Consider the following 115,343-nt stretch of genomic DNA (forward strand, 5'->3'; position numbering starts at 1 on the left):
CTGCCGAATGATAGGATACGGCAATTTCCGGCTGAATCTCATAGGTGAAATTTACGAGACTTTGATTCTCCGCCGTTTGCAGCGGCTTCGCACCTTTGTAATTCATCCAGTTCGGACCTGCCGCATTGTTATGTATTGTATTCCAGTCTGCGGGGTATTGGCGGTTCAAATCCACGCCTTGAGCATTGGCTTTCCAGCGCGTAAAATCTTTGCTGCCTTGATTCATCTGCAGCAGCGCATTCCTCGAATTCTCCGGAAAAACCTTGAGTCCAGACTGCTGAAGGGTAACCCCGTCAGGATTGACCATTGGCACAAACCAAATCGTCGTTTCGTTCAGCACCTTCCTCGCATCGTAGCCCTCGATCGCCGTGCCTGCCCGGTAAGCCTTCGCATATTGCTCGATCATCTGCAAATTTATCGTCGTTGTCAGCCATTCCCTGGCGTGATGCGATCCGTTAATGAAAATCGCCGCTTCCCCCTGACCCAGTTTCACCGCCCAAATCTCCCGGCCGTAAGGCGTTTTGCCGATCGATTTATATTCGATGATTTCCGGATAGCGTTCCGCCAAATCGGCAATATGCGAGGTCATCCTCTCATAGCTCATGACCACATCGCTTCGTACGATATCCCCGCTGTTTGCAGACACGAAAGAACTAAGTATAGCCAACGATAGAATGGCTGTGAGGATCGGCAGCCAAAGTTTTGCTCTACGCTTGCTGCTCACGGTGCTGATGCGCCCGCTGCTCTTTTTGGTATTGCTAGTTTTGGAGAGGTTGATGTCTACGTTACTAATGTTGATGTTAATAGACTTGATGTTACTAGTCTTAACGCTGCTAGCCTTGACGTTACTAGTGTTGACGATCCTAGCGTCAAGGCTGCAACCGATACTGCTAGTGTTTGTGCTGTTACCACTGCTCGTGCTGTTTCTAGTCACTTGATTTCCCCCGCATGATGTTTTGGTTCTTTCGACCTACTACGGAGGATATAGGAAATCTAGCAATCTGGCAATAATTAATTTTGATAATTACTGCCGATTATGCTGCATATCCCTCAGGTACCCGTAATCAAAGTGAAGTCTTTCCCTCCAATAAACTAAACTACTAGATGGTCAAGATCAGGTAACTAGGTACTAGATAGGTACTAGATGTATTTCATGCAGTTAGTTCATCGGTTTTGGCCGTGTTAGAGGGAACTAACTGCAAAACCTACATTTAGTTTTAAGCTATTTCGACGAATGAGCTCCATTCAGGCAAACTAACTGCATGTTTTCCATCTAGCGTATGTATTTTTTATTAAAAGAGCTTAACTAGCTGTATAAAATACATTTAGATTTAAAATAACCTAGTAATACCATGGGCTGATTCGACTTTCCTGCACTATTGCAGCATCCCGCAGCACGACGCACTCACTCGTAATAGCGCAATCTACACTAAAAATGAAAAAACCGCCAAGCCACAGCTTGACGGTTACATATATTGCATTCCACATAATTCCATACAGCGTATTACTGTTGATTTACAAAAGATTGCACGTCGATGAACGGAGTGGCTCCGCCACTAACTGCAGGCAGACGTCCGTCCCATTTCTCGAGCGCCTTCTCCTGCACCTCGATTTGCTTCAATTGTACTAGCTCCGGCGTAACCTCCTGCTTCTTCAGCTTGAGGGACTCGGCCTCGGCTTGAGCCTGGGCGATCTTCTGCTTCGCTTCGATTTCGATCCGCTTCAAATCGTTTTCCGCTTTCAGCGCCTGCTGCTGAGCGACTTGCTTCGCTTCAATCGAGTTGTCGAACGCTTCGGAGAACTTAAAGTTCACGATATTGATTTCATTTACGATCAAATCGTATTTAGCCATTCTTGCCGTCAAATGCTCGCTGATCTCTCCGGCTACGATATCACGCTTGGCGATCAAGTCCTCAGCGGGGTACCGTGCTGTAACCTCCTTGACGACTTCCTGCACCGCCGGATTAATGATTACCGAATCATAGGCTCCCCCGACGTTGTTCATCAAATTGTAAGCCGACTCTTTATTGACGGAATAGTTGACGACGACATGCGTCGATACTGGCTGCAAATCTTTGGACGACGCGGTCGTATCCGTTTCCGTCTTCGTTACCTGGGTGTTTACCTGAATCACCGTCTGAATGAAAGGAATCTTCAAATGAATGCCGGGTGACAAAATATTGTCGTTCAGCTTCCCAAACGTTTTATACAACCCAACGTGACCGTACTGCACCTGCGTCACACTGTTCATCCCTACGAATGCCAAAATCACGATCGTTGCCACTACAGCCATCCCTTTGTACCCCGGGTTTTTCTTTGGTTTGTTAGGTACTGCTTCCATTCAAGATCCCCTCCACATGTGTATATCGCTCGCCGAGTAGATTGGCGCCGTTTCTTTGTAATACGCATCATCATGCAAAAGGTAACAAACTACCGAAAACTTTTCATAAAAATGATCGATTTATTTTCTAGACAGCCAGGCGCGGTCATTTCTCCAGGTAACATCGACCGGCAGTTCGAAGAAATCCGACAAGGTATCCCCGTGGAACATCTCCTTCGTATCTCCCTGCATGAACACTTCGCCGCGCCGGAGAAGCAGCGTCTTGGCAAAGGCCGGAACAATCTCCTCCGTATGGTGGGTGACGTAAATCATGTGTGGAGCGTCGGACTGAATCGCCAGCTCCTGAATGCTGTCCAACAGCCCTTCCTTCGAGATGAAATCAAGACCGTTCGCAGCTTCATCCAAAATAAGCAGTTTGGGCTCAGCCATCAGTGCCCGAGCAATCAGCAGCTTTTGCTGCTCGCCCTGGGAGCAGGTCTGATACATGCGATCCAGCAAATGGCCGCATCTTAACTGGCGCATCAACGCCTCCGCCCGGTCAAAATCCTCGCTGGACGGCTTTTCATACAGCCCGATCGACGCAAACTTTCCGCTCACGACCAGATCCTGCACCTTCTCGGAAGCATGAATTCTTTGCTGCAGAGAGGAACTGACCCAGCCGATCGATTTGCGCATTTCCCTGACGTCCACTTCTCCATATTTATGCCCTAGCACGGAAATCGTGCCCGTTGTCGGCCAAATATATCCATTGATCATATTGAGCAATGTCGTTTTACCCGAGCCGTTCAGCCCGAACAAAGCCCAATTCTCGCCGGGCGCTATTTGCCAGTCTACCCCGTCCAACACGATTTTTCCATCCCGCCGCCATGTTACATTTCGCATCTCGATCACTTGGCTTAAATCATCCGACCGATTCATTACACTCATCTACAACGCCTCCCTGGCTAACTGATTTTCGTCCTGCCTAAACACCTCTATGATGAATCTAGATCGTTGTCGTATAGTATTTACAAAGCTAACTCGCTGGAATAAACTTGTCAAGTTAGGATATTTCCATGAAACCTCCTTATTGCAAGAGATTGGATGGTGTTATAAATCATGACGAATAGCCGTATTTGGGAAGAGGTTGCCGAGCTGCAGCGGATTTGTGAGGTGCTGGGAGGATTCTCTCTCAAACTGAACTGGGAGACGCTGCACAGCCGGAAAGACGACGATCCGCAGGATTTGTTTCTGCATCAGGACGGGAAGCTGATTGCCTTCCTGGGCGTTTACGATTTTGGCGGAAAAATAGAGCTCTGCGGCATGGTGCATCCCGATTACAGAAGACAAGGACACTTTGCCTCGCTTCTCGGCCACGCGATGCAGAGCAATAAGCTGCGCGGCAGCGAGGAAATATTGCTCAACACGCCCGCCGCCTCCGATAGCGGCGTGAAATTCCTGCAAGCCTGGTCCTGTACGTACGCTTTCTCGGAATACCAGATGAAATACGAGGCATCCTCCGACCGCCTTTCAGCAGACGAGCAAAGCTTCAGCAGCCGCATTGCGCTTAGGATGGCATCACGTTCTCAGGCGGATCGTGAGATTTTGATACGTTTGGACGTAGAAGGATTCGGCCTTAGCCCGGAGGATGCCGCACGTATATATGAACAAATCGAACAAGAGGACGCTTCCGCCTATGACATCATTGAACGAGACGGCATTCCGGCAGGCAAGATGAGAGTCTACCGTAACCAAGGAGAGAGCTGGATTTACGGCTTTGCCGTGTTCGCTGCATACCGCGGTCAGGGAATCGGCGGAAGCGCCCTTCGGCAAGTGATCGACCGGGAGCGCAAGCTCGGTCATGACATCTGGCTGGAGGTGGCCCTCGATAATCCGAATGCCCGCAAGCTTTACGAGCATGCCGGGTTCGTTATGCAGGAGGTTCAGGATTATTACAAGGCACAGCCCTTTCAACAATAACGATAACAATCCGGGGGCCCTGCAAACTCGCCGATAGAAATGAAATAAAAATGAACGACTGTCACAGCAAGCCATGGCTTCGCAGTGGGTCGTTCATTTTTTTGACGATTACATAGCCCGGTTCGAAATTTTACAACCCGACGAGACTTCGATGAATTTTTATGACGATCTTGCGAATGCAGCTCTCTCTGTGCACATGGCCGCATGGGCGATGCAAATCCGTTGGAAAGAAGACGGCGAACAGTCCCGGTTCCATGATCAAGTCACTGCCTTCATCATGTCCCGCCCTTATTCTGCTTCCTCCCCGCCGATCGGCTTCTGATTCAGATTTAGATGGATTCTCATAAAATTGTATATCGTCCTCGCATAAGCGGTTCAGGCTGATCTTCAGCTGATCATCGTATCTTTTCCAGCCAATCCGTTCCGTACCGCTCACCAAATACTGAATATCTATATAACTGTAGTGAGATTCGTACTGCTGACCACAAATCGGTTGTGTCGTGTATTCCTGGACAATGGCAAACATCTCTCCACTTTCCAGTTCATATCTGCCGGGCGGAGCATCCTCTAGCTGATGCCGCTTAATGTATTCCAGCCCTCTTCGTACGGCGGAAGGGTATAAATGCTTCTCTTGATCCAGGTTTTTGATATCCCCTAGCATCATGGGTGTTCCTTCCTTCCTTTTCCGGAGTGTGGTTCACTCAGACGCCTGCTGTCGCTCTATCTTCAAGAAATCAGCAAAACGTAACGGCCTTTCTCTGTACCTGCTTTAACCTGGTCATGACTTCATTGCCGCCCCGGCCAAAATAATCATGCAGCAGACGATACTCCCTATACAGCTCATCATACATCTCTTGATGTGCGGCATTCGGCGAGTAGCTCTCCTGCTGAAGATGGGCCATATGGTTGGCCGCTTCCTCGATCGTATCATAACCGCCGTGCAAGGAACCGGCTGCTACCGCTCCGAACATCGCGGCTCCGAGTGCCGGGGTCTGGGCCGAAGCGGCGATTTTAATCTTCCGGCCAGTAATGTCCGCATATAGCTGCATTAGCAGTTTGTTTTTCTGCGTCAAGCCGCCGCAGGCGTATAGCTCCTTCACCTCGACCCCGGCAGCTTCAAACACCTCAATAATATGGCGTGTGCCGAATGCTGTGGATTCCAGCAAAGCCCGGTAGATTTCCTCGGGTCTGGTTTGCAGTGTAAGGCCGGCTATCATGCCGCTAAGCTCAGAATTCACCAGATTCGAGCGATTCCCGTTCCACCAATCGAGTGCGATCAATCCGCTTTCCCCAGGCATCAGCTTAGCCGCTTCAGCTTCCAGCCATTCATGAACAGACACGCCCGCCTGCTCGGCTTCCCGTTCTACATATGCCGGCACGCCATGCTTTACATACCAGCCGAACATGTCCCCAACGGCCGGCTGCCCGGCTTCATATGCATATAGCCCGGGAATAATGCCATCCTCGACAACGCCGCAAATGCCTTCCACTTGAATTTCCTGTTCGCTCAGCAGCAAATGGCATAACGACGTTCCCATGGATAACACCATGTCACCAGATGCGGTTGCGCCGACACCCGGAACTGCCGCATGAGCGTCAATAATGCCCGGAGCCACAGCAATGCCTGGACGCAGTCCCATCATGGATGCCGCCTCATCGGTGAGCAGCCCCGCGGACTCATTCAGTGTCACGATATCTCCGCGCAGCCTCGTCTCTGCAAACGTAGCAAACCGGCTATCCAAAGCACAATAGAATTCCGCCTGCGGATACCCTTCTCGCCGATGCCAAAGCGACTTATATCCCGCGCAGCCGCTATTGCGTTTCAAAACTCCGGTCATCACAAATACGATCCAGTCCGCAGCCTCCACGAAGCGATCTGCCGCATCATAAATATCCGGGCGCTCCCGCAGCACCTGAAGCGCTTTGGCCGTCATCCATTCCGAGGAAACCTTGCCGCCATATCGTCCGAGGAAGCTCTCTGCCCGTGCGGCGGCCAACTCGTTGATCAGATCCGCCTCATGCTGGGCAGCATGATGCTTCCACAGCTTCACATAAGCATGCGGCTCATAACGGAACTCCTCTGCGTAGCATAACGGATTGCCGGCTTGATCTATGGGAAGTACCGTACTGGATGTAAAATCAACCCCGATGCCAATAATCTGCTCTGGCATGGCACCGGAAACCCTTAATACTTCCGGAACGGAGTGCCGCAGCACCTCCACGTAATCCCGAGGATGCTGCAGCGCCCACTCTGCGCCCAGCTTGACTCCAGTTCCCGCAAGCTCCGCATCCATGACACCATGAGGATAAGATGTCACATGCCAAGCAACCTCCCGGCCGTCGCGGACATCCACAAGCACAACACGCCCCGACTCGGTGCCATAATCTATCCCGAGCACATAGCGCACATCCACATCCACATCCACATCCATGCTCCTCGCCCCCTTCTCTCTTGCTCCTCTTTCGTTTCTCCCCAGCTCCTTCGCTGGCGATTATTTATACAGAGGCCCAAAGGCAGCACAAGCCCGATAATCCGCTCCGGTCGCATCATCAGCGCCGAAGGCTGACCATACGCTTGGCCGGAAAATATCCTCCTCAGGCACGTTATGCATATTTACCGGAATACGCAGCATCGAAGCAAGCGTAATCAGTTGGGAGCCGATATGGCCATAACTGACTGCGCAATGGTTCGAGCCCCAATTGTTCATGACAGTATACACATTCTTGAATACCCCCGATCCGGTCAATCTTGGCACAAACCATGTCGTCGGCCATGTCGGATCAGAGCGGCGGTCAAGCACGTCATGCACATCCTCCGGCAATTCTACGGAATATCCCTCGGCAATTTGCAGCACCGGGCCGATGCCATGGATCAGGTTGATCCGAGCCATCGTCAGCGGCATGCCGCCCCGTGTCGTGAAGTCCGTTGAAAATCCGCCCGACGGAAAGAAATCCTTAGCCGAACACCAGGCTACCGCATCTAGGCACTTCTGAACCTCCGCCTCGCTGATTTCCCAGAACGGCTTCATAGCTGGCTGACCGTTCAGCGACTGCTCGCCCGTGCCATCCAGAGAAGCCGGGCCGGAGTTAATCAGATGGATCACCCCGCCAGCCGCCTGTCCTTCCAGTTTCTTACCGGTCACCCGTTCGACGGCTTCCGGGCTCCAATACGTACGTACATCTGCAAAGATTTGCGCGGCATTCGTCAATTGATGTCCGAGGAGCATCGTAATCGCGTTCAAATTATCATTCTCCGTAGCCAGCATAAACGGCTCGCGAATGCCGTTCCAATCAAAGGAGCTGCTCAGAATCGCCTCCATGAAATCGCCGGTCGGCAAATGATCCGTCCAGGCTCTCTGCCCTTGGAATCCAGCAGCGATCGCGTTGCGCCCTTCGGCTTCTTCCCCGTATCCCATTTCCGCCAGCTTCGGATTGCCGACCATCAGATCGCGGGCGATGAGCGCCATTTTGACTACCGTCTCCCAATCCTCCGTCTTCTGCTCCGCCGATCTCTGGCGCTCCGGCGGGTTAATGTCTTCCCCTTCCTTGCAATACTCCTTCGTCCAAGCCAACGCGAGCTCATATTCTTCTATATCGTAAATGCCCCGCTCCATCCGCCGAACGAACTCGGTCATATCGACGTACTCATTGCGCATGCCGAGGTAATTCTGAAAGAAGCCTTCGTCCACGATACAGCCGGCAATGCCCATCGACACGGTCCCCATCGATAAATAAGATTTGCCGCGAATCGTAGCTACAGCAAGCCCCGCCTTGGCGAAATTCAGCAATTTCTTCTGTACATCCTCCGGAATGGTATCATCGCCAATATCCTGCACATCTCGTCCATAGATACTGAACGTAGGCAATCCCTTCTGATTGTGGGCCGCAAGCGCGGCCGCCAAATAGACCGCTCCTGGACGCTCCGTTCCGTTAAAGCCCCATATCGCCTTTGGCATCCACGGATCGGTATCGATCGTCTCTAGCGGATAGCACCAGGATGGGGTTACCGTTATCGTTACACCCACTCCTTCCCGGCGAAATTTCTCAGCCGTACGGGCCGCTTCCCGTACTCCGCCAATCGTCGTATCCGCTACTACGCATTCCACGGGCAAACCATTCGCGTGATGGAGATTTTCCGAGAGAAGGCGGGCACATGCCAGCGCCAGATTCATCGTCGGCTCCTCGAGCGATTCGCGGATTCCGCCGCGCCGTCCGTCAATGACCGGACGAATGCCTATTTTAGGCATAGCGCCCTCTAATCGGTTTACAATCATCGGTGTACTCATGATAATTCCTCCTTATAAAGTGAATTGCCTGGATAACTGCTTGGACAATTGATGCAGCTGACGGATTTCCAAACGGTTCGTTGCCGTAAAGTCATGATGGTTCTTCACCCGGCAATAATAGTTATCAAAGACACCTTCCAGCATTAAATAATACTTGGCGTTCACCGGATATAATTGTCTCTCAATCAGAGAGGTCATGCTGAGGAGATTCGTGAGCGTCTCCGCTCGGTCCGGCTCGTTCTCCCAATTTTTTAGCAGCCATACGTATAAATCAGGATGGAAGTTCGCCATCACCCCGCTGTAACCCGCGATACCTAGACGAAGCGTCTCCAGCAGCGTCGCTGAGTTCGCATTATATATTTTCAAAGAGCTGTCTTGTACGGCTTCGAGCTTTTGGCGAATATTGTCCGTATCACAGCTTGTATCTTTCAGAAAGTGGAATCTCCCTGTGCTTGCGCACCATTGCAACAGTTCTGGGGAAATGATTCTTTTGTAGGGAAACGGGCATTCGTAGAAGCTTAACGGAATATCCTCCGGCAATTTGCTGAGCAGTTTCTCCAAATTGGTCTTCCATACATTATCCGGCTCATCCTCTCGAGCCAATCGGTTCGTGATCAGCACAAGAGCATCGATTCCCGTTGCGGCTATGGCCGTTAGTTCCTCAACCTGGTCATCAAAATCGTCAGAGATATGCCCTGATGCTATAACGGGCACACGCCCGGCTGCTTTTTCCTTAATAAAAGAGGCCAGCCTCACTCTCTCCTGCAAACTTAAGTGAAACATTTCACTCGATTGGCAAACTGCAAACAGACCATCTACGCCATGCCGGATATACCATTCCACAGCTCGCTCCTGGGCGATAAAGTCAATCTCTCCGTTCTCTTTGAACGGCGTGACCATCGTCGGCCACACACCGTCCGGAATATGTGATTGCGACTGATTCAACATCTATGTTCCCTCCTACTAAACTCTCTAAAGGCGATATTGACCCTGTTCCATGTATAAGTAAGGTAGATCCGATCATCCCGTGCCATAATCGCCGGATAGGAGAATTCTCCCTCAGCGTCTTCCAGCTGGACTTCCTGCGTCCATGTCAGCCCATTGTCCGCGGACACCATCAATACGAGCGGCGAGCGCGGGCCCCAATTGATCCCGACGGGATTGCAGCAGAGCACAAGGGTTCCGTCAGCCATGCGGACAACATCGATACCGCTGTTATTATTCGGAACGCTCGTTGGGTAAGCCGCGCTCCAATGAACGCCTCCATCCTGTGAATCACTGCGGTGAATGAAGCCTTCCGAGCTTCTCATCAGCATATGAACCTGCCCGGGCTGGGACTCCCACACTGACGGCTGAATAACCCCACGGCCATAAAAAGACTGCTCCGACACCGGAATATCGCTTTTTATCGCTTGGATGTCATTTAAGTTAATACCGACGATGGCAATATCCTCGCTCCGCTGCCACGTCGAGCCCTGATCCTGAGAGCGGTCGGCAAACGACGTCCAAATTCCGTCCTCGGCAGAAGCCGGAGCGATCCAAGTGCCGTCAGCGAGAACGACCACTTTGTTGCGTACGGGACCTCGGCCTCCCCGATCTCCGGGAACAAGCTCATTCGCCTCCGACCAAGATCTTCCCTCATCCTTGGAAATTTTATAGAGCGTACGCCACTCCTTGATCAGCCTGCCGATTTTATAGAACAGCAGCAGCTCGCCGCCCGGCAAATTCATAAGTACCGGATTCCAGCAAGGTTCCTCTACTCCTGCGGCGATTTGCATCGGCTGCGACCAATACCCGCCAATCCTGCGAGAGCTCCAAATCGCGTTATCATCCGCGCCCTCTCTGCTCCCCGCAAACCAGACAGCGAGAATGTCGCCGCTAGGCAGCACCGCCAAATGTGAAGCATGACAGCTCGCAAACGGTTTGTCCGTTCCCATTATCAACTCATTCGTTATCTCATTGAACATGCCCGAAATCCCCCCCTGAGATATCAACTTGCCGACCAGCGGCCTGGTTCATTAACCTTTGATCCCGGAATTCGTAATCCCCTCCACGAAGTAGCGCTGCAAAGACAAGAACACGATGACAGACGGTATAATCGCCATACAAGCAGCGGCAAGCGATGTTCCGTACTGGAATTGCGCGGTAGAATTCGCTCCGCCCATAAATTGTGCGATCCCTACTGTCAATGGCTTCAAGGCGTTGGCGCGAATCGCGATCATCGGCCACAGGAAGTTGTTCCAGTTCGAGATAAACATCAGGATCGTGACCGTGGAGACGGCTGGCTTCGTTAATGGCAGCATCACCTTCCAGAAGATTCCGAAATCCTTACAGCCGTCAATTCTCGCGGCTTCCTCCAGCTCATTGGGTATCCCCTTGAAGAAGCTGGTCAATATATACACGCTAATCACGTTCGCGCCAGCTACCAGAATGAGCGCCGCAAATGTATTCAGCAGCTTCAATTCAGATACGAGCAGGAATAAAGGTACGATGTAGGCCTGAATCGGGATGAGCAGCATGGAGACGATAAGCGTAAAAATAATCTTCTTCCCCTTGAAGTTAAGCCGTCCGAAAGCATAAGCCGCAGGCGTAGTCAACGCGAGTACGAACAATGTGGACAATACGGTAATAATCAAACTGTTCATCATCCAGCCGGTATACGGGTACTGAGCCAGAACGGATTTATAATTGATGAGCGTGAAGTTAGCGATCCATTTCGGCGGATAGTTCATAATTTCTGCTTCCGGCTTTAGCGAAGAAGCGACAGACCACAGCAAGGGAAACAGAAATATGACACCGATAAACGCCATGACAATGTAGATCAAAGTGTTTTTTAATTTCATGCCGTGAGCCTCCCCTAGTCATCCAGCTTCAGCAATCTGGATTGAATTTGCACAAATACGATCAGAATGACCAATGTCGCGATACCGAGCACAGAGCCGTAGCCCAAATTGTAGTTCTGGAATGCGGTTCCGTATAAATATTGCACCAAGGTAAGTGTAGCCGTTCCCGGCCCACCGTTCGTCATGACGAATATTTGGTCAAAAATTTGAATCGTATTCACGAGGGTCAGCGTGATGACCATCGAGGTAATCGGCTTCAGCATAGGCAAGGTAATTCTCATGAACGCCTGGGCGCCCGTAGCGCCGTCAATTTTGGCCGCCTCGTACAAGTCGGCGGAAATATCCTGCAACCCCGCTAGATATAGAATCATGTTATAGCCGAGGTACGACCATACGGTCACAAGAGCGATCGAGAATAGCGCCCACTTCTCACTCGTCAGCCATTCGATCGGCCCGAGCCCAACCAGCTTCAAGTAGTAATTGAGAATGCCGAAGTTGTTATCGTAAAGCCAGTTCCAAATGATACCAACTACGGCCGGAATCAACACGTAGGGAATGATCGAAATCGTTCTTACAGCGTTGCGGAAGCGCAGCTTCTGGTTCAACAGCACAGCCATCAAGAGACTGAACACAATTAGCGGCGGCAATGTCAATACGAGAAACAGCAGTGTATTTTTCAGAGAGACCCAAAATATCGGATCATTAAACAGTTTCTTGAAGTTAGCTAATCCGGCAAACTCGGCATCGCCCACGATATTCCATTTCATAAAACCGATAAACAGCCCTGCTACACTCGGTCCAAAGCGAAAGACAAGGAATACGAGCAGATAAGGCAGCAAGAACAGCGCCGCGACTTTTCCTTGTGATTTCATGAAGTCGTCAACCTTTCTACCACTATGGTGATTACTAGTCTTAATAGAGTGGTACATGAACCCGATACGGCGAGGATGGCGCAATACCCCAAGCCCAGCCGTACCGGCTCATTTTCGTGTCAATGGCTACTTGCGATGCAGCATACTTTCTACTCTTGCAGCAGACTATCCATATCTTTCTTCAACTGCTTGGCGATAACATGCGGATCTTTGTTGTTCAGAATAGCGTCCTGAGCAGCTGTCAAAATCGGGCTTGGAGCCGTACTGGAGAAAATTTGCGCCGCCTTCGGATGCGATGGAAGCAGCACACTGCCATCTAAACTGTTAATGAATGCCTCTCGGCCTTCCATGCTTTGGGCGGTTTGCATGCCGACATTGCTCGATGGAAGCTGTCCGGATTTCGCCCATTCGCCGGAGTTATTGTCCAGCCATTTGACGAATTCAATCGCTGCTTTGGCTTTTTCCGGATCTTTGTTTTTCTTCAGTGGGAAAGTAAGTATTTCCGCAGCTCCCCAAGCGGCCTGTTTGTCGAACACTTTAGGATAAGGTGCGCTTGCCCATTGGATGTTGGATTCCTCCAGCTTCGGCATTTGCCAAGGGCCGTCCACGAACATCGCGACTTTGCCGCCCATGAAATCATCTACAGGTGATTTCTCGCCTTTAGGCACGACTTTGTATTTGAAAACAAGATCTTGCAGGAAGGCTATCGCATTGGCCATCTTGTCTTCGTCCAATTCAACCGTTTTCATATCTTCGGTAAACGGATTATGGCCTTGCTGATTCAACAGAGCATAGATTTGATAGAATACATGGTGGTTCATGGAGAAGCCAAGACCGTACTGTACGATATTGTTCTCGTCGAAGCCTTCTTCATCGGCCCGTTTGCCTTTGTTGTCGATCGTCAGCTTCTGAGCTGTTGCGATCAACTCGTCGCCGGTCATCGGAGGCTGCGTAATTCCCGCTTCATTGTACAAATCTTTGTTGTAATACAAACCATGCATGTGAACGTCTAACGGAACCGCATACTGCTCACCTTTATAGAACGTTCCGCCCCAGGCAAATGAGGAGTAGTTCCCTGTCTCCATGCCTACGTCGGCGATCGGCGTGTTATCTAGGACACCCATTTCCACGAACTGCCCCAGCTCGAAGGGATGCATGACCAATACATCCGGCGGATTCCCGCCTTTCATTTCTGTCAAAAATTTGGTGAAGAGCGGCGTCCATTGCAGGGAAGTGAATTCAACATGAATGCCGCTTTGTTCCTGATTGAATTTGTTAACTAGTCCTTCCATCGTATTGAGGTCAGGCCCTGTCCAGCCACCCCAAAAATCGATGTTGACCACCTTGCCACTGCCGCCGCCTTCATTCGCTGATGCCGGCGAATTCGCTGTTTGCGGTTTTGGATCGGCAGCACAACCTGCCAATGGTAAAGCTAACAGCATTACGGTAAGGAAACTTGCAAGCCATCTCTTTGTTCTCATGTCTTATCCCCCTCTAAGGATTAATTAAACTTGCCTGCCAAAGTAATGTAAGCGCTTTCTTATATGCGATTCCGAATGAACGCTCACCCCCTTTCAGGTCGTGAATTATAGTCTGAAGCAAATATTTCTGCTAACCAGGGAGAAAACGATCGTCGTCTACTCCCGGTTGGCATATAACCAAGCTGAAGTACTGTCAGTTCTCGTCCGGTTTAATCCCCGCAGGATTTCCGGGTAACGATGTGCGTATCGAACATTTTATGAACCTTGACATTGGTTTTGTACAGCATCATATCCGTCAGCATTCTTAGACTTTCTTTCGCCATCTCTTCTACAGGCAGATGAACAGTAGATAGTGTAGGTATAGTAAAATTGGTGACTTCGTCGTTATCATGTCCGATGATTTCCATATCCTCCGGCACTTTAATATCGATCTCATTCAAAGCCTTAAGTGCGCCTACAGCCATCTGGTCACTAATCGCGAATACTCCGGTAGGCAAGGAGCCGGACTGCTCCTTCATTCTCATCACTGCTTCATATCCGCCCTGCTCCGAGAAATCCTCGTACATCAGATGCTCTTCATCAACTTCCAAGCCAAGCTCAGCCGCTTTGTCCAGAAATCCTTCTCTGCGCAGCATGATCGCTTTAGATGATACGTCCGGGACAATCAGTCCTACCTTCTTGTGGTCCCGTCTATACAATCTCTCCGCCACCATCTCGCCGCTCCTGCGGCTATCGACATTCACTGATGAATATTTGCTGGATTCGCGTTGGTGCAGCACGATCGGAACGTTCAACTCAGCCTGCTCGAGGAACTCATCATCCTCTTCCGTTGAGTTGGCAATAATTGCCCCATTAAACCGCGTTCCCGTTACTAAGCTTCTCACCTCATGCAATTTGGTGCCGACGTATGGCTGGATCAATAGCTCATACTCATCCTCCAGCTCGTTGAGTGCGTGCTGAAAGCCTTTCAAGTAACGACCAACAAGTGCCGTCCGCGTATCAAGCGTCCAGAACAAGGCAATGATCGGCAGCACCGTTTCTCCTCCGCTCCGCAGTCGTCTAGCCGAAATATTCGGCTGGTAATTAAGCTCTCTGGCAGCTTCTAGTATTTTCGCTTGCGTTGCGGCGGATATTCGGTACTTATCCCCTTTGCCATTCAACACCATGGAGGCCGTGCCTTGCGATACTTTTGCAAGTTGGGCTATTTCCTTAATGCTTGCCATGCTAATAACACCTCATAACTTTCATCATATTGGCAAAATATCCTAACTCATTGTATAGGTTCAAACGAGATTAAAGCAAGTAACACGACAAGAAAGGAAATAGAACGTAAATCCATGAAACTTACACCTTGACCCTATCTTGCTAATACGTTTTGCTAAAACGTTTTGCTAATACGTTTTTATTGTATTTTAAAAGCGCTTTCACGTCAACAGTTAAATTCAAATTTTATCAAAATTAATTTTTAGGACAGTTTTGAAGCATGCCTTTTCTTTAATTGGTAGCATGGAGGTGGAATAATGAGGTACAATAACATCCGAAGGTTTACAGCGTAGATAACGCCATATGAGACGGCCTGGCCGTTTTCATTTGATAGGGCACCTCTAGAGGAAATTGGAAGGATGGATTAACTGATGCATGTAGCAAACAAATGGAAAGATTACGAAATCATTGACACCGGAAACGGGGAAAAACTCGAACGCTGGGGTGACATCATCCTGCGCCGACCCGATCCGCAGATCATTTGGCCGATCAGCCATGAATCCCAGCAGTGGCGAAATGTGCACGGCCATTATCACCGCAGCTCCTCGGGCGGCGGGCAATGGGAGATGAAGAAGGAAATCCCGGAGCGCTGGACAATCTCTTACGAGCAATTAAAATTCTATATTCGCCCAACGAGCTTCAAGCATACAGGTTTATTCCCGGAGCAAGCAGCGAACTGGAGCTGGATGATGGACAAAATATCGCGCGCTGGGCGGCCGATTCAGGTGCTGAACCTGTTTGCCTACACAGGCGGCGCGACTGTGGCGGCCGCCTCGGCCGGCGCCTCCGTAGTGCATGTCGACGCTGCGAAAGGCATGGTGCAATGGGCCAAAGAGAACGCGGCCTTGTCCGGACTAGCCGATCGGCCGATACGCTACATTACCGATGACGTATTCAAATTCGTGCAGCGCGAGCAGCGGCGCGGAAATCGCTATGACGCCATCATCATGGACCCTCCTTCCTACGGACGGGGACCAGGCGGAGAAATGTGGAAGCTGGAGACAAGCTTGTATCCGTTCGTGGAGTCGTGTTTGTCCATTCTGTCGGACAACCCTCTCTTCTTCCTAATCAATTCCTACACGACGGGCATCTCTCCTACAGTGCTGCATAACATCCTGTCGATGACGGTACAGAAACGATACGGCGGCAGCATTTCCGCGGGCGAAATCGGCTTGCCGATTACGAATTCCGGGCTGAATCTTCCTTGCGGGATCCTTGGCCGCTGGGAGGAATAACCCATGACCGCAAACAACTACAGCGAAGGTTCGGCTCCTGCGAAGTCGGACTTCGAAATTCTATACGAGGATAACCATCTGCTGGGGATCGTCAAACCAGTTAACATCCCGACCCAAGGGGATGCGAGCGGCGATCCCGACCTGCTGTCCTTGCTGAAGGAGGATATCAAGGAACGTTACCAGAAGCCGGGCAATGTATATTTAGGTCTTGTTCACCGGCTGGATCGCCCTGTGGGCGGTGCAATGATCTTCGCCAAGACGTCGAAGGCCGCCTCCCGGCTGTCGGAGGCCGTACGCAGCCGCAACTTTGATAAGACGTATCTGGCCATCGTTCACGGCACGCCTCCGCAGCAGCAAGGCCGTCTGACGAATACACTGTTGAAAGATGAGCGCACGAACACTGTATCGGTCGTCTCCAAGGGAACAGCGGGCGGCAAAGAAGCCATCCTCGATTATGAAGTGATCGGGACGGCCGCGGGCGAAGGCCATACGCTGGTCAAAGTCACCCTGCTCACCGGGCGCCCTCATCAGATCCGGGTGCAGCTCAGCCATATCGGCTGTCCACTATATGGTGATCAGAAATACGGGGAAGCCTACAACAAGCCGGGCCAACAAATCGCTCTGTGGTCGCTGTATGTCGGCTTCCCCCATCCGGTAACGAAGGAGCAGATTCATATTACCTCCCTGCCGCCGGATCAAGCTCCTTGGAGCCTGTGGAGCAGGCGAACCTACCAGGAGCTGGCTCGACAGTTCTGAATATCTAACATAAATATCAAGCAGACGGGGGCACTAAGCCCCCGTCTGCTTGATTATATATTGTTCCGATACGGCGATACTTAAAAGTCCACTCACTGTCGAAATAACTTTAAGAATTTGCTTTACTGTTAGATTGCTTGCAAAAAGAAAACCACATGGAGTTGTTATACTCACATGTGGTGAAAAAACAAAATTATTTTAGCCTGTTAACCAGTGATTGAAGATCAGTAACATCCTTTAAATCTACACCACTTAAATAGTATGTTTGATTATCAAACATAAAGCGAATTGCCGATAATCTGTATTCCTTCTCCTTGAGAAACGAAACGACTTCAAACATTGTATTCATTGTTTGTTCTTGCTTGTCATCATTTACACTAAACCATAGTCTTAATTCAGGCATATCTTTTTCCTTGATTTCTTTCTTTATTTCATGATAACTAGGGGGATATGCTCCGCTAACTTTTAGTGAATCTTTTAATGGATCGGACCTCAATTGAAACGACACACTTGATATTTGGTGAAAATGCTGTTTAATCTCATTTTCAACTTCATATTTCCAATAGGAAATATTGTAGTTGTCCGCTAATTCCCCACTATACTTATTTACTCGAAATTGAATTTGAGGGTTCTTCTTTAAGTGGGCTACTGCAAAGTACCTATACTTGAAATATGATGAATTGTCGAAGTCATACTCTATTGACTCAATTATCATCTCATCACCGTATTTGTCTTGCAAGTATCTTGATGATTCTTTCCTCATGGTTTCTTTTCCCCATGGTGTCCCATTAAATATGCTATAAGTGAAGAATAGTATAATACAGACTACAAATCCTATGATCCAATATTTCACCAAATCACTCCTTAGTAGCATAATAGGTATTCACTATCTATCCTGCTACACACTACTAATTAAATAGTTGCTTCCCTATTTTGATATTTTCCAAAAATGTATCTTTTCCATACAATAAGTTGTACCAACCCGATCCAGATTTCCTTTCATTGTCCTGTATAAAACTTTGGATTTGTTGGCTGTAGCTCTTATAGGTATAGGCGTTATTCTTAAACTCACCTTTTGCCCAAACAGCAAATTTATTGGGTATTAAGTCGTTCGGATAAGATTGTACAAAATCCCCTATTTTAGTGCCATCCGTTAAAGATCCTTTTTGAAGCGCACGCCATGAAACCTCCACACAGTTATTTAAAAACAAATTATAATCCTTATTTTTATCAGTCCCGTACTTCTCAGAATATCCTTGAGCAAGTCCTCTTAGGTAATCTAACGAGCCCGTAAAATCACCTTTGATATATGTGCTGCTTGTATATTTTTTATCATAATACTGAATTGACGATGTATCTTGTTGCAACCAGGCATTTAAGTTAGTCAACGATCCCATGGCCTTACTATCAACTTTCTCAGATACAACTTTTGTATCCCCATAGAAAGTGTAATACCAATCACCAGCTGCATTTTGTAATAATAATGAAGTATGTCCTCCACCAAGAGCTCCCCATTTTGCCGTAATGATAACTGCATCATTACCTGTCGGGTCAAAATACTTCAGTGGATTGTTGTATACATACGTATACAAATTCAAGCTCAACGGATTTGTAAGCTCGCCCTCATACGTATCCTCTCCGATAAACCGCGCTATTGCTGGATCATACCACCGAGCACGAAGGTATTGCAATTTTGTGTCTGCATCCCAGTACTCCCCTGCATATCCCAGTGAGTTCGGTACGGTTTCCTGTACGGTTATCGGATTTCCCCAGATGTCATAATTGTAGCTGTTTAGTAATTTCCCTGATGCGTCACGAAGCTCTGTAACGTCTCCATGACCGTTGGTTACATAGTATTGTAGCTTGGATTCACCCGCCGCTTGGCGACCTACCAGTTTCCCTATCGAATCAAACACATACCCGTAAGTAATGGTCACCGCTCCAGAACTTACTGTCCCTTCTGCAACAAGCAGGCCCCGATCATCATAATAGTATCTTGTTGAGTGATTTCCTTTCGTACGCCCGACCATCAGCCCGTCGCCATTATAGTTATAGATAATCGTCGTACCGTCCTCCGTCACGGCCTTTAACCGTTTTCGTATAAGAGGTTACACCGCGGGCATCGACTTCCCGAACTGATCTTCCAGCGGATCGTACTCATAAGCTCTCATATTACCGCACGAGAATCCTTTACACTAACCTTGTTTAAAAGATAGATAATATAATATTTTATGAAGATCCGATACGGCGTTTCCTTAGAGTCCTACTCACTTCACTGTTGAAATACAAGCGTGTATTTGCTTAACTTTAGATTGGTTGTAAAAAGAAAACCACATGGAGTTATTACACTCGCATGTGGATAATAAGATTAAACCTATTCAAATGTTATTCCACCATTTGCATAGTGCTCATCTAAAAAGATATCTATCTTCTTAATCTGATAATAATACAGCAAATTATCATCATTCTGTTCATGCAATACAATTTTCACTAACTTTTCCTTTACATTACTAATTGGTTGAAAAGTACTGTATGAAACCTTCTTCAACTTCCAACCTTTAGTTACAATTAGATTATGATTCTTCCAATCAAATCCATCTAGGTTGATTTCATCAAAATGTATAGCATCATCAGGAGACTTAAGAATTCGTACCAGCATGCCTCTCTCCCGATCTCCTTTAACTGATCCCAATTCTTTAACTGTTATTTTTTGTGATTTTAACACAAAAAGCGCACTTATGATTAAAAGACAACAAAAGCCCAACAACATCATCCACTTTAATCTCATAATATCTCCTTAAAAAGTTGATCCCCAGTTTCTCTTTCCTTGCCAATTTTTCTTATAGTGTTCTACCTTTCTATATGAGTAATGGTATTTACCTACTTTAGAATATTTAATTAATCCGCTAGCCTTTCTATTTACCCCTTCGGGCAGGTGAGAATTAAAATAATCTTGATTATTTGCAAGCATTGTATCCCCCTTCTTTCCCGACCACTTCATACTACCATCCCAGCCATATACATCTTGTACATTTTGGGAATGTAAGAAGGTTACTGCTAAATTAGTAGCAGCATAATCAAGATGGGCAGAATTACAGGCATACAATATAATAGTTTCAATATCTTGTACCTGAAGCGAACCAATCCATGTCGCAGAGCGCCCTCCTCCCGTTAATCCATTTTGATTTGTAGTTAGGTACTCATCCTTAGTATAGTCAAGTATCAAATTATTAGAATTACTATGAAAATACAGTGAGACTAATTCAATTTTTTCTCCATTAGAGCCCATTTCTTTCCATAGCCTTATAAACTCTTTTTCTGAAGAAATACCACTAACATGAGCTTTTGTTTTCTTTTGTTTCTCCCATCTCTGTGCATCTATCTCTGCCCTTTCTTGGAATCCCCCGTTACTTCCATGCGGTAAACCATAGAAAAAATAAGCATCATGCCCACTTGGATCCACATAAATCAACGGATTATTAAACACATACGCATAAAGATTCAAACTCAGCGGATTCGTAAGCTCACCTTCATACGTATCCTCTCCGATAAACCGCGCTATTGCTGGATCATACCACCGAGCACGAAGGTATTGCAATTTTGTGTCTGCATCCCAGTACTCCCCTGCATATCCCAGTGAGTTCGGTACGGTTTCCTGTACGGTTATCGGATTTCCCCAGATGTCATAATTGTAGCTGTTTAGTAATTTCCCTGATGCGTCACGAAGCTCTGTAACGTCTCCATGACCGTTGGTTACATAGTATTGTAGCTTGGATTCACCCGCCGCTTGGCGACCTACCAGTTTCCCTATCGAATCAAACACATACCCGTAAGTAATGGTCACCGCTCCAGAACTTACTGTCCCTTCTGCAACAAGCAGGCCCCGATCATCATAATAGTATCTTGTTGAGTGATTTCCTTTCGTACGCCCGACCATCAGCCCGTCGCCATTATAGCTATAGATAATCGTCGTACCGTCCTCCGTCACGGCCTTTAACCGATTTCTGGTGTCGTATTGGTACGACGCAATAGTTGGGATTTCCGGTACACGATTACTTGTCAGGCTGCTCCGGTTATTCCTCTGGTCATAGGTGTAGGTTTCATTAAATTGAGTCGAGGTCTTGATTCGATTTAATACATCATACGTGTAAGTAAAGCTTGTGCCACTATCATTTTGACTTGTAATGTTCCGGTTGTTGTCATAGCCATAGGTATATTGCTTTAGCTTTGTCCCATTATTAGTCGTTGTAAGTCCCGTTAAATTAAGCCCTGTGTAGGAGTAAGTTGCTGATAGTCCCGTTCCGGTTGTCGCTTGAGCCAAGCTGTTGTTCTTCCGATATGAATAAACCAAATTAGCAATTTCCGCTCCTCCACTACTTGTCATCTGCAGTTTTTGTGGAAGCCCCCTTGCTCCTCGAAAGGTCGTTTTTGATGCCAGAGTATAGCTGCCCAAGGTAAAGGTTTGGCTGGTTCGTAATCCGCGGCTGTCATAATTCATCGTCAGTTTGGCGCCATCCGGATAGGTGAGGCTGATTAGCTCTCCGGTAGAGGCATAAGCATAGCTGGTTGTCCCCGTAGCGTCCTTCATCGTCAGACGATTTCCCAAACTATCGTACGTATAGTTGATCGTTTCATCACTCGTCTGATCCTGAATTAGAAAATCACGATTGTTATATTGATATGAATGAATTTGACTCTTTCGATCAATATACTTAATAACATTACTATTACGATCGTAGGTGTATGTTTCTGTCTGCCCCATCGGATCAGTTTGTTTCAGCAGGCGGCCAATTTGATCATAGCTCTTGATTATCGATTTCCCATCGGCATATGTCAACTTGATCATATCCCCAGTCATGTTGTAGCTATAACTGGTCATCTTCCCTTCGGCATCCTTAACTGCGGTTAACCGAGATATCGGATCGTACGTAAAAGCGGTCACATTGCCGTTGGCATCCATAGTACTTATTGCATTTCCCATATAGTCATAGGTACGACTAGACAGGGTCACATTCCCAGAAGCTTTCAATTCCTCTTGACGAAGCATACGTCCCATGACATCGTAGGTTTCCCGAATTTGATTGTTCTCCCCGTCCACGGTAGTCAATGTTCGGTTCCCGTCATTGTAGATATACTGAATTTGACTGGTACCGTCATTCTCCGTGAGCACCCGACTGTTGGCATCATACGAATAAAATATTGTCTCCCCGGCTGAATCCCTCTTTGCCACTGGTCGGCCGTATGCATCTAGTGTATAAGTCGTTACACCGCGGGAATCGATTTCACGAAGCAGCCTTCCCAGCGGATCGTACTCATATGTTCTCACATTACCGCGAGAATCCGTTACACTAACCTTGTTTAAAAGATCATCATAGCTGATCACAGTGACACTTCCATCCGGATTCTTCTCCGTAGTAGGCCGTCCTATGGCATCATAGGTAGCCACTGTGGCATTACCATTGCCATCGACATACCTTGTAATATCTCCCCGAAAATTATATGCTGCTTGAACAGAAATCGTAGATACAGTTCCATCTAATCCTGTTACATTGACATCTTGTCGAGTCGGGAGTAATGATCGATATCCATATTGCATTTTCATTACTGTATCCGCGGTATCTCCCTTTATGCGAACGGTAGTCGGATTAGAGTAAGTATCGTACTCATAGTTCATCTTTGATAATAATTTCCCCGTGTTATCCTCATTGGTGGCTTCAGTTAAAGTCGCCGTATTTTGGTTATAAATATATTTAGTGATCAAGCTGTTTGTTGTACTCACAGGGACAGTGACTATGACCGGAAGCCACTGCGTTACCATGTGCGCGTTATAGAGTTTATATTGAAACCGAGTCGTTATCCCCTGAGGATCAGACTGGGACATAATCAATCCGTAATCATTATCATATTCAATGCTCGTTACTCTCGATGAACTGGAGGATCCCGAGGCCTTCCTTTCTTCAATACGAGTCGGTACTGCCGAGCGCCTAGCTTCGTTATAGGTATAATAAATAGTCTCACGCAAGTTGCCGACTAGAGGGATTCTATCGGCGCTTCTTTTATAAAGGACATTCGGCACCATATTGCCATAATGCGCTTTGGTATAGTTAAATGTAGTATTTGCTAGTCCATCATTTACCGTGACCGAGAAATTACGGTTCGTTCCGTAGCTTTCTCCAATATCCCCGTTGTAGGATAACTTTAGTTCCGTACCTACCGTTTGGCTCTCCGTACTGTAGAACACTTTCCGGCTACTGTACCTTGGCTCTTGCTGTGCGGCGTATTCCCCCAGTTTCCGCATAACTAAGCCGTCAAAGCCATACTGAGTAATTGCTTTCGTTGGATGCTCGATAGAGGTAAGCTGCACCCAGTCATTCCATCCCCAGTAGATCATTCGATCGGTTCCGGTCAAATTTTCATAACCTCGAACCATATTAAACAAAGTATTGTTCCAAATACTATAATCGAATTTGGTCGACCGACCTCGAGCATCAATGACTTCTGCCAACACTTCTTGGATCCGGTTATTTGATGTTACAGATCTTTTTTTGTAGGTAACCGACTCCTCGCTTCCTGACTCTCCATAAGCCGTAACTTTTACCTGCTGGTTATCATATTTAAAATTCAAATAATGTCCAAGCTCCCCATTTCCGGGGGAGACAAACACAAAGTCAAGTTTTTTCCCCTGGCTTCCGCTACTCACCCAGGAAAAACTGACGTAATTGCCAAATCGGTTAGTAATCAACAATGGTTCACCATGATAAGAGAAAAACGTTGTGGTGCCTCCCGTATAATCCTTGAGTTCATATTCTGCTTCCGATACCCCAAATTCCTTCCTCAATTGCTCCATCCGGCTCTCCCGGATAGGGCCGAAATCGTAATTATTCCACGGATAACCTTGCAGTTCATTGTTTTTAAGCGCATAAGTTCCTACATCCGGAATGGTTAAATAATCAACCCCGGCCTCGGTTTTAAAATAAGGCAAATCCCATCTCCAACCTTTTCCTAAGTGAAAGCGTTCCTCTTCCTTCGTGATTTCGGTTCGATTTTTATACTCCGATGCCACATATGTCCGATCCTTGCCCATCGTACTGTCATAGACACGGGTCAGCGCAAAATCCATCCCGTTCGCACCTTTAACAAATAAGTCGGTCACCTTGATTTGTAATGATCCGTCAACGGTGGAAATTTGATCTTGCACTGAACCGACGCCATAAGGTGCTTGATCAAAACGAAGAGGCTGACGTTTTAGAGCCACATCGTCGTATCCCGTCCCTGAAGCCGCAGTTTGCATCAGACGGCTATAAACATTTTTTGTAACGGAAATCGGATAAACCTCTTGAGTTTCTATATTTGGAACCAAACCATCATCTAATGCGTTTGTTACTGCTAGGGACTGCTTGCTAAAGGCTGTGAGAGGATCGAGTGGGAGATCGGGATACAATCGATCCATATAGACTTGGTATCCCCCGCCTTTTTCTTGAAACAGAAGGCCTTGATAAATATCATTAAGTTTGTATCCTTTCACTAATTCTACAGTGACCCAAGAGCGATCAACTACGAAGCGTTCTGCAACAGAGGAGATCGTGATAATCTCTTCCGGATCTAACGAAGCAGATAAATTAGTGAACAACTCATCATAGACACTTGAAGTGACCGATGAAACGGTGGAGGTTGGCGAACCAATTTCGGAGGCCGTTTGCTCTTCAGCATTTACATAGCCACCGCTTGGAACAAGAAATTCTATAAGGAACAAATTCATGGCTAAGTACAACGAGATCCACTTCTTCATTTGAAATAGGCTCCTTTGAAAATAGTTAAAATACTTTTGATTTAGTAACAACTAATGTAATAATAATCAATAGCATTGTTGGAATTTAAGATTCTGGAAGAGGATCGGTAATAATTATTCTACCTGAACGTTGTACGTTGAAAATCCGATTATACTCTGTTTTTTGTCCATTCTTATTTTCAATTACTATTTTTAATCTAAATTTGCTAAAATTTATACCCGGATTAGGTGTTTGAATCCTTACACTATACCCTGAGTTCTTGTTAGAATATTCAGGATATAAAGTAAAGATATCATTCCGTAACTGATTAAGTGACGTTGTCACTGGTATTTGTAATAGATCATTAATATAAATCTCCACTTTCTTCATTTCAACCAATTCTAAATGCCAGCCGGTGATCACCATATCATTAGTTTTTGCATTGTTATAATAGGCCACTGTTCCATTTTCTAATGGATAGTTAATCTCTCCTTTCGGCTGCAATACAATTTGAACAAAGGATTTAATAAAAATTGTTTCTTCCCCTTTTTTATTTCTTATAACGACTTTTAAGGTGTAATTTTTATTTTCTTTTGGCAGCTCTAAATTGTAATAGAATCCAGCATTATGATTATTGAAGTTAGGATACGCGGTATGCACATCTTCTCTGTTTTCACCATAAATTGCTGAACCTATTAATGTATTGTTTACATATACCTTAATACTCTCTACTCCAGCTTTATCTAAATACCATCCTCTAACTGTAACTGTATTAGTATAAATTTTGTCAGTTGCCGGTGAATCTAGTACTCCAAAACCTAAAGGGTCCTTTACTTCTTTATTTATCAAATTCCCATTGAGATCGTACTCATAATAGTAGCGTCCGGTTGTTGATTCTATTTGTGTTAATCTACCATTTGAATCATAATGATAGTTATATGTAGCACCATTACTTGTGATGTAATTACTGTTAATAAAGTAAAAAGTACAGTAAAAGACAATATCTTTTTCATTTTTTTCCTCGACTCCTTAAATTCTTTACAATATTGCTGAATCATACAGAATGTTGATGTTTAGAATAAATGATAAATTTACCATATAATAATAATACAACCTCCATTCCCCTTCTATTTCCTTACCTTCTGCACAGCGCTCGACCCAACTTTTAGCAAACTAAACCAACCTCTCTTTTCGGCGGATAACCGACTCCCTACGTTATAATTTATTAACAAAAATTGTTCTCTATGGAGTTATCGTTGTTAATGCGATTCAACCATCGTATGTATACGTGAAGGTGTATTAAGGATTAGTGCAATGAAAAAATAATTTGCAACATAAACCATGGCATTAAATGTATAAAATTATCATCAAAGTGAGAAAGAAAGAGAAGAAGAAATTGATGAGGGGATCGTGTGGGGAGATTATCTAATATTCATTATAATACGTTTACTTATTATTCCTTAATAGTTATAAATTGTATATTATTAGCGCAACACGTCGAATTACTTGGCAATTTCGTAGACTGAGAAATCGAGTTAAAAAGGGTCACTAACCTCTCGCGCTAAAAGCTCCCGAATTCGATGTGAAAACGTTCCCCTTTTTTCGATGAATAATTTCGGCATAGGATTTATACCTCTTATCGTGCAATATTATTACTAGTCCCATTTAAACAACAAAGACGCATGACCCTACGGATAAGGATCATACGTCTATTATAGATATACCTACTTTGTTCCTGATATTTTGCCCATCAAATACACAAGCAGTTGCTGATTATGTGTAGAAATGCGGCTGAGCACGCCGTCCAAATATTCGTGACGGATCGAAATTCCCCGGTCAGCTTCCGTCTTGCCCTTCTCCGTAATCGAAATCCAAACGATCCGCCGGTCATCCCCATCTCTATCACGGCGAATAAGCTCCGCCTTTTCCATCCGGTCCAAAAGCATCGTGACCGCCGCCGGGGTCGTTGCTAGAAACGGGATCAGATCGGACGGCTTCAACTGGCCATTCTGCTCCAACACTTCAAGTACCGATAGCTGCGATGTAGTTAAGGTTGGCGCAAGCTCCTCTTCCAAATGGCTCTGATAGTCTTTTACGATTTTGCTAAGTAATTTTCCGAATTCCTCCGTATGCATCATATCCCCCCTATCTGTGCCTGAGTCCATAATTTATGATTAATGATTATTCGTCCTATGTAAGTGTAAGAGCCTCTCCGATTGACGCCATCTAGAAACGCTTTTCTTAACGCCTTTAATTAAATTCGCCGTACCCCGCTCAAAATCCTTCCTCATTCCAATAAAATCCATTAATTTGGAATAGTACAAAAAACCAGCCGATTTCTCGGCTGGCCTCATAATTTCTGAAAATGAATGCAGTTGTGGATTATTTGATTGTATATCTCCAGCCAAGCGGATCTTCGAGTTGTCCGCGCTGGATTCCCGTAATCGTGTCATACAGCTTCTTGGACAACTCGCCGGTCTTGCCGTCAGCAATGCTCAGCTCCAGCTCTCCCCACTTCATGCTGCCGATCGGTGAAATGACGGCAGCCGTCCCCGTTCCAAAGGCTTCTTCAAGCCGTCCCTGCTTATGCGCTTCAACCAATTCCTCCATCGCGATTTTGCGTTCGCTTACAGGAACTCCCCACGATTTCAGCAACGCCATGACTGAATCCCTCGTTACCCCGGCCAGAATGCTTCCCGATAGCGCAGGTGTAATGACTTCACCGTTTATTTTGAAGAAAACGTTCATGCTCCCGACTTCCTCAACATATTTGCTTTCTACCCCATCCAGCCAGAGTACTTGCGAAAATCCCGACTTCTTCGCGTCTTCCTGAGCTTTTATGCTGGCCGCGTAGTTGCTTGCCGTTTTAGCTGCGCCGGTACCGCCGCGAAAAGCCCGAACATAGCGCTGCTCCACGTGAATGCTGACCGGATGAATGCCCTCCGGATAATAGGAGCCGACCGGCGAGAGAATGACCAGCAGCTTATACGTATGTGAAGCCCGTACACCGAGGCACGGCTCGGTAGCAATGATAAACGGACGAATATAAAGTGCATTCTCTTCTCCAGATGGAATCCACGATGCATCGATTTTTACAAGCTCCGTGATCCCCTGCAGCAGTGTGGACGGCTGCACCTGTGGAATGCTTAACCGTTCACAAGACTCGTTGAGCCGCTTCATATTCATGTCCGGCCGGAACAGCACCAATTCATCAGCAGCTGTACGGTATGCTTTCATGCCTTCGAATACTTCTTGCCCGTAATGGAATACCATCGCCGAAGGATCAAGGGCAATCGGCCCGTAAGGCACGATTTTGAGATCATGCCATCCGGCCTCAAGCGAATATTCCATCGTCAGCATATGGTCGCTGAAATATTGCCCAAAACCCAGGGCACCCGGATCCGGCTTCTGCTTCAAATTCTGACTTAATTCAATGTGCAAGCTCTCCATTACTACACGTCCTCTCGATTGATAACTCTATCTTTACTATAACGTTCATTCAATCATTGATCAATAATATGATATCAATCATTATCATAGTCCGTGTCTATAATTCGGGAGCATCCCCCCGACAACGATTCTGTACGCTTAATATACTCAGTCGTTTGATTCTATACTTAAACTAATAATTCTCCTATATATTTCTATAAGGTTGTAGGAACAATCTCCTAATTATGGTAGAATACTTGTAAGATTATAGGTATATTGACCAAGTACTTACGGGTGAAAAGTCAATTCACAAAAAAAGAAATGGAGAGATTATCTTGTCACAAATATTAAAATGGATTGGTTATGTTTCAATAATTGGTGGAATTATTCTAGGCATTGTATATGGAATAAAAAGCAATCCATTAACTGAAGCCCTGCGAGTTTATGATGATTCATTCCGCTGGGCGGTCGCCTTTACTTGGTGGATTAGCGGGTCACTATCGGGCGTACTATTTATTGCATTCAGCATGATGCTTGATTTACTTGAAGAAAACAATGCTCATTTAAAAGAATTGCTGCATCGTACACATGGAGAGACTACATCTTCGAGTAAGCCGCAGGGAAGATCTAAGTCCTCTTTAAGTTCATTAAGTGGTTACAAGATGGGGAATAGTGACTAAGGCTATCCGTATAAAATGATAACCATATAAAATGAAAGTCCACAGAACTAAATGTTTGTGGGCTTTTTGCATTTTTGGTTATAATTTTTACAAGAACTTTGAAACTTTTAAGGAGGCCTGCCATATGTGTGGACGCTTTACCATTACTGTTCCTTATGATGAACTATTGATACGCTATTATATCAATGAAGAAACAAACATTATCTATGAACCGTCATATAACGCAGCCCCTATGCAATATATCCCGGCAGTAGTCAAAGGAATTAACGGTAATCGATTGGGGAGCCTTCGTTGGGGTTTAGTCCCATCCTGGGCTAAAAACGATAAAATCGCAAGTAAAATGATAAACGCAAGAGCTGAAACAATTACCGAAAAACCTTCCTTTAATCGATTGGTCGCCTCCCGCCGCTGCATCATTCCTGCTGATGGTTTTTACGAGTGGCAGCAGCGAGGGAAATCAAAGCAGCCGTTTCGAATCACTTTGAAGGACGAGGGGATTTTCTCTTTCGCGGGTCTTTACGATATGTGGACCGATCAAAGCGGAAACAGACTTGCGACCTGTACCATCATCACTACAGCACCAAACAGTCTTATGGCCGATATTCATGACAGAATGCCAGTTATACTTCAAAAGGAAGATGAAGCAGAATGGCTTGACAGGGATAATGCAGATGTCCAGGCACTTATCAGGTTGTTGAGGCCTTATGACTCAAATGAAATGAGGGCTTATCCAGTATCGTCTGAAGTAGGAAATGTGAGAAATAATTATGCTAAGCTGCTGGAAAAAGCCCGCCAATCATAGTCGATATCATCTTCCAGTCATAATAAAGACTGCCGACAGGTGCCGACAGCCAATATAAATTGTTAACCGATTTGAAGTAGACGTACTATTTCACCGTCTATTACATCTTCACTAACTTTTATAAACCCTAAAGATTCATACAAATTTCCCGCAACTTGATTGTCTGGTCGATGTCCAATCATTATTCCTGTACAATTTGAAATACTCATCAATTGAATCAATGTTTCCATTGCTGCCTTGCCATAACCTTTGCCTTGATGCTTTTCGTCAATCATTACGGCAGGAATCCAATAGTTACTATCCTTGTCTGGATTCGTACAAAATACGAGAAATCCGACTAAAAGCTCTTCTGAGTAAATAGCACGCAATTCAAAATCATCAACATATTTAGATTCTGCAATCCAATAAACGACAGGTGCAGGAAAGACATTTAGCTGCTCTGGCTTAACTTTAAGCTGGGTACATTCATACCAATTGTCAATAGACACTGGCTTTAGTACAATTACCATACGAAATTCCTCCCAAATTTTACTTCGCAGAGGAATTCATCCTCTACGATTATTTCGTAACCTTCCTTAAAATCATTGCAACATGGATATTCTTCATACCACATCACTCCTCTCGAAATAAAAAAACTTTAATGTAGGTTATTCGTTTCCTTATTTATTATATCCTGCTTCTATCGTGGGAATTAGGTATTAAACATATCAATCATTTCAAAACAACAGTATTTCAGATAAGAGCCTTTTAAATAAAACCCTTGATTTAGTATAATTTCTGCTAAATAATATGATCTACTATATAAGCATAGATCATATCTATGAAAGAAGGGATACTTTGGAACATCGTCTGCTAGAATACTTTATCGCCGTTAGCGAAGAACTGCATTTCACGAAGGCCGCGGACAATCTGGGGATTTCCCAGCCGACGCTCAGCCATCAAATCCGCTTGCTGGAAGAGCAGCTGGGAACGCCGCTATTTCACCGCTCGGGTAAAAAGATTCATTTAACGCAGGCCGGAACCGTTCTGCTGGAACATGCCCGCCGGGTATTCCATGAACTGGAGCAGGCCAAACTGGTCATCGGTGAGCTGGCCGGGCTGAGACGGGGCCGATTAAGAATCGGCTGCTCGGGCAATCATTTGCTGATCCAGTCCATCATTTCCTTTCACCGCAAGTTTCCCGGCATCGAGCTGTCTGTCGTCGAGCTTGCGACTGAGGAGACACGAGATCGGCTGCTCAGCAACAAGCTGGATCTCGGAGTTGTATTTCTACCGTTGAAGGACGAGCAGCTCGTCAGTCTTCCGCTGTATAAAGAAGAACTCGTCATCATCGCGCCCCACGATCATCCGTTTGCCGGATCGAGCGGCATTGAACTGTGGGAACTGGCCCAATCGCCTCTCGTCTTATTTCCCCCGAAGTTTCTGGCCCGGCAAATGCTGGATGCGGCCTGTGCCAGAATCGGCATACAGCTCAGTCCCGTCATCGAACTGTCCACGATGGAATCCCAGTGCGAAATGGTGGCCCATCACGTAGGCTTGACCGTCGTTCCCAAATCCTACACCGCGACGCTTCGGGACCGACGCCTTGTCAGTGTCCCCATTGCCGAACCTGCTCCCTACCGCAGCGTTGGCATCGTATACCGCAAAGATACATACATGGATACAGCCATCCAGGCCTTTATCGAGCACTTATCCTCCAATTTGCAAACCACCTGAGGAAATTTCCCCACACAGTAAAAAAGGCTCTCCTCCATTACAAGACCATGGAGGAGAGCCTAATTCGGCTTACTGCTATGTTATTTGGTCTGAGTCTCATCGCTGCGCTGCGTTACGATCAGCAAATCGCTAATTTCGTCCCCTTTGTTTACGGAGACCAATGCCTTTCCAATCGATTTGCGGTCGGCCAGCGGCGCCGATTCAGAATTAAACGCATAAGATTCGCCTTGCTTCGTCATGGCTACGATGTCCATAGCTTCCTTGCAATGGAAACCGCCCGCGATACGGCTGCCGTTCGGCTTCACGCGCTTGCCTTCCTTGAACTCGAACGTCTGCACGCCACGTCCGCCGCGGCTCTGCATCGGATAGTCAAGAAGTAAGCTGCGCTTGCCATAACCCAGGTCAGAGACGACCAGGATTTCTCCTTCCTCGCCTTCCACCCACAGCGCGGCAACCACTTCGTCGCCGTCCTTAAGGCCAATGCCTTTAACACCGGTAGCGACGCGTCCCATTGGATTCACTTCATTTTCGGCAAAGCGGATTGCCATGCCATCCTTCGTGAGCAGCAAGATTTCGGCCGTATTCCGGCTGAGCACCACCTGGATGATTTCATCCCCGTCCGCGACTTTTGCGGCAGCGACCGCGCCGGAGCGCTTCGTCTCGTAATCCTTCAGCAGCGTGCGCTTCACCTGTCCGCGCTTCGTCACGAATACGAGGCTTGTATCCGCCTCTTCGAAGGTCTTGATTGGGATAACGCCGACGATGCGGTCTTCCTTGGCCAAGGCAATGACATTGACGATCGCCGTCCCGTTATCCTTCCACTTGAACTCGGGAATTTGATGCACGGGCAGCACAAAGTATTGCCCTCGCTGCGTGAAGATCAGTACATTTTGCAGCGTATCGACCTCAAGAATATGCTTGATATAATCGCCGTCCTTGACGCCAGAGCCGTCCAGCTCGCCGCCGGAACGGGTAAAGGACAGCATGCTCGTACGTTTGATATAGCCTTCATTCGACAGCGTGACGAGCACATCCTCTTGAGCGACCATCACCTCAAGGTTAACCTTGATTTCCTCGACCTCGCCCTGAATCTCCGAACGGCGATCCACGCCGTATTTATCCCGGATTTCAAGCAGTTCTTTCTTAATGACCGCAATCAGCTTCTTGTCGCTTTCTAGAATTCCCCGCAGCGTAGCAATTTTCTTGTTCAGCTCGTTCAATTCTTTCTCCAGCGACGTAATTTCCAAATTCGTCAGACGATACAATTGTAAAGTAAGGATCGCATCGGCCTGCCGCTCGGTAAATCCGAACATCCATTGCAGATTGTTCTGGGCGTCCTGGCGGTTCTTGGACGCCTTGATCGCGGCAATGACCTCGTCCAGAATGTTCAGCGCTTTGACTAGCCCTTCGACAACATGGGCCCGGTCTTCCGCTTTCTCGAGCTCATACTGTGTTCTGTATGTCACGACCTCGCGCTGGTGGGCGATATAAGCCTCAAGGATCGGCTTCAAACCTAGCTGACGCGGTGCCTTGTTGACGATCGCCACCATATTGAAGTTATATGTCACCTGCAAATCGGTTTTCTTCAGCAAATACGCCAAAATCCCCTGGGCATCCGCATCCTTCCGCAGCTCCACGACGATCCGCAGGCCTTCACGGCCGCTCTCGTCGCGAACTTCGGCGATCCCGTCCACCTTCTTCTCCAAGCGAATGTTCTCCATCGCGGTAACGAGGCGGGACTTAACGACTTGGTATGGAATTTCCGTAATCACGATCTGCTGCTTCCCGCCGCGCAGCGACTCAATTTCCGTCTTTGCGCGGATGTAAATGCGGCCTCGCCCGGTCTCGTAGGCATCCTTGATGCCTTCCTCGCCCATGATGATGCCATAGGTCGGAAAGTCCGGCCCCTTCACGTAAGCGCGGATCTCCTCCAAGCTCATGCTTGGCTTCTCCATGACCGCGATGCATGCATCGATGACTTCGCGCAGGTTATGCGGCGGAATTTCGGTAGCGAAGCCCGCGGAAATCCCGCTGACCCCGTTGACAAGCAGATTCGGATACCGCGAAGGAAGCACGACAGGCTCCATCGCGGTATTATCGAAATTGTCCTTAAACGGAACCGTCCGCTTGTCGATGTCGCGCAGCAGTTCCATGGCAATCGGCGACAATCTCGCCTCGGTATAACGCATCGCCGCCGCCGGGTCATCGTCCTGGGAGCCCCAGTTCCCATGGCCGTCGACCAGCACATGCCCCATCTTCCAAGGCTGGGCCATGCGCACCATTCCCTCGTAAATCGAGGAGTCGCCATGCGGGTGGTAATTCCCCATCACGTCTCCGACCGTCTTGGCGGATTTGCGGTAGGGCTTGTCCGGAGTGTTCCCCGAATCGTACATGGCGTACAGAATCCGTCTCTGGACGGGCTTCAGGCCGTCGCGCACATCGGGAATGGCGCGATCCTGAATGATATACTTGGAATACCGGCCAAACCGGTCGCCAACGACTTCTTCCAAATAGGCCGGTAAAAAGTTCTCCAATAAACTCAAATCAAGTCACCCTCTATTCCTCATACTCCGTGAAATCTACATTCTCAACAATCCAGCGCTTCCGCGGATCGACCTTATCGCCCATTAACGTGGACACGCGACGCTCAGCCTTTGTAGCGTCCTCGATCTGCACCTGGAGCAGCGTACGCGTCTCCGGATTCATCGTCGTTTCCCACAACTGATCTGGGTTCATCTCCCCTAGTCCTTTATAGCGCTGAAGTTCGAAATTTTTGCCGAATTCCTTCAAATAATTTTGCAGTTGCTCGTCAGTCCACGCATATCTAACCGTCTCCAGCTTGCCGGATTTGCGCGTAATTTTGTATAGCGGAGGCTGGGCGATATACACCCGTCCCGCATCGATCAGCGGCTTCATATAGCGATAGAAGAAGGTCAGCAGCAGCACCTGGATGTGCGCACCGTCCGTGTCTGCGTCCGTCATAATGATGATCTTGGAATAATTGCTGTCCTCCAGCGCAAATTCCGTGCCGATGCCGGCGCCGATCGCCGAAATGATATAGCGGTATTCGTCGTTCTTCAGAATATCGGCGAGCTTCGCCTTCTCCGGATTCATCGGCTTTCCTTTGAGCGGAAGAATCGCCTGGATCTTCGAATCCCGGCCCTGCTTGGCGGAACCGCCAGCAGAATCGCCCTCCACGATGAACAGCTCGTTGCGCGTGAAATCCTTCGACTGCGCGGGAGTCAGCTTCCCGCCAAGATTGGAGCTCTCGCTGCGCTTCTTGCCCGTCCGCATTTCGTCCCTTGCTTTGCGCGCCGCCTCGCGCGCCCTGGATGCCTGCACAGCTTTCTTAATGAGCAGCTGGGCCACCTGCGGATTCTCTTCCAGGAACAGCGCCATATTCTCCGCTACGACGGCATCTACCGTGCTTCTCGCCGAGGCGCTGCCGAGCTGGTCCTTCGTCTGCCCTACGAACTCGACTTCGGCCATTTTAACGCTGATGACTGCCATCATGCCCTCGCGCAAATCCGTTCCTTCCAGGTTCTTATCCTTCTCCTTCAGCATGCCGTTCTTGCGGGCATAATCGTTCATGACCCGCGTATAAGCGGTCTTGAAGCCCGTCTCATGCGTTCCTCCCCCGCGGGTGGGAATCGAGTTGACGAACGAAGCTAGCGTCTCGGTATAACCTGCGTTATACTGCAGAGCAACCTCGACCTCGACATCCTCTTTCTCCGCGTAGAAGTGAATCACGTCATGCAGAACTTCCTTGCCTTCGTTCAGGAACTGAACGAACTGGCTTGCTCCGCCCTCATAGTAAAATTCATCCGCGCTATCAGAGCGCTCGTCCTTCAGCGTGACCTTGAGCCCAGAATTCAGGAAGGCAATTTCCTGCAGGCGCTCGGCCAGCGTATCGTAGTTCAGCCCGATCCCGTTCGGAAACACGCGGATATCCGGCTTAAATGTCACCTTCGTTCCGGTCCGGTTCGTATTGCCGATAACTTCCAGTCCAGTAACCGGCTCCCCGACATGCTCCAATCCCTTCTTATCGATCCAATACTCGAAGCGCTGGCGATGGATTTTGCCATCCCGATAAATATCAACCTCCAGCCATTCGGACAGCGCATTCGTCACTGAAGCGCCCACACCATGCAGTCCGCCCGACTTCTTGTAGCCTGAACCGCCGAATTTTCCCCCGGCGTGCAGAATCGTGAACACGACCTGCGGTGTTGGAATTCCGGTCTTGTGAATGCTCGTAGGTATGCCCCGCCCGTTATCGAATACGGTTACCGATCCGTCCTTGTTCAATGAAATATCGATTTTAGAGCAGTACTTTGCCAAGTGCTCGTCTACAGCGTTATCCACAATCTCCCATACTAAATGATGAAGTCCCGACGAGCTCGTACTGCCGATATACATACCTGGCCGTTTACGTACCGCGACAAGCCCCTCGAGCACTTGAATGTCATCAGCGTCATATCCTGAATCCGCCGTACCGGCCGCCGGCTGGACCGCGTCTTCGAACAAATCGATTTGATCGCCCATTCATGCTCCCCCTTTTATGCTTCTTTATGTAGACATTTGACTAACAAATGCAAACAGATGTTTTGGTTTCCTTGTACATTTTAATTCAATATGTCCTGTTTCGTAAAGACAAGGAATGAAACGACGAGTGATCCAAGCCCCCAAACGGCAAGCACGCCTAGTGAAAACCCCAGTGTCATGCCTTCGATTGGCGCAGGCGTTCCCGCCAAATATTGCGTCAGGCCCAGATTGACCATAAACAAATATTTCGCGCTCGTCCAGGCCGATGCCAAATTCGTCAGGATATTGCCTGCTATCAAGGCCGCCATCATAATGACGATGCTAGCCGCCGTGCTTCGCACAAGAACGGATACCATGAATGCAAGCATAGCTACGACAGAGCTGACGAACCAGATCAGCCCCATTTGCATCAATATATACTTCCACTGCGGCACAGCGTGTACTCCTGTTATATCGACATCTGCGCCCTGAAGCTTAAATCCGGTAAAGACAGGCAAATTAAACCCCTTATATCCGAAAAATAATCCCGATATCAGATAACATATGATGAACGTGCACACGACAATCAGCGACACGAACATTAGCAGAGTGATCAGCTTGCTCAGCAGCACCTTCCAGCGCCTGACCGGCCGGGTCAGCAGCATTTTAATCGTCCCGCTCGTACGCTCCGAGGAGACGATATCCGACCCGATGCCCATAATGAGCAGCGGGATGAACAATGTGGCCGCATTGTCCAGAAACTCCTTCGTAAAGGCGACGGCTCCAGGCTGCCGGGGGTTCACGTCGTTCTCCAAATAATATTTCATCTGCTGAATATAAATTTGGCGGTATTTCTTCCATTCCTCTGGCACACGGTCGCTGCCTAACAAATTCTGATTATCGGTAATCGCCTGCTGCACTTCCCTGCGCCAATCCGTGCCGAATTTGCTCCGCTTATCCTCGGCCGCCCGCAATTGCGCATAAGCAAACATCGGGACAAGCACGAGCAGCACAAGCAGGATGACATAGAAGCGCTTCTTCTTGATCATCTTGATCGTTTCATTCTTTACTAATGCCATCATACTATTCAATGCTCTCACCTTCCGTCAATTCGAGGAATAGCTGCTCCAGCGTAGGATTGATCTTTTGTATGGCATGCACCTGAATTCCTTCCGCAACCAGCCGGGGCATTAGCGTCTGCACATCGTCAGGCAGCATTTGCGTCACGATGGCCTGCTCGCTCATCCCGGCAAGAATCGTATCGTCCAGCACATGATCGGGCTCCGAAATGATCGTGATTCCAGCGGTTGACAGCAGCTCTATGCCGCGCTCGTGCGGGGACAGCTCCCAAATGATATAATTCGAATTTTCGGAGATCAGCTCCTCTACGGCACCTACCGCCAATACACGTCCCCGGCTGATGATCGCTACGCGGTCGCACAACAATTGAATCTCGCTAAGCAAATGACTGGACACGAATACGGCTAGGCCTTCCTCGGCCAGCCGGCGAATGAATATCCGCAGCTCCTTAATTCCTTTCGGATCGAGTCCGTTCGTAGGCTCGTCCAAAATTAACAGCCTGGGGCGACCGAGTAAAGCCTGAGCGATGCCAAGCCGCTGACGCATGCCCAGGGAATAGGTTTTGACCTTATCGTGAATGCGCTGATCCAGGCCGACAACCTCCACCACTTCAGCGATTCGCCGCTCATCTATGCCGGGCACCATCCTGCCGAAATGCTGCAGGTTTTCCCAGCCCGTTAAATAAGGGTACATCTCAGGATTCTCCACGATCGAGCCGACATAGGCAAGCGCCTGCTCCGGCTGCTTTCTTACGTCGTATCCGCAGATCATCACCTTGCCCTCGGTCGGACGGATCAAATCGACGAGCATCCGAATCGTCGTCGTCTTTCCCGCGCCATTCGGACCCAGGAAGCCAAATACCTCGCCCTCCTGCACCTCAAATGTCACATCCTGCACGATCCACTTGCGCCCGATCCGCTTCCTCAGATGCTCCACGCTTAGCACCGTCTGCCGCTGCTTTCCGCCATGCTCATCCGTCCCTGCGCCGCTGTCCGGTGCAGGACGCCGCTTCGTTCCTGCGTTCATAAATTCCACTCCTTATTCCTGTATCTGCACCTGTAGGATGAATCCATTTCGAACATCATTTAATTCCCTGCAGCATCCGTTCTGCGATAATCTGGTATCCGGCACCATTCGGATGAAAATGATCGCTTGCCAAATATTTTTGCGAATTATATGTAAACAAATCATACGTCGGCACGACAAGGGTTCTTTCGCGCTTACGCAGAATATCCGTTGCAATATGATTCCACCGCGAGACGGCCTCATCGCCGATTTCCCTCATTCCCGGTAAGTCAGAGAACGGATTGTATAGGCTGATATAGACGAGCTGCGCCTGGGAATTGATATCCAGGATGCTGTCGGCAATGAGCCCAAGGCGCTCCGAAGCCTGCGTCACCGATTGCTCAAGCTCCGCTTCTGTAGGCAGCCTTCCACCTGACTGCAAGCTCTCCGCCCCTTTAAACAGGTCGTTCCCCCCGATCGACATGACGATGATATCAGCCTGGCTTAGGGAATACTGAACTCCTTTCTCGTTTAACAATTCAACGAGGCCTGCCGACGTCAAACCGTTAATGCCGAGGTTGTTCACCAGTTTAGAATCCGTTCCCTCTTTCTTGGCCAGCTCGACAAAACGTCTTGCGAACCCTTTGCCGCTGTCGTCTCCCGTTCCTTTGGAGAGCGAATCGCCAATGGCCGTGACGTTCAGGACATTTGCATGTTCCGGCGGAACGCCCGTCTCTTCGCCCGGTTGTTTCGCTATGCCCTGATTGAGCCCGATGCCGCTTCCTGCCGTCCCGGGCATAATCACGTCTCCAACTGCATATATAAATCCGGCAATAAGCAGTGCGGTGGACAACAGCGATATAACCCCGGTCGTCCGCCAAATCCGTGATGTGGATTTCATCTTGTTCCTTGTCCTCCTGTGCCATTATTTCCTTTTCCTTCGATCAATAATAACTTATCCAGCTAATAACTAACATAAAACTTCTTCCTCCAATAAGCAAATTGAGTTTCCAGAATAACCACAAAAAAACTAATTTAAAAAACTGGATTTTCAAAAAAGACAGGAGTATAATAATTTGTACAGGCAACAACGAGGGTTATTAGCTTAGCTGGTAGAGCAGCCGACTCTTAATCGGCAGGTCGCAGGTTCGACCCCTGCATAACCCATAATCAAGCTGAATGAGAGCTGTTTTCGCACCATTGCGGTATGCGGGAACAGCTCTTTTGTCGTTCATTCACAAGTGATCACATGGCTAAAAAAAATTACCCGGCAAGCCCAGCTGCCAGGTAAATCCTTGTTCTTCATTTTATTTACCGATGAATTCCTGAACCCAATGACCGTTATAATAGCCAACGCCTATTAAAGTATATTTCGAGTTCAAAATATTCGCTTTGTGCCCCGGGCTGTCCATCCAGGCCGCTACGACATCTGCCGGCGTCTTTTGTCCCTTGGCAATGTTCTCGCCCGCATACAGATAAGTGATATTGTAGGCGTCCATCATATCGAACGGCGAACCGTATTTCGGCGAGGTGTGGCTGAAATACTTGTTTTTGTACATATCAACCGCTTTGTCCTTAGCCATTTTGGTTAAGTTCGTATGCACTACAAGCGGCTTCAGTCCCGCGTTCTTCCGTTCCACATTCACTAAAGCAACTACCTTGGCCGCATTTTCTGCCTGAATTTTCGCATATACGGCCGCCATCTGTTTGGCGGATGACTTGGATGTCGAGGACGTGGCCGCATAGACCGCGCCGCCGCCGGATCCCGGCAGTCCCGGAACCGAAGCCAGCGATGCCGTCAAGCCGAGCAGCATTGCACCTGACAGGAATGCTTTTGCCTTCGATTTGTTCATGCTGTATTTCCTCCTTCAGACTCCTTACATTCTTTGGAGTATCTTGTCATATTCTAACATGACTTCCGAAATACTGCATGAGCAATTTATGGGAAAGCTCTTCCAAGTTTCCCAGGACAGAATTACGGACACAGAAGCCTTTATTACCGAAAAAATGCGCCAATATTCGTCCTAACGGACACACGATCCTCTATTAGTCCGTTACAACACCCGCTCGCATGCCACTCATTCCGCAATTGCAGGCCGAACCAATCTTATTACTTCTTAGCAGCATATTTCCGCATATCGAAGGCCACCGCCGCGACGATGATCGCCCCTTTAATGATTTGCTGCCAATATGGACCGACGCCGATGAACGTCAAACCATAGTTGATGACCGTAAATATAAGTACCCCGGCCATTACGCCCTGAACCTTGCCGATTCCGCCAGTCGTCGATACGCCGCCGACAACGCAAGCAGCGATGGCGTCGAGTTCGTACATGTTGCCGTAGTTGTTCGTGGCGCCGCCCGTGCGCGCCGCTTCAAGCACCCCGGCTAGGCCGTATAAAGCGCCGGCAATCGAATAAATAATGATCAGGTTTTTGGAGACGTTGATCCCCGATACCTTCGCGGCCTGTTCATTGCCGCCGATCGCATACATATTTTTGCCGAGTCTCGTTTTGTTGAACATGACCCATACGATAAAGCACACGAAAATGGCGATGATAACAATATTAGGTATGGTAAATTGCCCGATGCCGATGCTTCCCGAACCCATTTTCGTAAAATCGTCGCGCAGTCCGCCAATAGGTTGTGAATTATTCGGAGCCGTATCGAAATACAGCGAGTTGATGCCATAAATCGCTACCATGGAACCGAGCGTGGCGATAAACGGCGGAACCTTGAACTTCGACACGATGATTCCGTTGATCATCCCGAACACGAGGCCAACAGCGATCGCCAGTAGAATCGGAACGAACATCGGCATCTCCGGCAAATTCGGAAAGAACCGCCGCGGATAGTCCTGCATCTGCAGCATCGATGCCGAGATGACCGCCGTCAGGCCGACCATCCGCCCGGCGGACAAGTCCGTGCCTCCTGTGATCAGAATAAACGCTACCCCCAGGGCGATAATGACCCGTGTAGAGGATTGCGTCAAAATATCCCGGAGCGAGCTGATTCCTATAAAATTGGGATCATATATCGTAATCCCGATAATTAATACGGCCAGTACGATATAAATCGCATACTCAGATACGAACCCTTGCATTTTTTTAACATTCATGATCGTCTCTCCTTCTTCTCAAAGCCTTAATGCTGGGCGGCCAAAGTCATAATCTCTTTCTCAGTAGCTTTGTCCCCGTCCACGATGCCAGTAATCCGTCCCTCTGACATGACCACAATCCGGTCAGACATGCCAAGCAGCTCGGGCATTTCAGAGGAGATCATGATAATGCTCTTCCCTTGCTCCGCCAGCTCGGCGATGATGGAATAAATCTCGAACTTGGCGCCAACGTCGATTCCCCGCGTAGGTTCATCCAGCAGCAGGATTTCCGGCTCCGTAAGCAGCCATCTGGCCAGCAGCACCTTCTGCTGATTGCCGCCTGACAAATTCATGATCAGCGTCTTATGAGTGGGCGTCTTCGTCCGCAGCTTCTCGACCATCGCGTTGACCTCGCGCTTTTTCGTCTTCTCGTCAAGCAGCCCATACGGCTTCACGTATCGCCTCATATTGGCGATGGCCCCGTTCTCATGCACCGATAACACCGAGAAAATTCCCGTTGTGCGCCGTTCCTCCGTCAGCAGCGCGAGTCCAAGCTTCTTGGCATCGCTGGTGCTGCGGATGTTCACGGCTTTGCCGTTGATCTCGATCGTGCCGGACGCGATTTTGCGCAGCCCAAACAAAGCCTCGACGAGTTCGGTGCGCTGCGCGCCCACGAGGCCGCCGATGCCAAGGATCTCTCCTCTCCGCAGCTCAAAGGAAATATTTTTGAATGACTTCGGATCCGAGGAAGTCAAGTTATCCACCTTCAGAATGACTCCATCCGGCTGGTTATGGCGGTCAGGGAAGCGCTGCGTCAGATCCCGTCCAACCATCTTGGATATGATGAGATCCGTCGTCATTTCCACTGCCGGCCACGTACCGATTTTTTGCCCATCGCGCATAATCGTTACGTCGTCCGATATTCGCAAAATTTCTTCCATCTTGTGCGAAATATATATGATTGCGACTCCGCGTTTCTTCAAATCATTTATGATACGGAACAAATGCTCAACTTCCACGCTGGTCAGCGAGGAGGTCGGTTCGTCCATAACGATGATCTTCGAGTTGAATGAAACCGCCTTCGCAATTTCGATCGATTGTATTTTCGAGACCGATAATTTCCCGACCAGAATGTCGGGCTCTATGGGAATATCGAGCTCTTTAAATAGCTCCTGTGTATCCATGTACATCTTGCGGTGGTCGACGATCTTGAATGGCCCAAGCCCGCGCATCGGGAATCGTCCAAGCCATATATTTTCCATCACATTGCGATAAGGCACAGGATGCAGCTCCTGATGAATCATAGAGACGCCTAGCGATAGCGCATCCCGGGAATTGTTGATTTCCGCTTTCTTACCCTGAATGTATATCTCTCCGCCGTCCGGACTATAAATGCCGAATAGGCATTTCATCAGTGTCGATTTGCCTGCTCCATTCTCACCCATAAGAGCATGAACGGTGCCCGGCCTCACCTGGAGTGTCACTCCGTCAAGCGCTTTGACGCCCGGAAATTCTTTCGTAATATTTTTCATTTCGAGCATATATGGTTGTTCAGACATCGTATACGCCTCCTGATTGAATTGTCGCATGAGAGGCACAGCAAGCGTTTCCCCCAGTAAATCATCCTATCTGATATGAAGCTAGAAAAAAGGGAGGCTCGCTACCGAAAAAGGCATCGAACCTCCTTTCCTCTCTCTTGCTGAGAAGTCCCGCTGTTCCGTGACTTACTTAAACTCGGCTGCGTTTTCCTTCGTTACTTTCTGGTAAGGAATCCAGATGAACTGATTATCAGAAATTTCAAAGCCTACGCTCTCACTTGTAATTTCCTCGCCCTTAGCCAGCTTGGTAGCTAGCGTAACCGCGGCTTTGCCTTGGTTCTGCGCATCGTTCAGCACCGTTCCAAGCATCGTCCCTTGCTCAAGAGCTTGCAGTGCCGGTGCCGTAGCATCCACGCCTACAACCGGAATGTATTTGTCTCCCGTAAAGTAGCCGGCCGCTTTAAGCGCTTCGATGGCACCCAGGGCCATATCGTCGTTATTGGCCAGCACGGCTTCGATTTTATCGCCGTTGGCCGCGAGGAACGCCGCCATTTTCTCCTGGCCTTTAACCCGATCCCACATCGCCGTATCCTCATTCACTTTCTCAACTTTGATTCCGGCATCCTCGATGGCCTGAATGGAATACTGGGTACGCAGTTCAGCATCCTGGTGCCCTGGCTCGCCCTTCAGCATGACGTATTGCAGCACGCCGTCCCCGTTCTTGTCGGCTTCCGGATGAGCTTTCCAATAATCCGCGATAATCTGGCCGGATAATGTGCCAGACTCTTCCGCTCTAGCACCGACGTAATAGACCTTGTCCCATTTCTTCATATCTTCAGGCAGCGGCTCCCGGTTCAGGAACACAACAGGCGTGTCTTTGGCCTTTGCTTTATCAATAATAACGCCGGCGGCAGTACGGTCCACCGGATTGATGACCAGTGCATTGGTTTTCTTCGTGAGGAATAAGTCGACTTTATCATTTTGAGTAGGCTGAGAGTTCTGACTGTCGACGATCTCCAGCTTGGCAATCCCTTCCCCATTCTGCCGGATTGAGTTGCGCACTCCAGTCATGAAAGTATCATCGAATTTGTAGATAGCCACGCCGACGCTCGGCGTCGAGCCTGCGCCCGAACCCTCCTTATTTCCGCCGTTCGAGCAACCAGCCAGCGCTGTGCCAAGTAGAGCGGCAGCCAGCATAGCAGAAGCAATTTTCTTCATCGTTTTGACCTCCTGAAATCAATTTCGTTTCTTTATCTTTGTAGTTACGATTACATTATGCCGGGTTTTTCCAAGAAAGCGAATCTAAAATACTGAGATGTTCTATGAAAATTCTGATCAAATGCATCACAATATTCATATCGTTAAAACAAAAAGACCTAAAAAAATACTCCCTGATAGAGAGCGTTTCTCTATAGGGAGTATTACTGGGGCTGAAACAGCAGCCCCCCCAGCATCACTGTACAAACGGGAACAGCAGCTTCTGATGCTCCGGCCAAAGCATATTGTCCAAATCGATCAGCTTCGTGGCCGTCGGGATCCGATCATCCAGCTTCTCGCCGCGGGCGGCTTGGACGGCGGCGGCCACAGCCAAGTAACCGTTGTTGAACGGATTCTGGACGACCATCGCCTGCACCTTGTCCTCCTGCATCAGCTCCAGCATCTCCGGCGGATTGTCGAAGGTGATCATCTTGACGATCCCGCCGTAGCCGAGATCGCTGACCGCCCTTCCAGCCCCGATCGAGGATTCGGCGCTTAAGGAGACCAGTCCGTCTATCCCGGGGTATTTCGCCAGCATCTCCCTCGTCAACTGGTACGCAAGCTCTTCGTCGGAGCCGCAATATTGAATATCGACGACCTCGATGCCGGGAAAGCGGGCCACGTAATCAAGGAACCCTTCCTCCCGCTGGTCAGCGTTCCGCGCCCCTTTCACGAAATTGACGATACCGACCTGGCTGTTCTTTCCGATCAGCTGCACCAACCGCTCGGCAGCCTTCTGTCCAGCTTCATAATTATTGGTGCCCACGTATGTCTTCACCTTCGTGGAGGCGACCTCCGAGTCCATGGAAATCACGGGAATATCATAATAAGAGGAACGGTCCGTCACCTGGCCGAGCGCTTCATAGTCACTGGCCGACAAAATGATGGCGTCCGGACGGCGGGCGATGGATTCCTCCATCAACGCGATTTGATCCCTGTAGTCGTTCTCGTTATTCGGCGCCATGTAATTGAGCTGGACATTATACTCCTTCGCGGCAACCTCTGCTCCCATGCGAATCGTTCGCCAATAATCCCCGCGATCCAGCTTGACGATCATGTCGATGACCAGCACGTTCCGTTCATGCTGCGGGTTTACAGATGAGGTACAGGAAGCCAGCAAGATCATCGCAAGCAGCAGAGGCACAGCCCGAAGTGTCCGCTTGGCGCGAGGCTCGCTTAACCGCAATCCCGAGCGTCCTGAATGACCGGCCTGTTCCATGTCACGCACCTTACAGCCATTACCTCTGAACACTTTTCGTTTCTGGATTGCTTTCATGCTCTCTCCCTCCTCTGTACGCTTTCCGCCTTGACGACAGGGATATTAACCGATACGATCGTGCCTTCTTCCAGCTCACTTTCGAATTGCAGCCCGTAAGCAGCCCCATAATACAAGGCTATCCGCTCCTGGACATTCCGTACCCCTACGCCGGACCCGGAGCCACTTTCGCTTCGTGCATCCCCTGCCCGCACTTTTGCTAACTTATCCGAGCTCATTCCAACGCCGTTATCCTTAATTTGCAGCCGCAATTGCCCGTTCTCAAGAGCTACGTATATCCCAATGAAACCTTCCTCTGCCAGTTGCTCGATACCATGATGAATCGCATTTTCTACTAGAGGCTGCAAGATCAGCTTCAGCGTCAGGCAATCAAGCGCTGCTTCCTCGCATTTGATTTCATACCGGAATTTATTCTTGAAGCGAATCGTCTGAATGATTAAATAATGCCGGACATGCTCCAGTTCCTCTTGAACCGAAATAATATGACTACCCTTGCTCAAACTGATGCGGAAAAAGCGCGACAGCGACGTAATCGTCGTCACAACCTCCTCGTTGCGTCCCATTTCAGCCATACGTGTCACCGAGTTCAGCGTGTTGTAGAGAAAATGCGGGTTAATCTGCGATTGCAGCACGTCGAGCTCGCTTCGTCGCTTAGCTTCCTGCTCGTCAATAATTTGATCCATCAGTTCGCGAATGCGCCGCAGCATTAAGTTAAACCGCTTGGACAACTGCTCCACTTCATACACCCCGCTCACATCGACGACCGTGCGGAAATTTCCTTTTTCGACCATTTTGACGGAACGCTCCAGTCTGCGGATCGGTTGCGATATTTTGGCGGAGACGTAAATCGATACGATCAATACAATTACGATCACACTAAGCAGAAACCATACGATGAAATCGCGCAGCTCCTGCTTCGTAGTCAGAAACTCCTCGACATAGGCAACCCCGACGATTTTCCACCCGATCGGATCGACCGTTTGAATCAAAATAATGCGCTGCTCGCCCTCCGACTCGTCCAAATAGCTTCCGAAACTGTAACCTAGGACCGGCTCCAAATTCTCATATTTCAGACCGGCGTAAATCAACTGCTGCTGGGGGTGATACACGATATTCCCGGCCGCATCAATAATGTAGACGTAGCCCTGCTTGCCCAAAATCACGCTCTTGCTAAGCTCATCAATCGTTCGAAAGTTAACGTCGATCACAAGTACGCCTTCTTTAATTTGCTCTCCGTCGTAATATTGGATTATTTTGCTCATCGAAACGACCCACCGGTACTGCCACTTGAATAAATTTTGAATATGCGGCGGCGTAAACTGCAGCTTACCCGGATTTTTCTTAGCCATTTCAAACCAGGACTGCTCGGTTAGCTTCGTATTTTGCCGCATCGGTATAGAAGGTACATTGCGGACGAGCTCCCCCTCCGTCGAAAAAAGCGCGATCGAAACGAGATCCTCGCGTGTGCCCAAAATCGTTCCGAGCTGCTCCTCCAGCTTTGCGTCGCTCCATTTGCTGCCCTCGTTGATCTTCTCCTCCGCGACCTCGAAAATATCCTCCATCCCGTTGACGTACAGCTCCAAATTCGCGTTGACCTGCTCGATAATTTGATTGAGGTTCAAATACGTATTCTGTTCCGAAGCTTTCGAGAAACGGTCAAACAGCATGTAGCTGACCAGGATGACGACAAACACCGTAATCGAAATCGTTGATAAGGAAATGATCGTCTGGATTTTCCGCATATGGAAGTGCTTGATGAACGGGCTGGCATGCCTCAGCCACTTCATGGCTGCTCCGCTCCGTTACGATATTCCTTCGGCGAGATCCCGAACTTCTTGCGGAAGCAGAAGCTGAAATAGTTAGCATCGGAAAAGCCAACCCGTTCAGCGATTTCAAACGCTTTCAATTCCGTGCTGCGAAGTAAATACTGCGCTGCCTCCATCCGGACGCCCAGCAAATAATTCACGAAGGTCGTTTTCATTTCCCGTTTGAAAATATTGCTGAAATAGCCTGTGCTGATATGCAAGTGTCTGCATACTATATTGATGGAAATATCACTATCATGAAAATTGGCCTGAATGTATTCCTTTGCCTCGGCCACCAATTGGCTATAGCTGGACTGGCGCTCCGAAGCAATTGAACCCCTCAGCTTGGCGCATATGCCGATAAACCACGTCTTCGCTTCGCTTGCATGATTGATTTTCGCGAAATGCCCGAGCAATGACCCTTCATTTCCGAACAACTGATCCAAATTGGCCCCAGACTCTTTAGTGACCCGAATGACCGTTGTCAGCATTTCCAGCAAATGGACTTGAAAATCCTCGTAGGACACTTTACTGCCCACCATCACTGAGAACAACTCATCCAGCAAATTCTGCAATTCCAAATCGCTTCCGACCTTCAGGCAGCGGGTCAGTTCCTTCTCACGGGTGTCGTCGTAAATGAACGGAATGCTCTGCCGCGACTCAACATCTTGAATCCAAATTACTTTATTATGGCCGAGGATAAGCCGATAATCCAGCGCCTGTTGGGCCTCCTCGTAAGATATCGTCAGATCACTGAGCTTCTGTACGACAGAGCCGCCCCCCGCCGTGATGCTAAGCTTGAGGTAACGCTCAACGCTGAAGCGGATTTCTTCCAGTATTGCTAGTGTTCGTACGGAATTATGCTCTTTGTCATCTTCCGGGCATATGCTCAGCAGCACGACGACATCGTGATGAATAAAGGCCCGTCCGAATTGTTCCCTCTTCATGATTTCATCCGCGATATTTAGCACGGCGAACAACTGCAGTTGATTGTCTTTCATATCCCGCAAAGAAGGCGGCCTGACAACCGACGGATCGCTGCCGTCTTCATCCTCTAGCTCCGTCAATGCGGGAGAGTCTACGCTAATGACCGAAACCATGTAGCCTTCCCCGACCAGATCAAGCTCATAATTTCGGCTCTTCTCCCGGATTTCCGCATCCGGCAGACGGCGGGATACGAGCGAGGAAAGGAACAAGCTTTGCAGTACCGGCAAGCTTTGGCGGTAATGCTCGGTCAGGGTTCGCACATTTTCACGTGCTGCCAGTTCCTCATCGATATTGCGCTTTACCTTACGGAGCACTTCGGCCAATTCTGCCGAAGAGAACGGCTTTAAGATATATTCATCGATTTGCAAGCGGATCGCCTGCTGAGCATACTCGAATTCCTCAAAGCCCGTCAGGATGATGATTTTAATCGAAGGATACTGGTTTCTAATCCAGTCGGACAACTGCAAGCCGTTCATGAACGGCATTTGAATATCGGTGACAACGACATCGGGTACGTGTTTTTCGATCAGCTCAGCCGCTTCTTTCCCGTTCTCTGCTGTATCCATAACGGTGAAGCCCAGGCCGGCCCAATCGATCTGCTCGACGAGCCCTTCCCGCACGTCCGCTTCATCATCAGCCAATATTAATTTGTACATTTGTAAATCACCCCTCTATTTGGAGCAATATGAAACTATGTATGTATTCCTAGATTTCCACCCGATTTTATAATATTGACCGCCAAATGTAAACTATAGGGCCAAGACTATAGTCTAGGATTATTTGCGGCTTTAGGCGGTTTTGCTATTCCCCCAATTGGCATACCATGGTAATATCAATAATTGGTAGTACATAACCTATAAATTTAATGGCGGTTGAAAAAGATATGAACAATGATACGCAAATTTATATTCTGCTGAGTAATCCGCGGACCATCGTCACGAAATTAATCGGTTTGTACACTAGAGCGAAATACAACCATGCCTCGATCGCATTTGACTCTGAACTTCGTGAAGTGTACAGCTTCGGCCGTAAGCATCCGCTCATTCCCGTTTTCGGCGGATTCGTTAAAGAGAACATTCACTCCGGCGTCTTCGAGAAAGCTACATGCGCCATCTACAGCTGCCGCGTAAGTAGAACTACATATGAACAGATGCGCAACTACGTCCGGCAATTCGAGGAGAACGACGAGCTTTATAGTTATAATTTTCTCGGCATCCTCGGCATCATCCTCAACATGGAGCTTGGCGGAGAGAATTCCTACTTCTGCTCTCAATTCGTCAGTACCGTCTTTCAGCAAGGCGGCGTACATCTCGTAAATAAATCTGCTGCCCTCACGACCCCCGCTGACTTGGAAGCCTGCTCCCATCTTGAGCTAATATTCCAGGGAAAGCTGGATACCTACCGTCAGCTTTGCCGCTATCGCCGAAGCAGTAATCTCCAGCAGCCATCCTACGTCGTATAGCAGCTTCGCATCGTTCTGCCTCAGACCTTAATGAAATAGCAAAGAACCTCGCCTAAGGCGAGGTTCTTCTCTTCTTGTTCTGTTATATTCTTAGGTTCGATATCTAGTGCTTCTATGGCACTATGAATCTAAAGATTTGCTAAGACGGTAGCCTCGGCAGATAAAGCCCACATGCTCATAAAAGGTCTTCGCCAGCATATGGCGTTCCCCTCCCGCAGACAATACAAGCTGCAGACTCCCCTGCTCCATAGCCCAAGCTTCAGCCGCCTCAACTAGCCGACGGCCGACCCCGGTACCCCGGTGCTGCTCATCCACAACCATTGCTGTAATCTGCGTCACTGGATGACTCATGTCATGCGTCTGATGCTGCTTCAAAAAGGTTGTACCCACAAGCTTGCCATTCAACTCCGCGACGAAACTGCATAGGAGCGGATGCTCCTCCAACATGCTAAGACGCTCCTTAAGCACGCTTGGCGTCGTCGGGTATTTCAACTGGCGCATTAAGGGCAGCATCTGATCGACGTCCTGAGAAAGACTTCTACGAATGACTAAAGTCGGTGCCAACACCATACTACTCATTGACTTTTACCACCTTTAATGAGCTAGCCGCTTGTTTAGCGCGGCTGCGAGCTGTTTCTACATTCTCTGCTCCACTGAGAGCAACGGCCATCCGTCTTCCCTGCTTGCTAAGCGGTTTGCCAAATACGCGAATTTGCGTTCTCGGCACACATAGCGCTTCCTCCATGCCTGCGATAACGAAGGCCTCTCCTTCCAGATCGCTTTTAAGCGTCGCAGACGCCCCAGGCGTCAGCAATTCAACGGAAGGAATCGGAAACCCCAGAATCGCCCGTACATGCAAGGCAAACTCCGATAAATCCTGAGTAATCATCGTTACCATGCCGGTATCATGCGGCCTCGGGGATACTTCGCTGAAAACGACCCCATCCTCTGTCAAGAACAATTCAACGCCGAACACGCCGTAGCCGCCGAGGGCATCGGTAACTTTACGGGCGATCTCCTGCGCCTCCGCTAGCTGAGCTGCGCTCATGGCATGAGGCTGCCATGATTCGATATAATCCCCGTCCTGCTGAACGTGCCCGATTGGCGGACAGAACACCGTTCCCGAGGAAGCTCGAACGGTCAACAACGTAATTTCGCTAGTAAAAGGGATAAAAGCTTCAACAATAACCCGCGTTTGCTTCGCGCGGGCGCCTTCCAGTGCAGCCTGCCAGCAACTCGACACGTCTCCAGGCTCCCGGCATACACTTTGGCCCTTGCCGGATGAGCTCATAAGCGGTTTGATGACACAAGGATAACCGACCTCGGCAGCGGCCGATTCCAGCTCCTCCAGGCTGCTGGCAAACCGGTAATCTGCCACCCTCAGTCCCAGCTCTTCTGCAGCAAGCCGCCTGATGCCTTCCCGGTCCATCGTCAGCCTTGCTGCTGTAGCGGTCGGAATGACCCTATAGCCCTCCCGCTCAAGCTCAACAAGTACATCGGTAGCAATCGCTTCGATTTCCGGAACAATAAGATCCGGCGAGACGCTGACGATCAAGGAACGCAGCGCCTCGCCGTCCAGCATATCCATGACATGGGACTCATGTGCGACTCCCATTGCGGGCGCGTGCTCGTAGCGGTCGACAGCGATGCATTTGACGCCGAGCCGCTGAGCTTCAATTACCACTTCCTTGCCCAATTCCCCACTGCCAAGCAGCATAATGCTCTTGGCATGATCTGATAGAGGAGCACCCCACATGACTACAGATATCCCCCTTGATTGATGAGAGTTAATTCGTCTTCATCTATTTTCGGGTTTTATGAGAAATAAAGCAATAGTTCGACATTAAAATGTGATTAAAATCTTCAGAAAATTACAAAAAACGAAACTGTGCTTCGACAAGACCGCTGTAAATTCCCTTTTGTTCCATTAATTGTCCATGAGAGCCCTGCTCCTTGATCTCCCCATGGTCCAATACGACAATATTATCGGCATTGCGGATTGTCGACAAGCGGTGGGCAACGATGAAGGATGTTCTGCCCTTCAGCAGCACCTTCAGCGCTTCCTGGATTTTCAGCTCGGTTTCTGTATCAATGCTTGCCGTCGCTTCATCGAGAATCAGAATGCGAGGATTGGCCAGCAGCGCCCGCGCAAACGACAGCAGCTGACGCTGCCCCATCGACAAGGCATTGCCGCGTTCCTCCACCTCGGTATCATAGCCGCCCGGAAGCTTCATGATGAAATCATGGGCATCCACCGCTTTCGCCGCCGCTTCAACTTCTTCATCGGTCGCATCAAGGCGTCCGAAGCGAATATTGTCGCGAATGCTGCCCGAGAAGATGAATGTATCCTGGAGCACGATACCAATTTGGCTTCTGAGGCTTTGAACGGTAACGTCGCGGATATCTTGGCCGTCGATGCGCACCGCTCCTTCTGTCGTATCATAGAACCGGCTGAGCAGGTTAATGATCGTACTTTTCCCCGAGCCGGTATGTCCGACAAGAGCTATCGATTGGCCCGAATGCACGTTCAAGGAAATTCCTTTCAGTGCTTGCCGGCCCTTCTCATATTCAAATATGACGTTCTTGAACTCAATATTCCCTTCGATTGGCGGAATCGGCTTGGCTCCCGGCTTATCCGCGATGCTCGGCTCCTCATCAATGAATTCGAAGATGCGTTCAGAGGAGGCCATGGCGACAAGCAATTGGTTATACATCATACCAAGACGGTTGATCGGATCCCAGAAGTTCCCTACATAGTTGCTGAACGCCACCAGCAGGCCGATGGTCAGCTGCCCCGAATGGATCATGTACGCGCCGAGCATAAATAAGATAAAGGTTCCCATACCGCCGGTGATTTCGATAATCGGGCCAAACATTTGGTTCATGGCCGACGCTTTATCCCACGACTTTCTGCTGTCCATGTTCATCGTATCGAAGTATTTCATGTTCTCTTGCTCCTGCGTGTACGCCTGAGTCACACGAATGCCCTGAATCGATTCGTTCAGATGGGAATTGATCCGGGAATTTCGCATCCGCACCTCCTGCCAGGCAATCCGGATCTTCTGCCTTAGCTTCGTGGATACGAAGAACATAATCGGTACGGTGATCATGACCGCCAGTCCGAGCTGCCAGTTGATCAGCAGCAGGATGATGACGATCCCCGCCAATTGCACGCAGTCGATCATCAAATTGACCACGCCGTTCGTGAACAGATCCTGCAGCGAGTTCACGTCGTTTGTGACCCGCACGAGCACGGAGCCGGCTGGCCGCTTGTCAAAAAAGTTGAACGACAGCTTCTGAATATGTTTGAACAAGTCCGAGCGCAGATCGTAAATGACCCTCTGCCCGATGATATTCGTATATTTGATGCGGAGCCTGCTGGAAACCCACTGTACGATGTATAACGCAGCGATGATTCCAGTCAGAATGTAGAGCAGTTTAAGGCTTGGGCTCCCGCTTTCCGGAGCGATCGCTTTATCGATCGCGATACTTGTCAAATACGGAACGGTCAGCTTAGTAATCGTACCCAGCACCGTCATCAGCAGCACGAGCGGCAGCATCTGCCTTGCATAAGGTTTCATATAAGCGAACAAGCGCCTGAACTGCTTCCAGTCAAAGGCCTTGTCGATCAGTTCGTCGTCCTGATAGACGAAGCGATCCTCGATCCGCGTCTTCTGCTTCTTTCCCTTGAACGCCTGATTGCTGCGGGTTTCAGTATGCACGCTACATCACCTTCCCTTCATTGCCCCGTTTAGCCCGGGACAAATGGTCCGCATATTGGATATGGTACACGTCCTGATACGGCCCAGGGACCTCAATCAGTTCCTCATGGCTGCCGCGCTGGACGATCCGCCCTTCATCGAGGACAAGGATTTCATCCGCATGGCGAAGCGATGATATGCGGTGGGCGATAATGAATGTGGTCCGGCCCTGCATCACTTCCTGGAAACCCGACTGGATTTCGTGCTCGGTCTCCATGTCCACGGCGCTCGTCGCGTCGTCGAGAATTAGAATCCGCGGATTTTTGAGCAGCGCCCGCGCGATGGCGATCCGCTGCTTCTGTCCGCCTGACAGCCCCATGCCTCGCTCGCCGACCACAGTATCGTAGCCGTCCGGCAATTCCATGATGAAATCGTGAGCCTTGGCAAGTTTGGCGGCATGAATGATCTCTTCCATTGAGACTTGCGTCATGCCGTAAGCGATATTGTTTCGAATCGTGGAAGAGAACAGGAACGTCTCCTGAAACACGGTCGCAATCCCGCTACGCAGGCTCTTGATGCGGATGTCCCTGATGTCTCTTCCATCCAGGCGAATGCTACCCTCGTTCACGTTGTAGGCGCGCATCAGCAGCTGAATAATCGTCGATTTGCCGGAGCCCGTGCCGCCAAGAAACCCGATGACCGAACCCGGCTCTGCCGTAAAATGGATATCCGTAACCGCTGGCATCTTATTGCCATAAGCAAACGTCACATGGTCGAACTCCACTTTGCCTTTCACGTTCTCCAAATCCAAGTCGACCGCGTCAGTCTCATCCTTCACGTCTACGTTCTGGTTCAATACTTCCAGCACCCGCTCACCCGAAGCCTTGGATTGGGTGTAGTTGTTGATATGGAAGCCAAGCCCCCACATTGGTCCGATTATGAACCAAATCAAGCTGAAGAAGGCGACCAAGTCTCCGAGCGTCAGCTGTTCCTTAACGACGAGCGTTCCCCCTACAGCCAGCAGGACAGCTACGCTGATAGAGGCCAGCAGCTCCATAACGGGGAAGAACCTGCTCCACAGCATCGAGGCAAAAATCTGGTTATCCTTGTACCGCTCATTCCGGTGCGAGAATTTCTCCATCTCGTAAGGCTCTCGCGCAAAGGATTTGACCGTCCGCACCCCAGTTACGTTCTCCTGAACCGCTGTCGTCAGCGAGCTCAGGGCAAGGCGCATTTCCTGAAAAGCAGGGTGAATCTTTGACTCGAATTTTAGTGCAACCGCAGCCAGAAACGGAATCGTAATCATCGTGATCAGCGTCAACTGCCAATGAATCGACATCATCATAGCCGCACCGAAGATAACCATAAGCACCAAATTGAGCAGCTGTGCGAACCCGAAGCCGACGAAGTTACGAATGGCCTCCAGGTCCCCGGTCAGCCGGGACATCAGATCGCCTGTTTTTGCTTTATCATAATAGCGGAACGATAGGAATTGCAGCTTCTCGTAACAGGCATTCCGCAGCCGGTAAGCGAGATAGTTTCCGAGTCTTCCACCGAAAAATCCATGTAAAAACTGCAAAAAGGCTTTGATGATTACGACGCCGAGCGCTGTCAAAGCAATCCACAGCACCCCGTCATACTTTCCTGGACGAATTACGTCGTCAATCAGTTTTCTGAGCAGCAGCGGATACACGAGCCCAAAGCCCGTCGCTGCCGCGAGGCATAGAATCGACAAAATCAAATAGGTTCGTCGTTCCCGGTAATATCCTCTTAATTGCCTAAGTACTTCCATGTCGTTCCCTCCCAGTAACGCTTGTCATCGATGGTTTGCAACTTCTAGGATTTGCCCCTCTTCGCGACTGCCGCGTTACTCTTCAGTTATGTTGTTTTTGGTTTTCCTTTAAAGCAATGCCTGATACAGTTCATGAAGACGCTGCGGAACGGTCTTCCACGACTCATCGGAGTTCGCGGCGGAAGGCATGCCGGACACGCTGCTCTCCCATTCTTCCCACTGCGCTTCTAGCGATGCAGCAACCGCTGCAAACCTCACCGAGGTCTCCTGCGCGTAAAATTCGATCAGATCGCTGCCAAAGCGTTGCACCGCCTCTTTAATACTGTCGCTGAGCGGCTCCTCCAGGGCGTCTCGCAATCTTTGCTTACCCCCTCCTTCAAAGAATGTTTTTGGATTTTTGAAATAGCTCCAATATGAGGCTGCCTTAATGCCTTGCTCCAGACTTCCCGAGGGAACACTTGGAGTCAGCCAGGCAGAGGTTGCATAGATCGACAATGCCGGCAGCGCCGGAATTTCTTGCTGCAGCTTTACGAGCCAAGCCTCGGCTTCCTTCGCCAGCAGCGCTTCGCTTTTCTTCTCAAGCCGCAGGGAGGTCGCCTGAACCTCGCGTTCAAGCTCCATGCTTAACTGGGCCAGCCAGCCCTTGACCGAAGCCGCAAACTTCCGCTTCATATCCCCTCCGTCATCCTGGAGGAGCGAAGGGTGGAAATATTCGTGGAACAAATCGCCGGCAAGAAATTGCAGTCTTCTGCGCACATGGAACAGCAGCTCCCCGGTTTCTTGCGCGATTTCGGCCTCTTTATCGCTTTTCGCCAGCACCAGAAGCTCTTCCGCGAAGCGCTTGCGATCCAGCATTAACTGAACCTTAAGCTGCTCGCGTTCCTCTTCGCTTTTGGCCAGCGTCTCGCTCCACTGCTCCGCCCGCGCTATGAACTGCTGCAGCTCATGGCGGGCCGCACCTACGGCGAGACCCGCCAAGTCCTCCCTAATAAAGCGAAGGAACGGGGCCTCGAACCGGGAGAAGCCCGAACCCTCGAGCATCGCGGCATCCATGCTACGCTTCGCATCCAGTGCAGCGATGCTGGATACAGGATATATTTGCGGGGCCTCGATGCCCGCTGTGCGCAGCCCATCCTCCACGTGTTCGACAACGCTTGCCAGCTCGCCCGGCGTGGATGCCAAATCCGCCGCGTTAACGATGAAGAACATTTTATCGAGCGCAAAGCTGCCCTTCACCCGGCCCAGATGGCCCAAGAATTGGCGGTCCGCACGGGAGAAGGCATGGTTGTAATAGGTTACGTACAGTAATGCATCGCTGTTTTTCATATATTCAAAGGTAACTCCGGTATGCCGGGCATGAATGGAATCTGCCCCCGGAGTATCCACGATCACAATCCCCTGCTCGGTTAGCGGACAGGAGTAATATAGGTCGATGCCCGCTACGAAGCAGGCACGGCTCTCTTCCGCCACGTATTCGGCGAATTGCTCCAATCCCGTAATCTCGCGGCTCCCTAGTCTTGAAGCGTTTTGCTCCCAGCCGATTGCCGCCGCTTTCAGGAAGCTGAAATGAGCTCGCCCGGAAGGAGGCACATCCGGAGCCTTCAATTTATTTACTTCGGCTCTCCAGCTTCCTTCCTTCCATGCTCCGAGCTGCAGCGCCTCGAATGAGTAAGCCAGATCCTCGCGCATCGCTTCCTCGGACTTGAAGGTAATGGCCGCCTGGCCATGCTTCATGTCCCCTTCAGGCGCGAGGATGCGGTTGATCGCCGCGGTCGTCGGATGCGGCGATACCGGCAGCACCTGAGCGCCAAGCAGCGCGTTCGCGAAGGAGGATTTGCCCGCGCTGAACGCCCCGAACAGCGCGACCGTAAAGCGGCCGCCGCGAAGCGCGTCCGCGCGGGCGCGCAGCTCCCTTACCCCCGACCCAAAGGCGGGGTAAGGGGCCAGCGCCTCAGCGGCGGCGCTCAGCACCGCCGCCGCCTCGCCCAGCCGCTGCCGCCCGCTTATCGCGGCAACGGCTGCGCCAGCGCTGTCGCTGGCGCTTGCGGGCACCGCGGCGACCGGCGGCGCCATTGCCGCCGCGGGCGGCTCTGGGCGCTGCGGCGCAGCCGGCGCCCCTGGCGCGACGTCCCTCACCTCCGGCAGGATGCCGGTCGGGAGGGACGGGCGCTCGCCGAGCAGCGCGTGAATGCGCGCAGCTCGCTCTTTGGCGGCAGCGCGCAGCGCCTGCAGCCGCCCGGCGGCGCCGGAGCGCGCCAGCAGCGCATCGCGCTGCGCGGCCAGGCTGTGCCGCGCCTCGTTAAGGCGCGGCGCCAGCTCAGCGAGCAGCCCATCCGCGATAGCGAGGGCTGCGCGGCGGTAGCGGCCGGCGATTCCGGCCGCCACGTCGGCGGCGTAGCGGAGCGTGTACTCGCCGGAGAGCTGCGCGCCCTCGCGCGCAGGACCGGCGATCCACTCCTCCTCCGCTTGGGGAAGCTCCGCCTCCAGTCTGCTCTCCCACTCTGTGCTCCAGAGCCCGTGATTCTGCCCGAGGCGGCGCAGCAAATCGCGCACATGCCAATCCACCTGGGCTTGCGTCTGCTCCTGCAGCTTACCGAGGAAAAAGTCCCTTCTCCGTTCCTTTTCGCGTTCCGTCTTCCCTGCATGAAACAAAAGTCCCATCTTGAAACCAGGCTTGCGGCTCTCCAAATACTGCGCGGCAGCTTCCCTGAGATCAGGTGTCATCAAATGCGCATTGGCCAGCAAACCATCCAGCTCCTTGGACAAACTGCCACGCAGCTGATCTACGAGGCCATCCTGCTCGGAAAGCTCCCGCTCCAGTGCCGACAATTCCGTCTGCAAGCGTGACAGCGCCTCCTCGCCGCCGACGTCCTCAAGCAGCCGTTCCTGCTCCTCCTCGTCCGCATCTTCCAGCCGCTTCAAATACTGCTCCGCTCCATGAAAAAGCGAGCAGCCGATGCTGAACTCCAGCAGGCTTTCACGAATCCCGAAGAGAGCAGCAATCGTCTTCTCCAGCTCGTTCAACATATTTAACGGATGGGACAGCTCCTTCAGGGATATATAGAACACCCCTGCCGGCACGATACCCCATAACTCGAAGGCGTCCTCTACAGAACTGCGGTACTTCTCGAACGACAGTTCGGCGTTCCGGTGCTTGTCGATTTGATTCACGACGAGATAGAGAGGTTTCCCCCAATCAGCCAGGCGTTTGGCAAACGACAGATTGCTTTCCGACAAAACATGGTTGTAGTCCATCACGTAGAACACGACATCGGCCAGATGAAGCGCTGAATTGGTAGCCATCGCATGACCTGCGTCGTTGGAGTCAACGCCAGGTGTATCAAGCAGCACCCCATGCCGTCCCAATATAGGAACATCATCCCACAGCGAGATCATCGAATATGTATTTCCGTCCCTACAATAGTCATCCAACTGATCAAGGTTAAGCGCAATCTGTTCGGAATGCGCTTCCACCGTCTCACCCATGCCTCCGTCTTCTACTTCCGCCCGCGTTAGCATGGCCCGAGGCTCTCCATTACGAATGGCGGCCACGTTGGCGGTTGTCGGTATTGGCCCCGATGGCAGCACTTGCTTTCCGCACAGCCTATTGATCAGGCTGGACTTGCCTGCGGAGAAATGCCCACAGAATGATAACGTTAATTCATCAGCTTCCAGCTTCCTTGTTAAATCTTGAATTTCCCGATAAGCTCTTCGGTCTTTACCTGACTCATATAACTTCAAGAACTGGTCAAGTCGGTCATGAAGCCGCTGATCCCGACCAATTGTCAACGTTTCCATGATTATGTACTCTCCTTATTTATGTTTGCCTAATGCCCTATGAAGCAAGAAGCACTATTCATTTTTGGGTATCTCTATCGACATATTCGATGTCTTAGGAAATACATCCATTTTACATGAGTGGCATCCGTCAGGGAAGTCTCATAATTAGTGATTTTCCAGTAAAAATTAAAGAACTTCCCGCTTATATATAGAAAAACACTGTTCAAGGTACATTCTTCGTCGCTAAATGGCGGATATCTTCGTTTTTGATTAAAAATGAAGCATTCCATCCTCTAAAATAATAATTATTTTAGATTCGCCTGTCCTGCGCCATATTATTCCATCTATATAAACAAAAAACCGCCTCGCGGAATTTTCCGCAAGACGGCATTCTGATCGGCCAAGCAGCTACACCGAAGGCGTTTCGAGCGAATCGGACTCGGACGGAATTAGAATTTCGAACACTTTGCCATGCTGAAGAATCGTAATTCCCTTCTCTTTGTCCTTCATCACGACCACTTCAGGTTTGGCCGCCATACGCTCCAGGTAATGACTTGGCACTTCGCCCGAGTCGCTTACGGTGATGCCCTCAACCTCACGCTCGTCATTCTCCTTCAAGTCGATTTCGATGACCTGCTCAAACATATCGGAGAAAAGTTCAAAACTATCGGTGTACACAGAAATACATTTCATGGAGTCTCATCCTCTTCTAACTAGGTTTGAAAGTCACTTCTCTCTATCTTTTCTGACTGGTGACTTTTTCATACGTTTTTTGCCTTCCCGGCAAACTTCCAGCAGCGGACAAATCTCGCACTGCGGATTCTGGGCCTTGCAATGATATCTTCCGAAAAAGATAAGCCGATGATGGGTAATCGTCCACTCTTCCTCAGGAACGCGCTTCATCAGCTTCTTCTCGACTTCAAGCACGGAATCGTTCCAGCCTGCCAGCCCAAGCCGCTTGCTGACCCGTTCCACATGTGTATCGACGGCGATCGCCGGGACACCGAAAGCATTCGAAACGACCACGTTTGCCGTCTTGCGGCCCACGCCCGGCAGCTTCACCAACTCGGCATGCTCGCGAGGAACCTCTCCGTCGTACTGTTCAATGAGAATCCGGCATAAGTTCTGAATATGCTTGGCTTTACTCCGAAATAGTCCAATGCGCCGGATATCCTGCTCCAGCTCTTCGAGCGGAACGGCAAGATAATCCCCCGGCGTCTTATATTTCTGAAATAAATCTTCCGTCACCTTGTTTACGGTTGCGTCGGTACACTGTGCCGACAGCAGCACGGCAATCGTCAATTCAAACGCATTGCTGTGGCGGAGCTCACAGTGCGCATCCGGAAACATAGCGCCGATGCAGTCCAGAATATGACGGACACCCGCGGCATTCATGTCTCCACCTAACCTTTCTTCACGAATCTTCACGAAGAAAACCGTCCTGCCCGGGAATGATCCCGCAACAAGACGGTTATTCTCACGAAAATGATTATTGTTTTTCGATTTCAACGAGTCTGTCACCATTGAAATACAAAACAATTTTATCATCATCTTTCAGAGATTGCACGGAAATAGTCGTATCACTTTGGTGAACATACGTATCCGCATTTACAAAAAAGCGATATTTGTCATCGGCGATCGTCGCTCTTTTGACAACAAGCTCTCTTGCATTTGCATCATAGCGGGAGAATTTCCGCTCCAGCGAACTCAGAACCTTAACGACAAGAGTGCCGTCACTGTCTTTGCGTACCTCCACACGATCCGCCGTGGCCAATCCGCCTGCCCCTGTAGTAACGGACGTCCCGCGAACAACCTTAACGCCGTTCGACAGCGGGAACGATTCGGTTCCACCGGCAAAGGTCTTAACGGTCAAAGTAGATCCGTCGATATTCTGCACGCTGCCAAGGGTCAATTTGACGACCTGCAGCGATACCGCTTTAAGCCCATTGTATGCCACGTTGATCGTTTGGCCATTCTGGATATTGTTCAGCCTGATCGGATTGCCGTTCTCGTCTGTCAGAATCGCCTGATCAATGTAGATGCTTTCCGTAAGCCCGTTATTGCTATTTACCGCTCTGATGCGGTTATATGATGTTTCTATCGAGCTGACCACGAATTGAGCGGAAGACTTCACGGCCAGCGTCTGCACCGCATCCTGGTTCGTACTCAACAAAGCGATGACAGGATCGCCGACCTTAACGTCGCTAAACGTGGCGCTCTTGCCATACAGTTCGATCGTAGGAGCCGTGCCCTGGTATGGTAGAGTTACCGTTTTGTTATCCGCCGTCAGCAGCGTGATTTTCTTCTCTGCCGTATTGACCGATACAAAGGTGCCTTCGTATTTATAGATCATTTGCACGTTAAGCGCGCGGTTGCCAATAGAAGTTACATTAATTTTCCGGTCTTTATTTAGCACGGATTCCATCCCCGCAAGGGTCGGCTGTGTGGAGTTGTATTCCACCTTCGTCTTCTCGTCTAATACAAACACATGCGGTTTTAAATTCGCATCCAGCACCGTCAGCGTCTTGGACTTGCTATCGTAGTTCACGACCGTAGCGGCTGCCCATTGCTCGGACTGGCGGCCTTGGACGACGACCTTCGTCACTCGCTCCTGCGCGTCCAGCGTAAGCTCAACCTTATCCCCTCCGTTGAGATCGGCGATGAGGTCATCGAAGGTGGCCTCCTTAATGCCGCCGACGATAATTTCCGGATTCTCGGCAAGCAGCTTGACTTCAGGATATCCGCTTGCATTGCTGTAAGTCAGCAAACGCCCGTTCTGATCCAATCCAAGCAGCGTCCCGTTGACCGTCCGCTCGATGCTTTGCGTCACTTCAAGGGAATCGAGCACACTGTTCTTCACCGAATATTTAATGTCCGAATTGACTTGCAATTCGCTGAGACTGTTTAGCTTCTGGCTTTGATACAGCAGAATCGTCGTCTCGTCCACCGTATAGGTCTCAACCGTGCCCGCTGCGTCGCGGATCGTTATTTTCTTGCCGGTTACATCGACGGACTCAATCGTTCCAGTACCTGTTTTACTGACCAATGCCGATTTTACCTGAACAAGCACCGGCTTCTTCGCCACAGTATATGTCTCCCGCTGTACGATGATCGTGCTCTCCGGGGACAAGCTGCTGGCAGCCACTTTATTGCCGTGCTGATCCAGGAACGCCGTTGTATCGTCGAACGTATATTCCACGGAATCGTTATTCACGAGCATCAATATCCGATTGCCGCCGAGAATACGCAGCAGCGTGCCTTCCGTACTCTCCAGCTGCTGCTTGCCATCGATCACTTCAACGTACGCTGCGGATCCCACTTTATCGATCGCCAGCACTTTCGTGTATGGCTTCAAATCATTCTTCGAAATCTTTAATTGTGAATCCTTCGTATAATATACGCTGCGGTTATCGAGGACGAAGCTCTTTAACTGATTATCCACATATAAGGTCAGCTTGCTGTCGGTTAGCTCGGTCACGATCCCCTCATATACGTTCGAATAGTTTGCATTCAAATGTTCAGCGCCTTTGCCGAAGAAGGTCGCGATTTGCGCCCGCGTCACATTGCCCTGCGGATCGAATTTATTTCCTTCGATCCCTTTTGTAATGTCCAATTTGGCGGCCAGATTCACATAACCTCTGACCGAAGACGTAATTTTATCGTGGTCTGCAAAGCCAGTTGCTGCCGTACCCAGCCCTTTGGCCTCCTCTTCTTTGCCGAGAGCGCGAATAAGAACTTTAGCGACCCATTCGCGGGACGCTTTCTTCTGTCCCCAGGACTCCTTCTCTTTTATAAGGGCCAGCTCTTCATCTTTATCAATCAGATTCTTGTTCAAAGCTAGCTCGACATAAGGTTTCGCGTAACCGCTAATTTGCAGCTCAGCAGGAACTGTATCTCCGCTGCCCACTTCACCGCTTAAATTCATAAAGCGAATCGCCATCGTAATGGCCTCTTGCTGCGTTACGCTATCGCTCGGACGGAACTTGCCGGCATCCCCGACAATGATGCCCTCTGCAGCCAGCTTGTAAATGTATTTCTCGGCCCAAAAGCCATCCTGTACGTCGCTAAACAGGGAAAAAGCCGTATTTGACGTGTTCGTAATATTTGTTCCCGTTCCTGAATTGGCAGATGACTCTGCTGACTCGTCCGCAAAGACGGCTGCGCTGCCGCTTAAACAGATGGCAGCAGCTAGCACGGCCGAGACCGCTTTTTTGGATTTACGTCTATAGCTGCGTTTAAATGATGACATTAGATTCTCTCCTTCAAAAATGATCTCTTAACCAACTTCGACGGCGAGCTGCTATTTCCTCCAAAAAGTTGCTATTTTCTTAGAAAAGGATGCTCTAATTCGACATGGCCCATCAACGTATCTGCCTCCTGGCCGTCAACGAGAATTTCAATGGACTGCACTTCTTCGAATTGGAATAGCGCCTTCGTCAGCGATTCCACGGCGAGAGCTTCGCCTCCGGCTCCAAGTCGGGCCTCGTCCGGCAGAGTTAAATCGACGGTTAACTTGCCGCCCTCGAATACGGCCTGCTTGAAACTCACCTTATCCCAAAGCGGCAGATGGCCGGGAATCCCGCTATGCTGCAGCGCCTTCAAGGTTTGCATATATTTGTCCGCATCGTCGCTGTACGCAATTTCCTTATTCTCCGCAAACAGTTCATCCAACTGATCATCCGTGAAAAATGCCTGAATGACCAATGTATTGGCTTGCTCCTCCGGGGAACTATTATGTGAATCGCCTGCGCCATGAGCAACGGGATTGTTCGGCGGCTCTTGAACCGCCGTTCCGTTCACGCTGTTACCGGCACTTCCTTGATTTCCTTGCTCTCCTTCTACGAGCGCATTTGGTTTTTGACCGCATCCCGCGGTGATGGCAAGCAGAAGCACCAAAACGCCAATGATCCATATTTTTCTGTTCATGGTCACTTCCTCCTCCTTTAAAGGTGTTCAGGAAGCCGGTAAACCGGCTTCCTGAACGCGCATTTTATGAGCCGCTGGCTATTTTAATCCCAAATACTCTTTGATTCCGTCGACAACGCCCTGGGCTACGCTGTTCTGGAATTTCTCCGTATACAGCAAGGCCTCGTCGCTCTTATTGCTCAAATAACCAACTTCCAACAGTACTGCCGGCATTGTCGTTTCTCGTGTAACGTGAAGACTCTTTGCCCGCACCTTCCGATCGGAAAGACCGGAAGACCGGACGAGATATTTATGCATGACATTTGCAAATGGCACGCTTTCTTCCCGTGTATAGTAAGTCTCTACGCCGCTGGCCGTCGCCGAGCCGCTATTGGCATGAACGGATACGAATAAGTCCGCATTAAGATCGTTAGCCAGCCTGGCCCGGTCTTGCAGCGTCACGTAAACATCCGTACTGCGTGAGAGCACATAGTCCAGTTGCGTTTCTTTCTTCAATAGCGCTTCGACTTTCTTGACGATAGAAAGGTTAAGATCCTTTTCTTTCTTATTCGTTACGCTGATAGCGCCTGGGTCCGTGCCTCCATGCCCCGCATCGATGACAACTAGCGGTTTTCCGCCACCCTTCGATGGATAGCTCTGATCCACATTCAAATCAACAATGACATAGCCGTCGTTTGCATTCAGTAAAGAATAATTCCTTGCACCTGATAAATCCATGACAATCCTTATCGTTGAAGGATTATCGCTAAACTGCGAATAACGGATTTTGGTTACGTCCGGATAATCGTTAATGTCCATGTATCCGGTCTGGAATGCATCCAGCGAATGATTGCTCGAAAATGATTCATCAAAGCGGGCATTCGGAATATCGATGACGATCCGATCCGGCCCCGTCATGCGAAAAACATCGGGTGTTACGTTTTTGTCCACCGCAATAATCAGGCGATTGGCATCAAAGCCGATGCCTGTTACATCCGCCAAATTTTGTTCCGGCACCGGGGTAACGGAACCGTTCCCCGAATTTCCGCCGTCTGAACCGGTGTTTCCGTTGTTTCCGTTGTTTCCGCCATTCCCGTTTCCGCTTCCATTATCCGGGGTAATTAAGTATACCGTCTTCGTAGCGTTGTCCCAGCCTACGGTTAGGCCCATCTGTTCGCTAACAAATCGAAGCGGCACGAGCGTCGTATCCTCTTTCAGCATCGGAGCGATGCTAAGGGCCAGTCTCTTGCCATTCACTGTAGCACTTTTCTGATTAACAATAAGCTTAATCGTTGTATCGGCTTGCTTTATAGTTACCGTGCGCGTCCCTTTTTCCCAATCGACGTCAAAACCCAGCTCCTCCATGACGACACGAATCGGAATCATCACATTGCCTTTTACATTCTGAACCTGGCCATTCTTCGGCAAGTTCAGCGCTTCTCCGTTCAAATAGATGCTAGTGCCTCCTCCGGCAGCTTGTCCTATCGTCGGAAAAGCAAAAATACATAAGAGCATGAATACCAAAAAACCAATTCTTCTCATCCGTCACCCCTACCATCTTAAAATTTTGCCTCGTGATGACCGATGACTTAAGCCCTGTTCTTCAGCATCACCAGACGACATATTAGACGCCCATAATAACTAAAAGTTGCGTAATCTTTCCTGTTTTCCGACAATAGTCCCTATGCAGGCCGAGACAAAAAAAGACTATTTTCAAGCCCGTTGGCTTGAAAATAGTCTTTTTCACTTGCGAAATGCCATTATTCAACGGGTCATCGGATGGTTCAGCTCCACATGCCCCATGAGACTTTCTACCTGTTCTCCGCCAACCGTCAGTTCCAGGCTCCGTACCTCATTGAACTGGAACATCGTCGCTTTCAGCGAATCGATCGCCAGTACTTCGCCGCCTGAGCCGAGACGCGCCTCGTCAGGCAGTTCGATATCGATCTGGAGTTCCCCGTCTGCAAAGGTCACTTTGTTCAAAATTGCTTTTTCCCATAGTGAAAACAGTCCGTCTTCAGAAACCTGCAATTGCTTAAATGCTTCGGCATATTTGTCCTGATCCTGCTCGTACCTGATCTCACGCTGCACCTTCGTCAGCTCCATGAGATCATCATCGGTAAAATACAGCTCCACTTGTGCGGTCTGCAGCTCCGGCTGCTCAACCTGCGCATCATTGGGTCCTGCCCCTTGTGAGACATTAGGTTCTGAGGACGGCTGCTCCGTAATCCCCGGAGCCGGCTGCTGCTCCCCCTCAGGAGCAGCTTGGGGTTTCTGTCCACATCCGGCAAGGGCTGCCACAAGCACAAGCATAGTACCAAGCATAACAAGTTTTTTCAAAGCGCTACCCCCTCTCTCTTACAATCTATACCCACATCGCAAAGATCTGTCACAGGCCTAAATACTCTTTGATCCCTGCAACGATGCCTGCTGCAATTCTATCCTGTACGGCCGGATCTTTCAACACTGCATCATCCTGCGGGTTGCTCAGGAATCCGGCCTCTATAAGTATAGCCGGCATCGTCGTCTCGCGCGTTACCTTCAAATTCTGATACTTCACCTTACGATCCTTCAATCCCGTTGCTTCGAGCACATATTTATGTACCGTATCCGCAAGTGAAATGCTGGCATCCCGGGTGTACAGCGTCTCGGTGCCAGTGGCTGTTGCAGAACCGCTATTGGCATGAACCGAAATAAATATGTCGGCTTGCAAATCATTCGCAATCTTTACCCGGTCGTCCAGCGTCGGGTATGTATCGTCGCTCCGCGTCAACACAGTGATTATGTCCGGCTCCTGCATAAGCAGCTCATTCACCCTCAGCACGATCGCCAGATTAAATTCTTTTTCCTGTATGCCCGTTACACTTGGGGCCCCAGGATCTTTACCACCGTGTCCAGCGTCGATGACAACGAGGCTCTTGCCGTCCGGTCTTGCCGGAAATACCGGTATTACAGGTGGAATCACCGCATCCGAGGTCAGATCGACAATAAGCGATCCGTTCTCGTTCGTAAGCACGAATTCTCTGCTCTCGTTCAAATCGATAACGATTCGAATCGTAGATGGATCATTGCTGAATAAGGAATAGCGAATTTGTGCCACTTCCGGATAGCCCTCAACCGCTATTTCTCCCCGGCTCGTTGCATCCAGGGGCAGCGCATCCTTGAATGCGGCTTCAAATTTAGCATTCGGCACGTCAATCACGATCCGTTCCGGACCTGTCATCTTGAATACATTCGCTGTTACTGTACGATCGGTCAAGATTATAAGGCGGTTATCAGAGAAGCTTAGGCCGCTGATCGCCGCGAGAACTCCTTGACTATTATCATTTCCCGCCTGCGAATCGGCATTGCTGTCCTCCACATTTCCAGGCTGCTTTACAGGCTGCTGTGGAACGGTTTCCCCTTCGCCTGCCGGAGGCGTACTCGCCCCTCCATTAACAACACCGCTGCCTGAACCTCCGCTTGTACTGTACAAATGTGCTGATTTTGTTTCGTTATCCCAGCTGACTTTCAGGCCCATCTGCTCGCCGACAAAACGCAGCGGAACGAGAGTCGTATTTCCCTGCAGCAGCGGCGGAGCGGACAAGCCAGCCTCGCTGCCGTCCACAACAGCCTTAGGGTTGTCTATATAAAGCTGCAGCAACCGGCCGTCCTGCTTAATCGTAACCTTCTCGGTCTGCTTCTCCCATCCAACTTCATAACCGAGTCCTTCCGAAATGATACGAATCGGAACCATCACGCTGCCATTAATCAGACCCGCTTGCGCGGCACTTGGCTGCTCCAGTTCCTGGCCGTCCAAATAAATCGCATTGCCAGCGGCGGATGCCTCCCCGATACCCGGCAAAGCCCACAGCATTACAACCAGCATCAACAGAAAACCTAACTTCTTCATCGTATCCCCTACCAATCCCTTTTTTCCGCCCACCGGATGTAATGGTTGTACCTGACTAATCGACACCAAAATATGACATGTTCTTACACGATCCCATGTCACCTTCTAATTAATCCCATACTATCAGAAAATTCGCCCCGATCATAGACTTTAGTGCAAGATTCGAGAAAGAGATTCATAAATTATTAATTTGTTGAATAGACAAAAATAGACAGCTCCCGGTCTACTCATGTAGACCGGGAGCTGTCCCTCAAGCCCGGTTGAAATTAAGCGATTGTGCTGCTTGCTTTCTTCGCTTCATAAGCTGAAATGAGATCCTCATGCTGCAGCGTAAGTCCAATGTCGTCCAGACCTTGAAGCAGGAACTGGCGGCGGTGCTCATCCAGATCGAACGAAATATTTAAACCGTATTGATCCGTAATCGTTTTGTTCTCCAGGTCAACCGTCAATTGGTAACCCTCATGCGCAGCAGTGCGCTGGAACAGATCTTCAACCTGTTCTTCGGAAAGCTTGATCGGCAGAATGCCATTCTTGAAACAGTTGTTGTAGAAAATATCTGCAAAAGACGGAGCGATGACACAGCGGAAGCCATAATCCAGAATCGCCCATGGCGCGTGCTCACGGGAGGATCCGCAACCGAAATTAACTCGGGAAATTAGAACAGAAGCTCCTTCATAGCGAGCCTTATTCAGCTCAAACTCCGGATTTACATTACCTTCCGTATCGAAACGCCATTCATAGAACAGAAATTGCCCAAATCCGGTACGCTCAATCCGCTTCAAAAATTGCTTAGGAATAATAGCGTCCGTATCTACGTTTACACGGTCCACGGGACCGACGATGCCTGTAAGTTTGTTAAAAGCTTCCATGATTAGTTCTCCCCTCTTTCGCCTTCGTTAGCTAACGACTTCGCTTTTCACATTCCATTCGCGGACATCCACGAAGCGGCCTTTAATCGCCGCCGCCGCGGCCATTGCCGGAGAAACGAGGTGCGTTCTGCCGCCGCGGCCTTGACGTCCTTCGAAGTTCCGGTTGGAAGTGGAAGCGCACCGTTGTCCCGGCTCCAGAACGTCAGGGTTCATGGCAAGGCACATGCTGCAGCCCGCATCGCGCCATTCAAAGCCTGCCTCAGTAAACACTTTGTCTAGGCCTTCCTGCTCGGCCTGCAGCTTAACGCGGCCTGAACCAGGAACGACGATCGCTGTTACTTTGTCAGAAACTTTGTAGCCTTGCGCGATTTGCGCTGCGGCGCGGAGATCCTCAATACGTCCATTTGTACACGAGCCAATGAACACATAGTCGATCTCGATGTCCGTCATTGGCGTACCCGGAGTAAGCCCCATGTATTCGAGCGCTTTCTCGGCAGCCTTCCGTTCATTATCGGATGCAAAATCTTTCGGATTCGGTACGTTTGCATTGATGTCCGTGCCCATACCCGGGCTCGTTCCCCAAGTCACTTGCGGGATCAGCGCGTCAACGTCAAATTCCACGACACGGTCATATTCAGCACCTTCGTCTGTAGTGAGATTTTTCCATTCTGCTACAGCGCGATCATAGGCTTCACCTTGCGGAACATGCTCGCGGCCGCGCAGGTATTCGAACGTCGTCTCATCTGGAGCGATCAAGCCCGCTCTGGCCCCGGCTTCAATAGACATATTACATACTGTCATTCTTTCTTCCATCGTTAGCTCGCGAATCGACTCACCGGTATATTCGATAACATAACCCGTCGCAAAATCCGTTCCATACTGGGCAATAACGCCAAGAATCATATCTTTGGCAGTAACCCCTGGTCTGCGTTTTCCGACAAAGCGTACTTCCAGCGTCTTCGCCTTGGCTTGCTGCAAGCACTGCGTAGCCATAACGTGCTCTACTTCGCTCGTACCGATACCGAATGCCAGCGCGCCGAATGCTCCATGCGTAGAAGTATGGCTGTCGCCGCAGACGATCGTTTTACCTGGATGAGTCAAGCCTAGTTCTGGCCCCATAACGTGTACAACGCCTTGATCGATCGTGTCCAGGTCAAAAAGCGTTACGCCGAAATCGCGGCAGTTCTTGGAAAGCGTATCGATCTGCTGCTTGGAAATCGGGTCTTTAATGTTGAAGCGGTCTTTCGTTGGAACGTTGTGATCCATCGTCGCAAAAGTCAGCTCTGGACGGCGAACCTTGCGCCCGCTGAGGCGCAGTCCCTCAAATGCTTGCGGAGAAGTTACCTCATGCACCAAATGCAAATCGATGTAAATGATGCTTGGCTTTCCTTCTTCCGAATAAATCACGTGATTGTCCCAAATTTTCTCATACATTGTTTTTTTAGCGTTGCTCATCGTATTCACCCCACTGAAGGATTCGAACATGTAACGAAGCATTATTTGAATATGACATGCCTTTATCCGCGCTTCGTATGTTGTCATTACTATATCATCTCTCTATTCATTGTTCCAAGATATAATTTCTATAATAGTTATAGGATTTAGCTATAAAGAGAGGATGCAGTGAGCCAAAAATGAAAGAGACCTTCGCAGCAAGCTGGCTGGCTATGCCATGAAAGTCCCTTCTTCATTCTGTTCGTGAACGCCGAGAAATCTCTATTATTTGTTGAACCCTTCGATTCCCATAATGTGGTCGAGCGGCACCGGTCCGATCATTCGGCTGTCTTTGCTGTTGTTGCGGTTGTCCCCCATCACGAAGATATGATCTTCGGGAACTTCCCATATCCGGCTCTGCTCCGCATACATTTGCTCTTTAATATAAGGCTCCTCTAGCTTGACTCCATTTCTATACACCTGTCCGTCTTTAATCTCGATCACGTCGCCCGGCAGGCCGATCACGCGCTTGACGTAGAAGAAATCCTCTTTCTTGTTGCCCGCCATGATGCGGATCAGCGGATGCTCGTTTACGCTGTCCCAGAAGGAGCGGCTGCGGTCAATCCGGCTGTCGATAATGACGATGTCTTCATATTTCGGCAGCTTCTCCAGTGCATGCGCTATTTTCCAAGCATAGATCCGCTGCTTGTCGTCCAGCGTAGGCTCCATGGAATGCCCGTTCACCTTATATGGCTGAATAACAAATATGCCAATGAACATGCTAATTATAAAGCCGATTATAATAGATATTCCCCAGCCCTGAACCTCTTTCCATATTTTCATAGAACGGCAGCCTCCATTTTCCCATTTTCCCATTTATAATAATTATACAACCAACTTGCCTAATAATAAAATTTTAGAGCAGGATGCCTATTGTAAACATCAATAAGTCCTATATTTTATTTAAAAATGATAGGCTATACTTATAGAATACTTATAACAGTCATGCCCGAACCGCAACACCAATTCAAGAAAAAGGTGATCTCATGGAATTAAGGCAGCTCCTTTATACTTTGAAAATTGCTGAGGAACGCAACTTTTCCAGAGCGGCCGACAAGCTCCATATCGCTCAGCCGTCGCTCAGCCAGCAATTGTCCAAGCTTGAACAGGAGCTGGGCGTAAAATTGTTCCAGCGCAATACGAGTACCGTCGAGCTTACGCATGCGGGGGCAAGCTTCATCAAGCATGCCCGTAAAATCATGGATGCCGTCGAGCAGCTTCGCCAGGAGATGGACGACATCTCCCAACTGCGTGCTGGGCGCGTCGTCATCGGGAGCATGCCGATAACCGGCTCTCATCTGCTGCCCTATGTCCTGCCGGCATTTAAAGAAACCTATCCCGATATACAGGTTACCTTGCTTGAAGATACATCCTTAAACCTGGAAAAACTCACTGCGGGCGGAGGCACGGATCTTAGCCTGCTCTCCCTGCCGCTGCAAGAGCCTTCTTTGACCTACGAGCCAATCGGCGAGGAGAAAATCGACTTGGCCATCCCGCCAAACCATTATCTTGCCGACCCAGGAAATCGGCCGCTGGGTGGCGTAACTCTAGAGCAGCTGGCCGGCGAATCCTTTATCGTCCTCAAGAAGGGGCAGGGTTTCCGCAAAATCATGATTGATTTATGCCGGACTGCTGGGTTTGAGCCCGATATCGTGTTCGAGAGCAATAACATCGAGACCGTTCAATCTCTCGTCGCCGCTGGAATGGGCATTACCCTCGTTCCGCGCTTTATTGCCCGGGCCAAGCGTAGCGAGCTGATTCCAGTATACGTCCCACTGGCGGAGCCGGTTCCAAGCCGCACGCTCGTGATTGCATACCGTAAAGGACGTTATCTGTCCAAGGCGGCGGAAGCTTTCATTGAAACTTTCCGCACGACCATAGAGAACCGCATGAAGGAAGAACCTTAAAACAAGAAGGCTGTCGCTTGGCTAGACAAAGCCGAGGCGACAGCCTTCTTGCACTCACTACTATAATGTACAACTATGGTATTAGTTGATATAGGTTTGGACGCCGGTCCTCAAACACCGGAATTCTAGAACGAACCTCATCTACCAAGGACAGATCGATCCGCCCGGTAATGATGCCTTCCTCCTCCCCGCCCTCAGCAAGTACTTCCCCCCATGGATCGATAATCATCGAATGGCCGAAGAAGTTGTCTTTTCCGCTCAGTCCAGTGCGATTGCAGGCTACGACGTACATTTGATTCTCGATTGCCCTTGCCATCAGCAGCGTACGCCAATGATGCAAACGGGGATGCGGCCATGCCGCCGGCACGAATAATACTTTGGCGCCTGTCAGCGCCAGCGTGCGCGTAAGCTCGGGAAAGCGAATATCGTAGCAAATGGACGCCCCCGAGATTTGTCCGTCCAGTTCGAAGGTTACGGCGGACTGACCCGGCGACAAATGCTTCTCTTCCTGCATGAGCCGGAACAGATGCATTTTGGAATACGCCGCGATCTCTTCCCCGCTGCCGTCAAAAATCCGCATCGTATTGTATACCTCTCCCCCGCGCTTCTCCGCAATTGAGCCGGCAACGATGCGAACCGCGTTGCGCTGTGCGAAATCGGAGATCCATTCCCGAGTCTCGCGCCCCTCCACGTCCGCTAATTCATGAATCTGCTCCAGTGCGTAGCCGGTGTTCCACATTTCCGGCAAAACGATCAAGTCCGGCTTGACGGCTTGACTGACCGCCTTCTCCAACCAGTTCTCTACGATTTTGCGGTTTTCCGCAGGTTTTCCCATACGAATGTCGCACTGAATCATGGCGATGTTCCATGATGTTTGCTGCTGAGTCATGCCGCATCTCCTTTCATCCGTTTATTTCATTTTGAGTACCATCATAAGCGGCCTTCCTTAACCATGCAAGTACCGTTTTGCTCCAAGCGCAGGGAAACGAGCTTCAATCCATTCTATACAGATTGGATAAATCATGTTAAATTATGAATATTGTTATTATATAGACCGGAGTGTTGAACATGAGCCAACAAAATCGACCACAGGGTAACTCCCTTTTTCCTATTCAAGCCGCAGACGTCATGGATAAGCTGCCGAAGCAATTTTTTGCTTCTCTCGTCCAGAGCGTAAACCGGGAAATTTCACAAGGCCATGACGTGATCAATCTCGGGCAAGGCAACCCGGACCGTCCTACGCCTGAGCATATCGTAAGGGCCGCACAGCAAGCAGTAGCCAACCCGCAGTACCATAAATATTCCCCGTTCCAGGGCTACAGCTTCCTCAAAGAAGCTGTCTGCCAGCGCTACCGCGAAGACTACGGCGTCACGCTGGATCCCGAGAAGGAGGTTGCGATCCTGTTCGGCGGCAAGACCGGGCTGGTGCAGATCGTCCAGATTTTGCTTAACCCCGGGGATTTGTGCCTGGTCCCTGATCCGGGCTATCCCGATTATTGGTCTGGCGCTGCCCTTGCCGGGGCCGAAATGTCCTTCATGCCGCTGAGAGAGAACAACGCCTACCTGCCGGACTATGGCGCAATCTCGCCGCTTGACCGCAAGCGGGCAAAGCTGATGTTCCTGAATTATCCGAATAACCCGACCTCGGCTACGGCACCGCTGTCCTTCTATGAAGACACGGTCAAATTTGCCGCCGAGAACCAAATCGTCGTTGCGAGTGACTTCGCTTATGGAGCCATTGGATTTGACGGCCAGAAGCCCGTCAGCTTCCTGCAGGCGGAAGGCGCCAAAGAAGTGGGCGTGGAATACTACACCTTATCCAAAACCTATAATATGGCTGGATGGCGCGTCGCCTTCGCGCTTGGAAACGAGAAAATCATTTCGCTGATCAATTTGCTGCAGGACCATATTTATGTCAGCTTATTCGGCGGCATTCAGGATGCGGCCAAGGTCGCCCTGACGGCTCCCCAGGACAACGTCGCCGACCTTGTGGCTGTGTATCAATCCCGCCGCGACGCTTTGTTCAATGAGCTGGCCCAGATCGGCTGGGAAGCGCGTAAGCCGCGCGGCTCCTTCTTTTCCTGGCTGCCGGTGCCGAAGGGCTGGGATTCCGCCTCCTTTGCCTACAAGCTGCTTACCGAAGCCAAGGTCGCTGTTGCGCCGGGGATCGGCTTCGGCCAGCATGGAGAAGGTTATGTCAGGGTCGGGCTGCTAAGCAGCGAGGAGCGTCTCCGCGAGGCCGTGCAGCGAATCGGCAAGCTTGGACTGTTCTAACTGTTTTGCTTTGCAAAGCCGCGGAACGCGTGGTATTCTATCAATAAATCCAATTCTGGATATTTATAAATTTGACTAAACGTGAAGACGGGACCAGTACGTTAGACCAGCGTCGTCCAGAGAGTAAATTCCTTAGGCTGTGAGAATTTACCGTTCGCCCTTTCGGAACCCTATCCCCGAGCGGCCGGCTGAGAAGCCGGACAGTGCCCCTGTTACCGGGTTTTGAGTCGGATGAGTAAATCATCAATAAAGGTGGTACCGCGGAAGTATAACTTTCGTCCTTTGCGCTGCAAGGGACGAAGGTTTTTTTTATTTTCTTCATCATAATTATTAGGAGTGATCTCCATGCTACGCCGCATCGTTGTCAAAATAGGGAGCAGCTCGCTAACTTCACCGGAAGGAGGATTGAACCGGAAGGCTATCAACTATTTCGCTTCCGAATTAGCCGCCCTTCATGCGGTCGGCTGCCAGGTATTGCTAGTCACCTCCGGGGCAGTAGCCGCAGGATTCCGGGAGATTGGTTATCCAGAGCGTCCGAAGCTGCTTCATGAGAAGCAGGCCGCGGCCGCCGTAGGGCAAGCGCTGCTTATGCAAAATTACCGGGAAGCGTTATCCGACCATAGTGTCGCCTCGGCTCAAATCCTGCTGACCCGCTCAGATTTCCAGAACCGCAAGCGCACGGGCAATGCCAGTATGGCCATTGAGGAGCTACTAAAGCGCCAAGTATTGCCGATCATCAACGAGAACGACACCGTGTCGGTCGATGAGCTGAAATTCGGCGATAACGACACCTTGTCCGCCCTGGTAGCGAATCTGCTGCGAGCGGATCATTTGATCATTCTGACGGACACGGATGGCCTGTACACGGAGGATCCGCGCATCAATCCTGCTGCGAAGCGCATTGGGCAGGTAGACGAAATTACGGATGAAATTTACGCCATTGCAGGCGGTGCCGGTTCCTCTGTAGGTACGGGAGGCATGCGCTCGAAGATCGATGCTGCGAAGATCGCCACCCGGGGCGGCGTATCTGTATTCGTCGGCAAGATGACGCTGCCTGGCCAGTTAAAGGCCATTCTGGATGGACAAGGCCAAGGTACATACTTTGAGACGCGTTCCTCTACCCTGCCGCGCAAGAAGCAGTGGCTTGGATTTCTATCCACGCCGCTTGGCACGCTGACCGTAGATGAAGGCGCCGAAGAAGCGCTCATCCACGGCGGCCGCAGCCTGCTCCCTGTCGGCGTGAAACAAGCGCTGGGATACTTTCATGCCGGTGATGTTGTTGAAGTCATCAATCAGGACAAGGAAACGCTTGGCCGGGGAATCGTGAACTATGATTCCGAGCAATTGCAGGATATTATGGGATTAGCGAGCACTGAAGTCGTCAAGAAGCTGGAAGGCATCCATCGTCTCGAAGTCATTCATCGGGATGAATGGATTTCATTAAAATTATAAATAACGAGCTTTATATTTTTATGATTCCTAAGGAGGTATTCAAATGAGCGAAGTAAGACAAAAGGCAGAGCTTGCCCGTAAAGCAGCAAGTGTATTGAACAGTCTGACCACGGAACAGAAAAATCAGGCGTTGCTGGACTGCGCCCAGGCTTTAATCGATCATAGCGAAGCCATTATTGAGGCAAACAAGGAAGACCTGCAGCGCGGCCGGGAAAACGGCACTTCCGTTTCCCTGCTGGATCGTCTGGCGCTTACGGAAGAGCGTATCGCCGGAATCGCGGAAGGCCTGCGTCAAATCGTAGAGCTGCCGGACCCGGTCGGGGAGACGTTGGAGACGATCGACCGTCCTAACGGCCTGCATATCGTCAAGAAACGCGTTCCCCTTGGCGTAATCGGCATCATTTATGAAGCTCGTCCGAACGTTACTGTCGACGCCCTTGGCCTGTGCTTGAAGACCGGAAATGCAGTCGTACTGCGCGGCGGCTCCTCCGCCCTGTCCTCCAACCGCAAAATCGTGGAGATCATTCATGAATCCCTGTCCGGCAGCGCCATTCCTCGCGATGCAGTGCAGTTGATTGAAGATCCAAACCGTTCATCGGTTGATGACTTGATCAAACTGGACGGCCTGATTGATGTTGTCATTCCGCGCGGCGGCAGCTCGCTGATCCGGACCGTCGTTCAAAACGCGAGCGTCCCCGTCATCGAGACCGGCGCCGGAATCTGCCATACGTACCTGGATGCGACGGCGAATCCGTCCATGGCAGCGGACATTACGGTGAATGCTAAGGTTCAGCGCCCTTCGGTGTGCAATGCAATGGAGACGCTGCTTGTGCATAAGGACTTTGCGCAATCCCATTTGGCGGATATCGCCGGCAAGCTGCGCGAGGAGAACGTAGAGCTGCGGGGATGCGATGAGACGCTTCGACTGATTTCCTGGGCCAAACCTGCGACTGAAGAAGATTATGCTACGGAATACAATGATTACATTCTCAACGTCAAAATCGTCGATGGCCTGGATGAGGCACTGCGGCATATCGATCGCTTTGGCACGAAGCATTCCGAATGCATCGTGACCGAGGATGGTCCGAGCGCGGAACGCTTTCAGCAGGAAGTCGATGCCGCGGCAGTGTACCATAATGCTTCCACCCGCTTCACGGACGGATTCGAATTCGGCTTTGGAGCCGAAATCGGAATCAGCACGCAGAAATTGCATGCCAGAGGTCCGATGGGCCTGCCTGCGTTAACCTCAAGCAAATATATCATTAACGGCAGCGGACAGATTCGGAAATAAGGAGGCTCCATACGATGACGACAAACAACACGAATAACTCCCCTTCGATATGCTTCTACGGCGCCGGCTCCATGGCGGAGGCCATCGTACGCGGACTGATCCATCGCCAGGTAGCCCCGCCGGAATCCATTACGATGCTGAACCGCAGCAACCAGGAGCGGCTGGCATATCTGGAGGCTGCATACAGCATCAAAACGGGACGCAGCGATGCGGAGAAAGAGGCCAGCCTCCTCTCCGCATCGGTCATCGTCCTGGCCATGAAACCCAAAGATGCCGGAGAAGCGCTCAAAGCTCTCGGACCGAAGCTTAACAAAGAGCAGCTCATTGTATCGGTCATCGCCGGCCTCTCCATCTCTACGATTCAAGCCTTGCTTGGCTATAAAGCGCCGATCGCCCGTACGATGCCCAACACTTCAAGCTCGATCGGGCTTGGCGCCACCGGCATTTCCCTGTCTGCCGAGGTGAACGAAGCACAAACCGCGCAGGTACTGAAGATGTTCGAAGCCGTAGGCACCGTTCAGGTCATTCCCGAGGAACAGATGGAGATTTTGACTGGTGTATCCGGTAGCGGCCCGGCATACATCTATTACATGATGGAAGCGATGATCGAAGCAGGCATCGAAGGCGGGCTCAGCCCGGAGCAGGCGCGTGAACTTACCGTACAAACCGTGCTTGGAGCCGCATCGATGATGAAGGAGACGGGCGAGGCGCCCGCCAAGCTCCGCAAGGACATCACTTCCCCAAATGGCTCCACGCAGGCAGCGCTTGAGACGCTGGCAGCAGGCGGCTTCAGCGAGACCGTCATGGCCGCCGTGCACCGCGCCGCCGAGCGCTCCAAAGAAATGGGTGAAGCAGTAAAGGAGGCATTGTTATGAGCTATTGTACGGCCACGTACCGTATTTACGACGATAAAACAGACTTCCATAAGAAGGCCGAATCCATCGCGGTCGGCATGACCGTCGGTACATGGACCGAGCTGCCGCAGGTTAAGCAGGATCAGATGCGGGGGCATTTGGGACGCGTTGAGAGCGTCCAGGTCTACGATACACAAAGCGGTGTGCCGGGGGAGCGTTACGCGGACGTATCCATCTCCTATCCGGATATCAACTTCACCTCCGACATACCGGCTCTGCTCATTACCGTCTTCGGCAAAATTTCCATGGACGGTAAAATCAAGCTGCTCAATCTGACGATGTCTGACGCCTTTCTCAGCGCCTATCCCGGACCAAAATTCGGCATTCAAGGCGTTCGTGAACTGCTTGGCGTACCTCATCGCCCGCTGCTCATGAGCATCTTCAAATCCGTCATCGGTTATGATCTGGACGGACTCCGCGAGCAATTCATGGCTCAGGCCTTGGGAGGCGTCGATCTCATTAAGGATGATGAGATCCTGTTCGAGAATCCGCTAACGCCTATCGAGCAACGCGTGCGCGTATGCCGCGAGGCTGCTGAGGAAGCCAAACAGGTTACCGGCAAGGTGCTGCTCTATGCGGTCAACCTGACTGGACGCACGTCGTCACTGAAGGAACAGGCGCTGCGGGCGATCGATGCCGGGGCATCCGCTCTGCTGTTCAACGTGCTGCCTTACGGCTTCGACGTCCTGCACGAGCTGAGCAGCGATCCGGACATTACCGTGCCGATTGCAGCGCATCCATCACTCGCAGGTGCGATCTACCCGTCGCCGCACTACGGCATTGCCGCGTCCCTGCTGCTCGGGAAGCTCATGCGCATCGCCGGAGCCGACCTGGTGCTGTTCCCTTCCCCATACGGATCAGTCGTAATGCCGCGAGAGGAGAACCTGGCCATACAGCAGGAGCTGGTAACATCTGAGTTAGCGATTCGCAGCAGCTTTCCGGTGCCTTCCGCGGGTATCCATCCCGGTCTCGTTCCACAAATCCTTAGCGATTTCGGTACGGATGTCGTCGTGAATGCCGGGGGCGGGATTCATGGCCATCCAGGCGGAGCCAGCAGCGGCGGCCGCGCCTTCCTGCAAGCGATCGATGCCTCATTGAACGGGGTGCCGCTCGAACAGGCGGCAGAGAGCCTGCCTGAACTGAAGGCCGCGCTCGATATTTGGGGAGGCCGCAAATGAATAGCCGCAAGCAGCCCGTCATTTTCTGCGATTTCGACGGGACGATCACATTAAGCGATAATATTGTAGCGATTATGAAGCATTTCAAGCCTGTGGGCTACGAACCGATCATGGAGCAGATTTTATCTCACGACATATCCATCCGCGAGGGAGTCGGACGGATGTTCGCTCTGCTCCCCTCCTCCATGAAGCGGGAGGTTACTGATTTTGTGCTGGGGCAAGCTGGCATTCGTGAAGGCTTCGCAGACTTTCTCAATTATTTGCGAGAGCGCGGTATTCCGTTTTACGTGACCAGCGGCGGCATCGATTTCTTCGTACTGCCGCTGCTTGCGCCGTTCGATATACCGATAGAGCATATCTACTGCAACAGTGCCGATTTCAGCAGCGAAGGAATCACGATTACGTGGCCGAATCCCTGCGATGAACATTGCGGCAACGACTGCGGCATGTGCAAGACGACGGTCATGCGGCGATTCCCGGCCAGCCAATACGAGCGCATCCTGATCGGCGACAGCCTAACGGATTTCGAAGGCGCCAAACTGGCGGACCGCGTATACTCCCGGGCCCGTCTGACGGAGAAATGCCAGGAACTCGGCGTCAACCATACGCCGTTCGAGACGTTCCATGGCATTCGGCAAGACCTTATCCAACGAGAAGGAGATAGAATAAGAAAATGAGTTTCACTGCCATTTCTTTAGAAGAGAAGCAATCCGCCCTGGACGAGCTGCGTAAAGTCAAAGAGCAGTTTGCGGCGCGCGGCTGGTTCCCGGGTACAAGCGGCAACCTGTCCATCCGCGTCGGGGAGTTCTCTCCCGACTCGTTCCATTTCGCGGTAACGTCAAGCGGCAAAGACAAATCGATCCATACGCCGGAGGATTTCCTGTTCGTCGACGCAGCCGGCGAGCCTTGCGAGACAACGAAGCTGAAGCCTAGCGCAGAAACACTGATCCACGCCAAAATCTACCGCATGACCGGGTGCGGAGCGATCTTCCACGTGCACACGGTATTCAATAACGTGCTTAGCGAGTTGTACGGCGATCAAGGCCATGTTCCCGTACAGGGAATCGAGCTCATCAAAGGGCTGGGCATCTGGGAGGAAAATGCCGCCATCGAAATTCCGGTGCTCCCGAACTACGCCGACATTCCTTCGATCGCCAAGCTCGTTCCTGATGCCCTGAAGCCAGAGATTCCCGGTATCCTGCTGCGAAATCACGGTATTTACGTTTGGGGCAAAAACGCCTTCGAAGCCAAGCGACACTTGGAAGCATTCGAGTTTATTTTCGAGGTGGAATATCGCAGGCTCGCTTTAAAATAATCGATATTAAAGTATATGAACCAAGCTGTCTTATGCGCAGCAGACCGATTTCTGTCCCCTAGACAGGATCATTTCTGCTGAACAAGGGCAGCTTTTTCTTATGCCGTGCATTAATCTTCATTCGTTTTATTACTTATGGCATAACATACTTGACCTTCACACGATGTGAAGGTTTATAGTAAAACTAAATTAAATCATGATAAAGAGGTGATTATGATTCATATTAGTGAATGAGAGGATCTTCATCCGCATATCGAATCTCCAAAACTATGCTTAACGCCTTAACATGTTTGGTGGCGCAAGATGTGGTTGATATGGGTATTAAAGTTAACGCCGTTTGCCCTGGAAGAGTTCAAACCGATATGGGAGGATCTGATGCGCCTAGCACAGTAGAAGAAGGTGCAGATACCGCTGTTTGGTTAGCAACATTGCATGAAGAGGGGCCCAATGGCGGCTATTTTCGTAATCGCCAGCCTATTGCTTGGTAACGATTGACGTTAACCTATAAACTTCTTTCTGTTTCCCCCTCCCTCTCTATTTTCACGCGCTCATCCAGGGTCGACGCAATACAAATGAATATAATCAAGCCAATCCCGCCCAAAATGGCAATCCAAAGCGTTGTTCCAAGCTTTTCAAGAAATGTGCTTATGATCACCGTAACCGCACTCACTAACATGGCCAAATTGTTTCTCATCCCGCTGACAGCTAAATATGATGCCCGGGCATGCTCAGGGGGAAGCTGGGCTAAGTAGCTCTGCTCCACGGGTACTCGCATCACTTCTGATACGGATATGACAACCATAACCGCAACAAGCAGCCATAGGTTATTCGCATATGAAGTGATTGCATATCCTGTAATAAATACGGCCCAGCCGTACTTACACCAAAATGGGCGGAAAAGTAAATCGCCATAAACGGAAATATCATATTTCCAATAGCTGTGCTCAAAAAAGATTCTAAAATTCTAATCTTTATCGTTCTGTGGAAATTTTAAAAAAACATAAAGCCGCCCCCATTTATGCAATTGTTCATTACAAAGCATAATGGGAATTCTCCATGAGGACTAATACATATTTTAAACCGTCTCATCAATTAAATTGATGTGTAGAAGTTCTGCTTTGATCCACGAAATAAATTTTGCCGCAGCCGGAGATGAAATAGGCGCTTTAGTACATACCCAGATCGGATGGGCAATATGAAGGCCCTGCACGTTCACTTTGCTAAACTCACCACTCGCCAGCTCCTCCTGCACAGCGAGAGAGGGTACCAAGGCCGCCCCGTAACCGGCTTTCACGGCCTGAATCGATTCCTCCATCCCCTCCATGCAGATCCCCGTTGGTTCACGGATATCCGCGGCAGCGCACAATGACAACAGCTTTCTTCTCGTATAGCTGCCTTCCTCCCGAAGGATAAAAGGTTCTCTCATAATGTTCTTTAAAGCCGCTTCTTTCCCAGCTAAGCTATGAGTCCGTGGAACAATAAAAATGAGCTCATCCACAGCAATCGTAAAGCAGTTGATTTCATCATCCGCATCCCATTCACCGCATTCCCCGCTGCAGCGCCTGCATTTCCGCTTCAATCTCGGCTTCAAGAGAGAACAGTTGATTAGAACGCGCAGCTAACCGTTCACCTGCTTCAGTTAACTGAACTCCACGGCCATTCGATGTAATCATCTTCATGCCCATTTCGTTCTCCAGATTGCGGAGCTGGGCGGTGACGGCAGGCTGACTAAGCAGCAGCTTCTCGGCAGCCCGTGTTACACTTCCCAAGCTAGCAACCTCATTAAATATCCGCAGCGCATGGAGATTCATCATATTCCCCCACTCCCGTACCTATTAGAAAAATACGATCCAAATGACAGCGGCCAACAGGATCCGGTATATGGCGAACGGCATCAGCTTAATGCGGTTGATCAGCTTCAGGAAGAAACGAATCGACAGCAGAGCGAATATAAAGGCACTAATGAAACCAGCAATGAAGAACGGAAGCGCGTCCAGCGTCATGTACTCCCAGTTCTTGTACAGGGAGATCGCGCTCGCCCCGCACATAATCGGCACGGCCATAATGAACGTGAAATCCGCCGCTGCGCGGTGACTCATCCCGGCCAATACCCCTCCGGAAATCGTCGAACCCGAACGGGAGAATCCCGGCCAAATCGACAAACACTGGATCAAGCCAACGACTAAGGCATGTCCATACGTCATTTGATCTACCGTTTGAATCTTCGGCTCCTTCGGGCCAAATTTATCGGCAGCGATCATCAAAATTGCCCCCAGAACAAGGCCGATCAGTACCGTGGACGTCGAGAACAAATATTCATCAATATAATCTTCGAACAACACGCCCAAGATCCCGGCCGGGATCAACCCGACGATAACCTGCCCCAGCTTCAACCGCGGCCCGCCTGTGGTTACGGTCTGCTTGCTGAAACGCGACAAGCCAAGCAAATTGAGGATCCGATCCTTGAATACAACCAAGACCGCCAAAATCGATCCAAGCTGGATCACGACCTTAAACGTATTGGCGGCATATTTGGAGGACAAGAGCTGCTCCGTTTTCAGCCACATATCATCTACGATAATCATATGTCCCGTCGAGGAGACAGGCGCAAATTCGGTGACTCCTTCTACAAATCCCAGTATGATGGCTTTAATAATATCCAAAAATAACATGCTCCTACTTCCCCTCTTATCCGATAAACTCCTTTAATAGAATAGATAGTTTGCAGCCACTTTTCAAGAAGCCCTCTTCCGTCTGCGCATGAACCAAATTAAAAAGACGATGAGTCCAGCCCCTATACACGCATAAGCAATGTTGGAATACACGTCCATGAACGCCACGATCTTCTCCCATGAGCTGCCCACCGCAGCGCCTACGGACACGAGAATAACATTCCATATCAGCGTCCCAATCGTAGTATAGAGCAGGAACAAGCCGAATTTCATCTTGGCCATGCCAGCCGGAATCGAGATCAGGCTTCGAATGAGGGGAATCATCCGACAGAACAGAACCGTCCAGTAACCGTATTTATCGAACCAGGCGTCCGCTTTGCGGACATCCTCTTTTTTGAGCCTAAGATACTTTCCCCACTTATCGATGATCGCTTCCAAGCGATCGACATTCAGCATATAGCCGGCACCGTACAGAATCACGGCACCAATGACCGAGCCCAGGGTCGCGGCAATAATAACACCGGTCATCGTCAGGTCCGAATACGTCGTCATAAAACCGCCAAACGTCAGAATCACCTCAGAAGGGATCGGCGGGAAAATATTCTCAAGCGCAATGAGCAAAAATATTCCTATGTAGCCGAACTGCTCCATAAATTCGGTAATCCAGTTTTCCATAACCTACCTCCACGGATTGTCTTATCTTTTATTCACTCAGGCAAGGGCCTTTCTTAAATTGCGCAAATACCGTCTTCTAATGAAGAAGAAGTACATGACTTGAACAACGAAGAAACTCATCAAAATAAATCCGGCCTCCACCGCAATAGAGAAATTCAAGTAGCTTTGCAAAGCAACAAAAGCAAACAGGCTGTGGATCATCGCCAGAACGATGGGAACGAAGAAGAGCAGTCCGATTTGCCGAGTTACCATCGTATCGATTTCTTTCTTGGTTACCCCGATTTTCACCATGGTTGCATACTGGCGGCGGTCATTGTCTAAATCCGCATACAGCCTGAAATATAAGAAGCTTCCCGAAGCAATGAAAAACACGGTGCCGACGAGCAGCGCAATAAACAACATCGTGCTGTAGATGCTCTTCTGCACGGCGAACAGCGTGCCGCTGACGGTCATTGCATATGGCAGATCCTCTTCATAAGCTATCTTCCCCCGGCGGGTCAAGGCACTCCCGATTTCCTCGCCTTGCGCAGGATCATGAAAGTAAAATCCGAAATAACGGTCCTCCTGAACGGAGGCAGGAAGACGGTCCATCCACGCATCGCTGACGACGAGGCCGCTGAACTTCCCCTCCATACTGCCGCCCAGCTCCAGCGTTAAATATTCAGGGATTGGCACATGGCTCGTAATCCCTCTTTCCACGACCTCCAGCCCCGTGCCAGTTATCGTGTACGAGGCGAGAGACCGCTCCTTCAATAGCGGTCTCTCGCGCTGCGACCCCAGCATGATGAGCGCATCCTGGCCTGACAACGGCTCTTCCTCAAGAGGGATTCCCGCCGCGGCGATCAAACGCGCATAATCCGAGTACGATACAAGCGCCATATGCATAGCCGTCCGTGTTGATCCGGATGCTTGAACGACGTCGACGAATCTGATCGGCAGGCTGACGCGCTCGTAGGATATTCCGCGAGCCGCCAACTCCCCTTCTATCTCTTGCAAATGATCGTGCTCAAGCAAATTGGCCGCTTTGGATACATAGCCGATCCCCGCAAGGTAGTCCTGCCGGAATTCGTCGGATAATCGGTGAATGGAGGCGAATACCCCGATAGCGCAGAACGTAATCGTGGAAATAATCGTCACGAGAAATAGCATTTGTGCATTCCTGCTCATCCGCTGTGCCAGCGCGGGAACCGTCACGATATTTGTCCTCCGCCAGAATAGATGAGGCCGTCTCCTTACAAATGCCAAAAAATACGCGCCGAAATGGGCATACAGCAGGTACGTGCCGATCATCGTCATCAAGGTTACCGGTATCATGCGTATGACAACGCTCGCTGCGGTCGAGGTTGCCGCCAAATAATAGCTCAGTATCACGAGACCTGTACCTAAACCCGATAGTACCGGCGAATTTCTCGGCGGCTCGACTGCCCCCTGATTCGACTGAAACAGTGTCATGAGCTTGCTATTGCCAATCAGGGCCGGTGTGCACAAGGAGATGAGCAAAAACAGTGCCGCAAACGACGTCAACGTCAGCAGCAGGGCTGCCCAAGATATGTGGAAGCTGAGTCGTTCAATGCCAAGCATATTGGCCCCGGCCATCAGGAACAGCTTCGCCGATACAAGGCCTGCTGCAAGCCCGGTTACTATAGATGCGCCGCCGATCGCCACATTTTCCAGGAACAACATGCGGTTGAGCTGCTTTACGCTCATCCCGTGCAGCCGTAATATCCCAAACTCTCTTTTGCGCGACTGTAAAAAAGAAGCTACTGAATACATAACGAAAAAAAACGAGAAAAAGTATACAGTACCCTCCGCCAATTGCAAAGCCTGTACGGCCTGATCATAAATCATGTTCTCTTGAATGCCGGGATGAAACAGAAATAGCGCGCACAGAAAAAAAATCATCACCGAAAACGAGCTGCTTAAATAATAGGCGGCATAAGTCCGCTTGTTGCGGAGCACATGGCTAAAGGCGAAATGTCGAAAGGTCATGCGTATCCCCTCCGAGCAGCGACAGCATATCGATAATTTTCTGAAAAAAAGCCTGCCGGCTGCTCCCCCGGTAAATCTCGTTATAAAACTTCCCGTCCTTGATGAATATAACCCGATGGCAATAGCTCGCAGCTACGGCATCATGCGTAACTATAAATATCGTCGCCTGCTCCTCCTCATTCAGGGCGGTAAATGCCTCCATTACTTCGCGGGAAGATCTCGAATCGAGATTCCCTGTCGGTTCATCGGCGAGGATCAAGGAAGGGTGGTGAATCATCGCGCGGGCGATCGCCGTCTTCTGCATCTCTCCGCCAGATACCTCGAACGCATATTTCTTTAACAGTCCGCTGATCCCTAATCTTTGCGCGATGACCGCGGTCCTGCTCTCCATTTCCCGCACTGGCGTGCTGTCCAGCGTTAATGGAAGCACAATGTTCTCCTCGATCGTCAAGGTATCCAGCAAATTGAACTGCTGAAAAATAAAGCCCAACTTACGGCGGCGGAACAATGCAGTTTCTTCCTCGCTCATCCGGTGCGCCTCCTGTCCCTCGATCAGCACGCTTCCTGATGTTGGTTCGTCGATCGTGGCCATGACGTTCAAGAGCGTCGTCTTGCCGCTGCCGGATGGCCCCATCACGCCGACGAACTCCCCTCGCTCCATCCGGAAAGAGACGCCCTTAAGCGCAGGCGTGGGAACTCTGCCTTCGTATATTTTTGATAATGCACGCACTTCTAGCACCGACATAGCTCAATATCTCCTATCTGACAGGGATGATCACAGTATAAGTTTTCCCGCCTTCACGAAGCCACATATTAACCTTACACTTCCCTTACAACTCTGTAAGCTTGCGCCTGTGAGCCGAATCCATAACTAGAATTTTATCCGGACGAGGGTACCCCGCCCCTCTTCCGACTCCATTTCAAGCTCATGGCCCAGCTTACGGCAGATTTCTTTGGCCAAATACATCCCCATTCCCGTTGATTCCTGAAACCTGCGGCCATTCTCTCCCGTGAAATAAGCGTCGAATACGCGCGGCAGATCACTCTCCGGAATGCCGATACCTTCATCCTCGATTTCCAGAATGGCTCGCCCGTTGTTCGCGTAAGCACGGAAATTCAGTTTGCCGTTCTCCTTTAACGTATAACGGACCGCATTCGTGATCAGTTGGGTCATAACGAAGATCAGCCATTTCTCGTCGGACACGACGGACAGCTGCGGTTCCATTTCTATGGCCGGAAATACCTTCCCGCGAATGAACAAGCGTTTTTGCGCCGTAATCAACGAACGGACTAACTTCTCCAATCCAAGGGCCTCAACGTAAATATCATGCTCGAATTGATCAAGACGAGCGGTATAGAGAACCATATCCAGCCCTTTTCTCAACCTGTCCAGCTCATCAGCGATCGCCACCGAGCGTGAATCACTCTCCTGCTGCACCATCAAATGAATGACAGAAATCGGTGTCTTCATCTGGTGCACCCACTGATTGATGAAACGGATATGACCCTCGATCTTCTCGGTCTGCCCGCTCAACTCCGAGATATAATGCCGATATTGTGATTTCAGCAGACGATGCAAGCTCTCGGACAACGGCGATACCGGCTTCACATCGGTGAAGTCCCCGATCGATTCGACAGGATCCTGCAACCGGCGGTAAAAGGAACGATGCGTCAAATAGCGGAACACCAAATATCCGGCTAGGAGGCAGCTGCTCAGCAGCACCGCATACACGCTGACCGCGGCATTACGGTAACCGTCCAGCCAGTAAATGAAAGTAATGACCGCAAGTTGAATAAAGTAAATGACGACAATGGGCCGCTGCTCCCGTAAAAACAGCCTCATGGCGTGTCCACCCAGCTGGGAACGAGCCGGTAGCCCTGCCCCCGCACGGTCTGGAGCGATTCCTCGATGCCTAGCGCGGACAGCTTCTTGCGAACCCGGGTTACGTATACATTTAACGTGTTGTCATCGACAAAGATATGCTCATCCCATATTTTCTCCAACAAGCGGTCCCTGCTGACCACCTGCTCTGCTTTTGTCATCAGCTCATCCAAAATTTTCATTTCCGTATGGCTAAGCTCGATCCTCATCTCATGAAGGAACAAACACAGCCGTTCCCGGTCCAAGCAAAGCCCGTGCACCTGAACCGGGCGGCCTTCTGCTTGCGCCGCATATGTTCCATAGGCTCGGCGAAGATGGCTATTAATTTTGGCCAATACGATATCATAATCGAACGGTTTTGTAATATAATCATCCGCTCCGTTTTCAAGCCCCATAACCTGATCCATTTTGCCGTCGCGAGCAGATAGAAAGATGATCGGACAAGTCGACAAGTTACGGATTTGGCGGCACCAATAATATCCGTCATACTTCGGCAAATTCACATCCAGCAGCACGAGATGGGGGGCAAACTGCCTAAACTGCGTATTAATGCTCTCGAAATCCGTTACAGCAAACGTTTCGTAATCAAACTTATGCAAATATTCCATCAGGAGCTTGACCAGCCCCTGATCATCCTCAACAATGAAAATTTTGAACATATTCGTTCTCCTTTTTACTAATCGAAACTCATGGCCTCTGGGTTGTTAACCCATTCTATCTTAGCAAAGAAACGTCTCTATATGCGAAAAAGAAGCTCTGCTGAGCTGCAGAGCTTCTTCTCATCATCAATACTCCTCATACTGCTTGTCTTTGTGCCTTGTCCTGGACAGCAGCTTAACTCCGCCTCCGATGAGCACAAGTGAAACAATAAGCGGCCGCAAATAAGTTGTGATGAACTGGTTAATCCGGAATTCCGGAAGAAAACGGTCAAATAACGGAATCACGAGGCTCATCGTCACATAATAGATCCCGAGCAGCAGCAAAATCAAGCCGAGCCAATTCTGGTTATCCCCTTTCCAATCCAAAAGCGGGCGATCCTCAAGCTTCAAAACCCGGTCATATCGGCTCGTCGCCTGCAAACCGTCAAAGAAGCTGTAGAACCAGATGACTGGAACGATAAATAGAAACAACGACAACCGCAGTACATCGATAATATAGAAGCTGCCGAGGAACAAAACCATCAGCTGCAAGCCGCGTTTTTGCATCCCAAGATACATTTGGCCTGCCCCGGGAAAAGCAGACAGCAGCGTCGCCAGCACCTTGCTGCGCTTGCCTTCGACCCGGCCCGATTCCCACTCGTCAAACAGCGTGCGATCGACCAGCAGTTCCCCGGCCTGTTTGCGGTGAACCAACTGCACGGCATCGAACATGCAGTACAACCAAATAATCGGCAGCAGGCCGAGGAACAGCAGAAATACGGTTTGATGCGTTAATCCGGTGACAACAAACATAATCGTGATTAAGCCGAAGAAGCTGATCAGAAAGGACAAACCCCGCTGCATTAAACCGAGCTGAAAATGGCCCAAGCCGGGTACGAACGACAGTAAAATCGTATAGAATCGCTCCGAATCAGCCTCGCCCTTGCGCGGCGTCTCGTACGGATAGGCGGACATATCCGCTTCGGGGGCACGCAGCAGCATGATGATCAGATCCAGCATGCAGACGCACCAGAGCATAAATGCGCAAATAGCGGCAGCAAGCATGTATTCACCATCATTACTTGCAACAGCAACCAGGAAGCCTAGCAGCAATCCTCCGAAGAAAAATAGCGGATAAAGAACTCCCCTTATCTTGCGCCCCCAATATAGATGGCCCAGTCCGGGAATGAAATTTAGAACGAATGCCAGCATTTTATTTCGATAACGAGGCAATAGAATCCCATCCTTTCATTAATTTTAATTATTTTAAGGTTTCAATTGATCGATCCAGCCTGCGGTTTTATCCATTATTTTTTTGCTTACGGACGATTCCGCAGCAGGAGGTATGATATGCTCGGTCCCGGAGTTCAGGTGATCAAAAGCCCCCAGCGATAATAGGAACAATGTGATCGATGCTGCAATGACGTAATTGAACAACGGATGCTCGTTTAAGCGGCCTTTGCGGATGATCCGATCCGATGGCTCTCTCGCTTTCTGCGCCTCGCCTTGAGCAGGAATCTTGCGCATCACCGCTTCGATAAACGCTTCCTCCTGCTGCAGGCCAGGGAGTTCCTGCTCGAGTCTATCCAACGCAGCCATATAAGCTTCCAGAGCGCCGGCATCATGCAGCAGCAATGCTTCGACCTGCCGTGTCTGCTGCTCATTTAGTTCACCTTGGATAAATTTATCCCAGCAGACCTCCATACTCTGATCCTTTCTCTTGCCGTGCCCTTGTTCATTCATCGCCATTCTTCCTCCTTCCAATGCTCGCGAATCCAGGACCTTGCCCGGTATAATCTCGATTCTACCGATTTCACTGCAATGGACTGCTCCGCTGCGATATCGTCGTAGCTTTTGCCTTCCAAATAGAATGCCGTAATAATATCCCGATGCCCCGGCGGCAGCTCCAAAATGCGGGTTCGCAGCTGTGTCTTACGTTCCTCATCCATCAACTGCTGCAGCACGTCGTCCTCCTGGGCTGGTACGATATGTAATACTTCCGCGGGATCCCACTGCTCCTCTTTGCGGCGATCCCGTTTCCGTTTTAAATCGATTGATTTATGAATCGCAATACGTGTCAGCCAGGTCTTGAAGCCTTCGAATCGGTATCCGGGGAGAGATTTGTATACCTGCAAAAATATTTCCTGCGCGGCGTCCTCAGCTTCCTTATGATCATGAAGCACGGAATACGCGACCCGGAACACATATGGCCCATATTGACCGACCAATTCACGGAATGCGCTGCGATCGCCCCGCTGTATTTTTAGAATAAGCTGCTTTTCCTCAATAACTCTCCCCTCCTTCCCAATATATATAGACGAAGCAGCCTAGTAACACCCCTGCATATTATTTAAAAATATTTTTGCTAGCCTTGCCAATCTTTCAGATGCTAGAGTTGATCCCTGATTTCATGACAAAGACGCTGGCGATCCTACGATCACTAGCGTCTCTATTTCCTAAAGCAAATCTTTCATGCCTATCTCTTGCGGTTCAGTCATAGCGGTGGATTCGTACCCTAAGAAAATTATAGACTTCCTCCGCGATATTTACGTTACAGCAGGATTCGAGGCCTTCGAAGCCTGGCGAAGAATTGGCCTCGCATATTTTATAATGGTCGCCATCGAAGAGCAGGTCGATCCCCGCGATATCCAAATTGAGAATCCGCGAAGTTTCCAGCGCAAGCCACTCGATTTCCGGCGTAATTTCATAGGGTTCCACCAAGCCACCCCGAGAGAAATTGGCCTTGAAGCTGTCGCTTCCGGAATGGCGCTTCATGGCAGCCACGGCTCGTCCGCCGATCGTAATGACCCGCAAGTCTTTGCCCCGGCTCGTTTCGACGAACTCCTGCAGGATCATCGTGGCATCCTCTTTATAAGCGCTGATCATTTCGATCAAATCAATGAATTTGTTTCGGGTCTCGGCTAGGAACACACCACAGCCCTGGGAACCCGAAATCGTCTTTACTACGACGGGAAAACCCAGATGCTTGTCCACCAGTTCTACATCGACCTTCGAACGTATCAGCATCGTTTTGGGAACGGGCAGGTTATGCTCCGCCAAAATTTGCAAGGTATACATTTTATCCTTTACTGTCTCAATGCTCTGGGACGAGTTGAACGTCTTTACGCCCAGCCGCTCCAGATGCCGAATTAATGCCAGACCGAAATAATTCGTGCCAGCCCCCATGCGCGGCAATACGAAATCCGGCAATTGCAGTACTTCGCCGTCGACCATAACGCTCTTGCGGTCATCCCGGGTAACGATCAATTCGAACTGCTCCGGTGAAAATACCCGGACGTCCATTTCGTGTTTTTCTGCCTCTTCCAGCAATCGTTTCAGTTCGAACGTTTCGGGTCTTACTTCATTGGTAGCGCTCTTGTAAATAATCCAGCCTTTCATGTGATTCTCCTCCCGATCTTATGAATGCACAAACTGGTCTATGGTCAAGATGTCCTAGTACTGCATACCAAACATAACATATTCGACCCTGCCGAAAAAGAGGAAACCTCTCCTTGGAGAGATTTGGAATTGCTAGCGGTACTAGCCCCAATCTCTCTAAGAAGAGGTTCCATTTCATGTAAAAGATATAAAACTATCGCCCCAAGCTGCGGAATTTCTGGGAATATGCCTTGGCATCCTCGACCGTCTGGACGCGGTTTCGATTCCACTCCAGCAAAATCCGGTCGATATAGCGAAAGTGCACTTTACCGGCAAAGACGGCTTCCTTCAATGCCAGCAAAATAAGCTCCTCGGGGTAACCATCCTGGTCTACCCAGCTTGAAATCGTCTCGCATTCCATCGGTGAAAGAGGTCTCGCGAACTCCTTCTCAAAAATGACGAATAGGTTGCGCTCGCTCGCCTCCGGCTTGGCCGCTTCCGGCTCATGCTGATGCGTCTGCTGCCGCAGCGCGGCCCGTTCTTCGGCCAAGCACTGCGCCAGGCGTTCATACATCCCCGCCAGATTATAGCTCTCGAACTGAATGCCAGTGTGTTCGTCCCATTCCATATCGATGGAGATCCAATTATCCTTCATCAGCCGCTGGATGACGGAGGACACCTCTCCTGGCGCTTTTCCCATCCGCTGGTCCAGCTGCTCCATCGAAGGAAAATCATTGTACTCTAGCTGCTTATATGCGGCTAGCTGCATCAGTAGCATGACTTCCGTATCACTTAAACCGAGTTTACGATAATGTGTCAGCAGAGAGGAAGGAACATGCACAACGCCTGCTTCCATACCGAAGGCGACTCCTTTTGCCCACACCTTCCAACCATCGGTCAATGCCATACGTCCTCACCTTTCTCATCCTTACAACCCGTACTTATATTGTATAACGCAGATGCCGTCCGGGCTACTGTCCTTTTACGGATAGAGGCGATACAGCATCCGCGGGAACGGAATCGTCTCGCGAACATGATCCAGTCCGCAAATCCACGCGACCGTCCGCTCGAGTCCAAGCCCGAACCCGGAATGCGGTACTGATCCGTATTTGCGCAGATCCAGGTACCATTGGTAAGCTTCCGGGGTCAGCTCATGTTCTTGGAAGCGGGCTTCCATCAATTCCGGATCGTCGATCCGCTGTGAACCGCCGATAATCTCTCCGTACCCTTCCGGAGCGATCATATCTGCGCAGAGCACAACCTCTGAACGATTAGGATCAGGCTTCATGTAGAAAGCCTTGATGCCAGCCGGATAATGCGTAATGAATACCGGCTTGTCGTACTGCTCGGCAATGGCCGTCTCGTGCGGCGCACCGAAGTCCTCACCCCAAGGAATGTCAAAGCCTTTCCCATGCAAGAACTCGATAGCGTCATCATAAGTAATTCGCGGGAACGGAGCCTGAATACTCTCCAGCTTGGATATGTCGCGGCCAACCGCCTCAAGTTCGGTCCGGCAGTTCTTCAATACGGACTGAACGACATGCGTGATGAACTGCTCTTGAACGCACAGGCTCTCTTCATGCTCAGTAAAAGCCATTTCCGGCTCGATCATCCAGAACTCGATCAAATGGCGGCGGGTTTTGGATTTCTCCGCCCGGAACGTCGGCCCGAAAGAGTACACTTTCCCCAGCGCCATCGCCGCCGCTTCCATATAAAGCTGACCGCTCTGCGTCAGGTAAGCATCCTCATCGAAGTATTTCGTGTGGAACAGATTGGTCGTGCCCTCCGCGGAAGTCGGCGTCAAGATCGGCGGGTCAACAAGCGTAAAATGGTTCTGATCAAAGAACTGCTGAATCGCTCTGATAATTTCCGCGCGAATGACCATGATCGCCCGCTGCTTCGAGGAACGCAGCCATAAATGGCGATGATCCATTAGGAAATCGACGCCATGCTCCTTCGGTGTGATCGGATAATTTTCCGTCAAATGGAGTATTTCGAGTCCCGTCACTGTCATTTCATATCCTGATTGACTGCGCGGCTCCTCGCGGATGATGCCTGTCACATACATCGAGGATTCCTGCGTCAAGCTCTTGGCCGCATCCCACGTCTCCTCGGATACTTCGCTTTTAACGACGACAGCCTGGATGTAACCCGTGCCGTCACGCAGTTGAAGGAACTGAATTTTACCGCTTGAGCGTTTATTGTTTAACCAGCTGCCGATAACGACCGTCTCGCCGACATGCTCGTTAACCTGACGAATCACTGTTTTGTTCGCCATGCATGAACATCTCCTCTAACTATGCAGATTTATGCATTCTTTTCTTTGACAATGCGATGCGTATCCCGGGCAATGACCAATTCCTCGTTCGTAGGAACGACAAGAACCTCCACTTTGGAATTCGGCGTGGAAATGCGACGCGGATCGCCGGAACGGATCTTGTTCAGCTCAGGATCAAGCTCTACGCCAAGATAAGTCAGGTTCTCGCAGACCTTCTCGCGCACGATCGCCGAGTTCTCGCCTACACCCGCGGTAAATACGATGACATCCACGCCGTTCATCGCTGCCGCATAAGAGCCGATGTATTTGCGCAAACGGTATTCATACATTTCGAAGGCGAGTGTCGCATTGGGTTCACCGGCTTCCATCCCATCGGTAATATCCCGCATATCGCTGCTCGATCCTGAAATCGCCAGCAAACCGCTATGCTTGTTCAGCATAGAATTCACTTCGTTAATCGTAAGCTCTTCTTTGTTCATAACAAAAGGAACTACAGCGGGATCCAAATCTCCGCTTCTCGTCCCCATAATTAATCCTTCTAGCGGAGTCAAGCCCATAGAGGTATCTATGGAGACGCCGTCCTTAACAGCCGTCAAACTGGCTCCGTTTCCAATGTGGCAGGTGATGATTTTCAAGTCTTCAATTTTCTGCCCCAAAAATCTTGCCGCAGTTTGGCTTACATACTCATGCGAAGTTCCATGGAATCCATAACGGCGAACCTTATGCTTCTTATACAGCACCTTAGGGATGGCATATAAATAAGCTTTTTTCGGCATCGTCTGGTGGAATGCCGTATCAAATACAACGGTTTGCGGCACGTTCGGCAGGTTTGACTCGGCAGCCTGAATCCCCATCATGCATGCAGGATTGTGTAGTGGAGCCAAATCGAATAAACGGCGAATTTCGGTTTTAACTTCCCCGGTAATTAGAGCCGAACCTTTAAACGCTTCACCGCCATGCACAACCCGGTGGCCCACTGCATCGATTTCATCAATCGTTTGGAGCACGCCATGCTCTTTATGAGTAAGCTTTTCGAGCACCTTGCGAATCGCTGTCGTATGCTCCAGAATATCACTAACCTCGGTAACTTCCTCCTTGCCTGTCGGCTTGTGGGTCAGAATCGAGGAGTCCATGCCGATCCGTTCGACGAGACCTTTCGCCAATACGGATTCATCATTCATGTCATACAATTGATATTTCAGGGAAGAACTTCCCGCGTTGATTACGAGAACTTTCATAACCGGTCACCATCCTTGTCGTATTTGAAAAATCCTTCACCTGTCTTCACACCCAAACTGCCGGCGCGAACCATTTTTTTCAATACGTAGGAAGGACGATATTTCAAATCGCCGAATTCGCGGAACATGCGCTCAAGCGCCGCCAATACGGAATCCAAGCCGAAACGGTCAGCCATCTCAAGCGGACCGTACTGGAACTGGTACCCGACGCGCATGGCACTGTCGATGTCTTCTGCCGTAGCAACGCCTTCGCCAAGCACGTGCAGCGCTTCGTTAATCATGACGCAAATGATGCGGGAAGTGACGAATCCTGGCGATTCATACACCATGATGCCGCGTTTATCGACAACTTCCTCCACGAAATGCTTTGTTTCTTCAAACGTCGTATCCGAGGTTTTCAGTCCGCGGATAATTTCCACGAGGTTAATCTTGGAAACAGGATAAATAAAGTGCATGCCGATCACGCGCTCCGGATACATTGTCGAGCCGGCGATCTCCGTCAAACTTAGCGTGGACGTGTTGCTGGCCAGAATGATATTGCTCGGACACACATGATCCAACTGTTTGAACACCTCTTTTTTGGCATCCAAATCCTCCGAAATGGTCTCGATCACCATATCGCAGGTACCGAGTTCGGCAAGATGAGTTACTTTATGAACTTTGGATAAGATCAACTTCTTCTCGGCCTTGGTTATAGCCCATTTCTCCAGTTGCTTATCCAAGCTCGTCTCTATCATATTATAAGCATGGTCCAATTTTTCAGGCGTTTCCTCCACGAGCAGTACATCGAGTCCTTTGGCTGCCAGCATTTCACTGATCCCCTGACCCATCGTACCGCCGCCGATGACACCTATTCTTTTGAAGTTCATGGTTCTCTCGCTCCATCCTTTCATCGTCTACACATAATATTGTACCCTTCATGTCGAATAATACAATGTTTTATACCCAACATATAATAATATCTTAGCACGGACAAAAAGTAAAAAAAATAACCGGCACATGAATTATGCCGGTAAAAGAACACTGTCACCAAATTGACATCTAAATTGCTCCCCGGAGAGGCGTTCCTCACGCAAAAGGATCTCTAGCGACTTGTCGAACGCTGCCGAATGATCAAGAAGCAGCTGTTTTGAACGAGCCGCAAGATCGTCCAAAATGGCGGCGTTCTCCTTCATGAGCACTTCTTTGGTCATCATCTCCATGTTGACAATGCCGAGTGATGTTAACCCGGAGGTCATCATTGTATGCACGATGTTGATCGCCTGCTCAAAATCATTGCTGGAACCGGTACTTCGCTCCCCATAATAGATTTCTTCGGCAGCCGCCCCGGCCAGAGCGATAATAATTTGGCCTTCCAAATATGCTTTCGTATACAAATACTTATCTTCCTGCGGATTATGCCGGACATAACCAAGCGCTCTACCGCGCGGACTCAGCGCAACCTGGTTCACGCTTCCCGGCGCCACGACCTCAGCGGCGATCGCGTGACCCAGCTCATGAATCGCTACGCGCCGCTTCTCTTCCTCCGTAGACACCCGGTCGGTCCGTTCACCGAGCATGACCTTGTCAATCGCCATCGATAAATGACGCTGCTCGATTTCCTTCTCATTTTCTCTCATCGCATATATTGCAGCCTCATTCATCACGCTCTCAAGCTGGGCCCCTGAGAATCCGAAGGATTCCTCGGCGACCTTCTCCATACTCACGCTTTCGTGCAGCGGTTTATTGTCGGCGTGAAGTTCCAATATATGCATGCGGCCCTTCTTATCCGGCAAGTCGACCTGGATATGGCGGTCGAATCGCCCCGGGCGCAGCAGCGCGCTGTCCAGCATTTCCTTGCGGTTCGTCGCCGCCATGAGCAAAATGCGCGGCGCTTCCGTAGAGTAAATACCGTCCATTTCCGTCAACAGTTGATTCAGCGTTTGATCGTATTCGCGCTGTTGGCCGCCTTCTCTTTTGCCGCCGATCACATCGATTTCATCGATAAATATAATCGCGTTCTCTTTGTTCTCTTTAGCGGCACGCGTTCGCGCGTCCTTGAACAACTCACGAATCCGCCCTGCCCCGACCCCGACGTACATCTCTACGAACTCACTGCCAGATGCGGCAACGAAGACAGCGTTCGTATAGTGGGCCGCAGCTTTGGCCATCAGTGTTTTGCCCGTTCCCGGAGGGCCTGTCAGCAAAATCCCTTTGATCGGCCGAATGCCGAACTGCTTGATTTCCTCATGACGCACCATGAAATCAAGCGCTTCCTGAAGCTCCTGCTTCGCACTTTCCTGGCCGCCGATTTCTTCGAAGGTGAGTTTGGCCGGTCCCGCCTTCTTCCGCTTCCGCTCCTGGGCTGCACCGATCGCAATGCCTCCGCGCATTTTAAGCACAGTGAATACCCCGCCCACCATCAAAAGAGCGACGATAAGCGGCACTACGTTGAAGCCGATAAAAGCCATAAAAATCAATAATACAGGAACGACTCCAGCAATGACCTCCCACATCCATTTACGCATTCGGCCACACCCCCAATTTCTGCGGAACGCGTGGTAAAATAACGTACTTGCTAACAGTTCCAGCGGTTAATGTTACATAGACGTTCTCATTATCCATATCAGCGGTTGCTTGCAGCGCATCGTGCTGCTGCTCCAACTGATCCAACGTACGCTGTATTTCGGTATATTGTTTATTTTCCATCGCCTGAGCAACAGAAAAAAGCGCTTCGCTCCAAATTTTGTCCAAATCCGGCGTCGAATGATCCGTCACTTCCAGCTTTAAGTTACGGTTGCCCAGCAGCTTCTTGCCGTCTTTCTCAATATGACGAATTAGTCCGCCCATATCCGTCCCCGCAGCAAGGTCAAGTTTCAACCCTACCTCTTTCGGGGTAATATTGAATTGAACATGATTCACGCCCTCATATTGCTTGACCAACTTTTGGAACGGAGCCTCAATCGCCCATTGGCGATAGGCAAACCAACCACCAAACAACAATACGGCAGAGACAGCAGCGATAGCAACAGTTTGTCCGATACGTAATTTCATTCGCAGCTTCCTCCTATCCTAATATATATATAAATACTTGCATGAAATGATATACTTTGATCTATCACAAGCTACAAGTAAGAGTATAACATATTGAACATGCAATATCGAAGCCAAAGTATGAATATATTTAAAATTTTTAGGAAATAACAAAGAACCTCGCTCAATAGAGCGAGGTTCTTCTTCTTTCTTGGTTGCCGCACCACAATCAACGGTTCGGCAGCGTAAATTTATCAGGCAGAATCGAGCCGTCGCTAAACTTGAAAAATTGATAGTAATGATGCTCCTTCTCCTTGTAAAAAAGCTGCCATACGTATTCGCCCTCATAGATGCCCGGCATGAGCCTGACGATTCTGATTCCCGGCAGCTCATTCTTGACAATTTCCCTGATTTGCTGCTCGCTCGTTCCGCCAGACAGAAGCTCTTCATGAGGTTCTCCACTTTCCGGCAGCCAGACCATCAGGTCCTCTCCGTTCTCGTTCTTCCCCTGGACTACCCAGCATATCTCGTCCCACACCGATTTCCACGTCTTGTCGACCGATACGATGCCCGTTTGCTGCTTAGCCGTCTGAATCGCTGCTGACTCCTCATTCCAAGTATGCTGCATGACATAGACATAAAAACGATGAAGGCCAAAGAGTACGAGCAGCAGGATGAGGATAGAAAGCAGTATCCATTTGGTTCTCTTCTTCAACCTTCTCTTCCTTTCCTAAACAAGCTTGAGGCTATCTGGATAACAGACCTTCGAAAGCCGCCTGAGCTTCATGGCGAATCCGCTCTTCATCCAGGGTGAGACACGCACCATGCTTCACAATCTGTTTCCCGTCGACCCATACATGCTCCACATCTTTCGGTCCGGCGGAATACACGACATGGGAGACGTAATCGGTTCTCGGTACAAAATGCGCCTGCTCCGTGTTAAGGGCAATGAAGTCCGCTTTCATTCCTGCGGCGAGTTTGCCCGTATTATTAAGGAACACCGATTTTGCCCCGTATTCAGTTCCCATCCGCAACGCCTCCAGCGCAGGAACGGCCGTCGGATCGCCCGTTACTCCTTTGTGAATCAAAGCAGCGAGGCGAATCTCCTCGAACATGTCCAAGTTGTTGTTGCTCGCTGCGCCGTCGGTTCCGAGCGAAACAGTAACCCCTGCCTTCAGCAGCTCAGGAACCCGAGCTACGCCGCTAGCCAGCTTCAGGTTGCTGCCCGGATTGTGCGAAATAGCTACTTTATGAGCAGCTAGCACTTCAATCTCTTCATCCGTTAAATGAACGCCATGCGCGAGAAGGGTCGGGCGTGAAAACATGCCCAGCTTGAGTAAATGCTCCACGGGCCTTGCCCCGTAATCAGCGACATTTTGCTCCACCTCAGCCCGTGTCTCCGACATATGCGTATGCATCGGCAAATCGAGATCATGTGCAGCCTGCACGAATTGTTCAATGTAATCCGGCGGGCAGGTATAAGGCGCGTGCGGCGAAATCATCGTCGTAATCCGGCCGTCCGCCTTACCGTGCCAATTCCGGGCGAAGGCAACCGCTTCATCCAGCTTCTGCTTCTGTACGTCAGGCGGGCACAGCCCAATCGCCCCGCGCATCAGCACCCCGCGGATACCGGATTCTTCCGTCACCTGCGCGACCCGATCCATATGATCATACATATCGAGGAAGGTCGTCGTTCCTCCCTTGATCATCTCCAGCACGGATAGCGCGGTTCCCCAGTACACGTCATTGCCCGTGAACTTCGCCTCCATCGGCCACATTTTCTCCTGGAGCCACTTTTGCAGTACCATATCGTCGCCATAACCGCGCAGCAGCGACATGGCCGCATGACCGTGCGTATTGATCAAACCGGGCATAAACAACAGACCGCTTCCATCCACAACTTCAGCATTCTCGCAGCCTTCCGGCCGGTTGGGTCCGATATAGGTAATGAGATCGTCCTCAACGAGCATATAGCCGTTAACGACAGGTTCTTTTTCTTCCAGAACGGCAAACGTACCGCCTGTAATTAGCAGTTTACGACTCATTTGAAGTAAGTTCCTTTCCGTCATTCAAATAATAGGCAAGACTGAGCAGGTCCGTCGTGAAATCGGCCGCATGAATTCTTACCTCCGCCGGTACCTTCAATATAGTAGGCGCAAAGTTAAGAATCGCCCCGATGCCAGCGGCAACGAGTTGATCCGCTACGCGCTGGGCCTCGAAATCAGGAACCGTAATGATTCCGATCCTTATGTTCATTACTTGTACCGTCTTCACCAGCTCGTCGATCGGCTGAACGGTAATATTATTGATTTTCGTGCCGATTTTGGACGGCGCAGCATCAAATACCGCTACGATTTTCATGTTGTCCTTCAAGTAGGCGTTATAGTTAGACAGCGCTTGACCCAGATTACCGGCCCCGACAAGAGCCACACTAATCTGCTGATCCAGATTCAAGATCTGCCGGATTTTCTCAATGAGATAGGACACGTCATAACCGATGCCCTTGCGCCCGAAATCCCCAAAATAAGCGAGGTCCTTACGAATTTGCGCAGGATTAAGATCAAGCTTTTGGCCCAATTCCTGAGAGGATACCGTTGGCACTTCACGAAGACTCAGCTCATTGAGGAAACGCAAATACACTGGCAATCTGCGTACAACCGCATCGGAAATTTTTTCTGATTTCATAGCTTTTCTCCCCTTATAATGGTGCGATATGAATTACGGTTATTGCTTCTTTACCTCTTGGACTTCGTGAACGTCCAGCCATTCGGAAATTCTTGGTACCATTTGCTCGATCGGCATATGTTCCATTTTCGGTCCAGGCAGCGAATATAAGAAATATTTTCCGTAGTATGATTCCAAGATGCGCGTATCGTACACTACTACTATCCCGCGATCCTGAGAAGAACGCACCAGACGTCCAAACCCCTGCTTGAAGCGAATAACGGCCTGCGGCACAGACAGCTTCATGAACGGGTTCTTCTTCTCCCTCTGAAGACGCTCGCTCTTCGCCTCAACCAGCGGATGGTTCGGTGGCTGGAACGGCAAGCGGACGATGGCCAGGCTGGTCAGCGCCTCCCCCGGAATGTCCACGCCTTCCCAGAAGCTGCTCGTGCCGAGCAGCACGGACGCTTCCTGTCCCTGAAATCTCCGGGTCAGCTTCGTGCGGCTGCCGCTGTCCATTCCTTGGCCAATGACGGTAATTCCCTCGGAGGATAATTGCTCCTTCAGCGGGTCATATACCTGACGAAGCATCCGGTATGACGTAAATAACACCAGCATCCGGCCGCGCGTCGCTACGGCAGTATCGGCAAGCGACCGCACCAGCATGCTCACGAAGTGCTCATCTCCAACACTGCCCTTGACGCTTGGGAAATCACGCGGGATGACGAGCAGTGCCTGGTCCCTGTAATTGAACGGAGAAGGGAGCATGGACGTCAGCAGCCGGTCGCTGTCAGCGGCCTCCTGCAATCCGAGCTGTTCGATCATGTACTGGAAAGACTTATCCACGGATAACGTAGCCGATGTCATGACCACGCTCTTCTTCTTATCGAAGAAATAGTTTTTGAGCTGCTGGCTCACATCGATTGGAACTGCGTAAATCTGCAAGGACCGGCTGCGGTAATTTCCGTTTCCTTCGATCCAGTAAACGGTATCTTCGTCATCAAGTTTCATGAACAAACGAATCGCTTCCCGCTCTGTCGCCAAATCCTTGAACAGGCCGTTGATATCCGTCAGCAAACTGTCCGCCCCATAGTCATCCTGCTCGTCACGGATGTCGTTTAGCATCCGTTCACCTTTGCGGACGATGTCGCCCAGCAGCACATAAATATGATTCTCAAGCGCGCTGAGCGTATCCCAATCCTTAGGCTTCTTGTGGGGCAGCAAGCGCAAAACGAATTGCCCCGGGTCGCCAGGAGCCGCATCGCTTCGTTCCGGCATTAAAGTGAACAGCATTTCGCTCAGCTTATCCCAGCTTTCCTTCACGTCAAGCAGCGAAGGATAAATGCCGTCGATCACGCTGCACCAATCCGCGGTTTTTTCGCCGGGCGTATTTTGCAGCAGCATTCTCAAATTAGGCAATTGTCCTGTTTTGCTGTCCTTGAACAGGCGGGTTAATGTGTGCACGACCGTGAAATATTTCATATTAAGTCCCAGATGCTTTCCTGCCACATCCTCCAAATGATGTGCCTCATCAATGACCAGGCGTTCGTATGCCGGCAGCAACTGATGCCCCGCTTGGATATCCGTAAACAGCTTGGAATGGTTCGTGATGACGACATCAGCTACGCCGGCCTCGTGCTTGGCCCGGTGGTAATAGCATTTGCGAAACCATGGGCAGGAACGCCCTAGGCAGGAATCGGATTCGCTGGCCACCGTCTCCCAGAAATCGCCACCGCGGTTGCCCAAATTCAGTTCTTCATCGTCGCCCGTTTCGGTTTGGGTGAGCCACACGATCATCTGTGCCGCGGTCAAGACATCTTCTTTGGGAGCTACAAAATCTCTTCTACTTATTTTATGTTCAAATTTGCGCAGACACAAATAGTGTTGTCTTCCCTTGAATACTGCCGCGCGAAAAGGAAATGGCACAACCTCCGTTAGCAAGGGGACATCCCGCTCGCGAAGCTGCTCCTGCAAATTAATAGTGTGCGTACTGACCATGACGTTCTCATCGTGCTTCACGCTGTGATAAATGGCTGGCAGCAAATACCCGAGCGATTTACCCGTACCAGTTCCCGCCTCGACAAGCAGGTGCTTGTCTTCATCGAAAGCGCGCATCACTTCCGCTAACATCATGTTCTGCGCTTCACGCTCCTCATACCCAGGCAGCTTGGCGCGCAGTCGCTCCCCCACCTGCTCCAAAAACTCTGCAAAGCTGACGTTCTCAAGCGGATTGTCTAGCATATTGGCCCGAGCGGGCATAATATCCATCCAATCCTCCACTTGCAAAGCGTATTGGCGGTAATACGCAAACCCATCCGTATCCTGTTCGCCCTGAAGCTGCCTTTCCTGCAGTGTCGCATCAAAGAACCAGCCCAAATCGCTGTCTTCTCCTGCAAACAAATCAGCGAGCCGCTGCAGTGTCAGAAGCGGCAGACCATTCAATTCCTCCAGGCATTTCAGGAATATATAAGCCGTCGCAAGCGCGTCGCTGTCGGCTTGATGAGGGCGGTCATGTTCCACGCCGAACTCTGCGGATACCAGCCCGAGCTGGTATGAGCCGAGAGAGGGATATAATATTTTCAAGAAATCCATCGTATCCAGAATACGACCGGTAAATGGCAGGTAACCTGTTTTGTCCAGCGCGCTCTGCAGATAGTTAAAATCAAAAGCTACATTGTGGCCGACAAGCACGACATCGTTTAGAAGCGGAACCATTTCCATCATGACTTCATCCAAGTCCGGCGCATCTTTGACATCATCCTCGGTAATCCCCGTCAATCCTGTAATGAATGGAGGAATCGGTATCGTCGGCTTAATGAACGAATGATATACCTGGGAAACGGTCAAATTATCATCTATAATGGCAAGTCCAACTTGAATGATCTCATCGGAGGACTGATTGCCCGTTGTCTCAAAGTCAAGTACAGCATATTTCATTTCTGTTCTATGGTCCCTTTCGTTCCAGTCTCTATTTCTCTTAACAGCATAACAGAAGATGGACGTTTTGAAAATTAATACAGATGAATACAAAAGAAGCGATGCGCCGCAAAACTACGGATTCCCGCATCGCTTCTGCCATCCGGCCCCGCTTACAGCAACTTGGTAAGCTGGGTCCCATACTGAAGTTTCCCTGTACTGTGCAGACAGGCCTCCCAATTGGCTAAAGGTTCAGGCAAGCTGGGGTCGCTATGGTGAGCAAGTGTGAAAAACTCCCTCGCTTTGCTGCGGTTCCCACTTTTCGCCTCAATGCAGCCAAGCGCATTGTAAATAATGGAACGCAACCGCTTATTTGGCGCACTCCTTAAGACTTCCTCAAAATAAAATGCAGCCTCTTCGCTTTCATCCAGATGGAGATGGCACATCGCCAAATAAGTGCGGCCGATCAAACTGTCCGGATATTCCTTAAGAACGGCCTGGAACTGATCCAGGGACTGGGGAAACATCAGCAGTTTATAATATCCCTGGCCTTTGACAAAAGCATCAGCACTCATTTCCGGATAATCCAGCTCATATCTCTCTTCGAGACTAATACCGGACTGGCGCAGTGTTCCCATCTTCTCCTCGAAATTAAGCCATTCTTCAATCATGCTATCGCTCATTTGCCGCAGAAGATGCCACTTTCGGGCAAGTTCATGCTTATGAGCCCCTTGGGCGATCGGGTAATGCCGGGCAATTTCATCCAACATTTCATTCATTTCCGCAAACACATGTTGAAACATCATCCGCAACCCACCCTTTAACGAAAATGAAATCAGTGCGAGGCCTTATGTTCATTTTTTGTTCCCGGGGGGCTTTTCATTCCCGAAGGCATTAATTGCATAACGCAGGCCGCGAAAACACAGCCTTAACGAATCGTTGCGTGTACTTCCTCTTTCGCGGTCTCTACGGGACGATTGTTCGCATCAACGAACACGACGGTCGGCTTATGGCTTCGCAGCTCTTCCGCAGACATTAGCGCATAGGAAATGATGATCACGTTGTCTCCGGGTTGTACCAGCCGGGCTGCTGCCCCGTTCAGGCAGATCACTCCGCTGCCGCGCGGTCCCGGTATGACATAGGTTTCCAGACGCGCGCCGTTATTATTGTTTACGATCTGCACCTTCTCATTCTCAAGAAGATCCGCCGTCTCCATCAAATCCTCATCGATCGTGATGCTTCCGATATAATTCAAATTCGCCTCGGTTACTGTAGCCCGGTGAATTTTTGATTTCATCATCGTTCTAAACATGGCTATTTATCTCCCTCCATCGTTAAAATAACGTTGTCGATCAGCCGGGTGGCCCCAATTTTGACCGCAGCAGCAATCAGCAGCTTCCCCTCTGCGTCCTTAACCCGCATCGAGCTTGGAACGGACTCCAGGGAAGGAAAACGGCGGATTTCCGCATAATCGATCACTGCGGATGGCTCAGTTTCAATACTCCGAACCAGTTCCGAGACGATATCCTCTGCCGTGGCCGCCTCCTTCTCCCTGGCGATCTGCTCCGCCAGCCGCAAAGAGCGGGAGATGATCAGCGCCGCTTGGCGCTGATCCGGCGACAAATATACGTTGCGAGAGCTAAGGGCCAGTCCGTCCTCTTCGCGTACGATCGGACAAGGAACGATTTCAACATCCATATTGAGATCTGTAACCATTTGCGTAATGACCGCAACCTGCTGCGCGTCTTTCTGTCCGAAATAAGCCCGGTTTGGCGCCACGATATTCAGAAGCTTGCTGACTACGGTCGTCACACCGTCGAAATGGCCGGGACGCGCTGCGCCGCAAAGGTGATCCGTCAGCTCGGCCACTTGAACCTTCGTCTTCGTCGGCTGTGGATACATCTCCTCCACGGGCGGGAAGAATACGATATCCACTCCCTCGCGCTTAGCAAGCGCCATATCTTTGTCGCTGTCGCGCGGATAACGGTCAAAGTCCTCGTTCGGTCCAAACTGGATCGGATTTACAAATATGCTCAGGACGACCAGATCATTGTTCATCCGGGCGCTCCGCAGCAGGCTTGCATGTCCATCATGCAAATACCCCATCGTGGGAACGAAGCCGACTTGAAGCTCCCTTCCTTCTTTAGCGGCGGCATAGCGCTCGGCCCGCAAATGCTCCCTGACATCTCTGATCTCCGTTAATACAATCATGACTCGCCTTCCACCTTCCCTTTTCCGTACAAACCATCCACTACTTTCTCATCGGCAGCAAAGATATGCTGCTCTCCAGGGAAAGCACGCGTCTTCACGTCGTTCACATATTCTGAAATGCCTTGTCGGATCTGCTCTCCGATATCGGCATAGGTCTTCACGAATTTCTTCTCCCGGTAATCCGGGTCATATTTCAACACATCATGGAAAACGAGCACCTGCCCGTCGCATCCCCGTCCCGCTCCGATGCCGATCGTTGGAATAGAAAGTTCCTTGGAGATCGCTTCGGCGACCTGCTCGGTTACCAGTTCCAGCACGATCGCAAACGCCCCGGCCTGCTCTAGAGCTTTGGCGTCAGCCATTAGGCGCTTTGCATCCGCTTCGTCCTTCCCCTGAATGCGGTATCCCCCGAGCTGATTAACGGATTGCGGCGTCAAGCCGATATGGCCCAGCACAGGCACGCCTGCCTGAACAACCGCTTGAACTGTGTGGGCGATTTCCTCGCCGCCCTCCAGCTTTACTGCATGGGCATGGCCTTCCTGCATAACCCTTCTGACCTGGCGCATGGTCTCATCGATGCTGCCATGATAGGTCATAAACGGCAAATCCGTTACGATGAAAGTATGCTGCGCACCGCGAGCAACGGCTCGGCTGTGGTAGACCATATCCTCGATGGTTACTGGAATTGTCGTATTGTAGCCAAGCACGACATTGCCGAGCGAATCACCGACTAGAATGAGGTCTACACCCGCTTCCTCTGCCAGCCGGGCGGAGGGATAATCGTATGCTGTAATCATGGTAAGCGGGATTTGCTCCTGCTTCATTTTTTTCATTTTCACGATATTCAGGGCATGTTTGGCAGTCATTCTCTTCATCTCCTTTGGTTTTTAAGCCTTGTGGATGGTTCGCCATCCACCAGTCCGGCGCCAACGACAAATAAACCTTCTATCGCCATCGTCGCAGCGCTAAAAAGGTCCGAATCCAAAGAAGAGTCACTTTCTCGTTCGTCCCTTCTGTCTCGGTCCTTCTCGGCTCAGAGCAGAATCCGACGCAACCGAATAATTCCACGGTCATGACGGTTATTCACTTCCTTCATATAACAATGTCCACACGAGTGCAGCTCGAATCATCGATACCGCCTCATGTGGACAGTATAACAAAGTTTCTTAAGGATTACACCCGTCAAATTGCACTTCCCCGGAGAAAATTGTGGTGAGGCTGTTATCCTCTTGCATGACAAGAAGGCCTCCCCTCTCGTCCAAACCCTTCGCTCTTCCGCTGACTTCTCCCTGTGCTGTCCTGACGGTGATAGCCTGACCTGTCGTAACCGACAACGCTTCCCACAAATGGCCGATCGGGGCGAAGCCTTCTTCTATATAAAGTCCGTAAAGCTTCTCCATTTCTGCCATCACCGCACCGATCAGCACGGCCCTATCCACCTTCCGACCGCTTTCAATTTGCAGTGAGGTCGCAATGGACGCAAGCTCGGGAGGTAAATCGTCTGCCGTTAAATTGGCATCGATGCCAATTCCCGCTATGCAGTAGCGGATCATTTCGTCCTCGCCTGCGGACTCCAGCAATATACCGCAAACTTTACGTCCGCAGACAAGCAAATCGTTCGGCCATTTAATGCCGACGTCAATTCCCGTTACCGCTCGAATGGCTCGGCATACTGCCACTGCACTAAGCAATGTAAGCTGAGGTGCTGCGGATAAAGGGAGTTGCGGACGAAGCAGCAGACTCATCCAAATCCCCTTGCCGGCAGGAGAATGCCACTTGCGGCCCTGCCGCCCCCTGCCGATCGTCTGTTCCTCGGCGATAACAAGCGTCCCTTCCTCCGCCCCCTGCTCCGCCAGCAGGCGAACATCCTCCTGTGTGGATGTGGTTACGTCCTTAAGCTTTAACCTTCGTCCGAAGGAGACGGTATTCACCGCCTGCAGCAATCCGCTGTATTCGAGTCTCTCCGGTTTGCTGACCAAGCGGTATCCTTTGCGGGAGACGGCTTCAAATTCATAGCCTTCATCACGAAGCTTGTTGATTTGTTTCCATACCGCTGTACGGCTGATTGATAATTTGCGGCTGATTTCCTCTCCGGAAATATATTCGCCCGGCCTAGCCAGCAGCATATCGAGCAAGCGGCTATCACTCATTTTGCTTCACCACAGCTTTCACATAATCGAGCAAGGATTCCTTCTCGTTTGGCACATCGCCGACAGCAACGATCTGCAGCAGCCGCTTCATTAGCTCTCCTAGCCAAGGACCGCCTCTCTCGCCTAAAGCTGCCAGCACGTCACCGCCGCGAATCGCCAGCTCTTTCAGCTCATGAACGGGTACGTCGCGGTGCCAGCGCATCTCCTCTTCCTCCAGACGAAGCAGTGCCTGTTCGCCCTCGCTTCCTCGGCAAGATAACCATCGGCGCTCGCGCTCTAGCCACATTTGGCTAATCGTGTGCCCATAGTGCAGCTGAAGCTCAACCCAACTCCGGCGAAGACGCTCCGTCCTTAGGCTCGCTTTTATTTCGCTCCAGGCCTCGTCAAATCGCATGATGTCCGACGTAGTCTCCGCGACCTGATTAGAGAATGTCCATGCCTTCATTTTCGCTTCCGCCTCGTACCCGGATATTCCTAATCCTTGAAGGAGCATTGACCATCTGAGCTCCTGAGGATCAACCGGCATACGTTCCAGCGCTTGCAGCTGCTCCTCCTGTCGGCGGCTCCGCTCCTCACTCTCTTGAAACGGCAGTTTGGCATATTGCAGCAGCCGGCTGCGGTGAAACAGCTCCAGTCCCCGGAGAGGATGAGGACCCAGCATCAGACGCTCCAGCTCGGCCCGTATGCGCTCCATCGCCACGAAGGTTAGTTTATCCCTTCCTTTAATAAGCGCCCGCCAGAGGCTCTTTACAGGGCGGAAACCGAACACCGACGCAAAGCGAATCGCGCGCATCATGCGGAGCGCATCTTCGTCGAACCGCTCCTCGGCCTGCCCTACACAGCGGATGACCCCCTCCCGAATATCCGAGCACCCTTGAAAAGGATCTGTCAGTTCTCCATCCAAACTGCGGGCAATCGCATTCATCGTAAAGTCCCGGCGCTGCAAATCCTGGGTAATCCCGTCCACAAATTCGACTGCCGCAGGATGCCGGTGGTCTTCATAGTGGGATTCTTTGCGGAAGGTCGTGACCTCGAACGGATAATCCCCCATCAACACCGTAACTGTGCCATGCTGCAAGCCGGTCGGAATCGTGCGTTCGAACAGTTCCATGACCGCCTCAGGCTTCGCCGAAGTCGCGATATCCATATCATTCACCGGACGGCCCATCAATTCATCGCGAACACAGCCTCCGACGAAATAAGCACTGTAGCCGGATTCCAGCAATGTTCCAAGCACCCGTTCCCCCTGATGCAGCATCAGGGGGTCTACCTGCTTCCATACTTCCATATCTCTATTACCTCCAGAGGTCAAACCCTCTTTACGTTTTGAATCGATGTTACCCGCAAAGCGGCTTCGGCACGGGCATCTTGCGTCCCAGCACCTTATAATAAATGCTCTCGTATTGCGCCGTAATAAGATCGCTGCTGAATTCGCATTTCGCACGGGTCAAGCATGCCTCACGCATTGTGTGCGCAAGCTGCTCGTCTTTGAGCAGCGCAAGCGTGTTATCCGCCATCTGGCGCGTATCGCCAATTGGGGACAGGAACCCCGTCTCTCCATGGGCGACCAGCTCGGGAATTCCCCCTGCCATGGAACCAACCGTAGGAATGCCGCAGGCCATCGCTTCCAGGGCAACAAGACCAAAGCTCTCCTTTTCGGAAGGCAGCAGCAGTACATCTGCCATCGAGATAACGTGAGCGATATCATCCTGTTTGCCAAGGAAATGGACGCGATCGGATAATCCCAACTCTTTAACTTTCCATTGGATTTTCGGAAGATCCGGACCTTCGCCGACGAACAGCAGCTTGGAAGGAACCTCCGCATTTACCATATTGAACACATCAACGACGTCGGACACCCTCTTCACCGGGCGAAAGTTGGATATATGCATAAGCACCTTCTCGCCGGGAGAGGCAAATTCGCTGCGGCAGGATTTAGCATCACGCGGGTAATATACACGTTCATCCACGAAATTATATGTGAGCTCGATATCCCTCGTAATGTCGAGAACCTCGCGGGTCTCGCGCATGAGATCGCGGGATACCGACGTGACCGCATCGCTCTCATTGATCGCCAGCCGAATCAAATCCTTCAGCGATTCATCCTGCGCAAGCACCGTGATATCCGTTCCGTGCAGCGTAGTAACTATTTTCAGCTTATCGCCAACCATTTGTTTGGCCAGGAAAGCACAGACCGCATGCGGAACCGCATAATGCACATGCAGAATATCCAGTTCCTGCTGCTTGGCTACCTGCGCCATTTTCGTTGCCAGCGACAAGTCGTAAGGCGGGTACCGGAATACGTAATAATCGCTTACTTCTACTTCATGATAAAAAATATTTTTGTGGTAACTGCCCAAGCGAAAAGGAACGCTATGCGAAATGAAATGAACCTCATGTCCTTTCTCTGCCAGCAGCTTGCCTAGCTCAGTGGCCACAACCCCGGAACCGCCAAGCGTCGGATAACAGGTTATGCCGATTTTTAGAAATGGGCCCATAAAGTGAGGGACCTCCTTCGTAGTCTTGTGCCTTACTTTGAATTTATATGCTGCTGGATCCGAATCGTTCTATCAAAAAGGGCGACTTGACCGCAAAGCCTTCGGCATAAGGAATAAGCTTACGCTGTCCCAGCAAAGCATCCCTTGCTTTCACCCGCTCCATATAACCCTGATTCAAAGGTGTCGGAGCGATGTCCTCTCCGGGAGCAGCCTGTCCAAATTGAGAACGATAGCATTCCAGGGCTTGCTCCTTAAGCGGGTAATACTCGGTGACATCCACGAGCAAATCCGGCGTTCTCCAGTCATTAATGAAATAAAAATATAAATCAGGAAGCGGAATCGCAGGAACTTCCGGCATATAGCGCCGCAGCTTAGCGTTGAACACGGCCTCCTCCACAAGCTTGCTCGCCGCGACATGATCGGGATGGCGATCTTCCCAATATGGAGCGAACACGATGTCTGGCGAGTGCGACCTGATCGCCGCAACAACCGCGGCAATGTTGTCGGGCGTTGCATTCAAACCTCGATCAGGCAATCCTAGATTTGCCCGATGCGCCAGCCCGAGCACCTGAGAAGCTGCGGCCGCTTCCTCTTTACGCAATTGAACATTGCCATTCGAAGACAGCTCGGCTTCCGTCAAATCGATGATGCCGACTTTAAATCCGGCGGCAACCTGCTTCGCGATCGTGCCGGACATGCCGATTTCCGCATCGTCAGCATGAGCGCCAATGACGAGAATATCCAGCTTTATGCTCATTTCGGTAACCCCGGCTTGTTCTGCTCCACCAGCTCGCGCCAGGCGAAATCGCCCCGGTCGAGTGCCCGAATTAGGATTTCCGCGGTCGCCATGTTTGTAGCCACGGGGATGCCGTGCACGTCGCAAAGACGAAGCAATGCCGTAATATCCGGCTCATGTGGCTGCGCCATAAGCGGATCACGCAGAAAAATAACGAGATCCATCTCATTTTGTGCAATCAGAGCGCCGATCTGCTGATCTCCGCCGAGCGGTCCGGACAGGAATCGGTTAATTTCGAGGCTCGTGCTTTCCATGATCCGCGCTCCAGTCGTTCCCGTCGAATATAGTTTCTTATCCCTGAACACATGCTCATAGGCGATGGCCAGGTTAACGATATCTTCTTTCTTTCGATCGTGAGCTATAAATGCGATGTTCATCATGTGCGTTTTCTCCTTTTTGAGCAGCATCTCTTATAAGTCCGCTATCAGTCTACAAAATGCTCAAAGCCGTAAATCAAGCCCTCATATTCGAGAACTTTGTGGATCGCAAGGTTGACTCCCGGCATATATCCGGCGCGTTCGTAAGAATCATGACGAATCTTCAATGTCTGGCCGAATCCGCCGAAGATGACCTCCTGCTGAGCGAAGATCCCCGGAAGGCGGACGCTATGGATGCGGAAGCCGTTATAGTAGCCGCCTCTAGATCCCTCGATCGTCTCTTCCTCGTTCGGATTGCCTTGGCGCAGCTCCTCGCGGTTCATGGCGATTAATTCTGCAGTCTTCACCGCAGTTCCAGAAGGAGCGTCTAATTTCTGATCCCCATGATATTCGATAATTTCAAGGTGAGGAAAATATTTGGCCGCCTGGGCAGCAAATTTCATCATCAGGATGGCCCCAATAGAGAAGTTAGGCGCAATCAGCCCGCCGATGCCTCGCTCCTGACACTGCTTGTCCAAATCCTCGATTTGCTCCGGGGTGAAGCCCGTCGTTCCGATAACCGGACGTACCCCATGCTTGATCGCATGCAACGTATTGGAATAAGCCGATTGCGGCGTCGTGAAATCGACCAGCACCTGAGGCTTGCCCTCCACGAGCGCCAGCTCCAAATCCTTGCTCAGCGTCACGCCGCAAGCGGGAAGACCGACTAATGTACCTGCATCCATGCCTTCATCCGATAAATTCACGGCTGCCACCAGACGTAAATTCGGATCTTCAAGAACCATTTTCACTACTTCCTTACCCATTCTGCCGCCAGCTCCAGCAACAGCCACTCTAATTTGCTCAGTCATTCGTAATTACCTCACATTTCCTAGGATGATGATTGATTGATCTTGGATGCGAACCGTTGTTCCAAATGTTGAAGTTGCTTTGTAATAGCCTCGTCCTGTGGAAGCAGCATAGCCTCCCGGACGGCTCGTAAAGCAAGCGTGTACTGCTGCAATTCACCGTAAGCTACCGACAGCCATAGCTGAGCGATGACCGACAACGGGTCCAGTTGAACCGCCCGCTCCAAGAGAGCAACCGCGGTTTTGGCCGACCTGCGTACAGGATCCTGGGATTTCTCCACCAGTTTCTTCGCCATGAGTGTCAATTCCTTGGATTGCAGCCGGTCATAATGCGATTTATATTCCTTATGGGCGGGTTCTAGCGTGGCAGCCAAACGGGCATGATGAATCGCTTTCTCCAGTTGACCGCTGCGCGCGCAAGTAATCGACAAGCGATAATGGATGTCCGCATTGTCCTGTCCTTCAGCCAGCGCCTGCTCGAACCAGTGAATCGCTCCCTCAAAGTCATTATCAAAAATGCTGCGATAAGCCTTCTGCAAATTTTGATCAACCTGCATATGCTGTCTCCCCCCATAATAAGGGCTGAAATTACTACAGCATATGACAGTGTGGTCTAATCGGTGTCCTTTTTGGTCCAACGACCAGCATCGCGGGTATTAAATTTATGCATAACCTTATTATGCGCTTCCGTTAGGTCAATGCCCAGCGAATTCGCGAAGCAAATCGTAATGAATAATATATCGCCTAGCTCCAGTTCGATGGAATTGTCTGCTTCCTCCGGCTTCTTCGGCTTCTCGCCGAAGCGATGATTCACTTCCCGGGCCAGCTCGCCGACCTCTTCGCTCATCCGGGCAAGCATGCTCAGCGGACTGAAGTAGCCTTCTTTGAACTGCGATATGTATGCATCTACTTCCCGCTGCATTTCCGACAGTGTTTTCTCTTGCAATGCCTATGCCTCCCCGTCTTTACTCAGGTTTTAACCCTATGTTATCGTAAAGACGTTTTGAAAACAAATCATTTTTTAATCGCCGTGCAAAAGGTATACTATATGAGTTGAACAACGAACATTGCCGGAGAATCGACTAAATTCAACGATCATCAATACTTCCTCTTCATATAGGTGAAAATATGAAGACCACGCAATTTACTTTTAATCAGGTGAGGGATTTTAATGAGAACTCTTAAACTGGCAAACTATTTGCGCACAATACTTCCCATCATGCTGGGGACAGCGATTTATGCATTCGGACTGCTCTACTTCATTATACCGAACCAATTGATGGAAGGCGGGATTACTGGCATAACCATCCTGCTTAACTATGCGTTCGGTATTTCCCCTTCCATCTCCAACCTAGTGCTGAATATCCCTTTATTTTTGTTGGGATGGAAAATATTAGGAGGGCGCTCGATCATTTATACGGGGCTCGGCATCGCATCATTGTCTTTTTTCCTCTGGATGTTCGAAAATATGATCCGCACCGGCTGGATCAGCCCCTTTACGACCGAGCATGATTACATTCTTGCCTCCCTTTATGCCGGGGTTACGCTCGGAGCTGGTCTTGGTCTCGTTTTCCGCTTCGGGGGCACGACTGGGGGCTCAGACATCATCGCCAGAATACTCGGCCGCAAATACGGTTGGAGCATGGGACAAGTCATTTTAAGCCTAGACGTGATCATTATCGGCTTGTCTCTGTTCTATATCCGTGAGGAGAACATTTTATATACACTGGTTGCCGTCTTTATCGCCTCCAAGGTTATCGACTTCATTCAAGAGGGTGCCTATTCTGCCCGGGCCTTTACCATCATCAGCGACTTCGCTCCTGAAATCGCCGACATCATTACGAAAGAAATGGAACGAGGCGTTACGCTTATCCCGGCGGTTGGCGCCTACTCCAAGCAAGCCAAGCATGTCGCTTACTGCGTCGTTTCGAGACAGGAGATGCGCCGGTTGCGGGCGATTGCCAAATCTGTAGACCCTAGGGCTTTCATCATCATCAACGATGTTCATGACGTCCACGGAGAAGGTTTTAAAGAAGATTAGCCCCGCTTCGAGTGGAAGCAGGGCTAACAGAAACCTTTTGCTTATTTAGCTATTCATCCCGTCTAAAGAACGATCCGCCATTTCCCTTGGGCCTTTGCACTGGAGAAACGGCTTGTTCGGCTTGGTATTTGCGCATCGCTGTATAAGTTAGCGCCAGCATGATCCAACCGCCGATCAGAGCGCTCCAGTACCAGGGACTTTTTATCCCCACGATCGGCAAAAAGACGGGTTCATTGCCCCTGCGCCCAAACAGCTCCTGCAGCAGCGGCCCCCCCTGATCAATCGCTCCCTTTAGCGCCGTCTCATCCCAGGAAGCCTCGCCTCCGAGCCGCTCCACATAGGACAGCCATGAATCGAATTTATTCACGTCTGCAGAATCCCGTTGAATGACCGCCGCCGGCCTGATTATCTCGTAATTCTTTTGCAAGGATTGCAGCGCTTCCTTGAATTCCGTCCGGTTACCGCCGGAGCGCGCCTTTCCCATATGCTGCATGCTGCTGAACATCACTTTATAGTATTGCTGCCACAGCGCATCCCGTTTATGCGTCAAGCTGTTTACAGCCAGCCTTAGCCGAGCAGACGTCTCGATCCATGCTTCAGGCGACAGCTTCACCCGGTTGATCGTTTCCCTTGTATCCATGATGCATTCTGCCAAGGCATGGATGCCATCTACAGAAGTCACCCCGCGAAACGACAACCCCTCGAGAGTCTGGATTAACTGATCCATTTCCTGGTGAGCCGCCGAGGTATCTCCTTGCTGCATGACATTGTATAAGCGCTCTGTCACGGCTTCAAAGCTCCTCAACCTCTCATCCCGTTCCTTTGTAGACAATACTGTAGAATCGCTCTTCATGGC

Annotated in this window: 101 protein-coding genes and 1 tRNA gene (2 of these 102 running past the window's edge); 18 read left to right on the top strand and 84 right to left on the bottom strand. The window is 50.2% G+C overall.

The window, feature by feature from the left end; genetic code table 11:
• The 3 genes from ACYUJT_RS11270 to ACYUJT_RS11280 all read right to left on the bottom strand — a co-directional run.
• Nucleotides 1–724: the 5' portion of a M14 family metallopeptidase gene (locus ACYUJT_RS11270; RefSeq protein WP_460321869.1), read on the bottom strand. 701 nt of this gene lie to the left of the window's left edge; only the first 724 of its 1,425 coding nucleotides appear in the window; its start codon is at nucleotides 722–724; its stop codon lies off the left edge, out of view.
• Nucleotides 725–1,504: 780 nt separating this feature from the next.
• Entirely contained in the window at nucleotides 1,505–2,341 is an 837-nt protein-coding gene (locus tag ACYUJT_RS11275; RefSeq protein WP_460321871.1) for a prohibitin family protein, read from the bottom strand.
• Between the two features lie 120 nt (nucleotides 2,342–2,461).
• A complete protein-coding gene (locus ACYUJT_RS11280; protein WP_460321874.1) occupies nucleotides 2,462–3,268 on the bottom strand; it encodes an ABC transporter ATP-binding protein in 807 nt (268 codons plus the stop codon).
• Nucleotides 3,269–3,439: 171 nt separating this feature from the next.
• Here ACYUJT_RS11280 and ACYUJT_RS11285 point away from each other — a divergent pair, with 171 nt between their 5' ends.
• On the top strand, nucleotides 3,440–4,300 hold the full coding sequence (locus tag ACYUJT_RS11285; RefSeq protein WP_460321877.1) for a GNAT family N-acetyltransferase: 861 nt from the start codon (nucleotides 3,440–3,442) through the stop codon (nucleotides 4,298–4,300).
• A 130-nt stretch (nucleotides 4,301–4,430) separates the two neighbouring features.
• Here ACYUJT_RS11285 and ACYUJT_RS11290 read toward each other — a convergent pair whose 3' ends face one another.
• The 9 genes from ACYUJT_RS11290 to ACYUJT_RS11330 all read right to left on the bottom strand — a co-directional run bounded on the left by ACYUJT_RS11290 (nucleotide 4,431) and on the right by ACYUJT_RS11330 (nucleotide 15,005).
• Nucleotides 4,431–4,964 (bottom strand): NanQ anomerase/TabA/YiaL family protein, encoded by a 534-nt coding sequence (locus tag ACYUJT_RS11290; protein ID WP_460321879.1) that lies wholly within the window; start codon nucleotides 4,962–4,964, stop codon nucleotides 4,431–4,433.
• Between the two features lie 70 nt (nucleotides 4,965–5,034).
• Complete coding sequence (locus tag ACYUJT_RS11295) at nucleotides 5,035–6,714, bottom strand: ribulokinase (RefSeq protein WP_460323267.1); 1,680 nt, start codon at nucleotides 6,712–6,714, stop codon at nucleotides 5,035–5,037.
• 78 nt (nucleotides 6,715–6,792) lie between these two features.
• A complete protein-coding gene (locus tag ACYUJT_RS11300; protein ID WP_460321881.1) occupies nucleotides 6,793–8,586 on the bottom strand; it encodes an L-fucose isomerase in 1,794 nt (597 codons plus the stop codon).
• A 12-nt stretch (nucleotides 8,587–8,598) separates the two neighbouring features.
• On the bottom strand, nucleotides 8,599–9,534 hold the full coding sequence (locus tag ACYUJT_RS11305) for a dihydrodipicolinate synthase family protein (protein ID WP_460321884.1): 936 nt from the start codon (nucleotides 9,532–9,534) through the stop codon (nucleotides 8,599–8,601).
• Nucleotides 9,528–10,553 (bottom strand): sialidase family protein, encoded by a 1,026-nt coding sequence (locus ACYUJT_RS11310; RefSeq protein ID WP_460321886.1) that lies wholly within the window; start codon nucleotides 10,551–10,553, stop codon nucleotides 9,528–9,530. The genes ACYUJT_RS11305 and ACYUJT_RS11310 overlap by 7 nt, the downstream gene beginning before the upstream one ends.
• A gap of 51 nt (nucleotides 10,554–10,604) precedes the next feature.
• The gene (locus ACYUJT_RS11315; protein ID WP_460321889.1) at nucleotides 10,605–11,429 is read right to left on the bottom strand and encodes a carbohydrate ABC transporter permease; all 825 of its coding nucleotides are present in this window, start codon (nucleotides 11,427–11,429) and stop codon (nucleotides 10,605–10,607) included.
• Nucleotides 11,430–11,443: 14 nt separating this feature from the next.
• The gene (locus ACYUJT_RS11320) at nucleotides 11,444–12,301 is read right to left on the bottom strand and encodes a carbohydrate ABC transporter permease (RefSeq protein ID WP_460321891.1); all 858 of its coding nucleotides are present in this window, start codon (nucleotides 12,299–12,301) and stop codon (nucleotides 11,444–11,446) included.
• A 149-nt stretch (nucleotides 12,302–12,450) separates the two neighbouring features.
• Nucleotides 12,451–13,782, bottom strand: a complete 1,332-nt coding sequence (locus ACYUJT_RS11325) for an extracellular solute-binding protein (RefSeq protein WP_460321893.1) — start codon at nucleotides 13,780–13,782, stop codon at nucleotides 12,451–12,453.
• Between the two features lie 209 nt (nucleotides 13,783–13,991).
• Entirely contained in the window at nucleotides 13,992–15,005 is a 1,014-nt protein-coding gene (locus ACYUJT_RS11330) for a LacI family DNA-binding transcriptional regulator (protein WP_460321896.1), read from the bottom strand.
• Nucleotides 15,006–15,416: 411 nt separating this feature from the next.
• On the opposite strand from ACYUJT_RS11330, the gene ACYUJT_RS11335 reads away from it, so the two are divergent.
• A complete protein-coding gene (locus ACYUJT_RS11335; RefSeq protein ID WP_460321898.1) occupies nucleotides 15,417–16,280 on the top strand; it encodes a class I SAM-dependent methyltransferase in 864 nt (287 codons plus the stop codon).
• Nucleotides 16,281–16,283: 3 nt separating this feature from the next.
• The gene (locus ACYUJT_RS11340) at nucleotides 16,284–17,036 is read left to right on the top strand and encodes an RluA family pseudouridine synthase (RefSeq protein WP_460321900.1); all 753 of its coding nucleotides are present in this window, start codon (nucleotides 16,284–16,286) and stop codon (nucleotides 17,034–17,036) included.
• 193 nt (nucleotides 17,037–17,229) lie between these two features.
• Here the strand turns inward: ACYUJT_RS11340 and ACYUJT_RS11345 are convergent, their stop codons facing one another.
• The 7 genes from ACYUJT_RS11345 to ACYUJT_RS11375 form a co-directional block, all read right to left on the bottom strand.
• Nucleotides 17,230–17,889 carry a YfjL-like protein gene (locus tag ACYUJT_RS11345; RefSeq protein ID WP_460321902.1) on the bottom strand — a complete coding sequence of 220 codons (660 nt, stop codon included), beginning with the start codon at nucleotides 17,887–17,889 and terminating at the stop codon, nucleotides 17,230–17,232.
• A gap of 55 nt (nucleotides 17,890–17,944) precedes the next feature.
• On the bottom strand, nucleotides 17,945–19,117 hold the full coding sequence (locus tag ACYUJT_RS11350) for an RHS repeat-associated core domain-containing protein (protein WP_460321904.1): 1,173 nt from the start codon (nucleotides 19,115–19,117) through the stop codon (nucleotides 17,945–17,947).
• Nucleotides 19,118–19,410: 293 nt separating this feature from the next.
• The gene (locus tag ACYUJT_RS11355; protein WP_460321906.1) at nucleotides 19,411–19,824 is read right to left on the bottom strand and encodes a hypothetical protein; all 414 of its coding nucleotides are present in this window, start codon (nucleotides 19,822–19,824) and stop codon (nucleotides 19,411–19,413) included.
• Between the two features lie 9 nt (nucleotides 19,825–19,833).
• Complete coding sequence (locus ACYUJT_RS11360; RefSeq protein ID WP_460321908.1) at nucleotides 19,834–24,825, bottom strand: RHS repeat domain-containing protein; 4,992 nt, start codon at nucleotides 24,823–24,825, stop codon at nucleotides 19,834–19,836.
• Nucleotides 24,826–24,910: 85 nt separating this feature from the next.
• Nucleotides 24,911–25,654: a hypothetical protein gene (locus tag ACYUJT_RS11365; protein ID WP_460321910.1), complete on the bottom strand. Its 744-nt coding sequence runs from the start codon at nucleotides 25,652–25,654 to the stop codon at nucleotides 24,911–24,913.
• A gap of 875 nt (nucleotides 25,655–26,529) precedes the next feature.
• Nucleotides 26,530–26,940 carry a MarR family winged helix-turn-helix transcriptional regulator gene (locus tag ACYUJT_RS11370; RefSeq protein WP_460321912.1) on the bottom strand — a complete coding sequence of 137 codons (411 nt, stop codon included), beginning with the start codon at nucleotides 26,938–26,940 and terminating at the stop codon, nucleotides 26,530–26,532.
• Between the two features lie 247 nt (nucleotides 26,941–27,187).
• The gene (locus ACYUJT_RS11375; RefSeq protein WP_460321914.1) at nucleotides 27,188–28,255 is read right to left on the bottom strand and encodes a branched-chain amino acid aminotransferase; all 1,068 of its coding nucleotides are present in this window, start codon (nucleotides 28,253–28,255) and stop codon (nucleotides 27,188–27,190) included.
• A 314-nt stretch (nucleotides 28,256–28,569) separates the two neighbouring features.
• Here ACYUJT_RS11375 and ACYUJT_RS11380 point away from each other — a divergent pair, with 314 nt between their 5' ends.
• Nucleotides 28,570–28,914 (top strand): hypothetical protein, encoded by a 345-nt coding sequence (locus ACYUJT_RS11380; RefSeq protein ID WP_460321916.1) that lies wholly within the window; start codon nucleotides 28,570–28,572, stop codon nucleotides 28,912–28,914.
• A gap of 124 nt (nucleotides 28,915–29,038) precedes the next feature.
• Nucleotides 29,039–29,716, top strand: coding sequence for an SOS response-associated peptidase (locus tag ACYUJT_RS11385; RefSeq protein WP_460321919.1), 678 nt, complete (start codon nucleotides 29,039–29,041; stop codon nucleotides 29,714–29,716).
• Nucleotides 29,717–29,778: 62 nt separating this feature from the next.
• Here ACYUJT_RS11385 and ACYUJT_RS11390 read toward each other — a convergent pair whose 3' ends face one another.
• A complete protein-coding gene (locus ACYUJT_RS11390) occupies nucleotides 29,779–30,225 on the bottom strand; it encodes a GNAT family N-acetyltransferase (protein ID WP_460321922.1) in 447 nt (148 codons plus the stop codon).
• Nucleotides 30,226–30,553: 328 nt separating this feature from the next.
• On the opposite strand from ACYUJT_RS11390, the gene ACYUJT_RS11395 reads away from it, so the two are divergent.
• Nucleotides 30,554–31,432, top strand: a complete 879-nt coding sequence (locus ACYUJT_RS11395) for a LysR family transcriptional regulator (protein WP_460321924.1) — start codon at nucleotides 30,554–30,556, stop codon at nucleotides 31,430–31,432.
• Nucleotides 31,433–31,512: 80 nt separating this feature from the next.
• On the opposite strand, the gene gyrA is transcribed toward ACYUJT_RS11395, so the two are convergent.
• From gyrA to ACYUJT_RS11420, 5 genes are all read right to left on the bottom strand, one after another.
• Nucleotides 31,513–33,975 (bottom strand): DNA gyrase subunit A, encoded by a 2,463-nt coding sequence (gene gyrA / locus ACYUJT_RS11400; RefSeq protein WP_460321926.1) that lies wholly within the window; start codon nucleotides 33,973–33,975, stop codon nucleotides 31,513–31,515.
• A gap of 13 nt (nucleotides 33,976–33,988) precedes the next feature.
• Nucleotides 33,989–35,974 carry a DNA topoisomerase IV subunit B gene (gene parE, locus ACYUJT_RS11405; protein ID WP_460321929.1) on the bottom strand — a complete coding sequence of 662 codons (1,986 nt, stop codon included), beginning with the start codon at nucleotides 35,972–35,974 and terminating at the stop codon, nucleotides 33,989–33,991.
• An 80-nt stretch (nucleotides 35,975–36,054) separates the two neighbouring features.
• Complete coding sequence (locus ACYUJT_RS11410; protein ID WP_460321931.1) at nucleotides 36,055–37,035, bottom strand: ABC transporter permease; 981 nt, start codon at nucleotides 37,033–37,035, stop codon at nucleotides 36,055–36,057.
• Between the two features lies 1 nt (nucleotide 37,036).
• Nucleotides 37,037–38,059, bottom strand: coding sequence for an ABC transporter ATP-binding protein (locus ACYUJT_RS11415; RefSeq protein WP_460321933.1), 1,023 nt, complete (start codon nucleotides 38,057–38,059; stop codon nucleotides 37,037–37,039).
• A 55-nt stretch (nucleotides 38,060–38,114) separates the two neighbouring features.
• Complete coding sequence (locus ACYUJT_RS11420) at nucleotides 38,115–38,939, bottom strand: GDSL-type esterase/lipase family protein (RefSeq protein ID WP_460321935.1); 825 nt, start codon at nucleotides 38,937–38,939, stop codon at nucleotides 38,115–38,117.
• 193 nt (nucleotides 38,940–39,132) lie between these two features.
• Here ACYUJT_RS11420 and ACYUJT_RS11425 point away from each other — a divergent pair.
• Nucleotides 39,133–39,205: transfer RNA gene (locus ACYUJT_RS11425), tRNA-Lys, on the top strand.
• A gap of 140 nt (nucleotides 39,206–39,345) precedes the next feature.
• Here the strand turns inward: ACYUJT_RS11425 and ACYUJT_RS11430 are convergent.
• The 7 genes from ACYUJT_RS11430 to ACYUJT_RS11460 all read right to left on the bottom strand — a co-directional run bounded on the left by ACYUJT_RS11430 (nucleotide 39,346) and on the right by ACYUJT_RS11460 (nucleotide 48,654).
• Complete coding sequence (locus tag ACYUJT_RS11430; RefSeq protein ID WP_460321937.1) at nucleotides 39,346–39,891, bottom strand: CAP domain-containing protein; 546 nt, start codon at nucleotides 39,889–39,891, stop codon at nucleotides 39,346–39,348.
• A 257-nt stretch (nucleotides 39,892–40,148) separates the two neighbouring features.
• Entirely contained in the window at nucleotides 40,149–41,156 is a 1,008-nt protein-coding gene (gene mglC / locus ACYUJT_RS11435) for a galactose/methyl galactoside ABC transporter permease MglC (protein ID WP_460321939.1), read from the bottom strand.
• A gap of 26 nt (nucleotides 41,157–41,182) precedes the next feature.
• A complete protein-coding gene (locus ACYUJT_RS11440) occupies nucleotides 41,183–42,694 on the bottom strand; it encodes a sugar ABC transporter ATP-binding protein (protein WP_460321941.1) in 1,512 nt (503 codons plus the stop codon).
• Nucleotides 42,695–42,859: 165 nt separating this feature from the next.
• The gene (locus tag ACYUJT_RS11445; RefSeq protein WP_460321943.1) at nucleotides 42,860–43,891 is read right to left on the bottom strand and encodes a galactose ABC transporter substrate-binding protein; all 1,032 of its coding nucleotides are present in this window, start codon (nucleotides 43,889–43,891) and stop codon (nucleotides 42,860–42,862) included.
• A gap of 235 nt (nucleotides 43,892–44,126) precedes the next feature.
• On the bottom strand, nucleotides 44,127–45,206 hold the full coding sequence (locus ACYUJT_RS11450; RefSeq protein ID WP_460321946.1) for a substrate-binding domain-containing protein: 1,080 nt from the start codon (nucleotides 45,204–45,206) through the stop codon (nucleotides 44,127–44,129).
• Nucleotides 45,203–46,993: a histidine kinase gene (locus ACYUJT_RS11455; protein WP_460321949.1), complete on the bottom strand. Its 1,791-nt coding sequence runs from the start codon at nucleotides 46,991–46,993 to the stop codon at nucleotides 45,203–45,205. Before ACYUJT_RS11455 ends, ACYUJT_RS11450 begins: the two co-directional genes overlap by 4 nt.
• Complete coding sequence (locus ACYUJT_RS11460; RefSeq protein ID WP_460321951.1) at nucleotides 46,990–48,654, bottom strand: response regulator; 1,665 nt, start codon at nucleotides 48,652–48,654, stop codon at nucleotides 46,990–46,992. The genes ACYUJT_RS11455 and ACYUJT_RS11460 overlap by 4 nt, the downstream gene beginning before the upstream one ends.
• Before the next feature lie 209 nt (nucleotides 48,655–48,863).
• On the opposite strand from ACYUJT_RS11460, the gene ACYUJT_RS11465 reads away from it, so the two are divergent.
• On the top strand, nucleotides 48,864–49,460 hold the full coding sequence (locus ACYUJT_RS11465; protein ID WP_460321953.1) for a hypothetical protein: 597 nt from the start codon (nucleotides 48,864–48,866) through the stop codon (nucleotides 49,458–49,460).
• A 120-nt stretch (nucleotides 49,461–49,580) separates the two neighbouring features.
• On the opposite strand, the gene ACYUJT_RS11470 is transcribed toward ACYUJT_RS11465, so the two are convergent.
• The 15 genes from ACYUJT_RS11470 to lepB all read right to left on the bottom strand — a co-directional run bounded on the left by ACYUJT_RS11470 (nucleotide 49,581) and on the right by lepB (nucleotide 70,676).
• Complete coding sequence (locus tag ACYUJT_RS11470) at nucleotides 49,581–50,039, bottom strand: GNAT family N-acetyltransferase (protein WP_460321956.1); 459 nt, start codon at nucleotides 50,037–50,039, stop codon at nucleotides 49,581–49,583.
• The gene (gene purT, locus ACYUJT_RS11475) at nucleotides 50,032–51,216 is read right to left on the bottom strand and encodes a formate-dependent phosphoribosylglycinamide formyltransferase (protein WP_460321959.1); all 1,185 of its coding nucleotides are present in this window, start codon (nucleotides 51,214–51,216) and stop codon (nucleotides 50,032–50,034) included. Before purT ends, ACYUJT_RS11470 begins: the two co-directional genes overlap by 8 nt.
• A gap of 115 nt (nucleotides 51,217–51,331) precedes the next feature.
• Complete coding sequence (locus ACYUJT_RS11480) at nucleotides 51,332–53,125, bottom strand: ABC transporter ATP-binding protein (RefSeq protein WP_460323269.1); 1,794 nt, start codon at nucleotides 53,123–53,125, stop codon at nucleotides 51,332–51,334.
• Between the two features lie 58 nt (nucleotides 53,126–53,183).
• Complete coding sequence (locus tag ACYUJT_RS11485; protein WP_460321961.1) at nucleotides 53,184–54,953, bottom strand: ABC transporter ATP-binding protein; 1,770 nt, start codon at nucleotides 54,951–54,953, stop codon at nucleotides 53,184–53,186.
• 108 nt (nucleotides 54,954–55,061) lie between these two features.
• Nucleotides 55,062–58,751 carry a dynamin family protein gene (locus ACYUJT_RS11490; protein WP_460321963.1) on the bottom strand — a complete coding sequence of 1,230 codons (3,690 nt, stop codon included), beginning with the start codon at nucleotides 58,749–58,751 and terminating at the stop codon, nucleotides 55,062–55,064.
• 390 nt (nucleotides 58,752–59,141) lie between these two features.
• Nucleotides 59,142–59,426: an NAD/NADP transhydrogenase alpha subunit gene (locus ACYUJT_RS11495; protein ID WP_460321965.1), complete on the bottom strand. Its 285-nt coding sequence runs from the start codon at nucleotides 59,424–59,426 to the stop codon at nucleotides 59,142–59,144.
• A 33-nt stretch (nucleotides 59,427–59,459) separates the two neighbouring features.
• A complete protein-coding gene (gene nth / locus ACYUJT_RS11500) occupies nucleotides 59,460–60,128 on the bottom strand; it encodes an endonuclease III (protein ID WP_460323271.1) in 669 nt (222 codons plus the stop codon).
• A 94-nt stretch (nucleotides 60,129–60,222) separates the two neighbouring features.
• Nucleotides 60,223–62,982: an S-layer homology domain-containing protein gene (locus ACYUJT_RS11505; RefSeq protein ID WP_460321967.1), complete on the bottom strand. Its 2,760-nt coding sequence runs from the start codon at nucleotides 62,980–62,982 to the stop codon at nucleotides 60,223–60,225.
• A 71-nt stretch (nucleotides 62,983–63,053) separates the two neighbouring features.
• Entirely contained in the window at nucleotides 63,054–63,659 is a 606-nt protein-coding gene (locus ACYUJT_RS11510) for a GerMN domain-containing protein (protein ID WP_460321969.1), read from the bottom strand.
• Nucleotides 63,660–63,737: 78 nt separating this feature from the next.
• Nucleotides 63,738–65,153, bottom strand: a complete 1,416-nt coding sequence (locus ACYUJT_RS11515; RefSeq protein ID WP_460321971.1) for an N-acetylmuramoyl-L-alanine amidase — start codon at nucleotides 65,151–65,153, stop codon at nucleotides 63,738–63,740.
• Between the two features lie 249 nt (nucleotides 65,154–65,402).
• Entirely contained in the window at nucleotides 65,403–65,978 is a 576-nt protein-coding gene (locus tag ACYUJT_RS11520; protein WP_460321973.1) for a GerMN domain-containing protein, read from the bottom strand.
• A 49-nt stretch (nucleotides 65,979–66,027) separates the two neighbouring features.
• Nucleotides 66,028–67,530, bottom strand: a complete 1,503-nt coding sequence (locus tag ACYUJT_RS11525) for an N-acetylmuramoyl-L-alanine amidase (protein ID WP_460321976.1) — start codon at nucleotides 67,528–67,530, stop codon at nucleotides 66,028–66,030.
• A gap of 266 nt (nucleotides 67,531–67,796) precedes the next feature.
• Nucleotides 67,797–68,399, bottom strand: coding sequence for a 3-isopropylmalate dehydratase small subunit (gene leuD, locus ACYUJT_RS11530; protein WP_460321979.1), 603 nt, complete (start codon nucleotides 68,397–68,399; stop codon nucleotides 67,797–67,799).
• A 27-nt stretch (nucleotides 68,400–68,426) separates the two neighbouring features.
• Nucleotides 68,427–69,854 (bottom strand): 3-isopropylmalate dehydratase large subunit, encoded by a 1,428-nt coding sequence (gene leuC, locus ACYUJT_RS11535; RefSeq protein ID WP_460321981.1) that lies wholly within the window; start codon nucleotides 69,852–69,854, stop codon nucleotides 68,427–68,429.
• A gap of 264 nt (nucleotides 69,855–70,118) precedes the next feature.
• Nucleotides 70,119–70,676 carry a signal peptidase I gene (gene lepB, locus ACYUJT_RS11540; RefSeq protein WP_460321983.1) on the bottom strand — a complete coding sequence of 186 codons (558 nt, stop codon included), beginning with the start codon at nucleotides 70,674–70,676 and terminating at the stop codon, nucleotides 70,119–70,121.
• A gap of 203 nt (nucleotides 70,677–70,879) precedes the next feature.
• Between lepB and ACYUJT_RS11545 the strand changes: the two genes are divergently transcribed.
• Complete coding sequence (locus ACYUJT_RS11545) at nucleotides 70,880–71,800, top strand: LysR family transcriptional regulator (RefSeq protein ID WP_460321985.1); 921 nt, start codon at nucleotides 70,880–70,882, stop codon at nucleotides 71,798–71,800.
• 73 nt (nucleotides 71,801–71,873) lie between these two features.
• Here ACYUJT_RS11545 and ACYUJT_RS11550 read toward each other — a convergent pair whose 3' ends face one another.
• Nucleotides 71,874–72,689, bottom strand: coding sequence for a carbon-nitrogen family hydrolase (locus ACYUJT_RS11550; RefSeq protein WP_460321986.1), 816 nt, complete (start codon nucleotides 72,687–72,689; stop codon nucleotides 71,874–71,876).
• Between the two features lie 179 nt (nucleotides 72,690–72,868).
• Between ACYUJT_RS11550 and ACYUJT_RS11555 the strand changes: the two genes are divergently transcribed.
• From ACYUJT_RS11555 to ACYUJT_RS11590, 8 genes are all read left to right on the top strand, one after another.
• On the top strand, nucleotides 72,869–74,074 hold the full coding sequence (locus tag ACYUJT_RS11555; protein ID WP_460321989.1) for an aminotransferase class I/II-fold pyridoxal phosphate-dependent enzyme: 1,206 nt from the start codon (nucleotides 72,869–72,871) through the stop codon (nucleotides 74,072–74,074).
• Nucleotides 74,075–74,419: 345 nt separating this feature from the next.
• Nucleotides 74,420–75,526, top strand: coding sequence for a glutamate 5-kinase (gene proB, locus ACYUJT_RS11560; RefSeq protein WP_460321991.1), 1,107 nt, complete (start codon nucleotides 74,420–74,422; stop codon nucleotides 75,524–75,526).
• 43 nt (nucleotides 75,527–75,569) lie between these two features.
• Nucleotides 75,570–76,817, top strand: a complete 1,248-nt coding sequence (locus ACYUJT_RS11565; RefSeq protein ID WP_460321993.1) for a glutamate-5-semialdehyde dehydrogenase — start codon at nucleotides 75,570–75,572, stop codon at nucleotides 76,815–76,817.
• A 14-nt stretch (nucleotides 76,818–76,831) separates the two neighbouring features.
• On the top strand, nucleotides 76,832–77,692 hold the full coding sequence (proC, locus tag ACYUJT_RS11570; RefSeq protein WP_460321995.1) for a pyrroline-5-carboxylate reductase: 861 nt from the start codon (nucleotides 76,832–76,834) through the stop codon (nucleotides 77,690–77,692).
• Nucleotides 77,689–78,909, top strand: coding sequence for a 2,3-diketo-5-methylthiopentyl-1-phosphate enolase (locus ACYUJT_RS11575; RefSeq protein ID WP_460321997.1), 1,221 nt, complete (start codon nucleotides 77,689–77,691; stop codon nucleotides 78,907–78,909). The genes proC and ACYUJT_RS11575 overlap by 4 nt, the downstream gene beginning before the upstream one ends.
• Nucleotides 78,906–79,586: a 2-hydroxy-3-keto-5-methylthiopentenyl-1-phosphate phosphatase gene (locus ACYUJT_RS11580; RefSeq protein WP_460321999.1), complete on the top strand. Its 681-nt coding sequence runs from the start codon at nucleotides 78,906–78,908 to the stop codon at nucleotides 79,584–79,586. The genes ACYUJT_RS11575 and ACYUJT_RS11580 overlap by 4 nt, the downstream gene beginning before the upstream one ends.
• Nucleotides 79,583–80,224: a methylthioribulose 1-phosphate dehydratase gene (locus ACYUJT_RS11585; protein ID WP_460322001.1), complete on the top strand. Its 642-nt coding sequence runs from the start codon at nucleotides 79,583–79,585 to the stop codon at nucleotides 80,222–80,224. Before ACYUJT_RS11580 ends, ACYUJT_RS11585 begins: the two co-directional genes overlap by 4 nt.
• Before the next feature lie 230 nt (nucleotides 80,225–80,454).
• Entirely contained in the window at nucleotides 80,455–80,712 is a 258-nt protein-coding gene (locus ACYUJT_RS11590) for an SDR family oxidoreductase (RefSeq protein WP_460322003.1), read from the top strand.
• A gap of 14 nt (nucleotides 80,713–80,726) precedes the next feature.
• On the opposite strand, the gene ACYUJT_RS11595 is transcribed toward ACYUJT_RS11590, so the two are convergent.
• The 35 genes from ACYUJT_RS11595 to ACYUJT_RS11765 all read right to left on the bottom strand — a co-directional run bounded on the left by ACYUJT_RS11595 (nucleotide 80,727) and on the right by ACYUJT_RS11765 (nucleotide 113,368).
• Complete coding sequence (locus ACYUJT_RS11595) at nucleotides 80,727–81,002, bottom strand: hypothetical protein (RefSeq protein ID WP_460322005.1); 276 nt, start codon at nucleotides 81,000–81,002, stop codon at nucleotides 80,727–80,729.
• 297 nt (nucleotides 81,003–81,299) lie between these two features.
• Nucleotides 81,300–81,815, bottom strand: a complete 516-nt coding sequence (locus tag ACYUJT_RS11600; RefSeq protein ID WP_460322007.1) for a LysR substrate-binding domain-containing protein — start codon at nucleotides 81,813–81,815, stop codon at nucleotides 81,300–81,302.
• Nucleotides 81,763–82,038 carry a LysR family transcriptional regulator gene (locus tag ACYUJT_RS11605; RefSeq protein WP_460322009.1) on the bottom strand — a complete coding sequence of 92 codons (276 nt, stop codon included), beginning with the start codon at nucleotides 82,036–82,038 and terminating at the stop codon, nucleotides 81,763–81,765. Before ACYUJT_RS11605 ends, ACYUJT_RS11600 begins: the two co-directional genes overlap by 53 nt.
• Nucleotides 82,039–82,059: 21 nt before the next feature.
• On the bottom strand, nucleotides 82,060–82,896 hold the full coding sequence (locus ACYUJT_RS11610; RefSeq protein ID WP_460322012.1) for an undecaprenyl-diphosphate phosphatase: 837 nt from the start codon (nucleotides 82,894–82,896) through the stop codon (nucleotides 82,060–82,062).
• Between the two features lie 63 nt (nucleotides 82,897–82,959).
• A complete protein-coding gene (locus ACYUJT_RS11615; protein ID WP_460322014.1) occupies nucleotides 82,960–83,571 on the bottom strand; it encodes a DedA family protein in 612 nt (203 codons plus the stop codon).
• 36 nt (nucleotides 83,572–83,607) lie between these two features.
• The gene (locus tag ACYUJT_RS11620; protein WP_460322017.1) at nucleotides 83,608–85,560 is read right to left on the bottom strand and encodes an FtsX-like permease family protein; all 1,953 of its coding nucleotides are present in this window, start codon (nucleotides 85,558–85,560) and stop codon (nucleotides 83,608–83,610) included.
• Nucleotides 85,535–86,305 (bottom strand): ABC transporter ATP-binding protein, encoded by a 771-nt coding sequence (locus ACYUJT_RS11625; protein ID WP_460322019.1) that lies wholly within the window; start codon nucleotides 86,303–86,305, stop codon nucleotides 85,535–85,537. Before ACYUJT_RS11625 ends, ACYUJT_RS11620 begins: the two co-directional genes overlap by 26 nt.
• A gap of 126 nt (nucleotides 86,306–86,431) precedes the next feature.
• The gene (locus ACYUJT_RS11630; RefSeq protein ID WP_460322021.1) at nucleotides 86,432–87,403 is read right to left on the bottom strand and encodes a HAMP domain-containing histidine kinase; all 972 of its coding nucleotides are present in this window, start codon (nucleotides 87,401–87,403) and stop codon (nucleotides 86,432–86,434) included.
• Entirely contained in the window at nucleotides 87,400–88,101 is a 702-nt protein-coding gene (locus tag ACYUJT_RS11635; RefSeq protein ID WP_460322023.1) for a response regulator transcription factor, read from the bottom strand. Before ACYUJT_RS11635 ends, ACYUJT_RS11630 begins: the two co-directional genes overlap by 4 nt.
• 126 nt (nucleotides 88,102–88,227) lie before the next feature.
• Nucleotides 88,228–89,313 (bottom strand): hypothetical protein, encoded by a 1,086-nt coding sequence (locus ACYUJT_RS11640; protein WP_460322025.1) that lies wholly within the window; start codon nucleotides 89,311–89,313, stop codon nucleotides 88,228–88,230.
• 33 nt (nucleotides 89,314–89,346) lie between these two features.
• The gene (locus tag ACYUJT_RS11645; protein ID WP_460322028.1) at nucleotides 89,347–89,823 is read right to left on the bottom strand and encodes an anti-sigma factor; all 477 of its coding nucleotides are present in this window, start codon (nucleotides 89,821–89,823) and stop codon (nucleotides 89,347–89,349) included.
• Nucleotides 89,820–90,308 carry an RNA polymerase sigma factor gene (locus tag ACYUJT_RS11650; RefSeq protein WP_460322030.1) on the bottom strand — a complete coding sequence of 163 codons (489 nt, stop codon included), beginning with the start codon at nucleotides 90,306–90,308 and terminating at the stop codon, nucleotides 89,820–89,822. The genes ACYUJT_RS11645 and ACYUJT_RS11650 overlap by 4 nt, the downstream gene beginning before the upstream one ends.
• Before the next feature lie 262 nt (nucleotides 90,309–90,570).
• Nucleotides 90,571–91,479, bottom strand: coding sequence for an ATP-grasp domain-containing protein (locus ACYUJT_RS11655; RefSeq protein WP_460322033.1), 909 nt, complete (start codon nucleotides 91,477–91,479; stop codon nucleotides 90,571–90,573).
• Nucleotides 91,480–91,672: 193 nt separating this feature from the next.
• Nucleotides 91,673–92,365 (bottom strand): DnaD domain protein, encoded by a 693-nt coding sequence (locus ACYUJT_RS11660; protein ID WP_460322035.1) that lies wholly within the window; start codon nucleotides 92,363–92,365, stop codon nucleotides 91,673–91,675.
• 75 nt (nucleotides 92,366–92,440) lie between these two features.
• Nucleotides 92,441–93,736 (bottom strand): asparagine--tRNA ligase, encoded by a 1,296-nt coding sequence (gene asnS / locus ACYUJT_RS11665; RefSeq protein WP_460322037.1) that lies wholly within the window; start codon nucleotides 93,734–93,736, stop codon nucleotides 92,441–92,443.
• 29 nt (nucleotides 93,737–93,765) lie between these two features.
• Nucleotides 93,766–94,974 (bottom strand): acetate/propionate family kinase, encoded by a 1,209-nt coding sequence (locus tag ACYUJT_RS11670; RefSeq protein ID WP_460322040.1) that lies wholly within the window; start codon nucleotides 94,972–94,974, stop codon nucleotides 93,766–93,768.
• Nucleotides 94,971–95,843 (bottom strand): 3-hydroxyacyl-CoA dehydrogenase family protein, encoded by an 873-nt coding sequence (locus tag ACYUJT_RS11675; RefSeq protein ID WP_460322043.1) that lies wholly within the window; start codon nucleotides 95,841–95,843, stop codon nucleotides 94,971–94,973. Before ACYUJT_RS11675 ends, ACYUJT_RS11670 begins: the two co-directional genes overlap by 4 nt.
• Nucleotides 95,844–95,978: 135 nt before the next feature.
• Nucleotides 95,979–97,481: an AAA family ATPase gene (locus ACYUJT_RS11680; RefSeq protein ID WP_460322045.1), complete on the bottom strand. Its 1,503-nt coding sequence runs from the start codon at nucleotides 97,479–97,481 to the stop codon at nucleotides 95,979–95,981.
• Entirely contained in the window at nucleotides 97,474–98,007 is a 534-nt protein-coding gene (locus ACYUJT_RS11685) for a hypothetical protein (protein WP_460322048.1), read from the bottom strand. Before ACYUJT_RS11685 ends, ACYUJT_RS11680 begins: the two co-directional genes overlap by 8 nt.
• Before the next feature lie 208 nt (nucleotides 98,008–98,215).
• Complete coding sequence (locus ACYUJT_RS11690) at nucleotides 98,216–98,701, bottom strand: cell wall elongation regulator TseB-like domain-containing protein (RefSeq protein ID WP_460322051.1); 486 nt, start codon at nucleotides 98,699–98,701, stop codon at nucleotides 98,216–98,218.
• Between the two features lie 31 nt (nucleotides 98,702–98,732).
• Entirely contained in the window at nucleotides 98,733–100,031 is a 1,299-nt protein-coding gene (locus ACYUJT_RS11695; protein ID WP_460322054.1) for an amidohydrolase, read from the bottom strand.
• A complete protein-coding gene (locus ACYUJT_RS11700; protein ID WP_460322056.1) occupies nucleotides 100,021–100,671 on the bottom strand; it encodes a redox-sensing transcriptional repressor Rex in 651 nt (216 codons plus the stop codon). The genes ACYUJT_RS11695 and ACYUJT_RS11700 overlap by 11 nt, the downstream gene beginning before the upstream one ends.
• Nucleotides 100,672–100,710: 39 nt before the next feature.
• Nucleotides 100,711–103,587, bottom strand: coding sequence for an ATP-dependent DNA helicase DinG (gene dinG, locus ACYUJT_RS11705; RefSeq protein ID WP_460322059.1), 2,877 nt, complete (start codon nucleotides 103,585–103,587; stop codon nucleotides 100,711–100,713).
• Between the two features lie 152 nt (nucleotides 103,588–103,739).
• The gene (locus ACYUJT_RS11710) at nucleotides 103,740–104,372 is read right to left on the bottom strand and encodes a tetratricopeptide repeat protein (protein WP_460322062.1); all 633 of its coding nucleotides are present in this window, start codon (nucleotides 104,370–104,372) and stop codon (nucleotides 103,740–103,742) included.
• A 122-nt stretch (nucleotides 104,373–104,494) separates the two neighbouring features.
• Nucleotides 104,495–104,878, bottom strand: coding sequence for an aspartate 1-decarboxylase (gene panD, locus ACYUJT_RS11715; protein WP_460322064.1), 384 nt, complete (start codon nucleotides 104,876–104,878; stop codon nucleotides 104,495–104,497).
• A gap of 2 nt (nucleotides 104,879–104,880) precedes the next feature.
• On the bottom strand, nucleotides 104,881–105,777 hold the full coding sequence (gene panC / locus ACYUJT_RS11720) for a pantoate--beta-alanine ligase (protein WP_460322066.1): 897 nt from the start codon (nucleotides 105,775–105,777) through the stop codon (nucleotides 104,881–104,883).
• Nucleotides 105,774–106,643, bottom strand: coding sequence for a 3-methyl-2-oxobutanoate hydroxymethyltransferase (gene panB, locus ACYUJT_RS11725; RefSeq protein WP_460322069.1), 870 nt, complete (start codon nucleotides 106,641–106,643; stop codon nucleotides 105,774–105,776). Before panB ends, panC begins: the two co-directional genes overlap by 4 nt.
• Nucleotides 106,644–106,943: 300 nt before the next feature.
• Entirely contained in the window at nucleotides 106,944–107,927 is a 984-nt protein-coding gene (locus ACYUJT_RS11730; protein WP_460322071.1) for a biotin--[acetyl-CoA-carboxylase] ligase, read from the bottom strand.
• Nucleotides 107,920–109,215, bottom strand: coding sequence for a CCA tRNA nucleotidyltransferase (locus tag ACYUJT_RS11735; RefSeq protein WP_460322074.1), 1,296 nt, complete (start codon nucleotides 109,213–109,215; stop codon nucleotides 107,920–107,922). The genes ACYUJT_RS11730 and ACYUJT_RS11735 overlap by 8 nt, the downstream gene beginning before the upstream one ends.
• Before the next feature lie 49 nt (nucleotides 109,216–109,264).
• A complete protein-coding gene (gene bshA, locus ACYUJT_RS11740) occupies nucleotides 109,265–110,425 on the bottom strand; it encodes an N-acetyl-alpha-D-glucosaminyl L-malate synthase BshA (RefSeq protein ID WP_460322076.1) in 1,161 nt (386 codons plus the stop codon).
• A 43-nt stretch (nucleotides 110,426–110,468) separates the two neighbouring features.
• On the bottom strand, nucleotides 110,469–111,176 hold the full coding sequence (gene bshB1, locus ACYUJT_RS11745; RefSeq protein ID WP_460323273.1) for a bacillithiol biosynthesis deacetylase BshB1: 708 nt from the start codon (nucleotides 111,174–111,176) through the stop codon (nucleotides 110,469–110,471).
• Nucleotides 111,177–111,178: 2 nt separating this feature from the next.
• Complete coding sequence (locus tag ACYUJT_RS11750; protein ID WP_460322078.1) at nucleotides 111,179–111,601, bottom strand: methylglyoxal synthase; 423 nt, start codon at nucleotides 111,599–111,601, stop codon at nucleotides 111,179–111,181.
• Between the two features lie 44 nt (nucleotides 111,602–111,645).
• Nucleotides 111,646–112,449, bottom strand: coding sequence for a 4-hydroxy-tetrahydrodipicolinate reductase (dapB, locus tag ACYUJT_RS11755; protein WP_460322081.1), 804 nt, complete (start codon nucleotides 112,447–112,449; stop codon nucleotides 111,646–111,648).
• A gap of 20 nt (nucleotides 112,450–112,469) precedes the next feature.
• The gene (locus ACYUJT_RS11760) at nucleotides 112,470–113,003 is read right to left on the bottom strand and encodes a tetratricopeptide repeat protein (RefSeq protein WP_460322084.1); all 534 of its coding nucleotides are present in this window, start codon (nucleotides 113,001–113,003) and stop codon (nucleotides 112,470–112,472) included.
• A 56-nt stretch (nucleotides 113,004–113,059) separates the two neighbouring features.
• Nucleotides 113,060–113,368 (bottom strand): nucleotide pyrophosphohydrolase, encoded by a 309-nt coding sequence (locus tag ACYUJT_RS11765; RefSeq protein ID WP_460323276.1) that lies wholly within the window; start codon nucleotides 113,366–113,368, stop codon nucleotides 113,060–113,062.
• Between the two features lie 249 nt (nucleotides 113,369–113,617).
• Between ACYUJT_RS11765 and ACYUJT_RS11770 the strand changes: the two genes are divergently transcribed.
• Nucleotides 113,618–114,487, top strand: a complete 870-nt coding sequence (locus tag ACYUJT_RS11770) for a YitT family protein (RefSeq protein WP_460322086.1) — start codon at nucleotides 113,618–113,620, stop codon at nucleotides 114,485–114,487.
• 49 nt (nucleotides 114,488–114,536) lie between these two features.
• On the opposite strand, the gene ACYUJT_RS11775 is transcribed toward ACYUJT_RS11770, so the two are convergent.
• Nucleotides 114,537–115,343 carry the 3' portion of a sporulation protein YpjB gene (locus ACYUJT_RS11775; RefSeq protein ID WP_460322088.1) on the bottom strand. 93 nt of this gene lie beyond the right edge of the window, so the window shows 807 of its 900 coding nt (coding positions 94–900); its start codon lies off the right edge, out of view; the stop codon is at nucleotides 114,537–114,539.

This window comes from Paenibacillus sp. YSY-4.3 (assembly GCF_054767475.1).

Bases quoted from the DNA above. Each gene is read 5' to 3' on its own strand.
- proB (WP_460321991.1), top strand. From the start codon at position 74,420: ATGCTACGCCGCATCGTTGTCAAAATAGGGAGCAGCTCGCTAACTTCA.
- ACYUJT_RS11590 (WP_460322003.1), top strand. From the start codon at position 80,455: ATGAGAGGATCTTCATCCGCATATCGAATCTCCAAAACTATGCTTAAC.
- ACYUJT_RS11330 (WP_460321896.1), bottom strand. From the start codon at position 15,005: ATGGCAAGCATTAAGGAAATAGCCCAACTTGCAAAAGTATCGCAAGGC.
- ACYUJT_RS11660 (WP_460322035.1), bottom strand. From the start codon at position 92,365: ATGGCATTGACCGATGGTTGGAAGGTGTGGGCAAAAGGAGTCGCCTTC.
- ACYUJT_RS11675 (WP_460322043.1), bottom strand. From the start codon at position 95,843: ATGAACTTCAAAAGAATAGGTGTCATCGGCGGCGGTACGATGGGTCAG.
- ACYUJT_RS11325 (WP_460321893.1), bottom strand. From the start codon at position 13,782: ATGAGAACAAAGAGATGGCTTGCAAGTTTCCTTACCGTAATGCTGTTA.
- ACYUJT_RS11440 (WP_460321941.1), bottom strand. From the start codon at position 42,694: ATGTCTGAACAACCATATATGCTCGAAATGAAAAATATTACGAAAGAA.
- ACYUJT_RS11605 (WP_460322009.1), bottom strand. From the start codon at position 82,038: ATGATGAATCTCCATGCGCTGCGGATATTTAATGAGGTTGCTAGCTTG.
- ACYUJT_RS11375 (WP_460321914.1), bottom strand. From the start codon at position 28,255: ATGGAGAGCTTGCACATTGAATTAAGTCAGAATTTGAAGCAGAAGCCG.
- ACYUJT_RS11655 (WP_460322033.1), bottom strand. From the start codon at position 91,479: ATGAAAGGCTGGATTATTTACAAGAGCGCTACCAATGAAGTAAGACCC.
- ACYUJT_RS11670 (WP_460322040.1), bottom strand. From the start codon at position 94,974: ATGAAAGTTCTCGTAATCAACGCGGGAAGTTCTTCCCTGAAATATCAA.
- ACYUJT_RS11575 (WP_460321997.1), top strand. From the start codon at position 77,689: ATGAGCTATTGTACGGCCACGTACCGTATTTACGACGATAAAACAGAC.
- ACYUJT_RS11445 (WP_460321943.1), bottom strand. From the start codon at position 43,891: ATGAAGAAAATTGCTTCTGCTATGCTGGCTGCCGCTCTACTTGGCACA.
- ACYUJT_RS11370 (WP_460321912.1), bottom strand. From the start codon at position 26,940: ATGCATACGGAGGAATTCGGAAAATTACTTAGCAAAATCGTAAAAGAC.
- ACYUJT_RS11625 (WP_460322019.1), bottom strand. From the start codon at position 86,305: ATGTCGGTGCTAGAAGTGCGTGCATTATCAAAAATATACGAAGGCAGA.
- ACYUJT_RS11695 (WP_460322054.1), bottom strand. From the start codon at position 100,031: ATGAGTCGTAAACTGCTAATTACAGGCGGTACGTTTGCCGTTCTGGAA.
- ACYUJT_RS11685 (WP_460322048.1), bottom strand. From the start codon at position 98,007: ATGAAATTACGTATCGGACAAACTGTTGCTATCGCTGCTGTCTCTGCC.
- leuC (WP_460321981.1), bottom strand. From the start codon at position 69,854: ATGAGCAACGCTAAAAAAACAATGTATGAGAAAATTTGGGACAATCAC.
- ACYUJT_RS11450 (WP_460321946.1), bottom strand. From the start codon at position 45,206: ATGAAAGCAATCCAGAAACGAAAAGTGTTCAGAGGTAATGGCTGTAAG.
- ACYUJT_RS11680 (WP_460322045.1), bottom strand. From the start codon at position 97,481: ATGCGTAAATGGATGTGGGAGGTCATTGCTGGAGTCGTTCCTGTATTA.
- ACYUJT_RS11285 (WP_460321877.1), top strand. From the start codon at position 3,440: ATGACGAATAGCCGTATTTGGGAAGAGGTTGCCGAGCTGCAGCGGATT.
- ACYUJT_RS11580 (WP_460321999.1), top strand. From the start codon at position 78,906: ATGAATAGCCGCAAGCAGCCCGTCATTTTCTGCGATTTCGACGGGACG.
- ACYUJT_RS11280 (WP_460321874.1), bottom strand. From the start codon at position 3,268: ATGAGTGTAATGAATCGGTCGGATGATTTAAGCCAAGTGATCGAGATG.
- ACYUJT_RS11275 (WP_460321871.1), bottom strand. From the start codon at position 2,341: ATGGAAGCAGTACCTAACAAACCAAAGAAAAACCCGGGGTACAAAGGG.
- ACYUJT_RS11410 (WP_460321931.1), bottom strand. From the start codon at position 37,035: ATGATGGCATTAGTAAAGAATGAAACGATCAAGATGATCAAGAAGAAG.
- ACYUJT_RS11750 (WP_460322078.1), bottom strand. From the start codon at position 111,601: ATGATGAACATCGCATTTATAGCTCACGATCGAAAGAAAGAAGATATC.
- ACYUJT_RS11305 (WP_460321884.1), bottom strand. From the start codon at position 9,534: ATGTTGAATCAGTCGCAATCACATATTCCGGACGGTGTGTGGCCGACG.
- ACYUJT_RS11290 (WP_460321879.1), bottom strand. From the start codon at position 4,964: ATGATGCTAGGGGATATCAAAAACCTGGATCAAGAGAAGCATTTATAC.
- ACYUJT_RS11585 (WP_460322001.1), top strand. From the start codon at position 79,583: ATGAGTTTCACTGCCATTTCTTTAGAAGAGAAGCAATCCGCCCTGGAC.
- ACYUJT_RS11340 (WP_460321900.1), top strand. From the start codon at position 16,284: ATGACCGCAAACAACTACAGCGAAGGTTCGGCTCCTGCGAAGTCGGAC.
- asnS (WP_460322037.1), bottom strand. From the start codon at position 93,736: ATGGCGAACAAAACAGTGATTCGTCAGGTTAACGAGCATGTCGGCGAG.
- ACYUJT_RS11310 (WP_460321886.1), bottom strand. From the start codon at position 10,553: ATGTTCAATGAGATAACGAATGAGTTGATAATGGGAACGGACAAACCG.
- ACYUJT_RS11355 (WP_460321906.1), bottom strand. From the start codon at position 19,824: ATGAGATTAAAGTGGATGATGTTGTTGGGCTTTTGTTGTCTTTTAATC.
- ACYUJT_RS11630 (WP_460322021.1), bottom strand. From the start codon at position 87,403: ATGAGGCTGTTTTTACGGGAGCAGCGGCCCATTGTCGTCATTTACTTT.
- ACYUJT_RS11505 (WP_460321967.1), bottom strand. From the start codon at position 62,982: ATGTCATCATTTAAACGCAGCTATAGACGTAAATCCAAAAAAGCGGTC.
- ACYUJT_RS11615 (WP_460322014.1), bottom strand. From the start codon at position 83,571: ATGGAAAACTGGATTACCGAATTTATGGAGCAGTTCGGCTACATAGGA.
- ACYUJT_RS11550 (WP_460321986.1), bottom strand. From the start codon at position 72,689: ATGACTCAGCAGCAAACATCATGGAACATCGCCATGATTCAGTGCGAC.
- ACYUJT_RS11335 (WP_460321898.1), top strand. From the start codon at position 15,417: ATGCATGTAGCAAACAAATGGAAAGATTACGAAATCATTGACACCGGA.
- ACYUJT_RS11460 (WP_460321951.1), bottom strand. From the start codon at position 48,654: ATGTACAAATTAATATTGGCTGATGATGAAGCGGACGTGCGGGAAGGG.
- ACYUJT_RS11770 (WP_460322086.1), top strand. From the start codon at position 113,618: ATGAGAACTCTTAAACTGGCAAACTATTTGCGCACAATACTTCCCATC.
- ACYUJT_RS11730 (WP_460322071.1), bottom strand. From the start codon at position 107,927: ATGAGTGATAGCCGCTTGCTCGATATGCTGCTGGCTAGGCCGGGCGAA.
- ACYUJT_RS11525 (WP_460321976.1), bottom strand. From the start codon at position 67,530: ATGAAGAAGTTAGGTTTTCTGTTGATGCTGGTTGTAATGCTGTGGGCT.
- leuD (WP_460321979.1), bottom strand. From the start codon at position 68,399: ATGGAAGCTTTTAACAAACTTACAGGCATCGTCGGTCCCGTGGACCGT.
- purT (WP_460321959.1), bottom strand. From the start codon at position 51,216: ATGTGGGGTGCTCCTCTATCAGATCATGCCAAGAGCATTATGCTGCTT.
- ACYUJT_RS11455 (WP_460321949.1), bottom strand. From the start codon at position 46,993: ATGAAGTGGCTGAGGCATGCCAGCCCGTTCATCAAGCACTTCCATATG.
- ACYUJT_RS11765 (WP_460323276.1), bottom strand. From the start codon at position 113,368: ATGCAGCGGGAAGTAGATGCATACATATCGCAGTTCAAAGAAGGCTAC.
- ACYUJT_RS11385 (WP_460321919.1), top strand. From the start codon at position 29,039: ATGTGTGGACGCTTTACCATTACTGTTCCTTATGATGAACTATTGATA.
- dinG (WP_460322059.1), bottom strand. From the start codon at position 103,587: ATGAAATATGCTGTACTTGACTTTGAGACAACGGGCAATCAGTCCTCC.
- ACYUJT_RS11300 (WP_460321881.1), bottom strand. From the start codon at position 8,586: ATGAGTACACCGATGATTGTAAACCGATTAGAGGGCGCTATGCCTAAA.
- ACYUJT_RS11700 (WP_460322056.1), bottom strand. From the start codon at position 100,671: ATGAAATCAGAAAAAATTTCCGATGCGGTTGTACGCAGATTGCCAGTG.
- ACYUJT_RS11620 (WP_460322017.1), bottom strand. From the start codon at position 85,560: ATGACCTTTCGACATTTCGCCTTTAGCCATGTGCTCCGCAACAAGCGG.
- ACYUJT_RS11415 (WP_460321933.1), bottom strand. From the start codon at position 38,059: ATGAACGCAGGAACGAAGCGGCGTCCTGCACCGGACAGCGGCGCAGGG.
- ACYUJT_RS11390 (WP_460321922.1), bottom strand. From the start codon at position 30,225: ATGGTAATTGTACTAAAGCCAGTGTCTATTGACAATTGGTATGAATGT.
- ACYUJT_RS11610 (WP_460322012.1), bottom strand. From the start codon at position 82,896: ATGTTATTTTTGGATATTATTAAAGCCATCATACTGGGATTTGTAGAA.
- ACYUJT_RS11320 (WP_460321891.1), bottom strand. From the start codon at position 12,301: ATGAAATCACAAGGAAAAGTCGCGGCGCTGTTCTTGCTGCCTTATCTG.
- ACYUJT_RS11735 (WP_460322074.1), bottom strand. From the start codon at position 109,215: ATGGAAGTATGGAAGCAGGTAGACCCCCTGATGCTGCATCAGGGGGAA.
- mglC (WP_460321939.1), bottom strand. From the start codon at position 41,156: ATGAATGTTAAAAAAATGCAAGGGTTCGTATCTGAGTATGCGATTTAT.
- ACYUJT_RS11485 (WP_460321961.1), bottom strand. From the start codon at position 54,953: ATGGAAGTACTTAGGCAATTAAGAGGATATTACCGGGAACGACGAACC.
- ACYUJT_RS11470 (WP_460321956.1), bottom strand. From the start codon at position 50,039: ATGAGTAGTATGGTGTTGGCACCGACTTTAGTCATTCGTAGAAGTCTT.
- ACYUJT_RS11510 (WP_460321969.1), bottom strand. From the start codon at position 63,659: ATGAACAGAAAAATATGGATCATTGGCGTTTTGGTGCTTCTGCTTGCC.
- ACYUJT_RS11710 (WP_460322062.1), bottom strand. From the start codon at position 104,372: ATGATGTTTCAACATGTGTTTGCGGAAATGAATGAAATGTTGGATGAA.
- ACYUJT_RS11760 (WP_460322084.1), bottom strand. From the start codon at position 113,003: ATGCAGGTTGATCAAAATTTGCAGAAGGCTTATCGCAGCATTTTTGAT.
- dapB (WP_460322081.1), bottom strand. From the start codon at position 112,449: ATGACTGAGCAAATTAGAGTGGCTGTTGCTGGAGCTGGCGGCAGAATG.
- bshA (WP_460322076.1), bottom strand. From the start codon at position 110,425: ATGGGCCCATTTCTAAAAATCGGCATAACCTGTTATCCGACGCTTGGC.
- ACYUJT_RS11555 (WP_460321989.1), top strand. From the start codon at position 72,869: ATGAGCCAACAAAATCGACCACAGGGTAACTCCCTTTTTCCTATTCAA.
- ACYUJT_RS11565 (WP_460321993.1), top strand. From the start codon at position 75,570: ATGAGCGAAGTAAGACAAAAGGCAGAGCTTGCCCGTAAAGCAGCAAGT.
- ACYUJT_RS11465 (WP_460321953.1), top strand. From the start codon at position 48,864: ATGGCGGTTGAAAAAGATATGAACAATGATACGCAAATTTATATTCTG.
- ACYUJT_RS11645 (WP_460322028.1), bottom strand. From the start codon at position 89,823: ATGAATGAACAAGGGCACGGCAAGAGAAAGGATCAGAGTATGGAGGTC.
- ACYUJT_RS11635 (WP_460322023.1), bottom strand. From the start codon at position 88,101: ATGTTCAAAATTTTCATTGTTGAGGATGATCAGGGGCTGGTCAAGCTC.
- ACYUJT_RS11515 (WP_460321971.1), bottom strand. From the start codon at position 65,153: ATGCTCTTATGTATTTTTGCTTTTCCGACGATAGGACAAGCTGCCGGA.
- proC (WP_460321995.1), top strand. From the start codon at position 76,832: ATGACGACAAACAACACGAATAACTCCCCTTCGATATGCTTCTACGGC.
- panC (WP_460322066.1), bottom strand. From the start codon at position 105,777: ATGATTGTATTAACGGAGATCAGAGATGTCAGGGAGCATTTGCGGGCC.
- ACYUJT_RS11545 (WP_460321985.1), top strand. From the start codon at position 70,880: ATGGAATTAAGGCAGCTCCTTTATACTTTGAAAATTGCTGAGGAACGC.
- ACYUJT_RS11490 (WP_460321963.1), bottom strand. From the start codon at position 58,751: ATGGAAACGTTGACAATTGGTCGGGATCAGCGGCTTCATGACCGACTT.
- parE (WP_460321929.1), bottom strand. From the start codon at position 35,974: ATGGGCGATCAAATCGATTTGTTCGAAGACGCGGTCCAGCCGGCGGCC.
- ACYUJT_RS11495 (WP_460321965.1), bottom strand. From the start codon at position 59,426: ATGAAATGTATTTCTGTGTACACCGATAGTTTTGAACTTTTCTCCGAT.
- nth (WP_460323271.1), bottom strand. From the start codon at position 60,128: ATGAATGCCGCGGGTGTCCGTCATATTCTGGACTGCATCGGCGCTATG.
- panB (WP_460322069.1), bottom strand. From the start codon at position 106,643: ATGACTGCCAAACATGCCCTGAATATCGTGAAAATGAAAAAAATGAAG.
- ACYUJT_RS11420 (WP_460321935.1), bottom strand. From the start codon at position 38,939: ATGAAATCCACATCACGGATTTGGCGGACGACCGGGGTTATATCGCTG.
- ACYUJT_RS11430 (WP_460321937.1), bottom strand. From the start codon at position 39,891: ATGAACAAATCGAAGGCAAAAGCATTCCTGTCAGGTGCAATGCTGCTC.
- lepB (WP_460321983.1), bottom strand. From the start codon at position 70,676: ATGAAAATATGGAAAGAGGTTCAGGGCTGGGGAATATCTATTATAATC.
- ACYUJT_RS11360 (WP_460321908.1), bottom strand. From the start codon at position 24,825: ATGAAGAAGTGGATCTCGTTGTACTTAGCCATGAATTTGTTCCTTATA.
- panD (WP_460322064.1), bottom strand. From the start codon at position 104,878: ATGTTTAGAACGATGATGAAATCAAAAATTCACCGGGCTACAGTAACC.
- ACYUJT_RS11315 (WP_460321889.1), bottom strand. From the start codon at position 11,429: ATGAAATTAAAAAACACTTTGATCTACATTGTCATGGCGTTTATCGGT.